The sequence below is a fragment of the Amycolatopsis sp. NPDC043885 genome (genome assembly GCF_056435685.1).
In genome coordinates this window covers 798,168-912,642 of sequence record NZ_JBWKEA010000001.1, presented here as the reverse complement: position 1 = coordinate 912,642, position 114,475 = coordinate 798,168, and the positions used below count along the sequence as shown (strand labels likewise).

The window sequence follows — 114,475 nt, the reverse complement described above, 5'->3', positions numbered from 1 at the left end:
CACGCTCGAAGCGACCGTGCTCGTCGACTACGCCGGCGGCCGCCTCGACGGCACGCTCGACTGGGACCGGCTGCTCGCCGACAACGACGGCGCGGAGCTGGCGTTCGAGCCCGTCGACTTCGCCCACCCGCTGTGGGTGCTGTACTCCTCGGGGACCACCGGACTGCCGAAGGGCATCGTCCACGGACACGGCGGGATCACCCTCGAACACCTCAAAGCCCTTGCGCTGCAAAGCGATCTCGGTCCTGGCGATCGGTTCTTCTGGTTCACCACCACCGGCTGGATGATGTGGAACTTCCTCATCTCCGGGCTGCTGACCGGCACCACGATCGTGCTGTTCGACGGCAGCCCGGGCCATCCCGACCTGAACGTGTTGTGGCACTTGGCCGAGCAGCACCGCGTCACCTACTTCGGGACATCGGCGCCGTACATCCAGAGCTGCCTGAAGGCCGGCATCAAACCGTCCGAGCGGTACGACCTCACCGCGTTGCGCGCCTTGGGATCCACCGGCGCACCGCTCAGCGTCGAGGGCTTCCGGTGGATCGTCGACGAGGTCGGCAAACGTGTCCAGATCTGCTCGGTGTCCGGCGGCACGGATCTGTGCGCGGCGTTCGTCGCGTCCGCCCCGGACGTCCCGGTCTGGCTGGGCGAACTCTCGGTCCGCGCGCTCGGCGCCGCCGTCGCCGCGTTCGACGAGGCCGGGAAGCCCGTGGTGGAGACGGTCGGCGAACTGGTGATCACCGAGCCGATGCCGTCGATGCCGGTCTTCTTCTGGAACGACCCGGACGGCTCGCGGCTGCGCGAGGCGTACTTCGAGATGTACCCCGCGATCTGGCGGCACGGCGACTGGATCCGGATCACCGGCCGCGGCTCCGCCGTCATCTACGGGCGCAGCGACTCGACGTTGAACCGCGGCGGCGTCCGGATGGGCACGGCCGAGTTCTACCGCGTCGTGGAGTCGTTCGACCAGGTCGCGGACTCGCTGGTGATCGACACGTCGGCGGCGGGCAACGAGGATGGGCAGCTGCTGTGTTTCCTCGTGCTGACCGAGGGCGCGTCGCTCGACGGGGTCGAGCCCGCCCTGCGCAAGGAACTGCGCGGGGCCCTCTCGCCGCGGCACGTGCCCGACCGGTTCGTCCAGGTGAGTGAGGTGCCCCGGACGCTCAACGGCAAGAAATGCGAGGTCCCGGTCAAGAAGATCCTTTCGGGTGTTTCACCTGACCGCGCCGTCAGCCGGGATGCCCTGCTGAACCCCGACGCCCTTGTACCGTTCGTGGAGCTGGCGAGGAGCTGAACGCAGGGGCGGAACTTGGCGGGCGCTTGGCGGGTGGCGGGGGCCACCTCGGTGGCGGTGATCACCTGGGTGACGCGGCTGGCCGGACTGCTGGCCCTGGTCTCGGTGCTGGTCCCGGCCGGGCGCACCCTGCGCGGACGCGTCGTCGAATGGCTGGAACTGCCGCACGAGGCCACGGTCGGCGCGGCGACGGTCGTGCTGGTGACCGGTGTACTGCTGATGCTGCTCGCCACCGGTCTCAAGCGGCGCAAGCGCCCGGCCTGGCAGCCGGCGGTCGCCACCGCCGTGCTGCTGATCGCCCTGATCGCGACGCGGCGCCACTTCATCGCGCTGCCCGATCCGGTCATCGGCCGGTGGCGCGCGGTCCGGGTCTTCCTGCAACTGACGGTCGCCGGGGTCGCGATCAACTTCGTGCTGCTTTCGGTCGCGCCGATCGCCGCGGATTTCGGCGACCGGCTGGCGCAGTCGACACTGGCCCTGATCGGCGTGAGCGGTCCGGTGGTGTTCCCCGCGCTGTGGCTGGAAGACCTGTCGGCCGCCGTCGGCCTGCTGTTCGGGATCGGCGCGGTGCTGCCGGCGGCGTACTTCCTGCTCCGCTCGGCCGAACCCGCGCCGAAGCTGACCGACGACGAGGTCGAACGGCTCCGCGGGCTGCTGGGGGAGCGGGACTCGCTGGGGTACTTCGCCCTGCGCCGGGACAAGTTCGTGGTCTTCTCGAAGTCGGGGAAGGCCGCGGTGACCTATCGGGTGATCGCCGGCGTCGCGCTGTGCTCGGCGCGATCGAGGAGTACCTGGACGTCTGCCGGCGGTACGCCTGGACCCCGGCGGCCATGGGCTGCTCGGAACTGGGCGCGACCGTCTGGGCACGCTTCGGGCTCTAGGTGCTGGAGATCGGCGACGAGGCCGTCGTCGACACCGAGACCTTCACCCTCGAAGGCCGCGTCATGCGCGGAGTCCGCCAAGCCGTCTCGCGCACGAAGCGCGCCGGCTACACCGCGCGCATCCGGAAAGCCGAAGACCTGCCTCTCGCCGAGCTCGATGAAACTCCGCACTCTCGCCGCCACCTGGCGCGGCACCGATACCGAACGTGGCTTCTCGATGGCGCTCGGCCGTATCGGCGACCCAGGTTCGATCCTGGTGACCGCCGAACACGAAGGACGGATGCGCGGAGTCCTCCAGTTCGTCCCCTGGGGCGAGAAGGGCCCCTCCCTGGACGTCATGCGCCGCGACCGGCGTCAACGAACTGATGATCTCCGAACTCCTCCTGACGACCCCGGCCCAGCACGTCTCGCTGAACTTCGCCGCCTTCCGGGCCGTCCTGGAACAAGGGCAGCGCATCGGCGCCGGACCCGTCGCCCGCCTGTCCGCCCGGACACTGCGATTCTTCTCACGCTGGATCCAGATCGAGACCCTCTACCGCTTCAACGCGAAGTTCCAGCCCCGCTGGGTCCCGCGCTACCTCGCCTACCCCGCGGCCCGCGACCTCCCCCGAGTCGGCGTCGCCGTCTTCGAAGCCGAAGGACTCGGCGGTCGCCCATATCGCCTGCTCAGAGCCCTGCAACGCGTCTAAGGGGGGTGCCTTCCAAGGGGGTACGCGGGGTGTGTAACCTATTTGAGCAGTGGTCGTTGGGCCTGGGAGGCTTCGCCTAGTCTGGTCTATGGCGCCGCACTGCTAATGCGGTTGGGGGTAACCCCCCCTCCCGGGTTCAAATCCCGGAGCCTCCGCTGGTACCTGTTCCGGCAGGTGCTAGATTGATAACTGAACAAGCGCCCGTAGCTCAGCTGGATAGAGCATCTGACTACGGATCAGAAGGTCAGGGGTTCGAATCCCTTCGGGCGCACGTCTGGTTGAGACAGCACTAAGGCCCTCCCGTTCGCGGGAGGGCCTTTTTGTCTGTCCGTTGTGGACCGTTACTGGTCGGCACTGTGATGTAGTTCGGCAGCCCTGACGCGAAAGCGGCGCTTGATAGCGGCTCGGTTTGCCCCTCGGGTTTTCGCCGCGTGGCAGTTAGGGCAGAGCGCGATCATGACTGACGGGTGGTCAAGCCCGTTGAGTGCGAGATCGTCTACGTGGTCCACCTCAAGGATCGACACCCCGCCAGGTGCGGTGTCGAAGGGCATGCCTGTGCACTTGTCGTTCTCGCAGTCGCCGTCCGCGCGGACGAGCACCGCATCGCGTACGGCGCGACTGCGGGGATAGACATTGCGGGTTCCCTTGGACGGCGTGCGTCCCTCGCGACCATCCTTCGATGACTTATCGATAAGGCGGAGATAGTCCCGGTAGGTCGTCCTTCGCTGGCTGCTCGTGGCGTTCTTAGCTGGGGGCAGCGGTGGCGGTACGTCTTTGATGTCTTGGTCGTCGATGAGCTTGCGTACACGAGCTGGCCAAGTGTCTAGCTCGGGACCGGGGACTGCCATCACCTGGAACGCGTACTCGAGACGGAGTTGTTTGTTGTCGTCAGGTGACCACACCTGCGCTCGGCTAAGGATTGCTACCCAGGTAGTGAACTTGAAGGTGCCGCCAGCCGGTCGGTACCAGTACCGCACCGCCTCAAGATTCCTACGAGCGGTATCGAGTGCCTTGTTCCCATGTGACAGCTTCTGGTTGCCGTTGCGTCCCTCGCCGCGATACTCAAAGGGGTTCACCGCGTCTGGTGGTTCATCGGCGTATGGCCCCTCTTCGTCCGAGAAGATGTTGATGACGCTGTCGCCAGAAAAACTGGTGATCCCAGCAACCCCGTTGCCGCCAAAAATCTTCCGGATGGCAGTTCGGTTGGGGTACTCCGCTCCAAGACGTGGTGGCCATAACTGGGCAGTTGTGGAGCTTGTGTAGCCAAGTCGGCGGAGGCTACGTGCTGTGGCTTCTTCGGTGAGATCGGAGGCAGGAAGGTTGTCGCGGTCTGGGTGCTGAACGTTGTAGGCGAGACTGACGACTTTCTGGGCGTGGTAGTACTTGCCGTCGAGTTCGAGGACTAGCGCGCGGGAGAGCCTGGACTCGGGTGCTCCCAGGTCGATGACATCGCACTGCTGTGCTGCCTTGAGTACCGCGTCGCGACTCGTGAGCTCCTTCAAGGACACCTAGATACCCCCATTCGAACGTACGTCCGAATGTAGCGCAAGGACTTGCGGCGGTGGAACTCTTTTGTCACGTACGCAACCGTGTCGCCAGAAAGGTCGCTCTGTGGTGGAGGGTCACCCGGGAGTCGAACCCGGAGTCCAACGGCTTTGCAGGCCGCCGCACGACCGTCGTGAAGTGGGCCAAGCTGGAGTGACCGACCGGACTTGCACCGGCTAATGCCCGGAGCCACAATCCGGAGCCTCGTCTCCTTCGGCTTCGGTCTCCGTGCCCCCGGCAGGAGTCGAACCTGCGTTCCCGGCTTCGGACGCCGGCGTCGTATCCGTTGGACCACGGGGGCTTGCGGAGGATGCAGGATTCGAACTGCGCGACGCTCTCGCGCCGACCGCCGTTTCAAGACGGCTGCCTTACCGGGCTCGGCCAATCCTCCAAGCCGGCGAATCCCCCTCGGACACGCCGACCAGTGCCCGTGCCAGGACTCGAACCTGGGACCTCCGCATTCGTAGTGCGGCGCTCTATCCAACTGAGCTACACGGGCGAAGTGAAGACGTAGACACGCCTCCACCGGCGCTCGGCCTGGCAGCCTCATTCGGCGACGGGGACGAGCTTGGAAAAAAGTCTTCGGTTATCAAGGTTCGCGCTGCAATCGGCAGCGTCGAGCATCAGCGGAGGGAATCGAACCCCCTGGCGACGGTTTTGGAGACCGTGCCGCTTCCTAAGCTCGCCGATAAAGAAATTCATGGGCACGCAAAAAGAGAAGCCGCCCAGGTCGGTTTCCCGACGGGCGGCTCCCCGACATGACGAACACTATGGCGTCATGATGGGGAGCCTTCGCAGGCCTGAATCCACTGGCTAGGCCACGACGAGGATCGTCGGCCATGGGGTGACGGACACGCGGCGGCGAGCGCAATGGCCGAATGCCGGCGCTGCGCCTTTCGCTCGTACATGTTCGTCATGGCTGCTCCTCTGGCTGTTTGAGTGCACTTACCTTGACTCAAGGATCGCTGCAGCGCAACGCCTTTGTGGCGGTGGAGCCTGAGCTATGGGCAGCTAGTCGTCGGGAGGACCGTCGAACGAAACCTCGAACAGGTGCTGCTCAGGCCTCTCTGCGGTCAGCCACAGCGGGAAGTGAACTTCGTAGTTCGCGTGGGGATCTACACCCTTCAACCAGAACAGTGGAAGCTTCAGTTCCATCGCCGTCCGCAGAGCGACATTATCGGAGTGGAGTGGATCTTTTCCTCGATACTTGTAGCGAAGAATACGGCCACTTCCGTCGAGTTCATCCTCGTACGGGCGTTCCTCACTGGGGCGCCTGTACACTGTTTTGATTGACAAGGCGCTGCCGAGCTTTGCCGGCTTGTGAATTCCGGACTGGGGATTGAGGACCGGGATGCGAGTGCCGTCGAAGATGAAGTTGGTCAGCTGCGCGAACGGGATCGGGCCGCCGTTCTGTGCGGTCAAGTCTTCGAGCCAGTCGAAGACTGCTTTGCGGACTGATCGTTCGTACTTGAGAGGAACCTCTCGGTTCTTGCTTCGCGGCGCTCGGGGCAGCTTCGTGGTGGTGGCCGTCGTCGGCGCTTCACGCTTCAGTGCGGCAGAACGCAAAAACACGGGTGGCACCAATCTGACGGCACTCCGAAGCCGATCGACGTAGTTGTGAGGGAAGTACTCGTAGAGCACATCGGCGGCTGAGAAGACGCCACGAGGTTCATCGAGCACATTCACCACTTCGTCGCGGAGACTGCCGCGTGCTCCATTGTCCCGTAGCCACTTCGCTGAGCGAGGGGTTTCGGCGATGGGCGAGCCGTCTGCGGTGAGCGGAGTCCACAGCGTTCGTTCGAGTGCCCAGAAGGGTTCCGCTGCGGAGACCTTGCGAAGGCTGAACTGATCAATCAGGTCGTTGAGGGGAGCCTCCGCGGCTTCGAACGTCGTGGCCGAGGAGCGCTCATCGAGGTACCGACCGAAGAGCCAGAGCAGCAACAAGGGCTTGTGCAGTGCATGCTGGCCTCTGACCTCCTCGGTCTGAAGCTGACGAAGCTGCTCGTGCAGGCCGTTCTCGTCCACAACCACCCCTCCGTGTGACGCAGGCGACTGAGTGTAGTGGCGCGAAGGTTGCGTACGCGCAACTCCCGAAGTGAAGCATGTCCGCTAACGGGAGGGGCTTGCTCGGGGGCCGATTACCGCGCGTGGCGTGTCGGCTGGCCGTGCGCTCGCCGGTACCTTCAGGTTCATGACTGACGCGGAGGAATGGACGCCTGAGAGGTTGCTCCGAGACGGCCTGGGCGAGGTCGATCTGGACTCGCCCAGTGGGACGAAGTTCTCGCGACTCGAGTACTACCTGGGAAGTGTTGCTGGCATCCGAGCGACTCGCGTTGCCGCAATTCAAATCGGTAGGGCGGCCGAGTTGGCTGGTCAGCTGGACCGTTCGACCCGGGTCGAGAACGCTGAGCTTGTAGTGGTGGTCTTTCCTTCAGCTGACACCGATCGCGCTGTAAGTGCGCTGCGCGAGTACCTGCGCTCGAACGACACGCCCGCCGCGCTTCTTCTCGGCCAGGGTGAGTTTGGCTGGGACGTCACTTGGGTCGGCATGCAGATCGGAGCCGAGATCACGTCCGCCGAAGAGGTGGCCAAGTTCTTCGGGAAGTCGTTAGAGCGTGTCGTGGTCAAGGGGCGGAAGGTGAGAACGCCTGCACAGCGGCTAGTGATCGACGACCGAATCCGGCGGATGCTTCGGTTATCGGTGCGGTCCAGTAAGGCAGTAATGTTGGTGGGCCCGCCCGGAACAGGGAAGACGCAGCTGGTTGGCGAACTCGTCGATGAGATCGGCAGGGAGCCAGAGTCCTTCGGGATGGGGCTCGTACACAACCCACTCATCGTTACTCCGGACGAGTCATGGACCACCCGAGATCTGGTTGGTGGCGACACCGTTGACGACGACGGGCATTTGCGATTCAGCCCGGGGCACGTGCTGGAAGCCATTGCAGAAGATCAGTGGCTGGTCCTCGATGAGGCCAATCGCGCTGATCTGGACCGAATCTTCGGAGGGTTGCTGACGTGGCTCTCTGGCAAGGAGGTCATGGTTGGGCGAGTCAGTCCAGATCCGAGGTCGAGCCCGATCATCCTTACCTGGGGTACGAAGCCGGAAAGCGTTGTAGTCGGGGAAGAACGCCTTCGAGCGGAAGGCTCATCGAACGAGCCGATCTACTACGTGGCTGGGACTGACTGGCGACTCATCGGTACCTACAACGCTGTCGATGCGCAGCGCGTGTTCCGGTTCGGTCAGGCGCTCGGTCGACGCTTCAGTCATGTTCCGGTGTCAGCCCCGGTAGGTGACGAGTTCTCCGCAGCCCTCAGGAACAGGATCGCTGGGGCCGACGCACAAGTGCCAGAGCCGCAAGCAGAGCGTCTTCGCGGCATTCTGGAACGTATCTATGCTGCTCAAGTCGACGTTCTGGACCCGATGGGGCCTGCGGCGCTCCTTGATGTTTCCGACTATGTGGCTTCGGGGCTGCTGGCAGATGCTGAGTCTGGCCTCACGCAGTTGGTTGCCGAGGGCTATCTGGCGTGCATGGGATCTTGGCTGTCCGGCTACGACGGAAGCAGGTTGGGCAGGCTAGGGACTGTGCTGGGCTCAACTGCGGTGCTGGGTGATCAGTGGGATTGGCTGCTTGACCACCTGAAGGCTCTTCGATGACGAAGAAGCTGTCCTTTCCCGAGGACGGTCTTGTGGAGCTTTTCCGTAGCTGGTCCGGTAAGGGTGAGCTGTATGCGGGCTTGGCCGCGGTCCTCAGCGAGGATGACTTCGAGTGGACGGAGAAGGATGTCGAGCGTCGAGCACACCTCATCCTCTTTGAGCAATGCCGGCCTTTGGTTGAGCAGCTACCCACGAACGTTCAGGACTGGTTGAAGGTCTTACCCGTTGTCAGTCAAGCGGAAACGGTGCGCAGCCGGTCTCCGCGGGGAGCCATTGACTGGCCGGCTACTCGACGGCAGGGGTGGCCGCCGACCGAACTTTTCGGCCGCGCCCGTCGACGTGGGGTGGACGACGAACTACTGAGTACCTTGCGCTGGACGGTCGAGCGTCTCATTGCAGTACACCTGCATGCGAAGGAGATGCGTCCTACGATCGGAAAGAAGGTGCAAGTACAGCTGTCCACTTTGGACGAGTTGGCGGCGACGCCGGAACTGCAAGCTGTGGAAGCTGAGTCACCGGATCGACTGATGGTCGAGGGAATTCGGCGGGCCGGACCATTGTGGCGGGTCGTCGGGGACCTGGCCGACCTGCTCCGGCAGGAAGAAACCAGTGACCTGGCTCGGCTTGCTGCTGAGTTGCTGACTCCTGACGACGAGATCAGGTGGCGGCTTTTTCACCTTTGCGTATTAGGAACGATGCTTGGTGTGCTGCGCGAGCAGAAATGTCGGCCGGTTAGCCGTCGTCCGCTGGCTGGGCGCTCGCGCGGTCCTGCGTTTCGAGTTGAAGTTCCTGGCGCTGCGCCGTGGGATTTATGGTTCGAAGCGGCGGAAATCTGGGACTTCACCAAGAACACCGAACCCTACGTCGAGGCGACCCGCGGGTTGGTGCGCCGTGGCTACGTTCGGGGTGCGGATTTGTTCCTGATAGACCATGCGAACAAGCGTGGGGTGGTCATTGAATGCAAGTACACCAACAAAGGTGAGTACTTGCGGAGCGGGTACGACCAGGCTCTCGCCTATCTGGTTGAGGCCAGGACGTTGCTCATGGACGAGGGTGAGGCGTTTGTCGTAGCGCCGATCGAGGCGGTCCCAAAAGTAGGGGTGGGGCACACGATGGCAGGTCCGCTCAGATACTGCGCGCCTGAACATCTCAAGGACGAGTTGGCGCGGGTTTTCTCCAGCTGGCTGGCTAGCTAGCCTCCGAAGACGCTGGTCAGGGCCTCCCTGACCAATCCAGCCAGGTCCGCCTCCCCGTCCGTCTCCGCCCACCGAAGCAGCGCCACATGTGCCGCCCCCAGGCACGCCATAGCCGTAGCCCGCACCTGAAACTCCTCCTCGGGCGAAGAAGAACCGAGAGAAGCCACGATCGCATCCGCCGTCGCGTACTGGCTGTCCAGGTGTCGCGCCCGTAGCGCCGGCACCGAGATCATCAGTCGTAGCCGCGCCAGCAGGAAAGCCTTCTCCTGCGAAGACCCCAAAGCGGCGGTCGACTCCAGCGCGCGCCCGATCCGCAGGGGCAAAGGGCCAGGAGGCTGCTCAAGCACGGCGGAAGCGGTCACGGGGTCGTACTCGTCGTAGAGGACCAGGTCCTCCTTCGTCGGGAAGTGCCGGTAGACCGTCATCGCCGAGACGCCGGCGGCCGCGGCGACGTCGGCGACGGTGGTCGCGTCGTAGCCGACGTCGGTGAAGAGACGGATGGCGTGCGTCTGGATGGCGAGCCGGGTCTCGGCACGCTGGCGGTCTCGGAGGCTCACGTGGTAGACACTATCAAAGTGTTAGTAACTAACATCTGGGGTGTGCATGAAGACGGCATTGGTGACCGGGGCGTCGCGGGGGATCGGGGCGGCGATCGCGCGGAGGCTCGAGAAGGACGGCATACGAACCATCAAACTGTCGAGTGAGCAGGCCGACTTGTCGACCATGGCGGGAGTCGACAACGCCCTCGAGGGCATCGACAGCCTGGACATCCTGGTCAACAACGCGGCCGCCCAGCCGGCAGGCCCGATCGAGACGGACACGCCCGAAAGCTTCGACCGCCTGATGGCGGTGAACGTGAAAGCGCCGTACTTCCTCATCCAGCGAGCACCGCTGAACGACGGCGGCCGCATCGTCAACGTCTCGTCGGTCGCGACCAGGATGGCCAACCCCGCCCAGACGTCCTTCGCGATGACCAAGGGCGCGCTCGAGACGATGAGCCGCACCCTCGCCCACCAGCTCGGACCGCGCGGGATCACGGTCAACGTCGTCGCGCCGGGCGCCACCAGGACCGCGGACAACGGCGAGATCTTCACGCCGGAGCTGGAGGCCGCCATCAAAACCCTCACCGCGCACCGGAGGCTCGGTACAGCGGAGGACATAGCGGACGTCGTCGCCTTCCTCGCCTCCGACGACGCCCGGTGGGTGACCGGGCAGGTCCTCGACGCGAGCGGTGGGTTGTTCCTCGGTCCTCCGGGCCAAGGCGCAGAATAGGCCGGTGACGTGGTTCAGCGAGGACGAACTCCGCAGGCAGGCCGGTGACGTCTCCTTCGCGCGCGGCGCCAAGTACCTGGAGTCGGTCGAGACGCTGGACGACGTCGCGGGCGGGGTCACGGCGGTGGTCAGCGGCACCGACCGGTACACGGTCCGGTTGCGCGACGTCGACGGCGAGCTGGTCGGCGAGTGCACCTGCCCGCACGCGGCGGACGGCTTCTTCTGCAAGCACTGCGTGGCCGTCGGGTTGCTGGTCCTCGAGGGCGTGGCGGACGGCGGCGCGGCCGACATCCGCGGGTACGTCGAGACCCTGGACCGCGCCGAGCTGATCGAGCTGCTCGTCGGGCACGCGAACGAGGACCCGGCCCTGTTCCGCAAACTCTCGCTCAAGGCGGGCCGCGGCGACCTCGACGCGTTGCGGCGTCATGTCGAGCGAACGTTGCGGTTGCGCGGTTTCGTCGGCTTCCAGGGCACGGTCGCGTACACCGAGAAGGTGCGCGAGGTGCTCGCCACCGCCAGGGAACTCATGGACGGGCCGCTGCTGTGCCGCGTCGTCGAGCTGGTGGTGGAGGCGCTGGACTTCGTCGAGGACTCGTTCGGCGCGCTCGGCGACGAGGCGCGGGGCGCCCTCGCGTTGTACGCGGAGGCCTGCGCGGACTCGCCGCCGGAGCCCAAGGAGCTCGCGGAGTGGCTGCTGCGGCTGGACCTCGACGGCTCCGGCCGGGTCGACGTGAACATCGCGGACTTCACCGCGAGCCTCGGTTTCGAGGGGCTCGCGGTGTTCCGCGCCGGTGTCGAGGAGCGGTGGAGGCTCGACGACGGAGAAGACCCGTACCGCAGCCGCAAACTCCAGCGGCTGCGTGAAGGGTTCGCCGCGATGCGGAACTGGAAAGCCTAGAACCGCTGACGGTTGCGGTACAGCTCCTCCAGATCCCGTCGCCCCGCCTGGTCGCCGGTGTCGGCGGCCGCGCGGAACCAGTGCTCGGCCTCCTGGAAGTTCCCGTGGTCGGCGGCGAGCCTGCCGAGGTTGGTGTACGCGGGGACGCTGCCGAGCTCCGCGGCCTTCCGGTACCAGGCGGTGGCCTCGCCGGGATCGTTCCGGTCGTTGGCCAGCACGCCCAGGTTCGTCATCGCGGCGGCGTCGCCCCGTTTGGCGGCCTTGAGATACCAGTGTTCGGCGGCGTCGAGTTCGCCTCGGCGGTGCAGCACCACGCCGAGGCGGACGGCGGCGTCGGGGGCGCCGGCGGCCGCGGCGGCGTGGTAGCAGCTTTCGGCGCGCGTGAGGTCGCCCCGTTGCTGGGCCTGGTGGCCGAGTTTGATCAGCGACGTCGCGTCGGCTTCTTCGCTCGCCTTGCGCCACCAGGGATCCGCTTCGGAGGTCCGGCCGGTGTCGCAGAGCACGGCGCCCAGCGTGATCATTCCTTCGACGTTGCCCGCCTCCGCGGCGTCGCCAGCCCAGTACTCGGCTTCCTGGAGTTCGCCACGCCGGTGCAGTGACCGCGCCAGTTCCGCCATCGCCTCGACCCGGCCCTCGACGGCGGCACGCCGCCACCAGTCCTCGGCGGCGTCCGAATCCCCTCGTCGTGCGCAGAGATTTCCCAGATGCGACATGGCATGCGAATCACCGGCCGTCGCCGCTTCCCGATACCAGCGTTCGGCCTGTTCCGGCACGCCGCGCTCGGTCAGGAGACGCGCCAGGTTGCCCATCGCGACCCTGTCCCCGCCCTCGGCGGCCTTCCGGAACCACGCCTCCGCCTCGTCGAGATCGCCGCGCTCCAACGCGGTGGATCCCATACGTGCCATGGCGATCACGTGCCCGCGTTCCGCGGCCTTCCGGTTCAGATAGTCGTCGACCCGGGTGTTCCACTTACGTTTTCCGTCGCCCACAAGCCCGCTCCTTCCGGCAGCGTTCCTGGGGTAGTCGCAGCTCAGGGCTTCGATGTGACAACATCGCGGCAACGACTACCCGGCGAACCCGGGCTCAAGCGGACAGTGATGATCGACCGATGATGGACTGTGTCTTCGTGCCGTACACCGCGCACGGGCATGTGAATCCGATGCTCCCCGTCGTGGTCGAACTGGTGGCCAGGGGACACCGGGTGCGGGTGGTCCTCTCCGGCACCCGATTCGAAGACGTCGTACGCCGGACAGGTGCCGAACCGGTGGTCTCGCCGCCGGACCATGTCGTGCGGGTGGCGCCGACGGCGCGGCCGCCGGAGATCGCCGCGTGGATCCGGAACCGGACGCGCCGCCGGATCGCCTGGTCCGCGGCTGCCCGCCGCTGCGAGCGGGAGTTCGCCGCCGCCCGGCCCGACCTGGTGATCGCCGACCCGGCGGTCCCGTGGGCGCGCCGTCTCGCGCGGCGGCACGCCCTGCCGGTCGTCACGTTCTGGACGACCCACGCCGGCACCGCGGCCGGTTCCGGCCCGGCGCTGGTCAACGCCCTGCCCGAACTCCAACCGCGGGCGCACCGCTTCAGCTTCGTGGGGCCGTTGATCGCGCCGGTCACCACCGAGGACTGCCCGGCGCCCGACGGCCCGACGTTGCTGGTGTCGCCCGGCACCGTCTTCGCCAGGACACCGGAATTCTTCCGGCGGATCGCGCGGGCGTTCTCGGGCACGGAATGGACCGTGCTGATCGCGACCTCGCACACCCCGCCGTCCGCGCTGGGGCCGTTGCCCGGCAACGTGATCGCGCGCCGCTGGCTGCCGCAACGGCAGCTGCTGCCCAGGGTCGACGCGTTCCTGACCCACGGTGGGATGAACTCCGTCCAGGAGGCGCTGGCCCAGGGGGCGCGGATGCTGGTCACGCCTCGGAGCCGGGAGCAGCGCGCCACCGCGCGCAGACTCGCGGAACTGGGGCTCGCCCATGTCTGGGATCCGGCGACCTCGCTCGTGCCGGGCGTCGAGCGCCTGCTCCGGGACGGCCGAGTCCTGGCGAACACGACGTCGATGCGGTCGCGGCTGGCGACGTATCCGGCCGCGTCGCTGGCCGCCGACGCGCTCCAGGAAGCGAACGGGAAGTACTGAAGTCATCACGCTGCGAGATCACCTCGCGGTAGGGTCGGAGCCGATGCCCGAGGGGGGAAGGAGCGGCTCCGTGCTCGCAGAGATGCGAAATCCGTATTTCGTGGACCGAGGCCCCGAACGCGCCGAATTCCGGCGGCGCAACGAAGAGGCGCGTTCCACCGGGCAGCCTCATCTGATCTTGTTCACCGGCCCCCAAGGCGTCGGGAAGACCGTGCTGGCCACGGAGGTCTGTCACGAAATCGCCGAGCACTACGAGATCGTGCTCTTCTGCGACACACAGGGTTCGGCGGGTACGAAGGGGCGTCTGGAGGCCCCGGAGATCGCTTTGCACCTTCTCGAAGACCTCGGGGTGGTCGGAGAAGCCATGCCGGCCAGGGACGAGCGCCGGATCGCGGCCCTGCGCGCCCGGCTCGCCGGACGCAAGGTACTGCTGTACCTGGACGACGTCGCCACGGCCGACCAGGTGGTGCCGCTGCTGTTCGCCTCGCCCCAGCTCGCCGTGGTCGTCACCAGCCGAAGCAGTTTCGACAAGCTGCGGATGAACGGTTTCACCACATCGACGGTCAAGACCTTCGGGCCGGAGGCGGCCGCCGAACTGGTCGTCAAGCGCACCGGCACCATGGTCGGCGCTCGCGAGATCGAGGCCGTCAACCGGATCTGCGAAGGGCTGCCTCTCGCCCTTTCCGTCGCCGCGGTGCGGCTGGGCGACACGGGAGGCACCCCCGCTGAGTACGTCGCGGAGCTGAGTGCCGGAAATCCCTTGTCCGCCCTCGAACTCGACGACGAGCGCCCGGTCCTCAAGATCTTCGACCTCGCCTACGCGGAACTGACCGAGGAAGAGCGGTTCGCGTTCAAGGCCTTGAGCCTGCTCCCCGGCGTCGATTTCGGGACGGCCATCGCCGCGGCCGTCCTCGGCCGGGCGGCGCCCCACACCAAGCGCCTGCTGGAACGGCTCACCAAGGGCAGCCTGATCGAACGCACCGGCCCCGGCAGGTACCGCTATCACAGCCTCCTTCGCGAATTCGCCAAGGACAAGGCGCTCTCCGAGTTCGACGAGTCCGTTTTCGCCGGCATCGCCACGAAGGCCGTCCAGTGGAACTGGCGGCTGGCCGTTTCGCTGGACAAGACGCTGTCGAACCGGCCCGCCCCGATCCAGGCGGAAAGCCACTACGCCGAGATCGAGGCCTTCGAAGGCGACGCCTGGGCCGAGTTCACGAAGGAATGGCCCAATATCTTGGCCGCCGCCAAGGAGGCCCGCGCGCTGCCGACCGAGGAGCTCGGCGTGATCTTCCCGTTCTCCTTGTGGTACTTCGGTTATCAGACGAAGCGGCACGACGACGTCATCGACGCCTATCACGAGATCCTCGGCCGCTGGACGGAACCGCCGGATCGCTGGCAGGTCCTCCGTGACCTCACCGGGCTTCACGAGGCCGCCGGAGAATTCGATCAGACCGACGCGTATGTCAAGGCGGCCCTGGAAGTCGACTATCCGCCGGGGCGGCAGAGCACCTACGACTGGTACGCCCTGGCCCAGGAAGCCCGCGGCAACCACGAATTCGCGCTCGAGCTCTTCGGGAAGTCGCGGGAAGCGGTGGCCTCGATGGAGGTCTCGCGGCAACCGCGGGCGCTGGCGCTGCTCGACCTGCACACCGGCCGGGTGCTGTTCAAGCTCGGCCGCTTCGAGGACGCCCGCGGACCCGCGGCGGCGGCCTGGGAATTCTTCCGGACCGCCGACCGCGAAGAGGCCAACAAGGCGTTTTCGGGCGGCCGGCTCGGCCTGATCCTGCACGCACTCGGCGAGGACGCCGAGGAGTTGCTGGTCCCGGCGTTGGCCCTCTTCGAACGATTGGGAATGGCGAAGCAGGCCGAGGAGATCCGCGCCGTTCTCAGCGAAGAGTGACGCCGAGGCCGTAGCGGCCCGAGCCGAGTTCGACCGTGATCGACGGAGTGAGCTCCTCCAGAGGATGCCCGTCGTCCAGCCAAGCGCGGACGACGGAGGCGTGCACCTCGGTGGGACCTGGGCCGGAGACTTCGACACGTCGCCCCGACGGCGCCGTCACGACGCTCTTCCCCTCGCCGAGGACAGCACCGACCACTCCAGCGCGCAGTCCGGCGACGGCGTCCGTGCCGGTCAGCACCGAGGCTCCCGAGCGGATCGAGCGGAGCGGGTGGTCGTCCGGGCAGGACAGGTGCGGATCGGCCCCGGCCCCACGCCGAAGCTCGGCCGGATACCTGGTCAGCCGGACGAGCCGCCCGGCACGGTCGGTTTCGTGGTGGACTTCGGCGGCGACGCGGTGCGACGGCAGGATCGCGAGCCGAGGGGCGGGCGCCGGACCGAGCGGGATCTCGTTCGTGGGCTCGGAAAGGCCGAGAACCCGGTAGAAGACGCCGCGGAGCCGCTGGAGTGACTCGCCGGGGACCGAGGTGACAAGTTCGGCGACCCCCGCGAAATCGCCCGGGCGGTACTCGTCGAGGACGCGCCTGACCTGAGGGAGCAGCGGGCGCCGCCGGTCGAGACGGCGCGCGGTCTCGCCGAGAACGGAGATGGCCGTTCCCGGCGCGACATCGTCGTCGCCGAAAGCCGCCAGCGCCGTCGGTCTCCCCAGCGCCGCACCGTATCCCGTCACCGATCCGTGGTCGCCGACGATCAGGTCGGCGGCGGCGAGCCCCGCCTGCCAATCGTCCACTTCGGACAGAACGACCAGGCCGGAACGGACACAGTCGGCCAGCCACGTGTTCAGCTGCCACGGACTGTGCCCGTGCCGGACGTTGGGGTGCACGACGGCGAGCACCTGGAACTCGTCGATGGGCAGCGCGGCGAGCAGGTTCCTGAGGAAATCCGGCCAGGAGCCGAGCAGGGCGTTCGACCACCATGTCGACGAGGTCAGGACGACCTCGCGGTCACCGGAACCCAGCGCTTCGCGATACCGTTCGCGGTACGGCAGGCCGGCGAGAATCCGGTCATAGCAAGGATCTCCGGCGACCACGGCCTTCCCGGCGGCGGCGGGCACCGTCTCGGTGAGCAGGTCCAGCTGAGCGGTGTGGGAGAGGACGAACGCTTCGGCGATCGGTTCGCCGTCGTGCAGCAACCATTGTGGCGAAAGGCCGAAGATCTGCCGATTTCCGGATTCTCGGTTTCCGGGCGAGTATTTCGTATATCCGATTCCGTGCGAAAGAACGACCTTGGGGCCGGTCATATCGGTGATCCCGCCGTGATGGCTCGCCGTGACGACCAGGTCGAACTCGTACCGTTCGGCCTCCGCCCAGGGAATGACGGCCATGCCCAACGTGTCGAGAAGTTCGCGCAGGCCGTGCCGGAACGGATCCCCGGCGCAGGTGAACACCACCTGGACGCGGAAATCGTTCTCGAAGGCGGGAAGCACGTCCAGCAGCCGGGTCACCGTGGTGACGTTGTGCGCGATCACGAGGACTCGGCGGCGGACCGCGACGGTCGCCCACTTCGCCGTCTTGATGCCGACCAGTGCCTCGTTCACGGCCTGACCGTAGCCGATCCGGCGAAGGTGGCCTGGATCACGTTGCTCGGTGTCATCGCCGTGTCGCACCCGGTTCCCTCACGCCGCGAGGTGATACTCGGGCGCTCCCAACCCCGTCGAAAGGAACCGCGCGGTGGCCACGCGTACCAGCCAGATGACCACGGCACAGCGGCTGCTCCTGCTGATCACCCTCGCCGCCGTCGTACTCGCGGTCTTCTGGTTCGTGAGCGGCAAGGGCGACGCGCTGCAGCCGAAGCCCGCCAACCCCGCGAGCGCCGCCGACGCGCGCAAGCAGCTGGACGAGCTCACCGTCGCGCCGCGCGGTTCGATGGACGGCTACGACCGCAAGAAGTACCCGCACTGGGACAACCAGGGGAACAACTGCAACACCCGCGAGTTCGTGCTCAAGCGTGACGGCAAGGACGTCAAGGCCGGTTCCGACTGCGCCCCGACCTCCGGCAGCTGGACGAGCATCTACGACGGCGAGACCTGGACGAAGCCGACCGACGTCGACATCGACCACATGGTCCCGCTCGCGCAGAGCTGGGTCAGCGGCGCGAAGTCGTGGACCGACGAGAAGCGGCGCCAGTTCGCGAACGACCTGACCCGCCCGCAGCTGTTCGCCGTCACCGACAACGTCAACCAGGAGAAGAGCGACAAGGCGCCGGACCAGTGGAAGCCGCCGCTCGTCTCGTTCTGGTGCACCTACGCCACCGACTGGATCACCGTGAAGCACTACTACGGCCTCACGATCACCACCGCCGAGAAGAGCGCGCTCAGCGACATGCTCGGTCGTTGCTGATCCGCCCGAATTCGGGTTGGCTGGGGCGATGGCGACCTTCGTACTGATCCACGGCGGTGGCGGCAGCGCCTGGGACTTCCACATCCTCGAGGCGGAGCTGACCGGCCGCGGGCACGACGTCGTCGCGGTGAACCTGCCGATCGACGACGAGAAGGCCGGTTTCCCGGAGCACGTCGACGCCGTCGTGAACGCGATCGGCGACCGCGAGGACCTGGTGATACTGGGCCATTCCTACGGCGGCTTCACCGCGCCGCTCGTCGCCGGGAAGCTGACGGCGCGGCTGCTCGTGATGCTGACGCCGATGATCCCCAAACCGGGCGAGACACCCGGGGATTGGTGGAGCAACACGGGTTTCGAGGACGCGAAGGACCTCACCGACGAGGAGAAGTTCTACAACGGTGTCCCCTCGGACATCGTCGCGGAGGCGGGCTCGCACGGCCGGAACCAGGTCAGCGCCGAATGGGCACAGCCGTGGCCGCTGGACGAGTGGCCGGACGTCCCGACGAAGGTGCTCATCGGGCGCGAAGACCGCTTCTTCACGCCCGAGTTCCAGCGCCGGGTCGTCCGGGACAGGCTCGGCTTCGCCCCCGACGAGATCGACGGCTCCCACTCCGTGCCCCTGAGCCACCCCAAGGAACTGGCGGACCGGCTGGAGTCCTATCTCAGCGTCTAGTAGGTGAACCCGCGTCCGCGATCGACGGCGACCTGGTCGTCCAGGTCGCGAATGCCACTTTCGCCCGGGCGACCGGCCCTACCAGCGGTCCAGCCGCATGACCTCTTCGAGCGGCTGACGCGGGGCCGGCTTGAAGGTGTCACCGGTGTAGAACGCCGTCGGGATGAGCGCGGCCTGGTGCACGTTCTCCGGCAGGCCGAGGATCTCCGCGGCCTCCTTCTCGTACGCGAGGTGCAGCGTCGTCCACGCCGTGCCGAGCGTGACGGCCCGCGCCGCGAGCATGTAACTCCACGCCGCGGGCAGCAGGTTCCCCCATAGACCCGCCTGGTTGCCGGCGGGCAGCTCCGCGCTGTTCGTCTCCAAGCACGGGATGACGTGCACGGGCACCTCGCCCATCTTGTCGGCCAGGTACTCGACACTGGAGCCGACGCGCTTCTGCACCTTCGACCGCCGGGGGTCGTCCGCGAACAGTTTCCCGGCCGCGTGCGGGGAATCCAGGTACTCGCGGCACGCCCGCTGATACAGCTTGCCGAGCTCGGCCCGCTGCCCGGGATCGGTGATCACGAGCCAGTGCCAGCGCTGCGTGTTCGACCCGCTCGGCGCCTGCAGCGCCACCTGGAGGGCGTGTTTGACCAGTTCGAGAGGCACCGGCCGGGTCAGGTCCAGTCGTTTGCGGACGGTCCGGGTGGTCGTCAGCAGCTCTTCGGGCGTCATCCGGCGATTATGTCGTTATGATCCGCTGGTGGGGAGGCCGCCGCGCGAACGAGGGATGGGCACTTTGCTCAGGCACGTCCTCGAAGTGACCGAGGCGGACGTCGCCGCGTTCTTCGAGGACATCGGGCTGGGGGACTACCGCCCGCGGTTCACGCCGTTCGTCCGCGCGATCGTCACGCACGGGCCGCTGCCCATCCGCGACCTCGCCGCCGAAGTCGGCGTGACCCATTCCGCGGCCAGCCAGACGATCGCGCAGATGGCGCGCCAGGACCTCGTCTCGCTTCGGCCCGGTGCCGACGCCCGGCAGCGGATCGTTTCGCTGACCGAGAAGACACGGCGCCTGATGCCGACGCTCGAAGCCGAATGGGCGGCGACCAGCGCCGCGGCCGCGCAGCTGGAAGCCGAACTGCCGTACCCGCTCAGGGAGGTGCTGGTCGCCGCCGTCGAGGCCTTGGAGCGGAAATCGCTCCGGGAACGCATCGCCGAAACGGACGCGGCGCTCAAGCTGGGGCGTCTGCCCGGTCGAGACTGAACACGGCCCAGACGTACTTCCCGCCGGAGCAGAGCTCGTGGCCCCAATCGTCGGACAACGCGTGCACCAGCTGGAGACCGCGGCTGCGCGCCGCCATCGGCGACGGCTCCTTCAGCTTCGGCCGCCCCGATCCGGAATCGAAGACCCGCAGGGTGAGCCTGCCGCCGGAGTATTCGACTTCGAGCCTGTCCGGCTTCTCGCCGTGCTCGAAGGCGTTCGTGACCAGCTCGGAGGTCGCCAGGAGGACATCGTCGACCGCCGGGCCGTCGAGGCCGAAGTCCGCCAGAGTCGCTCGCACCGCCTGCCGCGCGACGGCCGGTGCCGTCACATCGACCGGCAGGGGGAGGGAGACCACCGGCAACGAGCCCTCCGATCGGGTCTTGGACATCGTCATGGTTCCGCACCTCCCCTCACGAGAGACTCCCAGATCCGCTGTTCGCCTCCCAGATACCCACAAGGGCCGTCGACGAATCAGGTCCCGTTCGTGAGTTCGGTCTCGCTCAGACCTTCCCGCAGTTTCTTGAGCGTGGCGGCCAGCAATCTTGACACCTGCATCTGGGAAACACCGACACGGCGGGCGATGTCCGACTGGCTCATCCCGGACCCGAACCGCAGCGCGACGATCTTGCGCTCACGGTCGGGCAGCCGTTCCAGCATCGGCCGCAGCGCCTCGCGCAGCTCCGCCTGGCTCAGGTTGGCGTCGGCCTCGCCGAAGCGGGTGTGCGCCGAGTTCTCCAGGAGGTTGTCCAGCGAGGCTCCGTACCGGCCCTGGCCGGCACGGAGACCCTCGTAGACCTCGTCGATCGGGACGCCGAGATGGGCGGCGATCTCACTGGGCTTCGGCGCGCGGGAGAGCCGGATCGTCAGCTCTTCGCGCACGGCCGAGATGTTCGCGTTCAGCTCCTTGAGGCGCCGGGGCACCCGCACCGACCAGCTGTTGTCGCGGAAGTGGTGCCGCAGCTCGCCGGAGATGGTGGGGACCGCGAAGGCCAGGAAGTCACTCCCCTGGCCGGGGTCGAACCGGTCGACGGCGTGGATCAACCCGATCGTCGCGATCTGGACCAGATCCTCCATCGACTCGTCCCGGTTGCGGAACTTGCGCGCCAGATTGCGCGCGAGTTCGAGGTGCGCGCGCACCAGCTCGTCCCGCAGCGCTTCGCGTTCGGGAGCGCCTTGGGGCAGCGCGCACATGCGCTCGAACAGGGCCGGGACGTCCGCGCCGTCTTGCTCGACGGGTTCGGTCACGGCCGGGCCGCCTCGCTCTCCCGGACGAGTTCCACCCTGGACAGGTAGCCGCCGTCGGCCGGGGTGACACTCCGCCGCGCGGACGTCGCCAGCGCGGTGAGCAGCTGCCAGGACAGACCGGTCTCGTCGTCGGGTTCCGGGGAGTCCGAAAGCACCGAGACGGTCACCTCGATCCGCCCGTCCTTCCACGAGAAAACGCAGTTCAGGTGCCCGTCGGCGGCCGAGGGGAGCAGCATGGAGCACGCCTCGTCCACCGCCATCCGGAGGTCTTCGACGGCGTCCAGGTCGAAGTCCTGGCGCATCGCGATGTCCGCGACGATCGTCCGGAGAGTCGGTACCACGTGCGGTACCGCGGCCGTGCGTACCTCGATGAGTTGAGCGCCCTCCCCGCTGGGCGGGGTGTTGTCCACCACGTGTGTTCCTCTCTCGAGCTGCGCTGCCGATCGGTCAGATGCCCTGGGTGTGAGCAAACCAAACCCACGTTTGAGCCGCGCAGGGGGCGGGCATGTAACCGGCGACAAACGATCTCCTGGGAAGGCGGGGACCGACATGGCTGACGTGAGCCGGCTGCCGAACGTGGTGGCGGAAGAGTGGGATTGGCAGCTCCGTGGGTCGTGCCGAGGCGCCGACAGCAGCTTGTTCTTCCACACGGACAACGAGCGTGGTTCGGCCCGCGAGCGGCGCGAATCGCGGGCCAAGGCCATCTGCCACACCTGCCCCGTGCTGGCGCAGTGCCGCAAGCACGCGCTCTCGGTGCAGGAGCCGTACGGCATCTGGGGTGGACTGGGCGAGATCGAGCGCCGCGAGCTGTTCCTCCGCGAGCGCCGCGCCGAGCGCAAGGCCTTGACCGCGCATTGAGCGCGTCCCGGGCACCGGTCGGCGACGCGCGCGACGGCGATCGTGGCGCCCCGTCCGTACTGGGTTAGGGTTGGGACTGTCGTTGCGGGGACAGCCACGCCTACCCGCCGAAGAAGAGCGTGCGTCCGTGTCCGGACTGGGCGCGGCCGTCGCTTGAGACCACAGGCGCGTTCCGGCGCTGAGCGTCGGTTCTCACCTGATGAGGAGAATGTGCATGCCCGCAGCGGACCAGAACACCACGCCGCCCGGTTTCAGCATCACGCTGGACGCCGACGCGTCTGAACCGCGTGTGGTGGTCACCGGTGAGCTCGACCTGCTGACGAGCCCGCAGCTTCAGGAGACCCTCGGGGCCCTGATCACCGACAAACCGTCGGGTCGGGTGGTCGCCGACCTGACCGGCGTGACGTTCTTCGACTCCTCGGCGCTGAACGTGGTGCTCCAGGCACAGCGTCAGGCCGCCGAGAAGGAGGTCGAGCTCGAACTGGTGCCCAGCCCGCAGGTGAGCCGAGTGATCGAGCTCACCGGCGTCGCCGAGCACCTCAGCGTGTCGGAGGAGCCTCCCGCCTGATCCCCCGATACGGTCGTGGGCTCGTGATCCGCGACACCTGGGGGCAGCACGATGATGGGGCGGACGCATGCCCTGACCGGATGGTGCGCGGGCCTCGCGCTCGCACCCGCGGTCGGGGCGGGCACGGTGCACCAGGCGGTCGTGTTCGCCGCGACCACGGCCGGATTCGCTCTCCTGCCCGATCTGGACCATCCGGGCGCTCGCGCGTCAAAGCTGCTCGGCTGGTTCACCGGCGCGATCTCCTGGCTGCTTCGCCGGGTTTCGGCGGCTCTCTACGCGCTGACCAAGGGACCGCGCGACGAGAAGGTCACCGGTAAGCACCGGCACCTCTCGCACACCGTCCTGTTCGCCGTCGGCCTCGGCTTCCTGACCTCCTGGGGTACCGCCGAGGGCGGACCATGGGCCGTGTTCGGTGTCGTCGTCCTCGGCCTGCTGCTCGCGGAAGGCGCGCTCGGCGACTGGCTCCTGCCGGTCAGCGGCGCCGCGGTCGGTTGGTGGGTGTGGACCGCCCCACCGGACAAGGCGGCGCAACTGGCGGAGATCTCCGGCTGGCTCGGCATCGCCGTCGCGGCCGGGTGTTTCGTGCACTGCCTCGGGGACGCGCTGACCGAGTCCGGCTGTCCGTTCCTGTTCCCGATCCCGATCGCGGGCGAGACCTGGTACGAGATCCGGCCGCCGAAGCCGCTGCGGTTCCGCACCGGCAAGAAGGTGGAGAACCGGCTGATCTTCCCGGTGTTCGCGGTCGCCGCGGTGGTGCTGATCCCGGGTGTCTGGGAGTACCTCTTCACCACGGTCCAAGGACTGCTCACACCGGACGGGACGCAGACCGCGGTCCACTGAGCTGTGCCCTGGGCCGACCGCTCTCCTTCACCTTCGCGACCCGGCCGCCGGTGCCGCGCCCAGAGCCCGGCGAGTAGTGAAGGCCTCCTTGCCTACCTTGAGGGTAGGCAAGGAGGCCTTCACGGAATGCCCTCGTCACCGGCGGCGTTGAATCGGAACGCCGGACCCGGTTGAGGAGGGGGAACAGTGGACAAGCCCGTGCTGCGCGCCGACGCGCGCCGCAACCGAGCGAAGGTGCTCGCGGCCGCCGAAGAGGCCTTCGCCGTCGACGGCCTCGCCGTCCCCCTCGACGAGATCGCCCGGATCGCCGGCGTCGGCGCGGGCACCGTCTACCGGCATTTCCCCAGCAAGGAAGCGCTCTTCCAAGCCGTCGTCGTGGACCGGCTCGAACAGTTCGCGCGGGAAGCACGCGAACTGCTGACCGCCGAAGACCCCGGCGAAGCGTTCTTCGACTTCTTCAAACGCGTCGTCCAGCAGGCGTCGCGCAACCGGGCACTCTGCGACGCGCTCGCCGAGACGACCGGGCTGGGTTTCAAGGCGAGCGCGGGCGACGAGTTCCGCTCGGCGACGCAGGCGCTGCTGGCGCAGGCACAGGCCGCGGGCGCGGTGCGCGAGGACATCGACGGCGACGATCTGCGCGCCCTGATCGCCGGTTGCCTCGCCGCCGAACGGTACTCACTCGAAGAGCGGCATCTCGTGCGGATCATTGTCGACGGATTGCGCACGCTGCGTAACAAAACGTAAGATCAACGCGAGAAGTCCTCGTACCTGCGCTTCGCGTGGCGAGGGGGTGCCGGATGTTCGGTCAGGGTCCCACCACCGGTCCCGTCACGGTCGCGGCCATCGCCGGCCTCGCGACCGGGCTGCTCGTCGCCGCCCTCCTGGTGGCAAGCCGCGAGCCGCAGCGCCGCGTGTACGAAACCGGCACGACCCCGTCCCCGGCCACGACCTCCCGTTCGGTCGGGCCGGTCACGGTCACCGTGCCGGGCAGCGCCCCGGAACCGCTCGTCATCACCCGCACCAACACACCGGCGCCGCGCACGGTGACCAGGACCGTGACGCCTTCACTCACCTCGACGGCACTTCCGACCAGTACGACCACGGGGTTCCGAAGCGACTGATGCAACCAGGGCGGCCTTCGCCTCGTCTGCCCGGTATGCGGCGACTTCCCGTTTTCCTGCTCCTGCTCGCGACCTTGACCGCGTGCGATTCCGGTGAGAAGGCCTGCCCGGCCATCGGCCTGGCGGAGGGGATCTCCCTCGACATCCCGCCGGAAGTGGCCGCCGGTATCACCCGCGTGTCGCTGGAGTTGTGCTGGGCGGGTGACTGTGTGACCGAGTCCGCGCCCGGTGGCGAGCACGTCTTCATCCCGACCCGGGGCTTGCCGACCACGCCGGTCCGGACCACGGTGACCCTCGACGACGGGAAACCCCACGTACTCGACGTGACGCCGGTGATCGCCTATCCGGCGGGCGAGGCGTGCGGAGGCGGCGTGCCGACCGCGAAACTGGTCGCGACACCCGGCGGCGAAGTACGGCAAGTACCGTGAAGGCCGCCCGCCCCGACGGACGGCCTTCACGGTTTCCCCTGTGGCTAGCCGACGTCGCGACGCCGCCAGCCCATGAGCCCGGCCACGAGCGCGACCACGGCGACCGCGGTCAGCCAGACCAGCGGTGTCGCGGTGAACTCCGCGGCGGGCAGTTTCGGAACGTGCGAGAACGGTGAGGCGTCCACGACCGCCTGCGGCAGGTCCAGCACCGGGCCGAACATGCTGAGCAGCAACGCCAGCCCGGCGATCGCCCACGCCGCCGTCGAGAACTTCGGCGCCAGGCCGAAGAGCGTCACGGCGAGGCCGGTGATCACCCACACCGCCGGAAGCTGCGCCAGCGAAGCGACCACCATGTCCCCGACCGAGTCGGAGACACCGCCGGCCCGCACGCCGTTCGACAGTCCCAAAAGGACACCGCTGACGACCATCATCAGCGCCGTGCCGCCGAACGTGAACACGAGATGGCTTCCCAGCAGCCGCATCCTGCCCACGCTCGTCGCGAGCAGTGGCTCGACCCGAACGGCGGTCTCCTCGGCGCGGAGCCGCAACGCGGACTGCACGCCGTAGAGCGCGATGACCATGGCGAACAGGCCGGTCATCGCCGCCATGAAGGCGTCGATCAGCCCGTCCGTGCCGCCGAGGCGCTGGAAGATCTCCTTCGCTTGCCGGCTTTCCCCGACGACGTCGCCGATACCGCTCGCCACCGAGCCGAACACCGCGGCGCAGAACGCCGTGCCGATCAGCCAGCCGATCAACGGGCCCCGGTGCAGCCGCCACGCCAGCGCGAACGGGCTGCGCAGCGACGCCGCCGCCTCGGCGGGCCCGGGACGCGGCGGGATGATGCCGGTGCCGACGTCGCGCCGCGGGAGCAGCGCGTACCCGGCGGCGCCGACGACCACGGTCGCGGCCAGCGGCAGCAGGAACACCCACCAGCGCTCGTCGGCGAACGGCCGGATCTGCTGCGCCCACCCGATCGGGGAAAGCCAGGAGACCCAGGTCGCGTCCGAGGTCGAGTCGCCGACGGCGCGCAGCAGGAACGCGACCCCGACCGCGGTGGCGCCGATCCCGTTGGCCGTCCTCGAATACTCGGCGACCTGGACGGCCACCGCCGCGATCGCCGTGAAGACCAGCCCGGTCGCCGTGGTGGCGGCGCCGAGCGCGAGCGAGCCGCCGACGGGCAGCTTCGCGCCGATCATCAGCCCGGTCTCGACGAGTCCGATGAGGACACTCGCGCCGGCGGACACCAGCACGCCCGCGGTCAGCAGGGCGTATCGGCCGACCACCGCGGAGGCCAGCAGTTCCGCGCGGCCGGAGTCCTCCTCGGCGCGGGTGTGCCGGGTGACGGTGAAGACCGCCATCAGCCCGGCGACCAGGGCGAGGAACCCGCCGAGCCGCCAAGCGGTGAACCCGCCCGCGGTCGAGAGGTCGAAGGCCGGGCCGTAGATCAGCGAAAGGGACGGGTTCGCGCCCATGCTCGCGGTGAGCCCGGCCCGTTCGGCGGCCGTCGGGTACAGGGTTTCGAACGTCCCCGAGGAGGTCGAAGGCATGATCCCGAGCAGGACGATCCAGATCGGCAGGACGATCCGGTCCCGCCGCAGCGCCAGCCTGGTCAGCTGCCAAGTGCCGACGAGTCCGTGGACGGCACCCGAGACCGCGGGACGGTCCAGCGTCGCGGTCATTTCGCGCTCGCTTCGGTGGTGTAGTGACGGAGGAAGAGCTCTTCGAGCGTCGGCGGCTGGCTGGTCAGGCTGCGGACACCGACCTGGGTGAGCTGCCGCAGCGCTTCGTCGAGAGAGCGGGTTTCGACATCGAAGCGGACCCGGTTGCCCTCGACCTTGAGGTCGTGGATGTTCTGAAGTTTCGTCAGCCCGTTCGGCGGGCCGGCCAGCTCGGCCGAGATCGACGTCCTGGTGAGGTGCCGGAGCTCGGCCAGCGTGCCGGTCTCGACGGTGTGCCCGTTGCGGATGATGCTGACCTTGTCGCAGAGCGCCTCGACCTCGGCGAGGATGTGGCTCGACAGCAGCACCGTGCGGCCCTGCTCGCGTTCCTCCTGGATCGCGTACTGGAAGGTGGCCTCCATCAGCGGGTCGAGGCCCGAGGTCGGCTCGTCCAGGATCAGCAGGTCCACATGCGAGGCCAGCGCGGCCACGATCGCGACCTTCTGCCGGTTGCCCTTGGAGTAGGTGCGCCCCTTCTTCCTGGGGTCGAGGTCGAACCGCTCGATCAGATCCTTGCGGCGGCGCTGATCGAGCCCGCCCCGCAGCCGCCCCAGCAGATCGATCACCTCGCCGCCGGACAGGTTGGGCCAGAGGTTCACGTCGCCGGGGACGTAGGCGAGGCGCCGGTGCAGGCTCGCCGCGTCCTTCCAGGGATCGCCGCCGAGCAGGCGGACGTCGCCCGAGTCCGCATGGAGCAGGCCGAGCAGGACCCGGACGGTGGTCGACTTCCCCGCGCCGTTCGGGCCGAGGAAGCCGTGCACCTCCCCAACGGGTACCTGCAGGTCAAGGCCGTCCAAAGCCTTGGTCCGGCCGAAGGATTTGTGGAGGCCGGAGATGGAGATGGCGTTTTCCATGCGGCTGAATGTACAGTGATTTCACGAAGTTGTGAAGTTAAGAAACCATATGGATGGTGTGATCACTCTGGGGGACGTAGGAGAGGATGTGCTCATGACGACGACGCCTGAGAGTGCTTCGAGCACCCAGAGAGACGAGGACGCCGTCCGCCGTTACGTGGAGCATCTGGGCCTCACGCTCTCCCAGATCGGGATGCAGAGGATGCCCGCCAGGGTGTTCGCCGCGCTGATGACAACCGACGCCGGCCGCCTCACCGCGGCCGAGCTGGCCGACCAGCTCTCGGTGAGCCCCGCCGCGATCTCGGGAGCCGTGCGGTACCTGGAGCAGATCGGGCTGGTCGCGAAGGAACGCGAACCCGGCTCGCGCCGCGACCACTACCGGCTCTTCGACGACCTCTGGTACGCCACCTTCATGAAGCGCGACCGCATGATCACCATGTGGCGCGACGCGGCCGACGAGGGCGTTTCGGCGCTGGGCGAGGACACGCCGGCGGGCGAGCGGGTCGCCGAGATGCGCGACTTCCTGAGCTTCATGATCAAGGAGCTCAACGACATGTACGCGAAGTGGCACGAGACGCGGGCCGAAAAGGGCAAGTAGGGCGCGCAGGCGCGGATGATCGTTCGGTACAGGTGGTCGTGAGTGGCGATTCGGGTTCTAACCCGAATCGCCACTCACGACCAACGCGACCACCAGCGTGCCCGCCAGCCTCTCCGCCCACTGGTCCAGTTCTTCGGGGGACGGCTCGCGGTCGTCGAAGGACGCCAGGAACGCGTACTGGAAACAGGCCCCGAGCAGCAGCGACGCCGCCGCGTCCAGATCCGCGTCCTCGCGAACCCTGCCGAGCCGGACCTCCTCGCCCAAGTACGCGGAGACGCGCACCAGCGGGACGTCCGGCCCGCTCGCCCGGCTCATGACCCGGTCCCGATGGGTCGCGAGCAGTTCCCGCGAGGAGAACAGCGACACCGCGATCGGGAAGCTCTCCAGATAGAACGACAGCGTGATCCGCGCCAGCCGGGCGAGATTCTCCGCGAGCGGTGTGTCCGCCGCGGAGCTCATCAGCTCGTCCAGGGTCGTCCCGAGCGCGGGCAGCCGCTCGGTGAGCACGCTCATGAAGATCTCGGTCTTGTCCTTGAAATGCTTGTACAGCAACGCCTCGGAGTAGCCCGCCGCCCGTGCGATGGCCTTTGTCGTGGCGTGCGCGTAGCCCTGCTCGCGCATCACCTTCGCCGCCGCGGCGACGATCTCCTCGCGGCTTCCCATGTTCGCTCCTGAGGGCTTCTCAGCGTTCGCTCGACAAGTGGTTAGTGAACACTCACCATAGTGGGTGAGTGTTCACTAACCCAGGAAGGCGTGACCATGAAGCTCACTGTTCTCGGTGCCACGGGCGGGGTCGGCTCCGAAGTCGTCAAGCAGGCGCTGGCCGCGGGGCACCACGTCACGGCGGTCGTCCGCGACCCGTCCCGCCTGAACGCCGAAGGTGAACTGCTGGAGGTCGTCATCGCCCGGCTGTCCGAGCACGGCGCGCTGACCGAGGCGGTGTCCGGGCGCGACGTGGTGATCTCCGCCCTCGGCGCCCGCGACCGCAACCCGACGACCATCGTCACCGACGGGGCGCACGCCGCGGTCGCCGCGCTCGGATCGGCGGGCACGCGGAGGCTGCTCCTGGTGAGCGCCAGCGGCCCGTTCGTCGACGGCGACGCCTTCTTCACCAGGAACGTCGTCAAGCCGATCCTGGGCAGGGTCCTCCGGCACGCCTTCGCGGACATGGTCGCCGCCGAGCGGATCGTGCGCGCGAGCGACCTCGACTGGACGATCGTGCGCCCGCCGCGCCTGCTGAACGGGCCGCACACCGGCGCGATCGCCGCCCGCACCGACGGCAACGTCCGCGGGAGCTACAGCATCAACCGCGCCGACGTCGCCGACTACCTGCTCCGCGCGGCCGCGGACGATTCGCTCGTCCGTCAGACGGTCTCGATCGCCCAGGGCTGATTCCGCGTTTCGTCCTCCGGATGCGGTTGTCGCATGCGCAACGATCGCGTTCAGAGGACGAAACGCGGAAGTAGAGTCGCGGGGTGATCAGCCGTGCGGTGGTGCTCGCCCCGATCCTGCTCGCGCAAGCCGTCCGGGTGCGCCGTACGACGCCAAGGCTGCCCGGTGCCGCGGGGCCGGTCACCGGCCTCGTGAAGGGCGGCGGCCGCCCGGTGCGGCTCGCGGTGCTCGGCGAGTCCACCGTGGACGGCGTCGGCGCGGCCACCCACGCCGAGGCGCTGACCGGACGGCTCGCGGACGAACTCGCGCGGGACGGCGGCGCGGTCGCCTGGCAGGCACTCGGCAAGACCGGCGCCAACGCGCGCGTGGCGCGCGAGGAGCTGCTGCCGCTGCTCGAACCCGCCGACCTCGTGGTGATCGCGCTGGGTGTCAACGACACGATCGAACTGCATTCGGCCACCCGCTACCGGCGTGACCTGCTCGACCTCGTCGTCGCCGTGCGGCGCCGGGTGGGCCGGGTCCCGGTGGTGCTCGCGGGCGTGCCGCCGATGGGCCGGTTCCCGTCGCTGCCGCGTCCGCTGCGGGACGTCCTCGGCGCGCGGTCGGCCGTCCTCGACGCCGCGGCCGCGCGGCTGGCGCTGCTGCCCGGCGTCGTCCACGTCCCGATGCCCGCCGCGATGCTGGACCCGGCGACCTTCGCCGAGGACCGTTTCCACCCCGGCCCCGAGGGCTACCGGCGCTGGGCCGAACAACTCGCGGACGTGAGCCGACGGCTACTCAGCGACACCATTTCCGGGTAAAAACGCTGATCGGGTCACCCGCCTGCCACAGATTAAGAAATTTCCGCGAAAAAACTGGCTCTGCGTGTATCTGGTGGCAGCCTCATTGCGTCCTATGGAGCAGTCGAGGAAATGAGGGACACCCGATGACTACCGAGACCCACACCGCACCCGTCGACGACGAGGCCACGGCCACCGAGGACCTCGAAGAGACCCCGAAGCCGAAGCCGATCACGGCGCCGGTCCCGCCCCGTCCCGGCACCAGCCCGGACGGCAACTGGGAGCCGAACGGCACCAACCCGCCGGTGAACTGAACCAACACAGACAGGTGATGTCCGGAGGCCGAGGGGGCCTCCGGGCATCACCTCCGGGTGCTCCCTTCGGGGGAGGGGGGACGCCCGGACGCGGGCCCGTTGGGGAGCGGGCCCGGGGGGAGGGAAAAAGGGCCGGCCGGTGCGCAGTCCACACCTACTCGCGCCGGCCGGTGCCTTTGGTCCTTCACCCCACATCGAGGGGATGACCGAAATTCGACAAAAAAGTTAGTGACTTGATGTATCCCAGAGCCTCTTGCACGCTCCTTCTCCCCGAAGGGCCCGCGATACTGCCAGCGCCGACACGAAGACACGTCCGAAGTGGGGCAGATACGGTGACCGACGTGCAAACGACCGAGGTAGACCCGCCATGGGAAGGACTGACCGGTGCCGATCTGCACGCCGCCTGCATGCGCGCGGCGCGGGCCGGTGACCGCCAGGCGATGGACAGACTTGTGCACGAGCTGACCCCGCTCGTGTGGCATGTCGCGCGCGCGAACGGGCTCGACCGCCTGACCGCCGAGGACGTGGTCCAGACGGTGTGGCTCGCCCTGTTCAGTCAGCTCGAGAAACTCCGTGACCCCAAGGCGCTCGCCGCGTGGCTGATCACCACCACCAGACGCGAAGCACAACATCCTTTCGGCCGCCGCGCCCAGCCTGTCCCGCTGACCGACGAGCTGGCCGAGAGTATGGAGAGCACCCACCCGGCCCCCGAAGAGGAAGCCGTCCGCGCCGACCGGGATCGCCGGGTCTGGCGCGCCTTCCTCCGCCTGCCGCACCGCTGTCAGCAGCTCCTTCGGCTGACCGTGCTCGCCGGGAGGGCCGAATACCAACTGGTCGCCGAAGCACTCCGTATGCCGCGCGGAAGTGTCGGCCCGACCAGGGGCCGTTGCCTCGAATCGATGCGCGACCTGCTGGCCCACGAAGGGGGAAGCCGATGAACGACCTCGGGACGCCGGGGGAGATGACCTCCCCGGGCGATGAGGCCTTGCTCGCCGATATCGGGCGCTTCATGAACGAACTGGACCCGCCACCGGGAGACCTGGTGCAGCGGGTTCAGTTCGCGCTCGCGCTCGAAAACCTCGACGTCGAGGTCGCCCGCTGGGAACGGATGGACGCCACCGCGGGCGTTCGTGGCAGCGACACCGGCACGATCACCTTCACCGTCAGCGACCTGACCGTGATGATCAACCTCACCAAGATCGGCAAGAAACACCGGATCGACGGTTGGCTCGTGCCCGCCGGCGAGTACGGAGTGGAGGTTCGCGTCGCCGAGCACGGCACGAGTTCCACCACCGCCGACGAGGGAGGCCGGTTCGTGCTGGACAACGTCCCCCAGGGCACCACCCAGATCGTGATCCACCTCGGCGACGTGACCTGTCGCCGGACCGTCGTGACCCCGACAGTGGTGCTGTAACCGGACGGCTGTTCCGTTATGCGGCGCGGGTGTGCTCCCATAGTGCGTGTGCCCGCGCAGCTTCCTGTCGTCGATCCCGTAGCCGAGGCCGCGGACCTCCATCGTCAGGCGATGGCCGCCGCCGCCGACCACGGCCCGGGCGCCGCGATCAGGTTGTTGCAGCGCGCTTTGTCGTGCCTCGGGCCGCTGAAGGCAGCCGGGCCGGAACGGCTGGAGATCCGGGTCAGGGTGCTGATCAGCCTCGCCGCGGCCGAGGCCGAGGTCCTGTCCCAAGAGGACGGATTCGCGCGGCTGGACGAGGCGGAGCGAGTGCGGCTTTCGCTGCCGGAAGGCGAAACCCGGCGGCTGCTGCGGTTCACCGTCGTCCTGCAGCGCGCCGTCGTCCTGATGCGGATCGGGAGGTTGGAGGAGGCACTCGCGCTCTACGACGCGGTGCTTCCCAGCCTGGCCGACGAGGTGGAGGACCACAGCCTGCTCCTGACCCGGAACATGATGAACCGGGCGTGGCTGCATCTCCAGATGACCAATCCCGACGGCGCCTACCAGGATCTGAGCGGCGCGCTGGACATCGCGGTGAAGTACGGCCATCGCCGCCTCGAAGGGAAGATCCGGCACAACCTGGGTGATCACGCCCAGTTGCTCGGCGACATCCCCGAAGCGCTCCGGTACTATGAACAGGCGGCCTCGATCTTCGTCACCGACGGTCCCGGCTCGCTGCCGCTCGTTCGGCTCGACCAGGCGAAGGCCCTGCTCACCGCCGGGCTCGCCGAGGAAGCGGCGCGACACCTCGACGAGGCGATCCCCGAACTCCGGGACAACGGTGCGCGCCATCTCGTCGCGGAAGCGGAGGTCGCGCGGGCCGGGGCCGCCATCCTCGAGGGTGACCACGTTCTCGCGAAGAAGCTCGCGACGTCCGCACGGCGGAGCTTCCTGCGGCGTGGCAACGGCCGGTGGGCGGAGATCGCCGAGTTGACCCGGCTCCGCGCGGACGCGGTGAAGGTACTGGCGGACCGGGAAAAGAAGCCGTCCGCGAAACTGCCGGAGCGGCTGGCCGATCTCGCCATCCGGCTGGCCGGGCTCGGTCTGCGCGACGAAGCGGGCGCGGCCAGGATGTTCGCGGTGCGGCTGCTGATCCGTCGCGAAGAGACGGTCGCCGCGCAGGAACTCCTGGCGCAGGTACCGAAACCTCGGCAGACCACGCCGATCGACCACCGGATGCAGCTGCGGCTGTGCCGGGCCGAACTCGCGGTGGCGTCGCATCGGCCGCGTTCGGCGCTCGCGCAGGCGCGGGCAGGGTTGGCGGAACTCGGGCAGATCCGCGACCGCATGGGCGGGCTCGACCTTGTCTGCGGGACGGCGGCGCACGGCGAGGAGCTGGGCAAACTCGCGCTCACGCTGGTGCTCAAGAAGGCGAGGCGCAGCGGCGCCGGGGCGAAGAGCCTGTTCGCGTGGCTCGAACGCACGCGCGCGCAGGTGTACCGCTACGAACCGTTGCCGGTCATCGAGGATCCCGCGCTCGCCCGGCACATCAACGAAATGCGGCACTTGCAGGGGACGATCCAGGCGCGGCGGTCGTCCGGCGAACCGGTCGGGAAACTCGAGGAGCGCTACGACCGTTTGCAGCGGGAGGCGACGCGGCTCGGGTGGTACACCAGCCAATGGGGTCGGCCGCGCCCGGTCTCGGCACCCGAAGAGGTGGTGGAGCGGCTCGGCGATCGCGTGCTGGTCAGCCTGATGGGGTATCGCGACACCTTGTACGCGGTGGTCGTCGACCGCGGCCGGTTCCGGCTGCTGAAGCTGGGGCCGCTCGCGGAGATCGTCGAGACCGCGCGGCAGTTGCACGCGGACCTCGACGCGCTGGCACCGGACAACCTGCCCGCCCCGCTGGTCGAGGTCGTCACCGGTTCCGCGCGGCGCCGGGCGGACAAACTGGACAAGCTGATCTCGGCGTCGCTGGCGAAGACGCTGGAGAACCGCGAGCTGATCATCGTGCCGATCGGCTCGCTGTACGCGTTGCCGTGGGGTGCTTTGCCGTCACTGCACGGACATCCGGTGTCGATCGCGCCGTCGGCGACCGCATGGGTGACCGCGTCCGGGAGGCGGAGCTCCGGCCCGGTTCTGCTCGCCGGCGGGCCTGGGGTGCCGGGTTCGGTCGGTGAGGTGCGGAACCTGCGGACCGTGTACCCGCAGGCCCGCCTCGTCGACGGGAAGGACGCGACCAGCGACGCCGTACTGTCCGCTTTGGACGGTTCCGGGATGGCGCATCTGGTCGCGCACGGCGCGCACGAACCGGCGAACGCGCTGTTCTCGCGGCTGGAGCTCGTCGACGGCCCGTTGTACGCGCACGAAACCGCCCGGCTCGCGAAGCCGCCGGAACGGGTGGTGCTGGCCGCGTGCGAACTCGCGATGAGTCATATCCGGCCCGGCGAGGAGGCGCTCGGTTTCGCCGGGACGCTGCTCGCCAGTGGTTCGCGGACGGTCATCGGCGCGATCGCGCGAGTCGGCGACAAGGCCGCCGCCGCCGCGATGTCCGACCTGCACCGGCGGTTGGCTTCGGGGACCGCGCCCGCTTTGGCGCTCGCGGAAGCGACCGCCGCCGATCCGTTGCGGCGCCCCTTCCTGTGCCTGGGCGCGGGCTGAAGGGACTTTCGCCGCGTCCTATGCGGCTTTGGCGTCCTTCAGTTCCCCACAGGAGTTGTCCACAACCATCGCCCCCTGTGGACAACTCAGCCGAGCGGCCCTTTCCGTACCCCATCGCCGGTAGACTGGACTCGGGGTCGCCCCCCTTGGGAAGGGCGGGGGGTGGGGTCAGGCGCGTTCCGCGTGTTTCACCAGGCGAGTGGCCAGGATCGAGATCACGGTGCGCAGGGCCGTGCGGACGGCGGCGCCGGTGCCGGGCAGCGGTTCGGTGAACCGGCCGGCCCAGCGCAGATCCGTACCGCCGGAAGCGTTCGGCGTGAACGAGACTTCGGCGCGATAGTCCTTGAGCGGTGCGAGACCCGCGAAGCCGTAGACGTGCTTTCGGTCCTGTTCGTACTCCAGCGTCTCTTCGTGGAGATACACCGGCCACAGCCCGACGGCCCGGACTGCGCCCACTCCGTCCGCGTCCGGCTTCCGCGCCCAGCGCGAGTGGAACACCACCGGCTTCGCCCATTCCGACCACCGGGAACCGTCGGCCTCCAGCGCGAACAGCGAAGCGGGCGAGGCGCTGCTCGTCCGGTTGACCTCGAAGGAGTACGTCTTGCCCATGTGGCGACGATAACCGCTCCGGCCGCCACGGATAAGTCAAGATAGGGGCGTGAGCACGACGCGCCGCGAGATCGCCGCACCACATTGGCTGGTGCAGCTGCTCCGCAGCACACCGGTTCCCATTCCGTGGAACATGGTCGCCCGCGCCGTCCTCGCCCTCGCCGTACCGCTGGCCGTCGGTTACGCGCTCGGCGACATCGCCGTCGGCGCGCTCATCTCCACCGGCGCCCTGCCCACCGTCCTTTCGGAATCCGCCGGCCCGTACCGCTACCGTGCCCGGCGGCTCGGCGGCGCCACCGCGGCCGCCGTCCTCGGCTACTTCGCCGGGTTGATCACGGGCGGCATCCCGGCCGCGTCCATCCCGGTCGTCGTCGGGGTCGCGGCGGTGTCCGCGCTGATCAGCGCGGCGGGCAGCAACGCGTCGGTCGCCGGGCTCCAGATGTTCGTCTTCTGCGTGCTCGGCACCGGCCAGCACGTCACCGGCCTGCGCGTCGAAGTCCTTCTCGGCTACTTCTGCGTCGGCGCCGCCTGGAGCCTGCTCGTCGCGCTCGCCACCTGGACCTTCCGCGCCACCAGCCCCGAACGCGGCGCCGTCGCGCACGTCTACGTCGAACTCGCCGCGATGCTGTCCGCGACCGACGAAGCCACCTCCCGCGTCGCGCGCCACCAGCTCACGACCGCGATGAACACCGCGTACGACCGGCTGCTCACCGCGCGATCCTGGCTGTCGGGCCGCGACGCCACCTACCGCCAGCTGCTCAACCTGCTCTCGGCCAGCACCCCCGCCGTCGAGGCGTCCGTCGCGATGGTCAACGCCGGCCGCCGCGCCCCGGAAGACGTGATCGACCACTTCATCGCGACTTCGGCGGCCGTACTCGCGAACCAAGAACTGCCGGAGCCGCCCGAAGCGCCCGAAGGCGCCGACCCGGTCCCCGCCGCGCTCTACGCCGGACTCGCCCGGATAGGCAAGGGCGACAACCGGAAACGGCGCGAGATCCAGCCGTGGCACAAACGCCTCCGCGGCTGGGCGGGGTCGCTCATCTCCGGCCCGCTCACCTGGTTCGCCGCGCTCCGCCTCACGTTGTGCGTCGCGATCGCCGAAGTCGTCGCGCTGCTCGTCCCGTTCGAACGGTCCTACTGGATCACGCTCACCGTCGGCATCGTCCTCAAACCCGACTTCGGCTCGGTGTTCGGCCGCGCCGTGCTGCGCGGTATCGGCACGGTGATCGGCGTGGGCATCGGCGCGGCCGTACTCGCCGCGGGCGGCGAAGGCTGGCTGCTGGTCCTGCTGATCGCCGTGTTCGCGGGCGGCGTCGCGGTCGGCAAGGTCCGCAACTACGGCATCCTCAGCGCCTTCGTGACCCCGCTGATCATCCTGCAGATGGATCTCGCCAGCACCGGAAGCTGGAACGTCGTGCTCGCGCGGCTCGTCGACACCGTGCTCGGCTGCGCGATCGTCCTGATCTTCGGCTACCTGCTCTGGCCGGGCAGCCGGCGGCCGCAGGTCGGCGGACGGCTCGCCGACAGCCTCGACAGCCTGGTGAAATACGTCGACAAGGGGCTCGTGCTCGCGCCGTCGGGCGAAGCGCGATTGGAACGTTCCCGCGCCCGTCGCCGCGCCTACCGCGCACTGGCCGACCTGCGGACCGCGTTCCAGCAGGTCGTCGTCGAACCCTCGGCGGCCGGGCGGCAGGCCGTCGCCTGGTGGCCGGTGATCGCCGGGCTCGAACGCGTCGCCGACGCCGTCACCGAGGTCGGCGTCACCCTCGGCCGCGGCGCCCCTGCCCCGGCCGATGCCGACATCGCCCTCCTGACGGCCGCCCTCACCGAACTCGCGGCCGCCGTCCGCGAAGAACGGGAACCGGCGGAGATGCCGATGCCCGACAACGAGCAGCTGTCGGGCGTCGTCGACCAGATCGGCGCCGCCTTCGACGCCGTGCGCGGCCCGGACCTCGTCGAACGCGCGCCGCTGCGGCTGGTACGGCGGTTCCTGCCCTACCACCGCCGCGCCTGAGCGTCAGCCGAACCGGATGTGCTTGACGCTCGTCCACTTGCGACGCACGAAACCCCGCAGCGCGCCGTCCGTGTTCGGGGCGAGGGGCAGCCCGGCCGACGCGGCGATCCGATCGGCGACCCGCGCGACGGCGAGCGTGTCCGTGTGGATGTGTTCGCCGAACTCCGCACCGCTCAGCCGGTCCAGGCAGAGGTCGAGCTTCGACACCGCGAAACTCTCGCGCTTCGGCGGCCTCCCCTTCCGCCGTACGGAATGGACGATGCCGCGTTCGCTCAGCCGTCGCAGCACGGTTTCGCGTTCGGCCAGCAGCGCGAAGTGCCGGACGTCGTGCCCGCGGTCGGCCAGCCTGCCGACGATCTCCTCGAAGTACCGGGGCTCCACCAGCGTCATCGGCACGATCACCGGACCGTCCTGTTTGCCGAGTACCAGGTCGAGCACCTCGAAAACGCCCTGGCGCCAGGCGGCGAGGTCCTGGAAGTCGCCGCGCAGCCGTGGCGGCATCATCCGGTGCAGGCCGAAACCCGCGACCTCGGGATCGGACAGGACGCTGCCGGGCAGCCGCCGGTGCAGTTCGTGCGCGGTCTGCGTCTTGCCGCCGCCGAACGGGCCGTTGATCCAGACGAGCATGCCGCCGACCCTAGCCACGCGACCACCCGTACGGGGGAGGGTGAGCATCATCTCGAACTAATGTTCGAGTTTTCACGCATAATCGACGCATGCTCGACACTGGTGACACGCTGCCGCCGGGGCCGCGTCACCTGCACATGGTCCGGCCCAACCAGCCCGTTTGGGTCGATCTCAAGCTGGTGTACCCCGTCGGCGCGGTGAAGACCCGCCTGCCCGACGGCCTGGATCTGACCGGCACCGTCCCCGGGCTGCTGGGGATGTGGCGGGCGACGACGACGGGGCACTGGGTCGGCTGGGTCACCTTCCAGCTCGGTCCGGTCGGCCGGGGCGGCACGACGCATTCGCAGTGGGTGCTGGCCGAGGCGCTGCGGCCGCGCGAGGAGCGGAACACGTGGTCGGGCAGCTTCCCCTCCGAGCGGAGGCGATGATCGTCCCGGCCCGTGGACGGTGTTGACCGCACGCCGGATCGCGCCCACGATGGCGCCGTGTCCGTCCACTGGGAGTCCGCGCCGACGCGTTCGGCCGGCGAAGGCGTTGCCGCATTGCTCCTGCGCCGTGGACGTTTGGGCTCTCCGCCCGCGTAGCTCCTCATCTCGCCAAGTCGTCCGACGGTGAATCCAGGGAGCCTCCATGTCCATCGAACTGCCCGACCGTGCCCGTCTCCGCCCCGCGACCGTCCCCGACGGCGGGATCCTCGAAGGGCCGCGGCTGCTACGGCGCCTGCCGGAAGGCATCGAAGAACGCCCGTACGAGCTTTTCGCGCTGCGTCCGCTGGGGCGGGTGATCGGTGCCGAGATCGGCGGCGTCGACCTGGCCCGGCCGCTGACGCCCGCTCTCCACGCCGAGCTGAATCGCGCGCTGCTGGAGTGGAAGGTGCTGTTCTTCCGCGACCAGGACATCACTTCGGAGCACCAACGTGCCTTCGCCACCAACTGGGGTGAACTGGAGACGAACCCGTTCATCCAGAAAGGGGAGACCGCGGACACCACCCGGTTCACCCGCTCGGCGACCATGCCCGCGTTCGAGAACATCTGGCACGTGGACGTCACCTTCCGGCCAGAGCCCGCGCTCGGTTCGGTCCTGCGGCTGATCGAGATCCCGCCGGTCGGCGGCGACACGATGTGGGCCGACATGGCCGCCGCCTACGACAACCTGCCGGAAGACGTCCGCGACCGCGTCGACGGGTTGACCGCGGTGCACGACTTCATCCCCGGCTTCGACCGCTTCTCCGATCCGGAACTGCTGCTGCGCCACCAGGACGCGTTCCCGCCGGTCGAGCATCCGGTCGTCCGCACGCATCCGGAAACCGGGCGGCGCACCCTCTTCGTGAACCAGGCGTTCACGACGCACATCGTCGGCATGGACCGCGACGAGAGCGACAGGCTCCTGCGGTACCTGTTCAGCCGGGCGCATATCCCGGAGTTCCAGGTGCGCTTCAGCTGGCGGCCGGGTTCGGTGGCCTTCTGGGACAACCGCGCCACCCAGCACTACGCCGTCAACGACTACCACCCGTACGCGCGCGTGGCCGAACGCGTCGCCATCGTGGGCGACCGGCCGTTCTGAGCGTCCCCACGACGGGTGATCGCGGGGCGTGTTCGCCGGTGCCTGTGTGACGATGTGACCATGGGCATCAACTTCGATGAATTGAAGAACAAGGCCACCGACGCTCTCCGCGAGCACAACGACAAGATCGAGGGCGGCCTGGACAAGGCGGCGGACTTCGCGAAGTCGAAGTTCTCCGGTCACGATTCGCAGATCGACTCCGGGGTCGAGAAGGCGAAGGGCTTCATCAACAAGTTCGACGACACCCCCGACACCCCGCCCCAGCAGGGCCAGTAACCCCTGCGCATTTCGTCCTCTGAATGCGGTAGTTGCGTGTGCAAGGACCGCGTTCAGAGGACGAAACGCGTCAGGAGACCTCGCCGATCGCGGTGTCGCCCTCGATCGCGGTGATCCGGCCGCCGCGCTCGCCGAGCGCGATCAGGCCGTCGCGCGCGTCCGGCGCGCTCAGACTGACCCGAACTCCCGCGCGTTCCGCGTCCTTACTGGCCGCAAACGCTTGCGCGCCCTCATAGCCCGCGTTGACCGTCACCGCGAGGCCGCCCGTCGACGCCAGCGAGCCCCGAGCGGCACCCAGCCGTCCGAGCGCTTCGTCGACGATCGGCAGCAGCGCGTCCCGGTTGCCCTCGGTCATCGCCCGCACCAGCGCCGGGCTCGACCCGGCCACCCGCGTGCCGTCCGTGTAGGACCCGGCGGCCAGCGCCATCGCCAGCGGCCCGCCCTGCGCGCCGATCGTGGCCAGGATGGCCGCGAAGATGTGCGGCAGATGCGAGATCCGCGCGACCGTCTCGTCGTGCGAGTCCGCCGGCAGCGGCACGACATGCGCGCCGACGTCCAGCACCAGCTGGGCGACGTCCGCCCAAGCGGTCAGATCGGTGTCGTGCTCGACGCCCAGCACCCACGCCGCGCCGCCGAACAGCGCCGGGTTGCTCGCCTTCCAGCCGGAGTTCGCCGTCCCGGCCATCGGGTGCCCGCCGACGAACTTCGCGTACGGCGCGCGACGGCGGACCGAGTCGAGCACCGGGCCCTTCACGCTGGTCACGTCGGTGAGCACGCAGTGCCCGGCGACCCGCGAAACGGTCCGGAGCACTTCCTCGACCGCGGGCAGCGGCACCGCGAGCACGATCATCGCGTCCCGCTCCGCCGCCTTGCCCAGCGCGGCTTCGACCTGCGTCGTCACGTCGAAACCCGCCCTGCTGGCGGCGTCCGCGTCAGCTTCGGAGGTCGTCGCCCCGAACGTGGTGCGGCCGATCGAATGCGCCGCGCGCAGCAGCGAACCACCGATCAACCCGAGCCCGATCACGCATACGTCCCGCACAAGGGTTCATCCTGCCATCTACGAGGCCACTCGTCAGAGAACGGCGGCGAGGCGGGTTCCCTGATCGATGGCGCGTTTGGCGTCCAGTTCGGCCGCGACGTCGGCGCCGCCGATCAGATGCACCGGCAGTCCGGCCGCGCGCAGGTCGTCCACGAGGTCGCGCACCGGCTCCTGGCCCGCGCAGACGACGACGTTGTCCACATCGAGCACGCGCGGCCGGTCACCGACGGTGATGTGCAGGCCGTCGTCGTCGATCCGGTCGTAGGTGACCCCGGTGAGCTGCTCGACGCGTTTGGCCTTCAGCGCGGCCCGGTGCACCCACCCGCTGGTCTTGCCCAGTCCCGCGCCGATGCCGGACTTCTTGCGTTGCAGGAGGAAGACCTGCCGCGGTGACGGCTCGACCTTCCGCTCGGTCAGCCCGCCCGCCGCCCGCTCGGGATCGGTGACGCCCCATTCGGCCATCCAGGCGTCGAGATCGAGCGCCGGGGAGGTGGTGTGCGTCAGGAACTCGCTGACATCCACGCCGATCCCGCCCGCGCCGATCACGGCGACCTTGCCGCCTACCGGTTTCCCGTGCCGCACGACGTCCACATAGGACAGAACCTTGGGGTGGTCGATACCGGGGAGCGACGGCACCCTCGGCGTCACGCCGGTGGCCAGCACGACCTCGTCGAACCCGGCGTCGATCAGATCGGCGGCGGCCACGCGCGTGCCGAGGCGCACCTTGACGCCGGTGACCTCCAGCCGTCGCGTGTAGTAGCGGATGGTCTCCGCGAACTCCTCCTTGCCCGGGATCTTCCGCGCGATCCCGAACTGGCCGCCGATCTCGTCGTCGGCTTCGAACAGTTCGACCGTGTGCCCGCGTTCGGCCAGGCCGGTCGCGGCCGCGAGCCCGGCGGGACCAGCGCCGACGACGGCGACGCGTTTGGTCTTGCGCGTGGGTGAAAGCGTCAGCGTGGTCTCGTGGCCCGCACGCGGATTAACCATGCAGGACACCAGTTTCCGCTTGAACGCGTGGTCGAGACAGGCCTGGTTGCAGGCGATGCAGGTGTTGATCTCGTCTTCGCGCCCGCTCTCGGCCTTGCGGATCCATTCCGGGTCGGCGAGGAACGGCCGCGCCATCGACACCAGGTCCGCGTCGCCGCTCGACAGCGCCTCCTCGGCGACCTCGGGCATGTTGATCCGGTTCGACGTGACCACCGGGATCCCGACGTGCGGTTTGAGCTTGCCGGTCACCCAGGTGAACGCCGCGCGCGGCACGGACGTCACGATCGTGGGCACCCTCGCCTCGTGCCAGCCGATGCCGGTGTTGATGATCGTCGCTCCCGCCTCTTCGACCTCCTTGGCCAGCGCGACGACGTCTTCCCAGCGCTGTCCGCCTTCGACGAGGTCCAACATGGACAGTCGATAGATGATGACGAAGTCCTCGCCGACCGCCTCCCGCGTGCGGCGCACGATCTCGACGGCGATCCTTCGGCGGTTTTCCGGGCTGCCGCCCCATTTGTCGGTGCGCTTGTTGGTCCGCTCGGCGAGGAACTGGTTGATGAAGTAGCCCTCGGAGCCCATGATCTCGACGCCGTCGTAGCCCGCTTCCTTGGCGAGGAAGGCACAATCGGCGAACGCGCGGATCTGGCGCAGTACGCCGTACCCGGAAAGGGCCCGCGGTTTGAAGGGGTTGATCGGCGCCTTGATGCCCGACGCGGAAACGCTCAGCGGGTGGTAGGAATACCGGCCCGCGTGCAGGATCTGCAGCGCGATCTTGCCGCCCGCCTCGTGCACCGGATCGGTGAGTTGCCTGTGCGCCTTGGCTTCCGCGCGCGTCGAGAGCTTCGACGCCAGCGGCAGGAGCCAGCCGGTCCGGTTCGGCGCGAAGCCGCCCGTGACGATCAGCCCGACGCCGCCGCGGGCGCGTTCGGCGTAGTACTCGGCCAGCTGCGGGAAATGCGCTTCCTTGTCCTCGAGGCCGGTGTGCATCGAGCCCATGATCACCCTGTTGCGCAGGGTGGTGAAGCCGAGATCGAGAGGGGACAGCAGGTTCGGGTACGGGCTCATCGCTGGTCCTTACGCGTCGTGGTGGAATGCCCGGAGGACTTCCTCGAGCCACTCGACGTGGCCCTGTTCGGTTCGGATTCCTCCGCGCAGCACGAGGAACTGATGCAACGACTGTCCACTGAGGACGCTGGGGTCGGGGAAGTCGCGCTTCTCGATCAGCAGGTACGCGTCGAGCTGTGCCGCGTGCGCGTCGCGATGCCGGGTGACCTCGGCGGCGACGGCGGCCGGATCGCCGAGGGTGGCGCCGCGGATCTTCACGGCGAGTTCCCTGGCGGTGGCCGACGGATCGGGTTCGGCGAGCCAGCGGGCGAGTTCGGCCCGCCCCGCGTCGCCGACGGTGTAGACCTTCTTGTCGGGTTTCCCGGACTGCGCGACCGGGGCGACGGCGACCCAGCCCGCGTCCTCCATCCGCTTGAGGACGCGGTAGATCTGCTGGTGGGTGGCGCTCCACCACAGCCCGATGGACTTCTCGAAGCGCCGCGTCAGCTCGTAGCCCGAGCCGGACCGCTCGGACAGTGAAACCAGGATCGCGTGCTCCAGTGCCATGCACCTAGTTTCATATGCACCTAGTTGCACTGCAAGGCGACGTGGGTCACAAAGCGCGTGAAGGCCCCTTTCCCTCGGCTCAGCCGAGGGAAAGGGGCCTTCACGCGGGAAAGCTACGGCTTGCGGGCGATACCCCCGATGACGCGGGACTCCGAGGGGTTCGCGGCGAAGAGAGTCTTCTCGTCCGGGTGCCACGCCGGCGCGTAGACCAGGCCCGGCTCCAGCAGCGGCCAGCCGCCGAAGAACCGCCGGAACTCGTCCATGGTGCGCAGGAAACCGGGGTTCGTCGTGGTCTCGTAGTACTCGAGGATGTCGAGCAGCGCCTGCCGTTCCTCGTCGTTGGCCGGGTTCTCGTTGGTCATCTGCGAAAGCACCAGCAGCGAACCCGGCGCGAGCCGGTCGCGGTAGAAGTCCAGCAGCCCGTCGGGGTCCTGCTCGTCCTTGATGAAGTGCATGACCGCGTTGACCACCAGCGCGATCGGCTCCCGGACGTCGATGATGCCGGAGTCCATCACCCGGTTCCAGAGGTCTTCGGGGTCGAACAGGTCGGCGGCGATCGCGTGGTGACGGTCGGGGTCCGCGGTGTCGGCGAGCAGCAGCGTCGAATGCGCGAGCGCGATCGGCTCGTTGTCGATGTAGAGGACGTGCGTGTCCTCCTGCGGCCGCGCCTCGTCGGCGACCTCGTGCACGTTGCCCGCGGTCGGCAGGCCGGAACCGATGTCGACGAACTGCTTGATGCCCAGCTCCGCGCAGTGCCGCACGGCCCGGCCGAGGAACTGCCTGCTGGTCTTGCAGTAGTCGCCCATGAGCGGCAGGCGCTCACGCACCTTCTCGGCGAAATTGCGGTCGATGGCGTAGTGGGTGTCGCCGCCGATGAAGTAGTCGTAGACCCGGGCCGCGGACGGCCGGTCCAAGCTGTTCTCGACGGCCCTGAGCGCCGCGTCGTGATCGATCATCGTCATCCCTTTGTCCGCGCCGGAAATCCCATGCTAACCGGCCGGGACGTAGGCCTCGCGGTAGGCGTTCACGGATTCGGTCAAGCGATCGAGCTCCGCGCGGGTGCGGGCGAGACCGGCCGCGTCGAGGCCCATCGCGTCACCGATGATCTTCGGGATCCCGCTCGCGCGTTCCCGGAGCCGGGCGCCGTCCCCGGTCAGGCTGACGCGGACGGACCGTTCGTCGTCGGCTTGGCGGACGCGCTCGACCAGTCCGGACTTCTCCAGCCGCTTGAGCAGCGGCGACAGCGTGCCGGAGTCGAGGTTCAGCACGGTGCCGAGTTCCTTGACCAGCCGCTCGTCCTCCTCCCAGAGCGCGAGCATCACCAGGTATTGCGGATAGGTCAGGCCCAGATCGTCGAGCACGACGCGATAGAGCGCGGTCACGGCCCGCGATGCCGCGTAGAGCCCGAAGCACAGCTGATCGTCCAGGCACAGCGATCCGGTGTTGTCCGTCGGCATCGGTCCTCCTCGTCCCCATGGTGCGTCGATCATGCCGCAGACCGCCACTCGAGTGAGCCAAATCTCCTTGAGTACATTTTAGTTGTGCACAACTAAGTTGCAAGCTACTTTTGCTGCGTCGACTTTGGAACCCAGGAGGCAGAAATGACCGCCAACCCGCACAACCTGGCCCTCGAACCGGCCGCGCAGGCTTTCGTCGAGGCCACCGCCACCCCGCCATTCCTCTTCCAGCTGCCGCTGGAGGAAGGACGCAAGGCCGTCGACGAGGTCCAGGGCGGCGACGTCGAGTTGCCCGCCGCGGATGTCGAGACCACGCACGTGGACGGCGTCGAGGTCCGCATCGTCCGGCCCCAGGGCGTGACCGGCCCGCTGCCCGTGATCGTCTACATCCACGGCGCCGGCTGGGTCTTCGGCAACTTCCACACCCACGAGCGCCTGGTCCGCGAGCTCGCCGTCGGAGCGGCCGCGGCCGTCGTCTTCCCCGAATACGACCGCTCGCCGGAGGCGCGCTACCCGGTCGCCATCGAGCAGAACTACGCCGTGGCGAAGTGGGTCGCCGAGCACGGCGCCGAAAACGGGCTCGACGGCACGAGGATCGCGATCGCCGGCGACTCCGTCGGCGGCAACATGACCGCCGCGCTCACCCTGCTCGCGAAGCAGCGCGGCGACGTCACCTTCCGGCAGCAGGTGCTCTTCTACCCGGTCACCGACGCGAACTTCGGCACCGAGTCCTACCGGCGGTTCGCCGAGGGGTACTTCCTCGCCCTCGACGGCATGAAGTGGTTCTGGGACCAATACACGACCGATCCGGCGCAGCGCGCGGAAATCACCGCTTCGCCGCTGCGGGCGAGCCTCGACGAGCTCGCGGACCTGCCGCCCGCGCTCGTGATCACCGCCGAGGCCGATGTCCTGCGCGACGAAGGCGAGGCGTACGCCGCCAAGCTGCGTCAGGCCGGAGTTCCGGTGACCGCCGTGCGGTACCAGGGCATCGTGCACGACTTCGTCATGCTCAACACGTTGCGCGGAACGCACGCCGCGGAAGCCGCGATCGCGCAGGCGATCGGGGTGCTGCGCACCGCGCTCGAAGGCTGAGCGATTTGTCCAGGGTGACACGCGTCACCCTGGACAACACTTTCCGGTGGTCGCACGTCTCTTGATCCAGATGTGGGAAGTGCGGTGCGGGGGCGTGCCGCCGCCGGAGAGGGACACGATCGCCATGGGACTGGGACTGAGTGCCATCCGGCTCGATTCCACACTGAACCTGGTCATCGTCGTGGTGCTGACCCTGCTCGCGATCATCGCCGTACCGTTCTTCTGGGAACGCTGGCGCCGCAAGGTGCTCGGCCGCAGCGGCACGATCCTCGTCGCGGTGGTGCTGATCGTGGTCAGCACCGGGATGGGCGGGAACATGATCGGCGGGTTCTTCCCGACGGTCGGCGCCCTGTTCGGCACCGGTGTGTACTCGGCGGAAAACGTCGACGCCGTCGCCGGCGAGAACGGCTCGGAACTCGACAAACTGCGTGACGCCGGGGCGATGCGGGCCAAGGAGGGCAAGGGTTCCGTCGTGCACATGACGGTGACCGGCAAACGCACCGGCCTCACGCGCGACGTCTCGGTGTATTTTCCGCCCCAGTACTACGATCCCGCGTACCGGTCACTCAAATTCCCGGTCATCGAATGGATCCCGAATTATCCGTCCGGTCCGGAAGTGGTCACCGGCCCGTACGGGATGCCGGGCAGGCTCGACGAAGCGATCGCGAAGCACGTGCTCCCGCCGACCCTGGTGATCATCCCGGACCCGACCGGGAAACCGAAGGTCGGCCACGACACCGAATGCGTCGACGAAGTCAACGGCGCCCCCAACGACACCTACCTGACCGCCGACATCCGCGACTGGGCGATCGAGAAGCTCGGCGCGAGTACGCAGCGGAAGGCGTGGACGATGGCGGGCTGGTCCTCGGGCGGCTACTGCGCGATGAACCTGGTGACCAGGCATCCGCAGTGGTACGGCCAGGCGGCGAGCGTCAGCGGCTACTACAAGGCTTCGGTGGACGCCGAGACGGAGAACCTCTTCAAGGGCAGGCAGGACATCGTCGACGCGAACACGATCACGGTGAACCTGCAGAAGCACCCGTCACCGGTCGACATCCTCGCGATCGCGGGGGAGAAGGAAAGCTTCGAGAGTTTCTCGCTCGACCAGCTCCAGTCCGCCGTCCGCGCGCCCGCGACGCTGTCCACTTGGCGGATCCCGGACGCCGGGCACAACATGAACACCTTCAAGACGCAGATCCCGGACGTCCTGGCGTGGATCGGCGCGCGCACCGCGCCGCCGAGCGCGCCGCAGGACAAGAAGATCGTCGGCAGCGGCGGAGTCAAGCCGTGGCCGCTGCCGAACACCGGCGCCAAGGGCGCGCTGGTCGACGTCGTCGAGTAGCTAACCGCGCTTGGCGCGATAAGCCTTGGGGTACAACCGAAGCCGGTCGGGAACGCGGTTCCCGGCCACCTTCATGACCGCGCCAAGGCGCCGGAGTCGGCGCTCGTCCGCGTCCGTCCACTTGAGACTCAAGCGATCACGCAGGGGCTGGGGGAGCAGGCCGATCGCGCACAGGGTCAGGACGTTCCCGCCCGCCGGCCGGACGGGACGCCACAAGGCCTCCGGCAGGAACCACCACGGCGGCGGTGGCGTGTCCCGCATGGTGATCGAGTGGAGCAGTTCCCGGACCGTGTGGTTGTCCTCGAGCCGGTTCGCGACCACGTCGTCGAAATAGGCGTCGAATCCTTCCAGGTCCTCGGGCATGTGGTGCTCGCGGAGGCCGAGCAGCAGGCCCAGGCGTCGCCATTCCGCGTATAAGTGACGCTTTTCGTTGTGGGACAAGGGATGTATGAACACCTCCTGCATGCGGACCGTCGTCCAGAACGTCGATCCGTGCACCCACCGGTAGGCCTCGGGGTTCAGCGCGTGATAGCGCTCGCCGTGATGGTCGACGCCCTTGATCGCCTTGTGCAGCTCGCGGAGCCGTTCGGCCTCCGCGGTCGCTTCCCGGCCGCCGAAAACCTGGCACAGCAAGGAATCGATGGTCCGGTCGAGACGGCCCCACGGGTCTTCGGTGTAGTTCGAATGGTCGTGGACGCCGGCGCCGACCACCGGATGCGCGACCTGCAGCAGCAACGCCGTCCCCGCGCCGAGCAGCAGTCTCCGGTCGCCGACCACTCGCCAGGCGACGGAATCCGGGCCGAGCGGAGCCACGGCGGGCAGGCGGGCTTCGGTGCTCATGACGACCTCCCGAGAGAGTGGCGTGCGGTCACTGTCCCACCTTGTTTACATGTCGTCAATAGCTGGTCGAAGCGCTTTCACCACCGCGGTCACCCGCTTGCCGGCGCCGGTGTAGGTGGTCGACACCGGTTGGGACGTCAGGACGACGACGATGTGGCGATCGTCTTCGCCGACGGTGCCGGAGCTGTGCAGGATCCGCGAGCCGCGGCAGCACGCCCAGCCCTGCTTGATCGACCAGCGAAGGGAACCGACGGCGTCCGGGATGCCGAAGTACTGCCGGACACCGTCGGAACCGCTCTCCGTCGCACCGCTCAACGCCCGCATGATCGTCGTCCGCGTTCCCGCGCCCGCCTGGTCCAGCAGATAGCGGTAGATCTTCGCGACGTCCGCCGCGGTGATCCGGGTGTCGCCCCAGCGGCCGGGATCCTCGGGAGGACGCGTGCCGCCGAGGCCGATCTTGCCCGCCCAACGGGTGACGATGGCGGGTCCGCCGAAGGCCGTCCACAGCCTGCTGGCGATGTCGTCGTCGCTGGCCGACAGCATCCGCTGCACGGTGCTCGCCGGTGTGCCCGCTTGAAGCGCTTCCAGCGCGATGAGGAGCTTCACCAGGGAAGCCGAGGTGTACGGCCGGTCCGCTTTGACGGAGACCGTGGTCTTCTTGGCGGTGCGGTCGTAGACGACCACGCTCACCTGCCCGCCGGGGACGAGGCCTGGGAGTGCCTCGGTGTCGACGGACTTCGGCGGTGGCCCTGGCGCCGCCGACGAGGACGGAGCCGGGGATTCGACCGGTTCCGGTTCCGGTTCCGCTTCGAGGGTGATCACCGTGTCCCTTGACGCGGCGGCAGCGACCGCCGCCGGGCCGGGACGGTGCGGCGGAAGCAGCACCATCGCGACGATGGCTCCCAGGCACAGCCCCACCAGAAGGAAGACCCCACTTGCTTTGCCCACACGAATTGTTGACCGCATCACCCGTTCGTGTTCACGGCTAGGCCGTTCGGACGCCTCGGTTTGCCCGGGAGGACCCCGGGGTATCCGGCGCCCAAGCCTGAAATCAGGTCGCCAACTCTGGGAGGCGGAGCAATGGCACGTGCACAACGCGCTCGTATCCGGACCGCGGGTGTCCAGCCCGCGCAGGTTCTCGCCGGGCTGTCGAGCCTGGCCTTCCTGGTGTTCGGAATCGTGGGCTTCACCAGGACCGGGTTCGCCGATTTCGCCGGCCGCAGCGATGCGACCGTGCTCGGATTCTCGGTGAACCCGCTTTACAACCTCGGTTTCGTCCTGCTGGGCGCGATCGGTCTGCTGCTGACCTTCGGCTCGGGCCGGTCCCGGGCCTTCGGTCTCCTGACGTTCGTCGCCTTCGGGGCGCTGTTCGTCTGGGGCCTCATGATCACCGGGACCGTATCCACGAACCCGGTCTCAGAGGCGGGGAACCCGTTCAACCTCAACGCGACGGACAACTGGCTGCACCTCGGCCTCGCCGCTCTCGGGCTGCTGATCGCGTTCCTGCCCGCGCGGCACAAGGTGCTGCTGCCGGAGGACGAAGAGGAGAACGTGGTGACGGACCGGGCCGACAGCGCCACGGTCGTCGAACCCCTTACGGACGGTTCGCGACGGCCGAAGCATGAAAAAGGCCCGACCGTCGCTCGTGAAGAGCGACCGCCGGGCCTCGCCCACTAGGTCTCAGTAGCCGTACTCCTGGGCGGGAGCGTCGTCCTTATTGGGGGCGGCGTTCCCGCTCTGCGCGGCCTTGTTCTTCACCGGCGCGGTGCTCTTGCAGCCGGCGGGCTCGATGACGAACCAGGTGCCGCCGACGCCGTGCCCGTTCGCCTCACCGGCGTTCGCGTCCTTGGCGTAGCGGTAGACGGCCCATCCGCCGACGGTGACCTGCGTGGTGCCGTCCGCGCGCTTCACCGTGCCGAGCAGCTTCTGGTCGATGCCTTCGAGCTGGACGTCGCCCTCGGCGAGCACCGGCGGCCAGGTCTTCGCGCAGTCACCGTTGCAGGTCGGCTGCTTGTTCTTCTTGTCCTTGGTGAACATGTAGAGGGTGAAGCCGTCCTTGTCCACAATGGCCGGTCCGATGCCGTCGACGTTGCTCGCGACCAGCTTCGTGGCGCCGTCCTTTTGTTCGGCCGGAGCCGCCTCGGTCTCCTTGGCCGCCTGGCCCGCCTTGCCGCCCTTGGCGTTCGCGGCGAACCAAGTGCCGCCGACGCCCTGTCCCTTCGCCTCGCCCGCCTTGGTGTCCTTGGCGTAGCGGTAAAGCGCCCAGCCACCGACGGTGACCTGCTTGCGTCCGTCGGCGCGAGTCACTTCGCCGACCAGCGCCTGATCCACGCCCTCGAGCTGGACTTCGCCCTCGGCCAGCATCGGCGGCCAGGTCTTCGCGCAGTCACCGTCGCAATTGGACTTCGGCGGCTTCGCGCTGTCCTTGTCGAAGCGGTACAACGTGAACCCGTCCTTGTCGACGAGAACCTGGCCGAGATCACCGGCTTCGGCCACGGCCACCTTGGTCTCACCCTTGGCCGCGGGGGCGCTCCCTCCCGCCCCGGCCACCGCGGCGGCGGGAGCGACGGCCGGCGCCGCCGGCTCGGTGCCGCCGGAGCAGGCCGACAGCGCGACCAGGCCCACGGCCGCGGACGCCGCTGCGACGACGAAACGCTTGCGAAGCATGGGATTTCTCCTTGTTCGTAGGGGTTCCGCGGCTTGGCGCGGTGAGCTTGTACCCCCTACACGGACCCGGCGCGGGACCGGTTCAAGGAGTTTTCGGATTTTCTTCGCGGGCCTCCAGGGCGGCGTCGGTGAGCACCCCGGCCGACCCGGTGTAGTTCGCCGGATCCAGCAGGTCGGCGAGGGAATCCGTGGGGAGGACTCCGGTTATCTCCGGCAGGCCGGAAAGAACCTCGCCGAGCGCCTTGTCCTGTTCCAGCGCGAGTTTGGACGCGCGTCCCAGGACTTCCTTGGCCCGTGCCTTGCCGAGCAGCGGCGCGAGCACGGTCGACAGACGCTCGGAGACGATCTGGCCGTGCGTGAGGCCGAGGTTCTCGCGTATGCGTTCGTCGTTGACCACCAGGCCGCGGGCGAGCTCGGCGGCCGTGTGCGCGGCGCCGCCGGTCAGGCGCAGGCATTCGCGCAGCAGTTGCCACTCGGCGTGCCACGCGCCCGCGGATCGTTCGTCCTCGGAGACCAGGGCCTGGGTGACGCCGGTGGCCAGCACCGGGACCTGGAGCGCGGCCGACCGGATCAGCGTCGCGAGCACCGGATTGCGCTTGTGCGGCATCGCCGAGGAGCCGCCACGGCCCTCGCCCGCCGGTTCGGTGACCTCCCCGACCTCGGTGCGCGTCAGGAACTGGACGTCGACCGCGATCTTCCCGAGCGCGGCGGCCGTGAACGCGAGTCCGGCCGCGAGGTCGGCCGTCGGGGTGCGGAGCGTGTGCCAGGGGAGCGTGGTCTCGGCGAGACCGGTCTCCTCGGCGAAGGCCGTCTGGAGCCGCTGCGGATAGCCGTCGGGCAGGTCGGCGAGGCGCGCGTACTCGGCGTACGCGGCCCTCGTGCCCGCCGCGCCACCGAGCGAGACCGGCAGGACGACACGATTCAGCCTGTCGAGCGCGTCGAGCGTCATCTGACGCCAGCCCGCCGCCTTGAGCCCGAACGTGGTGGGGACCGCGTGGGCGGTGAGGGTGCGCCCGGCCATGATCGTGTCGCGATGCGCGCGGACAAGTTCCGCCAGCGCGTCCGCCGTCGCCTCGAGATCCGCGACCAGTAGCGCCCGTGTCCGCGCGGCGACCAGCATCATCGCGGTGTCGAAGATGTCCTGGCTGGTGGAGCCGCGATGGACGTACTCCGTCCCGGCGGCCTCGGTCAGCTCCTTGATCAGCCCCACGACCGGGTTCGCCGTCTCACGAGCCGCCCTCGCCAACGCGACCACGTCGATCTCCACCGACGCGGCGGCCTCGGTGATCGCCTCGGCGGCGGCCCGCGGGATCAGCCCCGTGCCGGCCTGCGCCCTGGCGAGCGCCGCCTCCGCGTCCAACAGGGCTCGCACCCAGGCGAGATCACCCGTCGCCGCCTCGGCGGGCGTGCCGGCGCGGACCGGGGACAGGAGGCCGGAATCGGGATCGGCGTTCATCGCCCCAGCATCGCATTTCAGGGTTTCAGTGGCCTGTCCTCCCGTCTATGCGCTCGCGCAGCAGGTCAGCGTGGCCGGCGTGGCGCGCGTACTCGGCGATGTGATGCGTCAGCAACCACCGCAACGAGAACGGTTCCCCGTCACGGCGGCTCTTTCCCGTGTCGTCGAGCGACGCGGCCGCCACGATCTCCCGCGACCGCGCACACTCCTCATGCCACGCCGCCCACTCGGCCTCGACGTCGCCGCCGGTGTCCTCGAAGTCCTGCTCAGGCCACTCGTCGGAGTAATAGAGCAGCGGGACGTCCTCGCCCGCGAACTGCAGGCGGAACCACCAACGCTCGGTGCCCGTGAGGTGCCTGAGCAGTCCGTGCAGCGACAAGCCCGACGGCTCCACCGCCCGCAGAGCCATCTGCTCCGGCGTCAGCCCCTGGCACTTCAGTTCGAAGGTGCGGCGATGCCAGTCGAGGGTGGACGTCAGGATCTCGCGCTCGCTCGCCACGCGCGGAGGCTCCGGACGGTCGCCCTCCCAGTTGGCCGCGTAGTTCTCGTCGGGGATCGTGTCCATGCCCTCGACCATGGCAGAGACCCCCGACAATTCCGTGGCGCTCCGGCGACCGCCCCGGCATCCTGGTGGCCGACGGCGGTCTACTAGACTCGGCCGCACGGGCCGTTAGCTCAATTGGTAGAGCTGCGGACTTTTAATCCGTAGGTTCTGGGTTCGAGCCCCAGGCGGCCCACTCTTTCGACATCCTCGCTGACCAGCGGGGATGTTGTCATTTATTGGCCACGCCTGCCTCCGTGCCGACCACGATTGGGCTCCGTTTCGTCTCCGTTCGCACTGCTGTGCTGAAGCTCGTGCCCAGGTAGCTGCGCTGAGCCACGGCACGTTGATGCTCTGCCCTGCGTGTGAGCGGTCCGGCATGTTCGGGCTCTACAAACACTGCGTTTCGATGATCTTGGAGCCGGGCTCGACGTCTTGGTGCATGACGAGGTGGCCGAGTTCGTGTGCGGCGTCGAATCGGCTGCGGGCGCGGTCGTCCTTGGCGGGGGAGAGCAGTACGAGAGGGCGGTGGCCCATTTCGGTGGAGAATGCGTCGACCCGTGGGTCGAAGTCAGGCGGTAGGCGGAGTACGACGATGCCGTGGGCTTCCAGATGCCGCACGACATGGGGAATGGGCCCGCTGACCGAGGACAACACCATCTGCTGCTATGCCGTGCAGGACAAGGTCTGGGTCCCACGGCCCAGGCCAAGAACCCTGGGAGGTCTACACCGTCAAAGCCGAACCGCTCGTCGACGCCGCCTTGTGCCGCGTCCTCGGTGGAACAGCCTTGACCTGACGCATGGTCAAACCTCGATCGCGCGCAGGCACCGTTCCGCCTGTTGCCGGAGCGCGCCTTCGAGTTCCGGTGGTCCGCTGGCCAAGGTGAAATCGGTCTGCACTGACGTGATCATCCACACCAGGTCGGATGTCGTCGGAGCGCCGAGGTGCAGGAGACAGCGGTGCTCGTCGATGGCCTCGACGGCGCCCATCCCCGGCCACACCCGGTCGGCCACCGCGTCGGCGGATTCGTGCAGTTCGACCGTCGCCTGGCAGGGCCAGGTGCGCGCGGAAAGCCGCTGCGCCAGATAGGCCGCGACGTCGTCGAACGGCGGCTCGCGGGGGGTGAACCGGGCGCCGACGCGGTCAAGCTGCTCGACGGCAGCGGCGTCCTCACCCGGCCCGAGCTGGGGCGGGCGCTCGCGCGAACCCGGCCGGGTGCCGACGCGCAGGCGCTCGGCTGGACCGTGCAGTACCTGCTCGCACTGGTGCACCCCGCTCCGAGCGGAACGTGGGGCAAACGCGGCGCGACCCCGTTCACCGTCTTTCCCGGTGTACCCGAAGCCGCCACCGCCGACGACGTGCGCGAGCTGATCCGGCGCTACCTCGCCGCGTTCGGGCCGGCCACCGTCGCCGACGCCCGGACCTGGTCCGGGGTGAGCGGACTGCGTGAGGTCTTCGAGCAGCTGCGGCCGGAACTGCGGACATACACCGACGAAGCGGGACGCGAGTTGTTCGACCTGCCGGACCACGAGATCCCTTCGCTGGACCTGCCCGCGCCCGTCCGGCTCCTCGCGGAGTTCGACGCGACCCTGCTCGCCCACGCCGACCGCACGCGCGTGATGACCGAGCCGATCCGGCGTCAGGTCTGCCAGGGCGCGGCGGTCGCGGCCACCGTCCTCGTCAACGGCACAGTGGCCGCGACCTGGACGAAGGACCGCACGGGTGTGCTCACCGTCGTGCCGCTGCGCTCGATCTCCGCCGCCCACCGAGAGGCCATCGAAGCCGAAGCGCTGCGGTTACTGGAGTTCGCCGCTCCCGGCGCCGTTCACGACGTCCGGTTCAGCGGATAGCCCACAGATGACCGAAGCCGTGTGGAGCGCCGCGCGGCGATGCTGGCGAACATTCTGCGCGTCGACGGCTGACCTCGGCGGGCCGCAGCGGCTCCGGCCACCGTGCGCCGCTGGGCCGATGCGCCACGTCCGACTCCCAGCGGATGACGCGCTGGCGCGCGAAATCCGCTGTGTGGAACCGTGAAGTCTGTGCGCTGCGCGAGGGCAAAGAAGCCCGGACCGGCGTCGTTCGTGTCGAGGTATTGCACGAGGGCGCTCCAGCAAGTGTCCGATCGCTGCGCGTTCGGAGTCGAGGGGCGTCGTGCGCTCCAGGCGGGCACGTGAGAGAACAGGAACTCGCCTGCGCCTGCGATTACTGGCAAACGGTGCGTTGGCGGATGGAAAACGATTAAAACTTTGTGTCGGAAAAATGCCAACAATCTGTCGGGATGAGAGGTGATGAAACCGAGAACTGCTTGTAGTGATGCCACAAATTGGTCTGATCCATGTCATGATCGTTCACTCTGATGGAGTCTTCCTTCACTCGATAGTGATCGTGAAGAGTCAGGATGACTTTGTGGGTCGCGTGGCGTCGGGGGACGCGTGCTGACCGGGCCGAGGGGGTCCTTTTCGATGGTGCGTCCGTCAGTGACGCGTGGCTTCAGGCTGCGCACGTTACCCATGGTGTTCCTGATGCTCGCCGGCGTCGTTGTGGTGACGGCGAGTTCGCCGAAGAGTTCGCTGCCGACCCCGGTCGTTCCCGTCGCGGAGGCGCCGGATGCTGCCAGCGCGTTCGCGGCGGCCCGGTTGCAGGGCGCGCCGGTCGGGGTGGCGAACCAGACCGCTGAGGCGAAGAAGGTGCTGGCGAACCCGGACGGGACGTTGACGGCGCAGTTGTCGCCGCAGCCTGTGCGGGTCCGGAAGGGTGACGGTTGGGTGCCCGTTGACACGGCGCTGGCATCCGTGCCGGACGGCACGATCAGGCCGAAAGCGGCCGTGGCCGACATGGCGTTCTCCGCCGGTGGCGAGGGGCCGCTGGTTCGGTTCTCGCGCGAGGGCAAGCGTCTCGCGTTGTGGTGGCCTGACAGGTTGCCGAAGCCTGAGCTCGAGGGCAGCACGGCGAGGTATCGGGAGGTGCTGCCTGGCGTCGACCTGGAGATGCAGGCCGAAGCGGAGGGATACAACCAGCGCTTCGTGGTCAAGACGCCGGAGGCGGGACGCAATCCGGCGTTGGCGTCGATCAAGCTTGGGGTCGAGACGGAAGGCGTGCAGCTCAGTTCGGATGAAGGCGGCCGCGTTCAGGCCGTCGATGGCGACGGCCAGAAGGTCTTCGTGGCGCCGGCGGCGACGATGTGGGACGCGCGGGGGCGGGAAAGCACGAGCACGCCGGTCGGGGTCAAGGTCGATCGCTCCGCGATGACGTTGACGCCGAATGCCGCGATGCTGGCGGATCCGGCTACGCGGTACCCGGTGGTGGTCGATCCGGACATGCGGTCGCCGGGGCAGAGCATGTGGGCGAAGGTCTTCCGAGGACACCCCGACCGGTCGTATGTCAACGGCACGGGCGATGGCGACGCTTGGGCGAAGGTCGGAAAGTGTACCTTCGCGGAATGTAACACGATTGATCTTGCGCGCACGTATTTCCAGTTCGACACGTCTTTCCTAGCCGGGAAAGAGGTGAGTTCGGTGCGTTTCAACACGGTCATGGTGCATCGACCGAGCTGCGGCTTCAAATACCAGAAGCTCTTCATCGCGCGCAGCAATATCTCGTGGGGTCTGAACTGGGCGAATCAGCCTGGTGGGCAGGATATCGGTACGACCCTGGTGCCGGCGAACGATGGCACTGCTTGTCAGGGCTACAAGGCGATCTCGTTCGGTGTTGGCGGCTACTACAGCCCGAGTGGTCCTACCACCTATTACCTGCAGGCGGAGTCGGAATCGGACTCTGACGCTTGGCGCAGGTATGACGTGCCGAGCACGATCCTGGAGATCCGCTACAACACGAAGCCGAACGCGCCGTATGACATGAAGACCGATCCGCCGCTGCCCGCGCCGTGTCGCTGGTGTGGCGGGGTGCCGTATGTCGGGGATCCGTCCATCCGGCTGTTGAGCAGGTTGTCCGACCCGGACGCCAATGACCAGCTCCGTCCGGTCTGGGACATTTACGGTGGTGCTCCGGACCAGCGTGCTCCGGCGATCTACCAGGCATCGGGCGCGTACCACAGCACAGATGTCGATCTGACGAAGCGTGATGGACAACGTGTCACGTGGACGGTGTGGGGGCACGACACGGCGGACGGTGGGCCTTGGCGGAACGGGCCAGGACCGTTCATTGTCGACCGGACGGGTATTGGTATCAAGCCGACTGTGACAGCGCCGCTCTACAAAGCGGACAACCTATGGCACGGTGGTGTCGGCGTGCCGGATGTGTTCGAGTTCGGAGCGAGCGGTGTCGCGGATGTCGATCACTATCTCTATGGCTGGACGGATCCGCCCACGACACCGATCGATGCGGTCGCCCTTGGCGGTAAGGCCTCTGTGAAGCTGACCCCGCCGGGGGACGGGCCGAGGGATCTGTTCGTGCAGAGTGTCGACCGTGCGGGGCATCGCAGTCCGACACAGGCGCACCACTTCTACGTGCGGGCGGGTAACGGCCCGTTGGCACAGTGGTCGTTGGAAGGCAATACGAAGGACACCGCGACGCTCGGGTTCCGCGACGCCACGCTGCACGGTGGGCCCGCGTATGTGCCGGGCAGTACCGGATCCGGTGTCAAGCTGGACGGTGTCGACGACTACGTGACGGCGCCCATTTCGGCGGGCACCTATCCCAGTTTCTCCTTCTCGGGCTGGGTCAACCTCGCGGAGAAGAAGCCCGGCTGGTCGACGCTGCTGAGTCAGAACGCGTCGACGACGGCGATGGTGAAGCTCGGGCACACTGGTACCGCGACCGATCGCTGGGCGTTGGAGTTCAGGCCCGGAAACGACCCGGCTACGGCGCCGACGACGGTGACGTCGATCAGTGCGGCGCAGACGAACACCTGGACTCATCTGGCCGGTGTCTACGACTCCGGGGCGCAGCAGATCAGGCTGTATGTCAACGGTGATCTCCAGGGCAGTGCGGCGTGGAAGGATCCGTGGCCGGCGACGCATGAGTTCGCGGTCGGGCGCGCGATCGTCAACAGTGCCGGGGCTGAGTACCTGGCCGGCGTGGTCGACGAGGTCCGTACCTATGACCGGGTGTTGACCGATGCCGAGGTCAAGTCCGCGGTCACACGCGACAACGTCACCGCGGGCTACTGGAATCTGGACGACGCGGACGGGACGACCGCGCGGAATGCCGCCGCGGGTGGCGAAATGGCGGTGCTGCAGCCCGGTGCGAGGTTCGCTCCTTCGGGCGCGGTCAACGGCGCGGCCACGTTCGACGGTGTCAAGGGCTATGCGGCCACCTCGGGGCCGGTGGTGCGGACGGATCAGAGTTTCGCGGTTACCGCGTGGGTGAAGCCGGACAAGCTCGGGGACATGACCGCCGTCTCCCAGGACGGCACAGCGGTAAGCGGGTTCTACCTCAAGCAGAACAACGGTTCCTGGGTCTTCGGAATGAATCCCGGTGACACCACCGGTGGCACGGCAGTGGAGGCCAGGTCCGATGCGGGCACGGTGCAGACCTTGCCGTGGACCCACCTGGCCGGCGTGTACAACGCGACCGCCAAGACTCTCACCCTCATCGTCAACGGGAAGCAGGTCGTGAGCGTGCCTGCTCCAGCCGCACCGTGGCACGCCGCCGGTCCCTTCGCTTTCGGTCGAGGGAAATACGGGACTCCGCTCGGTTATTGGTCCGGCGGCATCGATGAGGTGCGCGCCTACAGCCGCACGCTCGACCTCTCGGAGATCCAGGGCATCGTCGCTCAGAACAACGTCACGGCCGCCACCTGGAAGCTCGACGGCGACGCGCAGGACACCTCGGGCATGGCGAAACACGGCAGCGCGAAGAACGGTGCTCAGTGGGTCGCCGGGCAAACCAGTTACCCCGATGCGACAGATCTCGCGGTGAACCTGGACGGCGTCGACGACCACGTCAGCGCACCCGCCCCGATCGACAGCAGCATGAGCTTCTCCGTCGCCGCCTGGGTCAAGATGACCAACAAGACCCCGGGCTGGGGCGCTGTGGTCAGCCAGAGCGGGCAGAACGTGTCCGCGTTCAACCTCGGCTATACCGGCACTGCCGATGACCGGTGGGCGTTCGCGATGCACGGCCCCGACAGCACCGCCCCCGCCCAGGTTGTCCGGGCGCGTTCCGCGCAGCCAGTGCAGACCGGTGTCTGGACACATCTCGTCGCGAGCTACGACAGCAACACCGGTGAGATGCAGCTGTATGTGAACGGCACCCTGTCGGGGACCGCGACGTTCACCGCGAAGTGGAACGCGACCACAGAGTTCGACATCGGCCGCGGTAAGTGGAACGGCACTTGGTTGGACGCGTTCGGTGGTGCGGTCGATGACGTCAAGGTCTACAGCCGTACCTTGTTCACCGACGAGATCCGGACGATGTCCGGCCAGGACCTCACCCTGGTGCACAACTGGCAGCTCGACGAATCCAGCGGTACCAAGGTCGCCGACTCCACCGGCGCCCGCACCGGAACACTCGAGCCGGGGGCGCAGTTCGCGCCAGGCCGGGTGGGGAACGCCGTGCAGTTCGACGGAAAGACCGGAGCCATCGGCACCACCGGCGCCGATCTGCGCACGGACGAGAGCTTCAGTGTGTCGGCGTGGGTGTACATGGACCGCAAATCCGACATCGTCTCCAAACTCACCGCGGTCAGCATCGACGGTGAGCGGACCAGCAAGTTCCGGCTCGGGCACGTCGCGGATGAGATGAACGCGACCTGCTTCGGTGGCGAATTCGAGAATCCCAACGCCTGCGGGAAATGGGTGTTCGAGATGGCGGAATCCGACACGGACGCGGCTCCGGTCACCAAAGCCGCGGTGCCGACGTTCCCCGCGGAGATCAATTCCTGGGTTCACCTGGCCGGTACCTATGACCGGCAAACCAAGAAGACCTGGCTGTACGTCAACGGGAACAGGGTCGGTGACGGCACGCTCATCACACGCTGGCAAGCACCCGGTACGACCCAGATCGGGCGAGGCCTGGTCGCGGACAAGCCGGGCCAGCACTGGACCGGGAAGGTCGACGATGTCCGCCTCTACACCACAGCGCTCGACCGCGACAGGATGGTCAGCCTGTACAAGTCCTACCCCGCCGCCGATGGCGGTACCGCGACGTTGCCGGTCGCGGACGCGGGGCAGTGGCGGTTCGACGAGAACGCCGGACTGACAGCTTCGGACGCGAGCGGGCGTGGAATGACCGCGGCGTTGAAGGACGGTGCCGGGTGGGGCGGCGGGCTGAACAGCCCGGGGTTGCGGTTGGACGGGACCACCGGCTACGCGCAGACCGCCGGTCCGGTGCTGGATACGACGAAGAGCTTCTCAGCCGCGGCCTGGGTCCAGTTGACGAAGACCGACAGCGGCTACTACTCGGTGTTCGGGCAGAACGGAAACCGGGTCAGCGCCTTCCTCGTCCAGTACGACGGCAGCACGAAGAGGTGGCGTGTCGTGGTCCCCGGCGAGGACAAGGACGATCCACCGGCGGTCGAGGTCTGGGAGACCCAACCTTCGATCCCCCACAACTGGACTCATCTGGCCGTGGTGTACGACGCCCAGTTCCGGCAGCTGAAGTTGTATGTCGACGGTGTCCAGTCCGGCATCCAGGTCGGGGTCACGACCATTCCGTCCAGCGGGGCCTTCACGATCGGCCGAGGTCGCTGGAACGGCCAGGACGGAGCCTTCTTCCCCGAGAGGATCGACGACGTCCGGTCCTTTTCGAAGGCGCTCACCGACGCGGAGGTGCGGAAGGTCCACGACGACACCCCGCGGGGAGACGGGGGCGCATGGCGGTTCGACGACAGTACTGGACAGGACTACAGCTGGCGGGACAATGCCGTCGTCCCGTCCAGCGGAACGTCGTTCGCACCAGGGATCAGTGGCACAGCACTACAGCTGGACGGGGTGGGCGGCCAGGCGACCGCACCTGAGCGTGGCCTGGCGGCAGAAGACAGTTTCACCGTGTCGGCGTGGGCCAAACTGACCCGAACCGACCAGGTCGCGACCGTGCTGTCCCAAGACGGTTCGAGAATGAGCGGTTTCACGATCCAGTACCGCCCTGAAGTGAACCGGTGGACATTCGGCTCGACCGCGCAAGACGCCGATTCGTCACCGCTGGTTTACGCCAGCTCCTTCGACCCCGCGGTCGTGAACCAGTGGACGCACCTGACAGGCGTCTACGACCAGGCCGCGCGCGAACTCCGCATCTACGTCAATGGGCAGTTCGCCGGCAAGAAACAGAACGTGGTCCTCTGGCAAGCGGACGGTTCGTTCGCGATCGGTCGTGCCAAGTACAACGGGCAACATAAGGAGTTCTTCCCGGGATTGGTCGACGAGGTCTATGCCCGCTACGGGATCGTCTCGGACGCGGCGATCCAGGCGCATGGAGCCTTTCCAGCGACGGATGCCGGCCAGTTCGGACGCTTCCGCGACGGAACAGGCGAGCAGAGGAGTGCGAACACCGGCGAGGCGCCGCCTGCCGGAAATCACTTCGAGAAGAGCCTCGGCATGCTGGTCCCGGCGACACATCCCAACACCCGCGTTCTCTATTCTTGTCGAAACGGTGAAGAATTCTTCACGTCAATGGACAGTTCCTGTGATGGCCACGTCAAGCTCGGTGAAACCGGATCGGTATACACCGTCCAGCCAAGCAACATTCCCACCATGGCGGTCTATCGCTGTGCTTTGGCTGAGGAACATTTCGACAGTAGCGACGAGAATTGCGAAGGCGCGACCCAACTGGGAGTGCTGGGGTACACGCTCGCCTACGCGCCACTCGTGCGGTATTACAACGAGAATGCCTATGACCATCTCAGTACGACGCACGGAGCGCGGCCCGGCTATCACAAGGAGTTCCGCCACGGCTACGTTCCTCTGATCCCGCAGCAAGGTACGCAGCCCTTCACCGCGTGTGTGAACGACACGGACCACTTCGTCTCCCTCGACAGCGCCTGTGAGGGCAAAACCGTCATCGAATCGATCGGTCATCTCTGGACACAGAAACCCGACGACGCCACCGCGAAACCTCTCTACCGATGTGGCAGCAGCGGGACCGAGTCGATGACCAGCGACGACGACAACTGCGAAGGCCTGCCCAAGGACCGATTCCTCGGCTACGTCCTCGCCGACATCCCCCGAGTCGAACCCGTCTTCGCAGCTACGAGCAGTGCGGAACCGACGCCCGGCGCAGCACGGCCATCGACAGTCGGTGGCGGCTAGATCTCCAGCCCAAACCGCGAATCGTCCACCGCACACGAGGTAGCCCCGCGCTGGGGAAGGCCTCACCGCGTCCAGCCTGGAGAACTGATGCGACACAAGTCGTCCACACGCCGTACATCGAGAACCCTCACCGTTGCGCTGATCTGCTCGCTGGTCGTGACCGGCGTCAGCACCTCGCAAGTCGCGAACGCAGCCAACGGCTGGAGCGTCGACTCACCGATAGTCGACTCGACTCCGGTGACGAAGCAGACCATGCAGGGGCGCAACCTCGACGAAGCAAGCTTGGCCGCGCTCACGGGGAACCAGCCCACTGGCTCCACCACGCCCGATGGCGGAGGAACCAGTAAAGCGACGTCGCTTTCGCCCACGGCAACCTGGGACGTATCCACGCAAACGGGAGATTTCTCCTGGTCGTATCCACTGCGTGTGCCTCCCGCCGCAGGGAACCTGACGCCCAACCTCGCCTTGTCCTACACCTCGTCGGCGGTTGACGGGCGCACGAGTGCCACGAACAACCAGGCATCCTGGGTCGGGGACGGGTGGGACCTCCACCCGGGCTTCGTCGAACGGGCTTACGGTGCTTGTCAGGACGACAAAGAGAACGGAACGACGCCGCCGAAGGTCGGTGACCTCTGCTGGAAGAGCGATAACGCGATCGCGTCCTACAATGGGTCCGGTGGCAGGCTGGTTTACGACGCCACGAAGAAGGCATGGCGTCAGAAGAGCGACAACGGCTCGCGAATCGAGCATCTCACCGGCGCCGCGAACGGTGCTCGTGACGGCGAGTACTGGAAGATCACCACGGTCGACGGTACCCAGTATTTCTTCGGGTCCGCGCCGGCGTCGAAGTCGACTTGGACGGTGCCGGTATACGGTGACGACGTCGGTGAGCCGTGTCACGCGGCAGACAACAAGTTCGAAAACTCCGCCTGCGTGCAGGCCTACCGCTGGAATCTCGACAAGGTCGTGGACCGCCACGGCAACCTGATCCGCTACACCTACGACGTCGAGACCAACAACTACGGGCAGAACCTTAAAGACACTCCTGTGTCCTACGTCCGTGGCGGAACGCTCAAGGAGATCCAGTACGGACTTCGTGACGGTGACGCTGCGCCCGCGGTAGGCAAGGTGACTTTCACGACCGAGGATCGCTGCGTTCCCGGCAGCCTGTGCACGCTTGACAAGCCGGAGAACTTCCCGGACGTCGCCTTGGCGGATCGCTGCGAAGGTCCGTCCTGTAAGGACCGTTACAGTCCCACGTTCTGGTCGACGAAACGCCTCGCCAAGATCACTACCCAGGTCCGGTCAGGAACCGGCTACGCGGATGTCGACAGCTGGACTCTGGAACACCAGTTTCCCGACCCTGGTGACGGCCGGAAAGCCGCCCTCTGGCTCAAAAGTGTCATCCATACTGGTCATGTCGGAACACCGATCGCGCTGCCCAAGGTCACCTTCGAGGGCAAGAAGCTCGCGAACCGGGTGGACAAGGGCGACGGGGCAGGCCCCCTGAATCGGTATCGGCTCTCCGCGATCGTCTCCGAAGCCGGCGGTGTCACGACGATCAACTACGCCGCTGCCGACTGTACTGCCGCATCGCTGCCGGACAAACCGGAAACCAACACCAAACGTTGTTTCCCGGCCACCTGGACGCAGCGCGACTTCGCCGAGCGCACCGACTACTTCAACAAGTACGTTGTCGAGTCGGTCGTGGAGTCCGACTGGATGAGTACGAGCAGTGAACAGGTCACCAGCTACTCCTATCCCGAAGGTGCGGCGTGGCACTACTCCACAGCTGATTTCGAGACCGAGAAAGACAAGACCTGGAACGAATTCCGCGGGTTCGGCAAGGTCGTCGTCCGCACCGGCAAACCCGATGACCCCAGCGGGCCGATGGGGTACACCGAAACCCGCTATTTCCGCGGCATGCATGGGGACAAGCTGCCCAACAACGGCTCGCGTACGGCGAGTGTGCAGGACAGTGAGGGCGGCACCTACGTCGACGAGGACTGGCTCCAGGGCTTCACTCTCGAGAGCATCGTCAAGAACGGCGAAGGCGGCGCCATCGTCGGCAAGACGATCACCGAACCGACCTGGCAAGGCCCGACAGCCACCCAAGGCTCCTTAAAGGCATACCTGGTCAACACCGGTGTCAAGCGAGGGTTCGCGGCACTGGCCTCGGGTGGCTGGCGCGTCGCGAAATCCACGACGGAATACGATCCCAACGGCTTGCCCATCAAGGTCAACGACTTCGGTGACATCGCCGTCTCCGGGGACGAACACTGCACGACCACGACATACGCGCAGAACACCACACGATGGCTTTTGAGCTTCCCCTCGAGGGTCGAGACTCTCTCTGCGGCCTGCGGTCTGCTGCCGGTATATCCGCGAGACACCATCTCCGACGTCCGATTGTCCTACGACACCCTCGCGAATGGTGCTCCGCCCACGGTCGGCGATGTCACGCTGGCTGAAGAAGTCGACAGCTACAACGGCTCCACTCCGGTTTACCGGACCAGTTCCAGGACCAAACTCGATGTCTACGGTCGTCCGCTCGAGGTCACCGATGCCGAGGGCAACACCGTTACCTCCACCTATACGCCGGCCGTCGGTGGTCCCGTCACACAGCTCGTCACCTCCAACGCCTTGGGGCACAAGACGACCACCGCGTTCGAGCCCGCGTGGGGATTGCCCCGGACGGTCACCGATCCCAACAACCGCGTCACGGAGATCAGTTATGACGCGCTCGGGCGCAAGGCGGAAGTCTGGCAACCGAACCGGCCCCGAGCAGAGAACGCTCAAGGCAACGCCCGCTTCGCCTACGACGTCCGGAAGGACGCCCCCAGCTCGATCACCACGACCCGGATCGGCCCTAACGGGAACTACACCACTTCGACCGCGATCCTCGACGGTCTCTACCGGACCCGGCAAGCCCAGGCACCCGCGCCTGGCGGCGGCAGGCTGCTGGTGGACACGCGATACGACTCACAGGGCCGGGCCTACAAGACAACCCAACCCTTCTACAACGACCAACCCGTCGATACCTCGCTCTGGGAGGCCAGCGACACCAAGGTCCCCGGACTGACCGTTACCGAGTTCGACGGGGCCGGCCGGGCCACCGCATCGATCTACCGGGCCGGTGGACAGGAGAAGTGGCGAACGAGCTCGGCCTACGGTGGAGACTCGATCAGCATCACGCCGCCGGAAGGTGGTCTCGCGACCACCACGATCACCGACGCCCGTGGCCGCACTCGCAGTCTTCGGCAGTACCACGGCACCCAGCCGACAGGCGACGACTACGACGAAACCAAATACGACTACACCCCTTCCGACAAGCTCGCCGCCATCACCGACTCGAGTGGCAACCGCTGGTCCTACACCTACGACATCCACGGCTCGCTGATCCGCACCGACGATCCCGACCGCGGCGCCACCACCTACACCTACAACAAGCTGAACCAGCAGACCAGCAGCACCGACGCCCGCAACACCACCCTCGCCTACCGCTACGATCAACTCGGCCGCAAGACCGGCGTCTTCAAAGACAACCTGTCGGGAACCAAACTCAACGAATGGGTCTACGACACCGCGCCCAAAGGCATCGGGAAGGTCGCGTCGTCAACTCGCTGGGTCGACGGAAACCCCTACGTCAAGAAGGTCAACGTCTACGGACCGCTGTATCAACCGACCGTCCAATCGATCATCATCCCGCCGGTCGAAGGGCCGAAACTCGCCGGCACCTACCAATCGTTCCTGCAGTACAACCCGGACGGAAGCGTCGGCGGCGCCGGCGTTCCCAAGGCCGGTGACTTACCTGCCGAGAGCATGCTCCACGTCTACGACGATCTCGGGAACCCCCTCACGACCGAGGGCAGCTGGGACGGCCCCGACTACCAGGACTACGTGTCGGGGACCGAGTACACCCGCTACGGCGAACCACAACGATTGCAGCTCGGCGGCGAGAGCAGCACCAGCACCGACGGAAAACGTTCCTGGCTGTCGTACTACTACGACACCAACACCCGGCGGCTCGATCGCACCATCGTCGACGCCGAGGTCCCGCAGCCGATGCAGACCGACACCCGCTACACCTACAACCCGGCGGGCAATATCACCTCGATCGGTAACGCCCCGCTCGGGCAGCCGGTCGACAAGCAGTGCTTCGGCTACGACTATCTGAAACGCCTCACCGAGGCATGGACCCCCGCCAACGCCGACTGCGGCGCTCCCCCGGCGGTCAACGCCCTCGGTGGCCCGGCCCCGTACTGGCAGTCCTTCACCTATGACAAGTCCGGCAACCGGACCGGTGACACCCAGCACCTGGCCGGTGGCGACATCACCCGCAAGTACAGCTACGCCGCTCCCGGCACCGCCAAACCGCATGTGCTCAACTCCGTCACAACAGAAGGGCCTGCGGGCGCCAAGACGACTCAGTACACCTACGACCAACTCGGCAACACCAAAACCCGCCCCGGCGTCTCCGGGCAGCAGAACCTCGAATGGAACGTCGAGAACAAGCTCGAAAAGGTGACCGAGGGCGCTACGGACACGTCATTCCTCTACGACGCCGACGGCGATCGGCTGATCCGGCGTGATCCGACGGGCACGACGCTCTACCTCGGTCAACAGGAGGTTCGCCTCGACAAGACGAGCGGGAACGCGACCACGACGAGGTACTACACCCACGGCGGAGCGACCGTCGCGATGCGGACCAACACCGCCCTGACCTGGCTGGCGGGTGATCACCAGGGCACCACACAGGTTGCGATCAACGCGAACGACCTCACCGTCAAGCAGCGACGCCAAACCCCCTTCGGTAGCCAGCGTGGCCCGGACGCGGGCATGCCGGGTGAGCGTGGTTTCGTCGGTGGCACGATCGATGCCTCGACCGGGCTCACGCATCTCGGTGCTCGTGACTACGACCCGGATCTGGGCCGGTTCGTGTCGCTGGATCCGCTTCTCGACCCGTCCAGCCCGCAGCAGATCAATGGCTACAGCTATGCCAACAACAACCCGATCGCGCTGAGTGATCCCACTGGCCTCGCGCCTGAGGACTCGCCGGGCTATTGCGTCGGGTGGCGGGGCGACTGCGGGATCGACCCGGTGGCCGGAAGCGGTATCCACGGTCACTACAGCCCCCAGCAGCTCACGAACATGAACGTCAAGCGCGGCCAGCCCGGTGCGAACGAGAAACGCCGGCAGTTTTACCAGGCGCAGATGAACGGGGCGAAGAAGCAGAAGCGCCGCCCTCAGACTCTTCTGGAATGGGCGGACGCTGTAGCGGTGCCCTGGACCGGCGCAGGCGCGGTCTGGCAGTTGTTCAGGTCGGAAAGCCTTTCCGACGCCGCACATAACAGCCTTGACATCATCGGCTATCTCCCCGGGCCCGGCGAGGCTGCTGATATCATCAACGCGACAATATATCTCGGTGAAGACGATCTAGCTAACGCCGCGTTTTCTGCCGGTTCCGCTATTCCCATCGCCGGCTGGGTGGCTGCAGGAGCCAAGGCTGCTGCTAAGCAGGGAACGAAGTTGGCCGGCGACGCGGGCCCGGCCGCGGCTAAATGTGCCACGTCGAATAGTTTTGTCACGGGTACTCGGGTGTTGCTTGTCGGCGGGGTGACGAAGCCGATCGAGGAGGTCGAGGTCGGTGACGAGGTCGTCGCCACAGACCCTGAAACCGGCCGCACCGAGCCGCGTCCGGTAATCGCGACCATCGTCGGTGAAGGTCAGAAGAACCTGGTCGAACTGACCGTCGACACCGACGGTGCCAGCGGGGACAAGGTCGGTGTGGTCATCGCGACCGATCAACACCCGTTCTGGTCACCAGGCCGCGCGTCCTGGACCGACGCGACCGACCTCAAAGCCGGTGATACCCTTCGCACGGACACCGGAGTGGCCGTCACCGTGGTCAAGGTCGACCGGTGGCAGGCCCAGCGTCAACGGGTCTACAACCTCACCGTCAACACCCTGCACACCTACCACGTCCTGGTGGGTGAGATCACGTCGGTCCTCGTCCACAACTGTTCTCTGGATCCGATCGCGAAGAACATTGCCGATCATGCCAATGAGAGGGCGCTTGCCGGTGACGGGACTCATTTCGTGCGTGGCGTCGACGAGCGAGCGCTAGGGCACTATGTTGACGGAATAATCAACGGGCAGGTTCCAAATATCGAGACCAGATACCTCAGGAACGGGCGAGTCGGGTACTGGGATTCAAGTAAGGGTGCTGTTGTGATTGAGGATGGAGTGGGCGGAACTGTGTATACACCTCGAGGTGGATATGATTGGTTCAAGAATGTCCTTGAGTGATCCTAGTGATAAAAGGGCAGGTGGAGTCGGAGGCTCCCAATTCGACGTCCTTCTTAGCGGAAGTCAATTTAAGGTCATCCGGCAAGTGACCTATCAATTGCGTGAGTATGAGGAGAGGATTACCGCAAGCGGGGTCGCGCCCCCCGGAGTAGTATCAATTCTGGTCGAATTCGTAAATTCGCTCAAGAATATTGTCGGACAGGACGTAAGGGTTCGGATTATTTCCGACGATGAGCGCGAGGTCGGCTCAGTCTCTGTACCTACTCTGCGTCCTCTGCCATCCGACGTTTTGGATAGTCGGGAAGCGGTTGGGAAGCTGGCTGGTCATCTGATTTCCAGCTGGCTGCAGTCGATGCAATATGTAGTCTCGTTGTTGGGGGGTCGAGAGTTGTTTCTGCGCACCGGATACGAGCTTGATGAGATTGGGGGTGTGCTTGAGGAATTCGAAGTAAACCGCTCCTAAGGCAGGACCTTCGAGAGCAGGTCGTGCAGCTCAAGTCTTCGGCGTATAGAGTCGCCCGCCGCGGACAGGACTTCACTAGGAACAGGCGCATGCGACCGTAGTCGTGCGGTACTGGCGCCACTGGTCTCATCAGGCTTCATCGGTTGTTCCTTGATGGAGGGCCCCAATGTTTTCGGGTCGATGAGAGGAAGATCCCCTAGGAGTCTGTTGGCAGATAACGAGGGGCGAGCCGTGAGCGTGTTGTGAAGGCATGAGGCGGGCTTCTGGTAGATCGAGATGTACTACCAACTCGACAACTGATCGTGACCGTGAAGCGGAGCCATGGCGAGGTCCGAATCGCTCACTTATCGCTTGCCGGTAGTCCGATGGCTGCCAATATCCCCGGATATGCCTCGCTGGCGCGGCTTCTCGGTGGCAGGCTGTAGTGTCCGAAGTGTATTGAGCATCCGGTCTCTGATTGGAAGCGAGCACGGCATGGCACTCGATTGCCCGCAGGCGAGGCCGCGAGACGCATTTGCCTCGTTGGGACCAACGTATCCGAGGCAGCACAGGGCGGGACACGGACAAGGGCATGCCGTGAACGGCAGCGCTGGCCGTCCGTGGTTGGCGAGTGGAGCGTTGGGGGATCGCGCCGTCTCCGATTGGGCTCCGTTGCCGACGTAGAGCCCGGCACGGCCCGATACGGCCTGGTACCCGGTTCGGCGGCGATGTCCGTGTTGACCTGCACGGATGATCAGAATCCGACACTTCGCGGCACTGCCTGGCACGGTGGCGGAGGGGACTTTTAATCCGTAGGTTCTGGGTTCGAGCCCCAGGCGGCCCACTCACTCGACATTCCCGCTGACCAGCGGGGATGTTCTTGTTTGTGGATCATGTGGTCGTCGGCGTGATCTTGGGTGGGCTCGCGGTGGGCTCTCCCAGCGCTCCGTACAGGAAGATCTCTGCAGCACTCGAGCAACGGCGTATCCGAGGGCGTGCTTCACCGTCGCGGGTTTGTGCCCTTTCTTGATCGGGCTTTACAGGTCTCCAGGGTCTCAGGCAGCGGTGTTCGTGTGGCGGGTCCGTCTGCCGGCGGCCACCGGGCGGCGCAGGGACGCGGCGGCGCGGCACCCCGCAGGCGCGTGCCCGTGGCGCTGACGGTGTCGAGGATGAGCCGAGCCGTGGCTTCTGGCGGAGTCGCGGGCCAGGCTCGGCAGTACGCTGACGTAGCTGTCGGCGGGTGAGCACGATGCTGTGCCCGAGCAGGTGCTGCACGGGTTTAAGGTCGCTGCCCGCGGCGAGGGGACAGGTTGGCCGTGCCTTGGCGCAGGTCGTGCAGCCGGAAGAGGCTTGTCAGCGAGTTGGGTCACCGTCGATGGTCGCGCCGACTGCCGGAGGTACACCGTCCTCGGACATCACGGGGCTTCCACCGACGCCGCTCTGGGTTTCACCAATCGGCGGCGAACAGTGGTAGAGCCGGCAGACGTGGTCCGCAAGCAGTTCCTGTGGGACGTGTCCTGTTGCCGTTCCCGGATACCCGTCTCGACCCCGGCACCAGCCGCGTCGTCGCAGAGCTCGCTGCGGCGCTGTGCGCAACCGTCACGCTTCCGCGGTTGTCCAGATGAGGGCTGTTCGACGCCGAGACCGCGGACGCCCTGCACCGGGCAGGCGCCGAGGTCGTGCTGCCGCTGCCCAACCCAGGATCGGTCGCGGCGGCGCGATGGAGCTGGCTGGTCGGCTGCCAGCTTGACGAGCTGGGTTGTGACCGTTCAAACGGTACAGTTGGCCGCCAACGAGGATTCCGATTCCCTCGAAACTGGCGACGGTGTCTCCTGCCCTGCGCATGTGGAGCCGCATGAGCGAGCGTCACACCGGGAATCGGCAGCGCAACCGACAAGGCGGACGCGCAAATAACATGTCTCGATCCTCAGCTTTGAAAAATGTCTTCGCCTCAGTGAAACTCTCCAGCATCAATTGGGAGCGTGCCGCGCGAAGAGAAAACGTCGCCGAACAATGCAAGGCAAGAATGGTTGCCCATGGCTGAGTCCCCTCGACGCCAACTCTCAGCCTGCCGCAGGATCCCGTGGAGCGACGAATCCGCCACACGTGTGAACCGGTCCAGCGCATTGCTTCCTGGTCGGCGTCGCGCGATGGCCGTCGGAGCTGTTCCCAAGAACCTCGCCGTCGCCCTGGCGGAGCCTGTCACGCTCGTACACCACTCGCTTCGACCGGACGTGTTCGGCGATATGGTGGCGCTCCGACTGCACCAGCGGTGGCTTTCGCCGGGTTCGCGGCCGGGTCGGGTTCATTGACGAGCAGCTGGCGCGGCATCTGCCGGGCAACTTCGACCGCCTCGGTCCTGCCAATCCGCTCCATGCTTGGCGGGACGTTCGCCGGAGTACGACCGCTATTTGTGCCCGCGACGTCCTGAGGTGGCCACAACGAATGGCTGCTGTTCGACGACAACCTTCGGGCGGTGTGAATGGTCGGTGAGGGGTGGGTATCGGTCAGCGCAGGATTCCATCGTGCAATGCGCGGAGCACGGCGTTGGTGCGGTCGCGCGCTCCGAGCTTGAGCAGGATCGTCGACACATGGTTCTTGATCGTGCCCTCGGCCAGGAACAGGGCTCCAGCGATCTCGCGGTTGTTGTACCCCGCGGCCATCAACCGCACCACCTCCAGCTCGCGCCCGGTGAGTTCCCGCACGGGCGGTGCGTCGGCTCCGGCTGGTGGGGGACCGGACCGGATCGCGCGCAGCAGGCGGCTGGTGATCGACGGCGCGATGAGCGTGCCGCCCTCGGCCAAGGTGCGGACCGCGCGGGTCAGTTGTTCCAGGGTGACGTCCTTGAGCAGGTAGCCGCGGGCGCCCGCCCGAAGCGCGTCCAGCACGAGCGTGTCGTCGTCGAAGGTGGTGAGCACGAGGACCGGCGTGTCGAGACCGCGTTCGCGAAGGCGCTCAAGTGTCCAGATCCCGTCGTACCGGGGCATTCGCAGGTCGAGCAGCACCACGTCCGGGGCGAGGGCCGCGATGAGTTCCAGCGCGGCTTGCCCGTCGTCGGCCTCGCCGACGACATCGACGTCGGCGAGGCCAAGCAGTCCGCAGATGCCCTGTCGTACCAGTGTCTGGTCGTCGACCACCACGACGCGGGTCACGACGTGGGCATCCGGGCGGTGACCCGGAACCCTTTCCGGCCGTCGACACGCACCTCGCCGCCGAGCGCCTCGAACCGTTCGACGAGCCCGCGCAATCCGTTGCCGAGTACCGGATCGGCCGCGCCGTTGCCGTCGTCCGCGGCGGTGAGGCACACCGCGTCGCCGTCTGCCGAGATGTCGATCCACATCTCGCGCGCGTCGGCGTGCCGGATCGTGTTGGTGACGATCTCCTGTGTGGCCCGCACGAGCGCCGCGGTCTGCTCCTCGCTGGTCCGCACCTCGGACGCGACCTCGATCGCCACTTTGAGGTCGGGCAGATCGCACACGATCCGGCGCAGGGCCGTGGTGAGGTCCGGGAATTCGATGCGCAGCTTGCTGACGGTGGCGCGGACGTTGCCGAGCAGGTCGCGGGCTACCTGGTTGGCTCGCTCTACGTGTTCCCTGGCCCGTTGCCCGTCTTGGTGGCGGGCCACTTCGAGTTCCAGCGCGAGCACGGTGAGCTGGTGGCCGAGAAGGTCGTGCAGGTCGCGGGAGATCCGGAGCCGCTCGGCGGTGCGCGTCGATTCCGCCAGCAGCACGCTCACCGCTCGCAGTTCGATGTGCGCCTCGGCCAGCTCCCGGCGCATTCGCTGCTCCCGGAGGAACGCCAGTGAGCTGAGCAGGGTCGCCACCTGGATCAGCGCGTAGAAGCCGGCACCGAGCACCACGCCGGCGGTGTCGTCCACCTTCAACGCTGTGACCGAGGCGATGACCGCGGTGTTGAGGCCCACCACCGCGAAGCCCGCCCACGCCGGCACGACGTAGACGCTCACCGCGGCGACGACCACGAGCAGGACCGGCAGCAGACCCAAGTGCGTCGCGGACGCCACCAGCCCCCACCCGGCCACGACCGCGGTCGCGTAGGCGGTCCGCCGGACCCGCAGAGGAGGAACCGCGCCCACGGAGATGAGAATGGTGGCGACGAACACCGCGAACAGCACGACCCACCAGAAGCGCGGAACGGCCGACTCGTTCACCCCGACCAGTACCGGGCCGACGACGACCATCGACACGACGAACATCACCAGACCCGACCACTCGTCCGGACCGAGTCGACGCATGAACCCACTCTACGGTCTGGTCCGACCGACATCGGGTGCCAAAAGTCATGGTTCGTTTTCCTGACCGCCGGCACCCGCGAATGCCTGCCCGGCCCGCCTACCGTCGGCATATGGTCGACACAGCCGCGGCGGTCACCGCCGAACACCTCAGGAAGCGCTACGGCGACACGGTCGCGATCGACGACGTGAGCCTGCACGTCGAGCCGGGCGAAGTCCTCGGGATTCTCGGCGTGAATGGCGCCGGCAAGACCACCCTGGTGGAAATGATCGCGGGGCTGCGCGCACCCGACAGCGGCCGCGTCAGCGTGCTCGGCCTCGATCCTCGGCGCGATCGCGCAAAGGTCCGCCAGGTGCTGGGCGTGCAGCTCCAGCAGTCCTACCTCCACCACGCGCTGACGGCCGCGGAACTCATCGGCCTGTACCGCAGCTTCTACCCGGATCCGAGGCCCGCCGGGGAACTCCTGGACCTACTCGGGCTGACCGCGCACCGCTCGACCCGGTTCGAGAAGCTCTCCGGCGGTCAGCAGCAACGGTTGTCCATCGCGCTGGCCCTGGTCGGACGACCTCGGGTGGTGATCCTCGACGAACTCACCACCGGGCTGGACCCGCGCGCGCGTCGCCAGATGTGGACCGCCGTGGAGCAGCTGCGCGATGACGGTGTCGCGGTTCTACTGGTGAGCCACGCGATGGAGGAGGTGGAACGGCTCTGCGATCATGTCGCGCTGCTTGACGGTGGTCGCGTTGTGGCGCTCGAGACGCCCGCCGGGCTCGTGACGCGTGCCGGGGCCGAAACCCTCGACGACGCGTTTGTCGCCCTTACCGGAAAACAACTGGAGGAGACCCCGTGAACACCACGATCGACGCGCGCCGTCCTGGTCCCAGCTCATGGCTGGCGCTCATCCGGTGCGAGGCCAAGATGGTCGCCCGCGACACCGCGGGGCTGGTCATCCCCATCGGACTGCCGCTGCTGATCCTCGTCATGAACGCGGCATCGGCCGATGAGCAGGTCGTGGCGGACGGCCGCACCGCGCTCGACGTTTACGTCCTGCCTCTGGTGGTCACCATGGTCCTGGCCACCATCGGCATCGTCAATATGCCCAGTTTCCTGGCCTACTACCGGCGTTCTGGAATCCTGCGACGGCTCTCGGTAACGCCGGCGTCACCGGCTATGGTGCTCGTCGCCCAGGTAGTGGTGAGCGTTCTCCAGGTGGCCATCGGCATCGGCGTCGCGTTCGCTGTCGCCGCGGTCGTGTTCGACGCCGGCCCGCCCGCACGCCCCGGTATGACGATCGTCGTCCTGCTGCTCGCGATGGCCGCCCTGTACGGGGTCGGCATGATCGTCGCCGCGATCGCTCCGACCCCGAACTCCGCCGTGGCGATCGGCCTCATCTCCTTCTTCGCTCTCGGCGCACTCGGCGGAATGTTCGGTGGCCGCGACACGCTCCCGGACGCACTGGCCGACATAGGAGAACGGCTCCCGTTCGGCGCCACCTTCGAAGCACTGTCCGCCGTATGGGGCGGTAACCCGGTCGAGCCGGCCCACCTGGTGAGCCTCGCCGCGGCGACGGTACTCGGGGTAGTCGTCTCGGCCGCGTTCTTCCGTTGGAGCTGAGCCGGTGCACCGGGTGACGAGGCCAAGCGCTCACCGTTGACCTCGAAGTGACGCCCGGTCAGCCGAAACGGCGTAGGCGCTCGACCAGCTGACTCGGGGACCTAGAGGTTCTGCTCCCGCACCGCCGAATGGTCCTCTCGCCAGTGTTCCGCTGCCCGGACAAGTTCGTCATGGACGCGCTCGAGGAACTGACCGGTGTCGGTCAGCCGGGTGCCGGCGGGTGTGGTGCCGCCGAGGGTTTTGGCGCCTCTCCTTACGGTTTCGGCCAGAATGGCGTTGGTTTGGGCGCTCGCCAGCATGGACCGGTACCAGACGTCGTCGTCGATGACGTAGCGATCGCGTCGTTGGTGGGGGTCGCGTTCGCGGCTGATGTGCTCTTGTTCTTCGAGGTAGCGGATGGCAGTGGAGACCGACGCCGGGCTGACGCCGAGCCGCTGAACCAGTTCGGCCGCGGTCATGCTGCCGCTGTCCGTGGTGTAGAGGCAGGCGAGCACCCTGGCCATCATCCGGGGAAATCCGGTCCTGACCAGGACGGTGGTCAATTCCTCCTCGAAGTCGTGCACCGCTTCGGGGTCACGTCCGTGTGGTTGGGCGGTGGTGACCGGTACCGCCGGGGTCCGGACCGACCTGCTTCGGCGCGCACGCTGTTCGGTGGCCTGGTGCGCTTGATCGGGGCGATAGCCGTCGGGGCCACCGTTGCGGATCACTTCCCTGGTGACGGTCGACCGTGGCCGGCTGAGACGCCTGGCGATCTCGGCGTAGTTGAGTCCTTCGCGCAGCCAGGTCGCGATGCGTTCGCGGTCCTGATGACTCAGCCTGCTGCCTGGCATCGAGTTCGCCTCCTGGTGTTCGGTCGGCCCGTCCGGCGGAGCGGAGCGCGGGGGTGGCCGCCAGTATGCGTTCATCCGCAGTCCATTGCAACAATGCTCGGATCCGATGTTGCATTAGGCTCCAAGTCTGTTGCAACACAAGAAGCTTCTGACCTGCAAAAGGCTAATAATTCAGAAATAGCTGTTTGACGATTTACTGAATGCAACGTAACCTTCGCCATGTTCTGAATGATCGGCACCGGCTGCTGATCGTCTCTGTCCGCGAAGGAGCCCAAGATGACCGAGTCCCACTCCGCCTTGACTGAACTGCCCGCCACCCGCGCGCCGGGGTGTCCCTTCGACCCGCCCGCCGAGATGGCCCAGCTGCGCGAGCGGCGGCCGCTGACCCGGATGGTCTTCCCCGACGGGCACGTCGGCTGGCTGGCCACCAGCTACCAGCTGGTCCGGAAGGTGCTCGCCGACCCCCGTTTCAGCTCCAGGTCCGAACTCATGCACTGGCCGAACCCCGGGGTGATGGCCGCCGCCGGCGGGTTCCCGCCCGCCCAGCCCGGCGACTTCATCGGGATGGACGCGCCCGAGCACACCCGCTACCGGAAGCTGCTGACCGGGAAGTTCACCGTCCGGCGGATGCGCCTGCTCACCGAACGCGTCGAGCAGATCACCACCGCGCACCTGGACGCGATGGAAGCGAACGGCCCGTCGGTTGATCTGGTCGAGGCTTTCGCGCAGCCCATCCCCGCGCTGGTGATCTGCGAACTGCTCGGCGTTCCCTATGCCGAACGCGAGTCTTTCCGGGGATATCTCGCGGTGATGAGCAGCTCCGACGTCTCCCTTGACGAACAGGCCGCCGCGATGGGCGAGCTCGGTGGCTACCTGTACGGCCTGATCCAGGCGAAGCGTGCCGAGCCGACCGACGACGTCCTCAGCGATCTCGCCTCGGAGGACCTCACCGACGAGGAACTCACCAACGTCTGCGCACTGCTGCTCGGCGCCGGTTTCGACACCACGGCCAACATGCTCGCGTTGGGCACCTTCGCGTTGCTGCAGCACCCCGAGCAGCTCGCCGCCCTGCGCGCGGAGCCGGCAATGGTCGACGGCGCGGTCGAAGAGCTGCTGCGTTATCTGGCCATCGTCCCCTCCAACCAGCGGACCGCGCTGGAGGACATCGAGCTGGACGGCCAGATCGTCAAGGCCGGCGAGACGGTCGCCCTCGCGTTCGGCTCGGCCAACCGTGACCAGACGCGGTTCGCCGACCCCGACACCCTCGACCTGCGCCGCACGGCCACTGGGCATCTGGCGTTCGGGCACGGCATCCACCAGTGCCTCGGCCAGCAGCTGGCGCGAGTGGAGATGCAGGTCGCGTTCCCCGCGCTCTTCGACCGGTTCCCGGAACTGCGGCTCGCGGTGGCGCCCGAGGAGGTGCCGACCCGCGCCGGGATGGACATTTACGGCGTGCACCGGCTCCCGGTCACCTGGTAGCTCCGGTTTCCCTTACCAACAGCGAGAAGGATTGACATGACCACGTTCGAAACGCCCGGACCGATCCACGCCACGATCGATCTCGCAGCCGGTGGTGTCCGGATCACCGCGAGCGAACGCTCCGACACCCACGTCCTGGTAAGCCCTCTCGATCCTGGTTCCGCGGACGACATCAAGGCCGTCGAGCAGACCCAGGTCGACTACGGCGACGGGCGCCTGGTGGTGCGGACCGCCGGGAAGTTCCTTGATTCACTGCTCAAGACGAACGGTTCGGTCGAGGTGACCGTGGACCTGCCGGAGGGTTCCCGGCTGAATACCGGGAGCGGCGCGGGCAATCTGCGCGGCGAGGGGCGCCTCGGTGACACCAGGATCCGCACCTCCTTCGGTGAGGTCGACCTCGACCGGACCGGAAACCTCGAGCTGACCACCGGTGCCGGCGGGATCCGGGTCGGGGTGATCGATGGCTCGGCCTCCGTGAAGACCCTCAATGGCGACATCGAAATCAACGAGGTCACCGGAGGACTGCTGGCCACCGCGGAAAACGGCGACATCGCTGTCGAACGCGCCCTCGCCGACGTCGAGGCCAAGACCGGGTACGGCGGCATCCGGATCGGCGAAGTGGTGCAGGGCAGCGTATTCGTCGAAACCTCGACCGGACAGCTCGAACTCGGTGTCCGCGAAGGCACCATCGCCCGGCTGAATGCCAGCTCCCAGTACGGCGCGGTGAAGGACCTTCTCGGCGCGACGCCCGATGGCGCATCGGCCGGTAAATCGGTCGAGGTGCGTGCCGTCAGCGGTTCCGGCGACATCGTGATCCGCCGCACCTGAATCCTCTGGTCCCTGCTAGCAGAAACGAAAACACATGAATACCAACCGAAACCAACCCGCGCTCGCGGTTTCCGGGCTGCGTAAGGCGTACGGCGATCACGTCGTCCTCGATGGCATCGACCTCACAGTCGACGAGGGAACGATCTTCTCACTCCTCGGCCCCAACGGCTCCGGCAAGACCACCATGGTGCAGATCCTGTCCACGCTGATCACCGCAGACGGCGGCGAGATGCGGGTGAACGGCCACGACGTGGTCCAGGAGCCGGACGCGGTCCGCGCGTCGATCGGCGTCACCGGCCAGTTCTCCGCGGTCGACGGCCTGCTCACCGGTGCGGAAAACCTGCAGCTGATGGCGGATCTGCACCGCCTGCCACGGCGCGAACGTCGTCGGCGCGTCGTCGAGCTGCTCGAACAATTCGATCTGGTCGAGGCCGGCGGGAAGCCCGCGGCGACCTACTCCGGCGGGATGCGGCGACGGCTCGACCTGGCGATGACCTTGGTCGGGCGGCCGCGGTTCATCTTCCTCGACGAACCGACCACCGGCCTGGACCCCCGCAGCCGCCGCACCATGTGGGAGATCATCCGCAGGCTCGTCGCCGAGGACAGGGTCACCATCTTCCTCACCACCCAATACCTGGAAGAGGCCGATCAGCTCGCCGACCAGATCGCCGTTCTCTACCAGGGGAAGCTGGTCGCCAAGGGGACCGCGGCCGAACTCAAGCGCCGGGTCCGTGGCGGGCATATCAGCCTGACCTTCGCCGACGCGCGCAGCTTCGACATCGCGTCCCGGTCGCTGGATGTGTTGTCCCGCAACGCCGACGCATTCAGTGTTCAGGTGCCTAACGACGGTGAAGTCCGGACACTGCGCACCCTGCTCGACTGGCTCGACTCCGCCCGCCTCGTCGTCGACGGGCTGTCCGTGCACACTCCGGATCTCGACGACGTCTTCTTCGCCCTCACCGGCAACACCACTACCGAGAACGCGCAGAAGGAGATGGCCCGATGAGCACGGTTTCCCACGCCATCAGCGATTCCTCCACCATGTTGCGGCGCCAGCTGCGCCATATGCGGCGCTACCCGTCGCTGACGCTCGTCACCGCCGGTATGCCGGTGATCTTCCTGTTGCTGTTCGTCTACGTCTTCGGCGGCACCCTCGGCAACGGGCTCGGCGGCCCGCTCGGCGGCCGGGCCGACTACATCAACTACGTCGCGCCCGGCATCATCCTGATGACCGTCGCCGGCGCCGCACAAGGTACGGCGATCTCGGTCGCCACCGACATGACCGAAGGTATCGTCGCCCGCTTCCGCACCATGGCGATCGCCCGCGTCTCGGTACTCACCGGTCATGTCGTCGGCAGCCTGATCCAGGCCCTGCTCAGTATGGTGATCGTGATCGGGGTCGCGTTGCTGGTGGGGTTCCGGCCCACCGCGACTCCTCTCGACTGGGTCGCCGTCTTCGGTGTCCTGACGATGATCACCTTCGCGCTCACCTGGTTCTCCGTCGCTCTCGGCATGGTCACCAAGAGTGTCGCGGCGGCGAGCAACCTTCCGTTGCCGCTGATGATCCTCCCCATGCTGGGCAGCGGATTCGTCCCCACCGATTCCATGCCCGCCGGGTTGAAATGGTTCGCCGACTACCAGCCCTTCACGCCGCTGATCGAGACGCTACGGGGACTGCTCATGGGCACCCCTATCGGCAACAGCGCGGCACTGGCCGCCGGCTGGAGCGCCGTCATCGCCCTCGGCGGATACGTCTGGGCCAAAAAACTCTACAACCGCGAACCCACCCGGTGACCGGCGAAGCGGGCCCAGCCATGAAAACGTTCCTGGTCACGGCGTGGCGGGAATGGCATCGCCCGCTGATGGTGAGCGTGCTCCTCATGCTGGCGCTCATGCTGGTGTCCGGAGTCGGCCTGCTCGTGGACGACCGCACCCTGCTGAACGAATCGGTATGGGTGAAACCGTTCAAGTTCGGCTTCGCGTTCGCGGCCTACGGTGCCACTTTGGCCTGGTTGCTCACCAAGCTGGGCAAGGCGAAACGGTTCGGCTGGTGGCTCGGCACCGGTCACGCGGTGTTCACCGCGGTCGATGTCGGCGGGATCGCGGTGCAGGCGGCGCGTGGCACCTTCAGCCACTTCAACACCGATCTGGATGATCCGGTCAACTCGGTGGTGCTGGGCATCCTCACCTATGGGGTGCCGCCGGTCCTCCTCTTCAACCTGGTCATCGCGATTCTGGTGCTGATCCAGCGCGCCGGCGGCAGGGCGCTGTCCATGGCGCTGCGTGCCGGGCTGGGGATGGCGGTCTTCGGGATGAGCGTGCCGTTCTGGCTCGGTGTCTCACAAGGCATCAAGCCCCGCACCGTGCTCGATGCCAATGGGAACGCGGTGACCATGTACGTCGGGCACGGCATCGGTGACCCCGATGGCACCGGCATGCCCCTGACCAACTGGAGCATGACCGGCGGTGACATGCGAGTGCCGCACTTCGTCGGAATGCACGGTATTCACGTCCTGCTACTGGTCACGCTCCTCCTTGGGGCGCTCGCGGCCCGGTACACGTGGCTGCGGACAGGGAAAGTACGCGCACAACTGGTCGCCGTCGCCGGGCTCGGCTACTCCGCGCTGCTGGCCGCCGTGGCCTGGCAGGCCGCTCGCGGCCAGTCCCTGGTCCACCCGGACGCCGCGACCGGTACCGCCTTTGCCGCGGTAGCGGCGGGAACGGTGGCGGCGTTCCTGGCGGTGATCCTCTCCGCGAAGCAGGGGGCGGCCTATCTGTCCACATCGGACGAAACTTCAACCGCAGGTCTTTCGGCACAGAAAAGGAAAGTGTCACGATGAATACGGCACAACTCGATGCGGCGGTCTATCAGAACGCGGAGAAGCTGATCCGGCAGTATCGGCCGGGACTGGTGTTCGGCGCTCGGGTGCAACCACGGTGGCTCGACGGCGGAAGTCGCTTCTGGTACCGGGTGAACACGGCCGTGGGGAAACGGTTCATCCTGGCCGACCCGGAAGCGGGCATCCGGGAGCAGGCGTTCGACCATGAGCGGCTGGCGAAGGCGCTCGCGGACGCTTCGGGGGAGGACGTGGACCCGGCGGCGCTGCCCTTCAGCGCCATCGAACCGTCCGACGGCGCGGTCGAGTTCGACGCGTTCGACGAGCACTGGCGTTGCACAGTGGAAACCTATTCCTGCGCGAAGGAGCCGCGAAAGCCCTTGCCGGGCTTCCTGGAGGTCGCCTCGCCGGACGGGAAACACACGGTCTTCCTCCGTGGCCACGACATGTGGCTTCGCACGCTGGAGAACGGCGAAGAGCGTGCGCTGACCTTCGACGGTGAAGAAGACCACGACTACGGGACCAGCGCGGACTGGTGGCACCGCAGCACGATGAGCAAGAGGCTCGGCTATCCGACGATGCCGCCGGCGGCCTCTTGGGCGCCGGACTCCACCCGGGTGCTCACCCACCGGACTGACCAGCGGGGCGTGCGTAAGATCCACCTGGTCGACGCCAGGCCGGACGACGGCGGCCTGCCCGTCTGGTACACCCAGCGCAACGCGTTCCCCGGTGACGAGCGGCTGCCCCTTGCCGAACTCGTCGTACTCGACGTCGAGACCGGCGAAATCGTTCCGGCACAAGCGGATCCGCTGCCGATGAGCATCCTGTCGCCGGTGATGGTCCGGCTGGCGTGGTGGTCGGCCGACGGGGCGGCGGTCTACTTCCTGAGCCAGCCGCGGGACCTGCGCACGCTGACGCTGCATCGGCTCGACCCGGCGACCGGTGTCGTGACGGACATCCTGTCTGAGTCCGGCCCGACCCGCGTCGAGGCGAATCCGTTCGCCGGTGACGGGCGGCCGCCGGTGCTGGCGGTGCTCTCCGGCGGTGACGAGGTGATCTGGTTCTCCCAGCGGGACGGATGGGGACATCTGTACCTGTACGACGCGAACACCGGCGAGCTGTGCCACCAGCTGACCTCGGGCGAGTTCCTGGTACGGGGGATCCTGCACGTCGACGAGGAACGGCGGCTGGTGTACTTCACCGCCTCCGGGCTGAGCGACACCGATCCGTTGCGCCGTTCGCTCTGCCGGGTCGGTCTGGACGGGTGCGGTTTCACCCTGGTGGTCGACGACGACCTCGACCATACGGTCACGGTCGCGCCGAACCGGAGCTACTTCATCGACTCGGCGGCCAGCACCGGCGACGCGCCGGTGATCACGGCAAGGGACTGGGACGGCACCGTGCTCGTCGAACTGGAACGCGCGGACATCAGCGGGCTCACCGCGCTCGGCTGGGCGCCCCCGGAACACTTCTGGACCAAAGCGGCCGACGGTGAGACCGACATCCACGGCGTGCTGTACAAACCGCACGGGTTCGATCCCGAGAAGAGCTACCCGGTCATCGACCACATCTACCCGGGGCCGCACACCAACCGGGTCAGCCCGGCCTTCGAGGACGCCTACTCCGGCTGGGGTGAGGTGGTCGCCGCGCTCGGGTTCGTCGTCGTCGCCGTGGACGGACGCGGAACACCCGGACGAAGCAAGGCGTTCCACGATGTCTCCTATGGCAACCGCGCTGACGCCAGTGGCCTTGGCGACCACGTCTGGGCGATCCGGCAGCTCGCCGAGACCCGCCCCTGGATGGACCTCGACCGGGTGGGGATCTTCGGTGACTCGAGCGGTGGATACGCCTCGCTGCGCGCCATCCTCGATTACGGCGACTTCTACCGGGTCTGCTCCTCCAACTGCGGCGATCACGACCTCCGGAACTATCACGCCGGGTGGGGCGAGACCTACGAAGGCCCGCCCGGCGAGACCGACTATTCGAAGGCCGCCAACGAGAACGTCGCCCACAAACTGCGAGGAAAGTTGCAGCTGATCCAGGGCGGTATGGACACCAACGTCAACTTCACCAATACGTTGCGGGTCGTCGACCGCTTGATCGCCGCGGACAAGGACTTCGAGTTGGTGATCGTCCCTCGCGCCGACCACATCTATCTCGGCTACGACCACTATCTCTACAAGCGCCGGTGGGATTTCCTTGTCCGTAATCTCCTGGGTGTCGAACCGCCGAACTACCGCATCAAGCCACTGCCGTTCGACGAGGATCTCTTCTCCGGCTGGGTCTGACCGGATGTGACTTGGTACTGAGGGGTCTCGGCGAGCGGCAGGGAACTCAGCGGCGAATGCCGTTTCGCCGAGGGCCTGCCGGATCTTGGCGGCGTGATGGTGGTCGCCGTCGAGATGCAGAGCGAGTGCTGATCTCATTGAGACGTCCGAGGTGGCGTCGACTGAAGCAGTAACCCGCTCGGATTCATGACGACAGCCGAACGCGGCCGGAGGCATAGCCGCAGGCAGTGCGGACACCGTCTGGGACTAGGTTCGCAGCCGCTACACGTCGTCTCCGATTGGGCTCCGTTGCCGAAGTAGAGCCTGATACGGCTTAGCACGGCGCGACACTCGACACCGGCCTAACGTTGCGCTGACTTGCACGAATCACCAGAATCTGACACTGATCGGCACTGGCTGATATAGCCAAGTTGTGGACTTTCAATCCGTAGGTTCTGGGTTCGAGCCCCAGGCGGCCCACTCATTCGACATCCCCGCTGGCCAGCGGGGATATACCTGTCTGATGATCCTGCGAGACTCGACGTGGGATCGCGGTGGGCCATCCCAGTGCTCCGTGCGGGAAGCCGCGGCGAATCTGCCGTCTCCGGCCGTCCGGCCACGGCGGCATCTTCGCCCGGAAGTACCAGCTCCCGCGCCGCCAACCTCGACACCGGCTGCCCAGCAACCGCGAACCCACTTGACGGATCATCCTCCGCGCCGCCATCCCCGGCGCGACCGCGGCCGCCTTGGCCGCCCTCGCCATCACCGCGATCGCCGTCCCCGCCCTGGAACTCGGCTTCGCCGGTACCGTCGGCTTCCTGCGGGGCGCCCTGGTCGCCCTCAACCAGGCCGTCTCGACGCTCCCCGGACCCGCTGTACGCACTCGCGCACTACCTCCCGACCCACGGCGCCGTCCTGGCCCTGCGCGCCGCGGCCATCGACGGCACCGGCCTCACCACTGGGATCGCCCAGCTCGCCGCGTGGTCGGCACCCTCTTGTCGATCCTGATCACCGATCGCCCCGCCACCTGTCCGGCAAGAGCATCCGGCTTCGCCACGCGCATCCGCTCGCGACCGTCCGACCGCGAGAGGACCGCTCCGATGAGCCGGGCAGCATGCCGTTGATCGCCGCGCCCACCAGGCAGCCGGCGCGGCGGACGGCGTGCGGGCAGGGGCGAAGGGCCGACACATCGGGGGTGACCCGAAGGTCCCGGTCCGAGATGACTTCCGGCCGTAGGTCCGGCGACGTCGGAAGGCTTGGCTGGAGTCATGGGCGGCGGCTGGAGTATCCGCTGCCCCGCTGGAGAACCTCTCAGCGGTCGATTTCCACCGGTGAACTGGAGAAGCATCATGAGTGGCTGGGTCATCGCCGCCATCGCCGCCGCTGTGTCGCTGGTGGCGGGTACGGCGATCAGAATCGTGAAACAGTACGAGAAAGGCGTCCTGTTCCGGCTGGGCCGCGTCATCGGTGTGCGGGAACCCGGACTGCGGCTGATCATCCCGGTGATCGACGTGTTGCGGCGGGTGTCGCTGCGCATCGTCACCATGCCGATCCAGTCGCAGGGGATCATCACCCGCGACAACGTCAGCGTCGACGTGTCCGCGGTCGCCTACTTCCGGGTGGTCGACGCGGTCAAGTCGGTCGTCGCCATCGAGAACGTCTACGCCGCGATCGACCAGATCGCGCAGACGACACTGCGGAAGGTGGTCGGGCAGCACACGCTGGACGAGACCCTGTCCGAAACCGACGCCATCAACCGGGACATCCGCCAGATTCTCGACGTGACCACGCTCGATTGGGGGGTGGAGGTGACCTTGGTGGAGCTGAAGGACATCCAACTTCCGGATTCGATGAAGCGGGCGATGGCCAAGCAGGCGGAGGCCGAGCGGGAGAAGCGAGCCAAGATCATCAACGCCGAGGGCGAGGCCCAGGCCGCCTCCGCGCTGGGCAAGGCGTCGGACACCATGATGGAGCACCCGCTGGCGCTCCAGCTGCGCAATCTGCAGAGTCTGGTAGAGATCGGAGTGGACAAGAACACGACCGTGGTGTTCCCCGCACCGTTGATGAGCACGATCGGCGAGCTGGGTTCGTTCCTGGCCCGTGAAGCCACTGCGGCGGCCACTCCGGTCCCGGCTCCGACCGAGCCTGTCGTCACGGTCCCGGCGCAGGGGGGCGCCGGCCAACGGCGGACCGCAACGCCCGCCTGAAGCCCGGCCCGCCGTCAACGTGCTTGAGTCCAAAATGGACGCGTTGACGGCGGCCGTCGACACGCGCGCGTGAACCTCAGTGGTGGTCGACACTGAGGTTCACGCGCGCGTATTTTTGGATGCCGAGAAGCCGCCACACCCTTCCTCGTCCGGGCGATACTCGCGGGAGGACGGTCGCGGCGTCGAGGATCGCGGGATCCACGACGTCGTAGCTGTCGCCCTTGACCTCCAGGGTGGCGTGGCCGGCGGCCAGGACGTTCCGCAGCCAATCGACTTTCGTGCCGTATGGCAAGGGAATGATGAAGCCGTTCTCGGTGCGTTCCGCGACCACGGGCGTGGCATACGGCTTGCCGGAACGACGGCCGGTATGCCGTAGCAGGGCCGCGTACCAGTGTCGTCGCCCCGCCATGCGCAGCATCACCGGGTTCAGCACCCGCTTGTTGAAGGCGCGCACCGTGTCGCCGACGCGGCCGTGCTTCGGGTGGACGTGCTTTCCGATCACCATTTCGTCCTCCTGCAGCGGGAATCCTCAGGCACCGACCGCGAGCCTCGGGGTCGTGCGCGGCGCATCCGGCCATCGAACGGGCAGCTCGTTCGACGAGCGCTCCGGCGGGCCGGCCGTCACACGCGTCCCACGGTGCGAAGCGGAGCCTTGCCGGGCCACGTTCTTCACCGATACGAAGAACATCCGTCCCTCCGTTTCGCGAGGCTCGACCGGCCGGCGTACCCGGTGACGCGGTCGGTTCGTCTCGTCACCAGGCGATGTTCCCCACCTGGCCGCATTCGGGTGAGAGGCCAAAGCCCTCAGACGGCAGGGGCGATGGGCCTTCAGTGCCGTCAGGCCTTCGACACGAGTGCCACGGTCTTCGACGAACGGGCTTTGGTCCCTATCTTCGGTTCACGCCCGGCGCGCACGCTGGATTCGGCAACCGGAAGAACACAGGGAGTGCATAAGGAGACGTGACATGTTCGCTTGGGGAATGCTCACCGCGTTCGGGCTCGGCGTTCTGACCATCGCGGCGATCGGCGGACGCTGGCTGTCCCTCGGCCGCGAACTCTGGGCGATCGCGTTCGTGGTGCTCGGCATCGCCATCGCCTGGATCGCGGATTTCGATCTGTTCGCCACGTGGAACCTGCCCGTGCGCAACCACGGACTCGGGATCGTGTTCACCGGCATCGCCGTCGCGGGGACGAGCTACTTCTGGCGCGAGGTCCTGCTGTTCTGCGAAGGCCTGTCTCGTAAGCACACCGACGAAGCGCAAGCGCTCGAGAAGACTCAAGACCTGCGTCGCGTGGCGTGACAGACAGGTCCACTGTGGACGACATGGCTGTTTCATCCGCACAGCGCCGTGAACGAGCGGTTCAGGGTCTTGTCGCGCTCGGCCGGCACCGAGACCACGGTTTGCTGCTTCGCGTTCGCTGTCATGCCGGACACCAGGTCGCGGTCGTTTACGAAACTCCGAACGGTCGCGTCGTGGTGACGCTGACGGGCTCTCATACGCGCGATTCGCGTGATTCCACCGAGGCGGGTCGTCAGGGGCAGGAGCATGTCGCGCTGCTCGACGATATGCCAGGACAGGACTACGACCTCCTGCCCTCGTGGTGTGCATGTGGCAATCACGCACTCTCACAAGCCACTTTGCGCCGGCGTATCGCCACACGGCGGAAGAACCTCGTTCTCAGCTGAGAACGGAACCGAGGAGAGGACGTGGGTGCATGGACCGCATCTCCCTGACGCATTCTGAATGCGTGAAACTCGTCCGAGGACCCGAACGGCGCCGTGACGCGCTCGTATCCATAGACGGAAGCGGCCCGATGCCCCTTCTCTGTTTCGTCCTCGACAGCGGAGACGTGTTCATTCCCATCGGGAAGGACGCGACAGCCTTCCACCTCGCCGCGTTCCGTCCTGTCATCGTCGAATTCTCGCACCTCGACGGTCACTCACCGGGTAGCTGGATCGTCACCGGCGCCGGGATCGCCTACCCCATGTCGCGCCGGAATCACCTCCCTCCGGTCACGTGGCGGGCGACCCGGTGGGCGAGGGTCATGACCTTCGAGAACGGCCTGCGAATCCGGATCGCCCGCTTCACCGGCTCTCTCGGCACCGGCGAGGCCACCGTTCCCCGGCAGCGCGATGGCCGGTCGGGTGAATCCCCTTTCATGCCCAAGGTTTCCGATGCGAGGGAAGAAGGTCCCTGGACCGTGAAAGGCCACGTGGCCCCGTGTGCGACCGACGGATGCGAAGGCAGCGATGATGCGTCTGCGTGACTTTCCGGACTGGTTCCGTTCCACCGTCGAGCCGGGTGTGCCTGTGGACCGCCGCTGAGCGGGAGAAAGGAACGCTCGCCGCGAGAAGAAGTGAGTCGCACACCGCCGAACCGTTTCGCCGGACCAGCGCCGGGACGCGCCTGAGATCGCGTTGGAAGCACTTCGCCTCGTACGGTGTGAGATCGAACGCGGCCCGGAGTTGGATCCGCGCTCGTCGCCGTCCGAATCCCCGACTGCGTCAATGGACGGTGAAGTTGGCTCTGGCGCTGGAAGAACGGGAACGCGCCGAGGCCGTGCGAAGGCGGGCGCATAGGGCCCTCTCCTGACGGCCTGGCGGGGACGAAAGTCCTCGGGCCGTGGGTCTTGTGACGCCATCCGGGGACTGCGGCTGGGCCATATGGTCGTCGTCGGGTGATGGCAGATCGCGACGAGCGGTGGATCGTGCCGATATGACGGAGGTTGATTCCCTTGATCACCGGTATCGAAAGCGATCATGATCTTCGGTGTGGCCTGACCGGCTATGTGGCCGCGGTGAGCGCCGTGGTGGGGTCGGGGAAGAGTCCTGCATCGTGGACTCGGTCCCCCGCGTCGGCGTATGTCGCGTTGGACGTGCGGCTGCCGCGCCATCCCGGGCGGGACATGGCCTTGCTGTGGGACGAGCGGCACGGGTGGGCGCTCGCGATGGAAACCCATTCCGGGGAGGAACTGCTCGTGCTGGCCTACATCGGTGGTGACCCGGTGGCGGCCCGGTCCGGCGGTGGAACCGGCGCGCTCACCACGCCGGTTCCACCGGGCCCGCGGGGTGAGCGTGGCGAACTGAAGGACCGTTTGCTGCTGTTCCGCCGCGACCCGTGGGCCACCGGCGCACCGCTCCTCCGGCGGGCGATCTGACCTCGCCCGTGCGTGGGTGTTGCCGACCCGGACGGGTTATCCGGGGATGAGCGGAACCTGCCAGGCCAGGTGGCCGCCGGCGGGATGGTGGGGCCTGAGGGTGCAGCGTCCGCCGTGGCTTTCGGCTCGGGCGCGTATGTCCGTGAGGCCGCTGTGCCGTTGGGTGGGGTCGATGCCGTTGTCGGTGATGTCGAGGATGATTCGTTCGTCGTGGGCGGTGATCTCCACGTCGGCGTGGGTGGCGTTGGCGTGCTGGGCGACATCGTTCAAGGCTTCGCTCAGCACCGTCAGTAAGTCGTCGGCGATGGCGGGTGTGGTGATGCCTTCCAGCTGGCCGGCGAACCGCACTGTGGGATCGAATCCGAGGGCCTCTGTCGTGTCGGTGACGACGTCCAGCAGCCGGCCGCGGAGGCTGATGTCGGCGAGCGGGGTGATGTGGCCGAGCTGGAAGATCGTGTTACGGATCTGTCCGATGGTGACGTCCAGGTCGTCGATCGTGCCGAGGATCCGGCCGGAGGCGGGACCCGGGCCGAGACCGGACACGGTTCCCTGCAGGGAGAGGATGGTGGCGAACAGGCGCTGGATGACGCTGTCGTGCAGGTCTGCCGCGATCCGGTCGCGTTCGTCGAATACGGCGACGCGTTGCTGCTCTGCGCGTGCGTCGGCGAGTTCGATCGCGACACAGGCCTGGTGGGCGAACGATGCCGCCATGTCGAGGTCCTCGGCGGTGAAGGCGGGACGGCCGTGCCGCCGGGCGGCAGTGATGGTCCCGGTCACCCTGCGGTCGCTCAGCGGGACGATCATCATCGACTCGATGTCCATCCCGGCCGGTGCGTCGGCGGTGGTCGAGGACTGTTCCTGCGGCCAGGTCCCCAGTAAGGGCCTGCCGGTGCTGTAGACCCGGCCGGACAGCGAGTCATCGATGGGCACACCGGTACCGAGCAACGCCGCCGCGTCCGGACCGACCGCGACCTCGACAAGCAGGCGCCGATGGTCCTCGTCGGGCCGGCAGATGGTCACGATGTCGGCGTCGGCGGTGCGGCGGCTGTGCTCGGCGACAAGTCCCAATGGATCGCTCGTCTCCGGGGTCAGAACAGCCAGGGTGATCGCGGTCGAAGCCTGTAGCCAGTCCTGGCGGGACTGGGCGGAGCCGAACAGCCGAGCGTTCTCGATCGCGACCCCGGCGGTGGACGCCAGGGCGGTGGCGAGCTCTTCGTCCTCGGCGCTGAACCGGCCCTGAACGCTCTCGGCCAGATACAGGTTGCCGAACACCGTCGTGCGTGCGCGGATCGGCACGCCGAGAAAACCGCGCATCTCAGGATGGCCGTCGGGGAATCCCGACGACCGGTCGTCGTCCTCGATCCGGTCCAGGCGGATCGGACGCGGGTCGGCGATCAGCGCGCCGAGCAGTCCTTTGCCCTGGGGCAGGCTTCCGATCCGCCGCACCATCTCCGGGGGCATTCCCACGTGAACGAACTCGGCCAAGGTCCCGTCGGGGGCGATCACGCCGAGCGCGGCATAGCGGGCGCCGACCAAGTCCCGGGCGGCTTCCACGACGTGCCGCAGCACCGCGGGAAGGGTCAGGTCGGAGGTCACCGCCCGGTTGGCGCGCAGCAGCCCGCGCAGCCTGCCCTGGGTACTCAGCACCTCCTGGGCATGTTCCACCAGCCGACCCAGCAGCCGGTCGAGCCCGAGCCGGGGGACATCGGGGAAGGTCAGCGGTTCCTCGTCAGCCGCTTGCGGCCCGGCCGGGTCGATGTGGGGCGTCTCTGTCCCGGTGTCCTGTTCGATGACGCGGGGTTTGTGCCGGCGATCGGGCTGCTCGCCCATAGCGTCCTCCCTTTCGGGAATCGATTCCGCTTCCACCTTGTCCGGTACGGCCCCGATGTGACCGGGGTCGAGCGCAGCACTGTTCGACGTCACCGGTCCTGGGCCAGGGGACGCCACCAGCGGCGAGGAAGCGCAAAAGTCCGGGCAGGAACCCCGGCGCGCCAGATGCGAGCCAGTCTCTCATGAACCGGCACAAAACGACATGTTCGTGAGAATCGTGCTTTCGCCGGATTCTCACGAACACCCGGCCTGGGACGGCCGACGAATCACGGGCCTTGACCGCAGGCGCCGCGGCTGGGCGAGTACGGCGCCCCTTCGGCACTTCCCCCGTCCTCTGGCGTAATGGCGCCGACGATCCGATTCCGTCGCCGCGGAGAGGACATTCGGTCCGCCGCTCCCTGCCGAAAGTCCCTTCTGAGACAGAGAATCCCGTGTCACGGTGAGCGGGAGGGGTCTGCGTGCAGCATTGGACGAGGGAGAGTCCGTGTCTTGGAGATCGCATGACGAGGGCAGCTGGCGGCGGAGCAACTTGATCACCCGCCACCGGGAACACCTGCCGCAGGTGAAGGTATTGGTCGATGAGCTGTACGCGGCGTTGTCCGAGGACGGACCAGGCGCATACGAGGCCATGATCGAGGCGGAGTACGCCGGGCCACGTGAGCACGTTGAACATCACCCATGCGGTGATGGCGTGCTCAGCTTGATGGCCGAACCCACCCGGGATCCGGAGCGGATGCGGCTGACCCACCTGGTCTACGGCGGATGCACCACACACCAAGTCCGGCAGGACCTGATCAGTCGCGGTCTGGGATCACTGGGCATCACCTGGGTGTACCCGCCGGAAGCCGGCTTGTCCGAAGGCTGAGCGACGGAGACGAGAGTCGGCAGGAGAGCGGTTCCACTCGATGCCGCACAGAACGAAAGCGCTTACCCCCGCGACGGCGATAGTCGTCGTCCGCCATGTGCGCTCGTCAAGAGACCTGCGCCCGGGAGGGCGGGACCTTCTGCCCTTCTCGCTCGATCCTTTGTGGGACAAGGTGAAATGGTCCGGATACGCAATCGGCTCACCTGAAGAGTTTCGAGCGAAACGAGGTCCGATCAATGCGAAAACCTTCCGTCATGACCACCTGTGCCGCGGCTGCCGCGACGCTCGTCGGCGGTCTGCTGTTCGCCGTGCCGGTCGGGGCCGCCCAGCCTCCGACGACCACCACCCCGACCACCACCGGGCCGACCACGACGACCAAGCCCACTGGCCCCACCGCGACCACACCGACGTCGAAATCGCCGACGGCGCCGCCGACGACATCCAAGACCACGACCAAACCGAAGGTCCCCTCCGGCGGAGTCGAGACCGGCGGTGGTGGCACCGCGGCCGGATAGGAAGCGAAATGGGAAAGCCCGGCTGGGCCCGCAGTCATCGAGGACTCCTGCTCCTGGCAGGCGTCCTGCTCGCCGTCCTGGCCGGGCTGACCTTCGTCCTCACGGGCGGACGGGAACAGGCCGTGTCCGGCAGCACGACCACATCGGCTCCGCCGCCGGCGGCGAGCACTCCTCCCGCCACCACGGCGCTGCCGCGCTCGGATCCGGTTCTCGTCGAGATCCCCAAGATCAGGGCGAAATCCACGTTGGTGCCCCTCGGGCTCAACCAGGACAACACCCTGCAGGTGCCCCCGGTCAGCCGGCCGATGCAGGCGGGGTGGTTCGCGGAGGGTACGTCACCCGGCGAAATCGGCCCGGCCGTGATCGTGGGTCACGTCGACGGCAACGAACAACCGGGGATCTTCTACCGGCTCAAAGAGTTGCAGGCAGGGGACCACGTCGTCGTCTCTCGCGCGGACGGGCTGGTGCTCACTTTCGTCATCACCCGGGTCATGCAGGTCGACAAGGACGAGTTCCCGACTGACGCCGTCTACGGGGACACCAGCGATCCTCAGCTTCGGCTCATCACCTGCGGCGGTGGCTTCGACCGTACGGTGCGCAGCTATCGTGACAACATCATCGCCTTCGCGGTTCTCCGGCAAGGGTAGAGAACGGCTTCACACTCGACCGCGGTGAAAGCAGGTTTCCAGTCACGGGCTCGCCCAGAGGGAATGCGTTCAGGCAGGCCGAAACCGGCGATCCGCGGGGCTTCTCATCGCCGTCGGCCGCTGAGTTCGGCCGTGTTCAGGCGCCGAGCCGGTTGTAGATCCGGCTGGCCAGAGTGGCGGCCAGCTGGTTCAAGGCGCTCCAAGGTTCATCGAGCGCGAACCGGGCGAGCAGTTCCGCCACAGCGTAGGCCTCGGCCTCGGAGAGCAGTGGCGCGCGCCGGTCCTGGAGCCCCTGCTCGACCAGCCGGGACAGGGCTTCGGCGTACTCCTCCAGGTCACGCACCACAGCCAGGCCGTACCGCTCGTCGAGCGAATCCCCGGTGAGGTCGTCACTCATGGTCGCCTGCCCCTTCTGTCTTCACCCGTCCGACGCGCCTCAGAAAATCTATGCTGACTGGGGTAGACATTCAACGCCGGGTGTGTGTAATGTTCTCCTTGTACCGAGAAGACAACGTCAAGCAGGCGCGGGAGATGACGTAACTGCCCGCGAGGTGAGACAAGCCGGTCAGGCGGTACGGGGCCGATCAAGGAACAGGTCCCGGACGGTGATCGGACGCAGGACGCGGGCGGAGTAAGCGCGCCCGTGAAGAACACGAAGTTGTAGTCAGTAGTGCAGTTGCAGGACCGGTCAGGTGGCCGGAGCCGATCTGTGACGGGGCTCCGGGCAGTGGCCAGCGGCGTCAGCGTGCTGGGACCGATCAGTGGAAGGGTTCCCGTCGTTGGCGTCCGCAGTAGGTGAAGTAGCAGTACCCAGCAAGGTGAGAACACAGGAAAGAAGGGAACGGCAACATCATTGGATCGCCCGCAGCGGCAAGGTAGCGCCGCGCGGGTGCCGTAGTTCCATCGAGTTCGGAGGTGGTTCGCGGTCACGAATGAGCGATCCCCGCGAGGTCCGGCTTCCCAGCGGACGCGGGTGCAAGAGGCCGGCGGTCACGTCGGTTGACAATGGTGAAACCCAACCCTGAGGACCCCGGGTGCCGTTCTGGCACCCGGGGTCCTTTGTGATGTGGAGGTGGAATGATCCCTGATCAAAACGGATCGGCCGACGGGGCCGACAAATTCGATGACGAGCACTACCCCGCCTACACGATGGGGCGGGCTGCCGACATGCTCGGCGCCACCCAGGGCTTCCTTCGCAGTCTCGACGAGGCCGGTCTGATCACCCCGCAGCGTTCCGCCGGCGGCCACCGCCGCTACTCCCGGCACCAGCTTCGCCTGGCCGCCCGGGTGCGGGAACTGGTCGATCAGGGCACCGCCGTCGAGGCCGCCTGCCGCATCGTCACTCTCGAAGACCAGCTCCACGAAGCTCAGCGCCTCAACGCCGAACTCCGCGCCGACGACTGAAACCCCACCTGTGAACGCCCTTGTCCGAACCGGGCAAGGGCGTTCGTGCGTGGATGTCGAGACGGCCGAGCCCGCTCCGACTCCCTCTCGAAAGCGCCGGACAGCGGCGCCACGGGAGCGAAGGAGGCCTTGCGATGAGCAAGGTGGTGCTGGATGTGTCGATGTCGCTGGACGGCTTCACCGCCGGGCCGAATGTCCGGGCCGAAGAGCCCATGGGCGACCGCGGGGAACGCCTGCATGAATGGATGGCCGGGGGAGGCCCCGACGCCCGCGTTTTCGAAGAGGTGAACGCGATGGTCGGGGCGACCGTCATCGGCAGGCGCACGTTCGACCTCGGGTTGCGGCCGTGGGGCGGAACTCCGTGGCCCGGTGTCCCCAGTTTCGTGGTCACCCACCGGACCAGGGAAGACCTCCTCGGCGACAACGGCGGCACATTCGTCTTCGACGGGCTGGAGGCCGCGGTCCGCCGTGCCAAGGACGCCGCGGGGGACAAGGACGTACTCGTGATGGGCGCCGACGTCGCCGGGCAGCTGCTGGCCGCGGGCCTGCTCGACGAGGTCTTCCTCCACCTCGCCCCTGTGGTGCTGGGTCAGGGGACCTCTGTGTTCGCCGGGCACGTGGGCGAGCTCGTTCCCCAGGGTGAAGCTGTCGCGGGCGTCGCCACCCACCGGCGTTATCGCGTCCGGTGACTACCACGGGATGGTGGCTCGGATGGCGGCCGAGACCGGTTCGAGGTCGGCGACGAGACGCTCGAGTTCGCTGGGGCTCAAGGCGATGTAAGGCGCCTCCGCGAGCCGGTCGGTGATCGCCTCGACGCGCTCTTTCGTGGCCCGGCCGGAGTCGGTGAGCCGGCCGTCGGACCCGATCAGGTCGCGGTCGCGCATCCCGTCCACGACCGCGGCCAGCTGCGCGGCGGGGAGATGGCCGACCCGGCCGAACTCGTGCGCGGGTATGCCGACGGACAGGGCGTGGAGCACGTGGCACTCGGTCCCGCCGATGCCCTCGGCCAGCAAAGCGACGGTGTGGCCGTCGCCGCGGTGCTCACGCAACAGGGTGGCCGCGTGCCACAGCCGTGCCACGGGCTCCTCCGGGACCGGAAGCGTTCGGACGGCGGCGAAGAGGGCGCGTCCCTCCACGGGTGCACTGGTCGCCGCCTTCAGCAGGAGTTCGCCGGCGCGCGTGACGCCGGGGTCGTCGGCGAGGTCACCGAGGATCCGCCGCATCCCCGCGACGCATCCCCGCTCGCGGGCGGCCAGCGCCGCCTCGGGCGTGGTCAGCTCCCACACCTTCGGGAGGTGGCGTGCCACCTCGCCCGGGGCGAAGTTGTAGAAGATCGCGTGGATCACCTCGGCGGGCACCGACCGGCCGAACGGAGCGGCCCGCCCGGCGAAGTAGGCGTCCCACGGGTTGCGGAGGCCGAGCGCCATCAGCGCCTCGTCGGACTCGTCGGCGAAGTAGGGGATCAGACCGATGGGCTCGACCAGGTCGTACATGCGGCGGGCGACGGGTTCCGGGTGCGACATCGTGTCTCCTGTGGTCGTGGCGGCGCCCTCGTGGCGACCGCTCGACTACCCCACGAACGACGCACCCGGAAATCGACATCGGGTTACTTCAGGTGCCGGGTGAAGAACCGGCCCGCGGAGTCTCCTTCGAAGTGCGGGACGCCGGTGTGTCCGCCCATGTTGGCGTGCAACGTCTTCTCCCGCGAACCGAAGGCGTCGAACAAGTCGAGGGCGTGCTGCCGGTCGTTCCCTTCGTCGTCCCACTGCAGCAGGACCAGCAGCGGGATGGTGACCTGCCGGGCCTCTTCGAGGATGCTGCGAGGCACGTAGCTCCCGGCGAACAGGACGGCTGCCTCGACGCGGGGCTCGACCACTGCGAGCCGCGTGGCGATGGCGATCACCCCACCCGAGAACCCGACCGGGCCACCGATTCCGGGTAGTCCGAGGAGGGCGTCCAAGGTGGCCCGCCATTCCGGGACCGCCGTTTCGACCAGCGGGAGGACGAGCCGGTCGACGATGTCGCCGGTGACCGGCTCGCCGGCCTTCACCGCGCGCTGCAGGTCGGCGCGGGCTTCGTCGACGGCGGGGAAACGGGGCCTGTCACCGGCTCCGGGGAGTTCGATGGTGGCCGCGGCGTAGCCCGCCGCCGTGCAGGCCCGGGCCCTGGCCTCGAGCCGGGGGTGCATCTTGCCGAGTCCGCCGGGGTGACCCATCAGGATCAGCGGGGCCGGTGCCGCCGATTCGGGCGTCCACAGGATTCCGGGGATGTCGCCGAGGGTGAATTCGCGCTCGAGGGCGTCTCCGAGGCGTCGTTCGGAAGTGAAGTGCATGGTCGTGCCTTTCGGGAGTGCTCGTGAAACGGCGCTCCCGGACGACCTACCGCCCGACCGTGACCCCTGAGAGGAGCACCCATGTCGAAATGTCCACGGGTACCACCTCCTCGTTCGCTCGCACGGCCTCCGGCAAGTTAGCAGCGGCCGGCGATCGCGCGCCAACGGTTTTACCCGAGCACCGAAAGCCCGTCCGCCACGACGACGCCGTCGTGCAGCACCGTGCGGTCCTTGCCGCGGTCCATCACCGCGCTCGTCGGGGTCTCGCCGTCCACCAGCACCAGGTCGGCGCGGTCGCCGGCGGCCACCCCCGGCCGGTCGGCGATGCCCGCCAGCCGCGGGACGTCGTGACTCATGATCGACGCGCCGCCCATCGTCGCGACGGCCAGCGCCATCTCGATCAGGTCGTCGCGGCGGAAGCCGTTCGTGAAGGCCAGCTGCCAGGTGCGGTCGAGCAGGTCGCAGTTGCCGTACGGGCTCCAGTAGTCCCGCTGGCCGTCCTCCCCGAGACCGACGCGCACACCCGCGGTCGTGAGGTCCGCGAGCGACAGCTGGCCGTCGGTGGACGGCGCGACGGTCGCCATCGCGATGTCCAGTTCCGCGAACGTGTCGATCAGGCGGCGGCTCACCGATTCCGAGATCGAGCCCAGTTCGTACGCGTGCGACATCGTGACCTTGCCGCGCATGTCCAGCGCGCGGACCCGTTCGATCACCAGGTCGGTCGAGAACACGCCGAGGTGGCCGGGTTCGTGCAGGTGGATGTCCACCTCGACGCCGTACTTCTCGGCGAGCCCGAACACGACGTCGAGATGCCCCTTGGGGTCCTTGTCCAGCGAGCACGGGTCGATCCCGCCGACGACCGTGGCGCCCGAGCGCAGCGAGGCCTCCAGCACGTCCACGGTGCCGGGTTCGCGGAGGATCCCGGCCTGCGGGAACGCCATGATCTCGACGTCCGCCTGCTTGGCGAAGCGCTCCTTCGCGGCGAGGACGGCGTCGAGCTTCTCAAGCCGGCAGTCGACGTCCACCTGTGCGTAGGTGCGCACGCGGGTGGTGCCGTTCGCGATCATGCGCTCCAGCGTCCCGATGACCCGTTCGGGCAGCGGGACCTCGGCGTCGCGCCAGTTCTCGCGGTCGTTCAGCATCATCGCCCACACGCCCGGCGCGCCGGTGTGCGGCCGGAACGGCAGGCCGATGCGCGTCGAATCCAGGTGGATGTGCACGTCGCTGAACGAGGGGAACAGCAGCCGCCCGCGCCCTTCGACCGTGTCCGGAGCAGGCGCGGCGGCGGGATCGTGCGGCCGCACCGCGGTGATCCGGCCGTCGGCCACCTCGACGTCGCTGCGCTGTCCACCCCACGGGCGGACGTCACGGATCAACACGGGGACACCTTTCTCGCCGGACTCTCTTTGGTATACCAAATCAGGCGAGCGGCGGCAACGTCACTTGGTGTGCCGGTACGGGCGCGTGTGCCCGGTCTCCGCGTTGTGCTTGGTGATGTGGTCGATCCCCATCGATTCGAGCCTCGGGTACTCGGTCACGTCGAACACGTTGTCCTCGCGGCGATGCGGGTAGATGTCGTGCCCCTTGCCCGGCCAGTAGGGGAAGACCACGTGCGTGTCCTTGTTGGAGTTCTTGGCGAAGGTTTCGGAGACGTAGTCCCATTTCTCCTGGACGAGCGGTTTCCTCGGGTCGTTGGGATCGTTGATCCACCCGGGCATCTTGATGTTGTTGTCCTTGAGCGTTCCTTCGAGGGTGTTGCCGCCGTTCTGCTTCGCGATCTTGGTGGCCTTCTCCTCGACCGAGCCGAGGTACTCGTCCTCTTCGCCGCGTTTGCGTTTCTTGGTGCCGCCGGACCAGAAGAAGTGCTTGTCCGCCTTCAGGATCTGGTCGAGTTTCGGCTTGAACCGCTCGAACTCCTCCTTCGACATCTTGTCGACGTTGACAGGAGGCTTCCGCGGGCTCCTTCGCGGTGGCTGAGGTTGCCCACTGGGGCCGACCGGCTGCGGCCGCTGCTGGTTGCCCGGCCCGGTCTTGCCGCAGGGAGGGACGAGGCCGAGCGGGTCGCCGATGAGCAGTGGCTGGTCGACGTAGCCGACGGGGTTCGGCGCGGCGGCGAGGCCGAGCGGGTCCTGGCTGAGATACCGCGAGGTCCTGGGGTCGTAGTACCGGAAGACGTTGTAGTGCAGCCCGGTTTCGTCGTCGCGGTGCTGGCCGGGGAACGCCAGCGGCATCGACGCGGTGTCGGCGCCGGGCAACGGCACACCCCAGAAACTGCTGCGGTCCTGCCAGACCAGCGTGCCGTGTTCGTCGAGCAGCTCGGTCGGCGTCCCCGCGGGCGACGTGATCACGGCACGGAACACGGCGTCTTCGAGCGCGCCCGTGCGCTCGATCTGCACGACGGGGCGGTCGTCGTCGTAGCGTTCCCAGGTCAGGAGCCGGTAGGACTCGTCGGCGGGGTCGTAATCCATCCGCTCGACCACGTTCATCCCGCTCCACAGGAAGCGGACGTCGTGCGTGAGCTCGGCTTCCCCTTCCGGATCGAGCAGCCAGCGGCGTTTGGCGAACCGTCGCCCGAGCGCGTCGTAGTGGTAGGTCCAGAGCGCGCCGTCGGGAGTGCGCACGGAGCGAAGCCGGTCGAGGTGGTCCCACTCGTAGGCGCAGGACTGATCCCCGGTGACCCGGCCCCGCTCGTCGTCGCTGTAGACGCCTTCGCCGAGGGCCATGGCTCCCGCGGTGTCGTGGGTGAACCGTTCGACCCCGGCAGGCCCGCGCGCCTCGCTGACCCGGCCCGCGGTGTCGTAGGTGAGCTGCCAAGGCCGGATGGCGTCGTCGACGGCGGCGAGCCTGCCGTCCGGCCGGTAGCCGTAGACGCGCGGCCCGACGCCCACGATGTGCTCTTCGGCGAGCCGGTCTTCCGCGTCGAAGCGCCGCCGGAGCACCACGGTGCCGTCGACGCCGCGCGTGACCTCCCGTCCGGCGTCGTCGTAGCCGAACTCGATTTCGTGGCCGGCGATCCGCAGCGACCGCGGCAGCCCGGACCCGGTGAACCGCCACTCGCTGTCCACACCGGACGATGTCCGGCGGACGAGCACGTCGCCGTCGTGGCGCCAGCACACCCCGAGCCCGTTGATCGTGTCGACGACGATCTGGTCCCCGTCGTCATGGACGAGTTCGACCCGCGACTCGGTGTTCTCGGCGACGGTCATCCTGCCGAGCGCGTCGTATTCGTACAGCGTGACGTCGTCCGGGGTACGCCTCGCCACGACGTTGCCCTGGAGGTCGTAGTCGTACTCGGTCGCGTCACCCGTACTGCTGGTCATGCGAAGCAGTTGCCCCGCCGCGTCGTAGGCGTAGCCGATCCGGCGGCCGTCGTAGTCGACCTCCTCGACGAGCCTGCCCGCGGCGTCGCGGACATAGCGCCAGGTGCGGCCGTTCGGGTTGGTCACCGAGGTGAGCCGCAGTTCGCCGTCGTAGGTGAACAGCGTGCGCGCGCCCGCGGCGTCGGCCTCTTCCAGGACGAGGCCGAACGGGCCGTACTTGCGGCGCCGCGCGGCACCCGCCGCGTCGCGGTGCTCGACGACGTGGCCTTCGGCGTCGTGCACCCACGTCTCGCGGCCGCCGTCAGGGCCGAGCCGCCAGGCGCGGCGCCCGTCGGCCGTCCAGCCGAGCCTCGCCGCGCCGCCGGAGGCCGTATACGCGAGGCGAGGGCGGCCGAACAGGTCACGGTCGCCGGGACGGTCCGTCACGGGGGCGTCGGTCAACGGGTCGGGCGCGTCCGGGATCTCCACCGGTAGTCCGGTGCCGACCAGGGTGGTGGCCGGGTCGAACGCGGGGACCGTCCGCCGGACGTCTCCCGCCGACAGCCGGACCTCGCCGTCGGTGTGCGTCAGCAGCACCGTCGATCCACCGGGACGGTGGACGGCGACCAGCGCGCCGTCCTCGTCGTACTCGTAGCCGGTCTCCCGGCCGAGTTCGTCCACTGTGGACAAAAGTTCGTCGCGCCGGTTCCAGGCGTAGCGCCGGGAGTTGCCCAGCGGATCGACGCGTTCGACCAGTTGCCTGGCATCGTTGAGGCGGTACGTCCACGTGTGGCCGTCGGCGTCGGTGTGCTTGGTCGTGCCGGGTTCGTAGGCGAACGTCGCGTTGTAGTAGCCGCTCGCCCCGACGGCGCGGACGCAGCGCCCGGCGTCGTCGTAGACGTAGCGGTACCAGGTGCCCGTGCGGTCCTTCCATCCGACGAGCCGGTGCCCGAAGTCGTAGTCGAGCGTCATGGGACGGCCCGCGTAGTCCGTGACGGCGCTCAGCTGGCCGAGCCGGTTGTACGAGAAGCGCACCAGCGGCGGCTGTCCCGGAGCCCCGAGCGCGACGATCCGCCCCTTCGCGGTGCCGATCGCGAGCTCGACACCGTCGTCACGGCGGATTCGCGCGGGCGTGCCGTCGGCCGCGTAGGCGAATTCGGTGCGGGCGCCGTTCCGCTCGATGGCCGTGAGAGGCAGGATCCGGCCCGCGCCGGCGAAGTGCAGCTCGCGATCGCCCATCGACAGCCGGTAGCCGTCCGCCGCGCGCCGCAGCCGGTGCCGCGGGCCCTGCACCGGCAGGACGGGGCCAGTCGTCGGGACGGGATAGGTCAGCACCATGCCGTCTTCGGCGTAGAACAGGATCCGGTCGCTCTGTATCGCCAGCCGTTGATCCATTGTGGACGTCCAAGAGGGACCGAACCAGCGGCCGGCGGTGTAGGCCGACAGATGGGTGCGGGAGAGTTCGAGATCGCCCGCGTCGCCGGGCAGGGTCACGTCGACCTGTTTCATGACGACTTCGCCGGTCGCGACGTCGACGGGGTCACCGCAGTAGTTCTTGGAATCCGACGACGTCGAGCGGTCGCCGTTGCCGTCCTTCTTGGTGGTGTCGGTGCTGCCGCCCCGGTCGCGGGTACCGCCGCCGTCGGTGCCGCTGGTGTTCGTCTGGTCGTTGTCGCTCTTGGTGTTGGTGCTCTTGTCGTTGGTGGTGCCGTCGTTGCCACCGCCCGGCTTGCCGTTGCCGTCGGCGCTGGAGCTGGTGGTGCCCTCGTCGATCCCGCGGTCGTTCCCGCCCTTGGTCTTGGGTGGCGGCGGGGCGTCCACCTTGCCGCCCTGCAGCTTGCGCAGGGCCTTGGCGGCGTCGTCGAAGAGCGTGTCGGCCTTCTTGAGCAGCGGCATCAGGCCCTTGAGCGCCTTGACGAGCTTGGTGGTGAGATCGGCGATCTTCGAAGCGGTCTTGGCGACCGCGGTCACCACCTGCGGCACCACCCAGGTCAGGCCGATGCCGAGGGTGAACAGCACCTGCAGCGCCCAGCTGATGAGGTGGCCGACGAGTTCGGCGATGATGTCGCGGACCAGGGTGCGGACGGCGGCGACGACCTCGCCCGCGGTCTTGACTCCGCTGGAGGCTCCCTCGCACCCCTTCTGTGCCGCGGTGAGCACGGTGACCGTGTCCTGGGACCGTTCGCGGTAGCGGTCCGCGGCGTCGCCCGCCCATGTCTGCAGGTCGGCCTTGACCAGGTCGGTCAGATCCGTGCCGATGGCGCCGAGTTCCTTGGCGATGTTGGACCAGGTCTCGGCCTGCGCCTTGATCTGATCGGCGTCGCCGGTCAGCGCGTCGAGCGCGTCGGAGAGCGGGCCGACGTGTTCGAGCAACCAGCCGACGCCCGCGGCGAGGATCGAACCGAACGGATCCATGGCCATCGACAGCGCGTCGAGAGCCGTCCCGACGGCGCCCATCGCGACCGCGGCCCAGTCGCCCTTCTCGATGCCTTCCTTGAGGTCGATCGCCGATTCCAGCAGCGGGACACCGGAGTGGTCCTTCGTGGAGTCCTGACGCTCAGCGATCAGCGGATTCGCCATCTGTGCCGTCTTCCTGCCTCGGGATCCTCACCGACTGGGCAGGCAATTTCTACCATCGCCGCGCTCCGGTGCCCCTGTGCGGAAAGGATCTTTGCCCGCCCGCCGGGAGGACGACCCGTACGGGCAGGGTCTTGCGAGTTCTGCCATGCGGAAGTTAACCTCCGCAGATTGAAATTGCCCGGCATCGCTCGCTTCTATCGAGAGGCGGATCCATGGTGAAGAGGACGCGGGCCGAAGCGGCCGCGAGCGGCAGGCCCGAGGACGAACGGCTCGGGATCGGCAGGAGTTTCACTTACGGCATCCAGCACGTCCTGACGATGTACGGCGGGATCATCGCGCCGCCCCTGATCATCGGCGGCGCCGCGGGCGTTTCGACCGCCGAGATCGGGCTGCTCGTCGCGTCGTGCCTGTTCATCGGTGGCCTGGCGACGATCCTGCAGTCGTTCGGCATCCCGTTCTTCGGCTCCCGGCTGCCGCTGGTCCAGGGCACCTCCTTCGCGGGCGTGGCGACGATGACCGCGATCGTGGCCGACGGCGGGCTGCCCGCCGTGTTCGGCTCGGTGATCGCGTCCGCGGTGCTCGGCCTGCTCATCACGCCGGTGTTCTCCCGGCTGGTGAAGTACTTCCCGCCGGTGGTCACCGGGACGGTGATCACGGTGATCGGGCTCAGCCTGATGCCGGTCGCGGCCCAGTGGGCGATGGGCGACAACACCAAGGCGCCGGAGTTCGGCTCGGTCTCCAACATCGGGCTGGCCGCGATGACGCTGGCGATCGTGCTGCTGCTCAGCAAGGTCGCCGTCCCGGCCATCTCCCGGCTCTCGATCCTCCTGTCGATCGTGGTCGGCACCGTGCTGGCCGCCGTGCTGGGCAAGGCCGATTTCTCCCAGGTCTGGGACGGCCCGATCTTCGCGGTGCCGACCCCGTTCGGCTTCGGCGCGCCGACCTTCGACATCGCCGCGATCGTGTCGATGTTCATCGTCGTGCTGGTGACCCTCACCGAGACCACGGCCGACATGCTCGCGGTGGGGGAGATCGTCGGCACGCGGGTCGGCAAACGCCGGATCGGCGACGGGCTGCGCGCCGACATGGCGTCCTCGGCGGTCGCGCCGGTCTTCAACGGGTTCATGCAGAGCGCGTTCGCCCAGAACGTCGGTCTCGTCGCGATCACCGGCGTCCGGAGCCGGTTCGTGGTGACCGCCGGCGGCGTGATCCTGCTGGTCCTCGGCATGCTCCCGGTGCTCGGCCGGGTGGTCGCCGCGATCCCGTACCCGGTGCTGGGCGGCGCCGGTCTCGTGCTGTTCGGCACGGTGGCGGCGTCCGGTATCAAGACGCTGTCCAAAGTGGACTACAACGGGAACATGAACCTGGTGATCGTCGCGGCCTCCGTCGGGCTGGGCATGGTCCCGATCGCGGCGCCGGAGTTCTACCACCACTTCCCGGCGTGGGTCGGCACGATCTTCCACTCGGGGATCAGCTCCGCCGCGCTCATGGCCGTCGTGCTGAACCTGCTGTTCAACCACCTGAAGCCGGCCAAGACGGGCAGCGACCCGTCGGTGTTCGCGACCGCGACCAGGGTGATCGACTACTCCGACCTCAAGGCCTTCTCGCGGCTCAAGGACGGCGACAAGATCGTCGACGGCAAGATCGTGGACGCCGAGGGCAAGCCGGTCCAGGTGCGCGACGAGGACGGCAGGCCCGTCCCCTACCGGATCGGGTCCGAGCCGGAAGAGCACTGAATCCGGCCGCCGGATGGCTCGCCGAAGGTGATCCTGACCTGGGGGTCTACAGAAATTTGGGACGGCGACGTGTGCGACGCGGCAAGACCTGCGACAATGGACGGCGAGATCGGGGCATCGAATGAGCTCAGACTCGCTATGAAGAGCAGGTAGAAAAAGTATGGCTCAGGGCAGCGTTAAGTGGTTCAACGGCGAAAAGGGCTTCGGCTTCATCGCTCAGGACGACGGCGGACCGGACGTTTTCGTGCACTACTCGGAGATCCAGGGCAGCGGTTTCAAGTCCCTGGACGAAGGGCAGCGCGTCGAGTTCGAGATCGGCCAAGGTCAGAAGGGCCCGCAGGCCCAGCGCGTCGTCGCCATCTGACTTTCTTCACGCCGAAGGCCTCCATCCGTACCGGGTGGGGGCCTTCGGGCGTTTCGGGACCCGATATCGTCGATGCATGCTTGTGATCCTTCGTGAGCACCCGTGCGGCCGGACGCGGTGAGCCGCTCCGCCCTGGAGCCCGATCAGGTCGGGCGGAAGGTGCGGTTGCGCGAGGTCGGGCTCCGGGATCGCCGGGTCCTGATGGGCTTCGACCGTGACATGGCCCGCGAGGCGACACCGCTGCTCGGCGGCGGGCACCGGCACTGGGCCTCGCACCGCTCGGGGTCCTCGGGCGACGACATCCACTTCGGCATCGAGACGGTGCGCGGCCGGATGCTGGTCGGTTCGGTGTGCACCATCGGCGCCGACCCGGTGACCGGCCGGTTCGGCTACGGCATCGGGATCGCCCCGCGCCACCAGCGCTGCGGGTACGCCACGGACGCCATCACCGTCCTCCTGGCGCATATGTTCGGGCAACGCGGCTTCCGCAAATGCGAGGTCAGCGTGTACGGCGGCAACCTGGCGTCGCTTTCCCTGCACGGCGGTCTCGGCTTCCGCGAGGAAGGCAGGCTGCGCGACACCGAGGTCGTGCGCGGCGAGATCAAGTATCTCGTGCGGATGGGCATCACCGCCGAAGAATTCGCCGCGCGCCCCGTCGACAGCCTCGCCGGCCTCGGCAGGCGCGGACAGCACCGGCGGCCCCGGCGCGGCAAGCACTGGCGCACACCCGCCGCGATCAGCGGCTGATCATCCCGGATTCGTAGGCGAAGACGACGGCCTGGACGCGGTCGCGGAGGCCGAGCTTCGTGAGGATGCGGCCGACGTGGGTCTTCACCGTGCCCGGCGAGAGGAACAGCAGCTCGGCGATCTCGGCGTTGGACAGGCCGCGTGCCAGCTGCTGGAGCACCTCGTGTTCGCGGCCGGTGAGCAGGGCGAGCCGGTCGTCCGGCGGCGACACGGGCAGGCCGGTGACGACCCGGTCGAGCAGCCGCCGGGTGACGGTGGGCGCGAGGGTCGCCTCGCCCGCGGCGACCACCCGGACCCCGGCGAGCAGATCCGGCGCCAGCGCGTCCTTCAGCAGGAAGCCGCTGGCCCCCGCCTGGAGCGCGGCGTAGACGTATTCGTCCAGGTCGAACGTGGTCAGCACCAGGACGCGGGCGCGCTGAGCCGCGGCGATCGCGGCGGTGGCCTCGACGCCGTCCATCTCGGGCATCCGGATGTCCATGAGCACGACGTCGGGATCGAGCTCCGCCACCAGCGCGACGGCCTCCGCGCCGTCGCCCGCCTCGCCGACGACGTCGATGTCGTCCGCGTTGTCCAGGATCATCCGCAGGCCGGTGCGCACGAGCGCCTGGTCGTCGGCGATGACCACCCGGATCGTCATGACGGCAGGGTCGCGCGGACGGCGAAGCCGCGCTCCGCCCGCGGACCCGCGTCGAAGGTGCCGCCCAGTACGTTCACCCGTTCCCGCATCCCTTCGAGGCCGTGCCCGGTGCCGGATGGCGCTTCCGCCGCGATGCCGTCGTCGGTCACCTCGATCTCCAGCGTCCCTGGCTCGTACCGCATCACGATAGTCACCGACGCGTCCGGACCGGCGTGTTTCAGCACGTTCGTCAGCGCCTCCTGCACGATCCGGTAGGCCGCCAGGTCCACTGTGGACGAAAGTGGCCGGGGTTCCCCTTCGACGCGGAACTCGACCGGCGTGCCCGCCGACCGGATGTCGGCGGCCAGCCGCGGCAGGCGCTCCGCACCGGGCCGGGGCTCCCAGTCCGGCTCGTCCTGGCCGAGCGCGCCGAGCAGGCGCCGGATCTCGCTCAACGCGGTCCGCCCGGTGTCGACGATGGCGTCCAGCGCCTCCCGCGATCGCTCGGGCCGCCGGTCCAGTTCCGCCTGGGCGCCCTGCGCTTGCAGGACCACCACGGAAAGCGCGTGGGCGACGACATCGTGCAGTTCGCGGCTGATGCGGCCGCGTTCGGCGGCCACGGCCAGCGCGGCCTGGGTGTCGCGCTCGCGTTCGAGATCGGCGGCCCGCTGTTCCAGCACCGACAGCCGGATCCGGCGCTGCCGCGTGTTCAGGCCGGCGAGCCACGCCACGCCGAGCGACAGGCCGATGGCCGGAAAACCGCCCCAGTCCTGCACTTGGTGGTCGTCGGCGTCGGTGCCGACCGGCGCCAGCCGATCGATGATGATGAGTTGCGGTGGCGTCGGGCCCGGGGTCCGCGTGTTCGCTTCCGAGGCATAGAAAGACCATGCTCCGGCGACGAGCAGTCCCGCCGCCAACAGGGCGACGGAACGCCGCCGCGACCCCCAGGCCGCGACGGAGAAGAGGCCGACCAGCGCCACGACGTCGACGGGTTTGAGGTCGTTGCCCAACGCCAGATGCAAGAGCGAGGCCGTGCCCCCGGCCGCGAAGGTGATCGTGGGATTCCGGTGCCGGACGAGCAAAGAAGCCAAGGCCACCAAGGAGACCAGCCACCACTCGAAGCCTTCTGGGTCGTCTGCCGAGACCACAGTGGACAGTCCGATGAGGATAGTAAGGCCGCGGTCGACGGCTCTCGGGTGATTCCTGAGGAAGGCCAGCACCAGCCGAGCGTAATCCCGCATCCGGTGCCGCGGATCCCTCTCGCGGCAGACCTCGGGATACGACCTGCGGCAGACGCGCGAATACGGCGCCGGGCTCCAGCCTGGACGCAGGAAGATCCTCGACAGAAACGGAAACCCCATGAGACGGCTTCTCGTCGCGCTGACCGCCCTCGCCGGCATGGTGTCCTTGGCGAGCCCGGCCGCGGCGGCCCCACGCTTGACGTTGCCGCCGCCGACCGGATCGCATCCCGTCGGCTCCACCGAACTGCATCTCGTCGACCGCTCGCGCCAGGACCCCTGGGTGCCGTCCGGTCCGCGCGAGCTGATGGTGTCGATGTTCTACCCCGCGCTGCTGCCGATCGGCCCGAAACGGCCCTACCTCACGTTGGCCGAGGCCAAGGCGTTCCTGACCGAATCGGGCCTGCCCGACATCGACCCCGCACTGGTCGCCGGGACCCGGACCGGCGCCAGGGTCGACGCGCCCCCGCTGCCGGGCAAGCACGCGCTCGTCGTCCTGTCGCCGGGATTCGGCAAACCGCGCACGACGCTCACCGGGCTCGCGGAAGAGCTGGCGAGCAAGGGGTTCGTCGTCGCGCTGATCGGCCACAACCACGAGTCCCACGGCACCGCTTTCCCGGACGGCCACGTCACCGGATGCGCCGCGTGCGGATCGGATTCGAAGCTGCTCCCGCCGATCCGCTCCGCGGACGCCTCGTTCGTCCTCGACACGTTGACCAGGCCTTCGTCGCACTGGTCCCGGCTGATCGACCGGACGCGCATCGGGATGGCGGGCCACTCGATCGGCGGGTACAGCACGCCGGCCGCGATGGTCGACGACCGGCGGATCCGCGCGGGCGCCGACCTGGACGGCAGGCTGTGGTCGCCGATCCCCGCGTCCGGGATCGACCGGCCGTTCCTGCTGCTCGGCCGCGAAAGCGAGTACACCCCGGCCGGCCCGGACACCACGTGGGCGGGCAGCTGGCCGAACCTCACCGGCTGGAAGCGCTGGATCAGCGTCGCGGCGGCCGGGCACGCGTCCTTCACCGACGTCGGCGTACTCGGTGAGCAGCTCGGCCTGAGCCAGCCCGGTCTGCTCGGCGGCGAGCGCGGCATGGCGCTGACCAGGGCGTACGTCTCCGCGTTCTTCGACAAGAACCTGCGCGGCGGACATCAGCCGCTGCTGGACGGGCCGGTGCCGGGCAACCCCGAGATCAAGTTCTGGAACTAGCCGAGGAAGGTCCCGGTGAGGCTCTCGGAGAGCTTCCAGAGCCGCGCGGCCTCACCGGGATCGGTCGCGTACGGGCGCACTCCGACCCACTCGCCCTCTTCGGGGGCGATCTCGGCGATGTCGCAGTCCTCGCAGTAGAGCCCGCCCATCCCGTCGAGCCGCGGTGACGTCGCCGCCCAGATCTGGGTCGCCGCGCCCTGCTCCGGCGTTTTGAAATCCGGGTCGGCCAGGTTGCCGTGCTCGTCGATCCAGCCGCGCTCGACCATCTCGTCCTGCCGCAGATGCCGCTGCAGGGGCGTGAGGATGGCGCCCGGATGCAGGCTGAACGCGCGGATCCCGTGGTCGGCGCCGAGCGTGTCCAGCCGCACCGCGAACAGCACGTTCGCCGTCTTGGCCTGGCCGTACGCGAGCCAGCGGTCGTAGCCGCGCTCGAACTGGACGTCGTCCCAGCGCATCGGCGAGGAATGGTGACCGGAGGAGGACACCGTGACGACGCGGGCGCCGCCGTCCGCCTTCAGCGCGGGCCAGAGACGGCTCACCAGGGCGTGGTGGCCGAGGTGGCAGATCGCGAAATGCGACTCCCAGCCGTGGCCGACCCGCCGTTCCGGCGCGGCCATGATCCCGGCGTTCGCGATCAGCAGGTCGACCGGACGCCCGGTGCCGAGGAACCGCCGGGCGAAGGCCTCGACGCTCGCCAAGTCGGCGAGGTCGAGCTCGTCGACCTCGGCACCGGAGATCCCGGCGAGCGCGGCCTCGGCGTCGGCCGGACGGCGCGCGGGGACGACCACCTGCGCGCCGGCGTTCGCCAGCGCGCGCGTGGTTTCCAGGCCCAGTCCCGAATAGCCACCGGTGACGACGGCGAGCTTGCCCGAAAGGTCGATCCCGTCCAGTACTTCCCCGGCGGTGCTGCGCGCGCCGAAGCCGGAGCCGATCTTGTGCTGTGAAGTGGTCATGCGGCGGACGCTAGGAGCTAGAGGGCCCTCTAGGACAACCGCTATCGTCGCCGGCGTGACGGAACTCGCGATCGGCCAGGTCACCGCCCGGACGGGCCTCAGCGTGCACGCGCTTCGCTTCTACGAGAAGGAAGGACTGCTCGCGGCGGCGGTGAAACGGGACGCGAACGGCCGCCGCGTGTACACCGAACAGGACGTCGACTGGCTGGTGAACTGCACGAAGTTCCGGGCGTCCGGGATGCCGCTCGCCACCATCCGCGAATTCGCCGAACTCGTCCGGCAAGGACCGGGAAACGAGGAAAAGCGGCTGGAGCTGCTGCGGGAACACCAGAACACCGTCCGGGACCGGATCGCCGAACTGGCCGACTGCCTGGAGCTGATCAGCCGGAAGGTCGAGGTCTACGAGGAGCATGTCGCGCGGGGGACGGCGGACGGGCTCTGGCGCTAGGGGACGGGACGCCGGTCAACATCGCCGTCGAAGGGGATCACGCATACCTCCGCACGTATGACGCGGCGTGGAAGGCCAAGCGCATGCGGAACGATCCGCGGATCGAGATCGCCCCTTCGACGTTCCGCGGCATCCCGACCGGCGAGGCCGTGAGCGGACGGGTTCGCCTGCTCGACGGTGACGAGGCACGGCACGCGGCCGATCGCCTGGCCAGGAAGCATCGGCTCCTGCATGGCTTCCTCGTCCCGCTCCTGCACCGGCTGAAGAAGTACAGGACGCTCCACTACGAAGTCCGGCTAGACGTCGAATAGAGTCCATAATGGACAGACGCTGCCACCCGATTGGTGCAACGTTTCGCCTGGCGATGGGCAGGAGCGGCCCCTAAGCTTTGCCGCTCGTGACCTGCGAGGTGAGACGATGAGGTCGTTCGGCGCGGTGGATCCGATCAAGCTCGCGCTCGCCGGGCTCACCACGATGGCCCTCGGGATGGCGGCGGCGCTCAACGCCGACGCGCTGCCGGTGATCGGCGGCGGCATCACCTATTCCGCCGAGTTCTCCGACGCGGGCGGACTGCGCGCGGACAACGACGTCCGGGTCGCCGGGGTCAAGGTCGGCAAGGTGTCCGAGATCGGCCTCGAAGGCGATCGCGTGCTCGTCTCCTTCCGGGTGAAGGACGCGTGGGTCGGCGACGCCACGAGCGCGTCCATTCGGATCAAGAACGTCCTGGGGCAGAAGTACTTGGCGCTCGACCCGCGCGGCGAAGCGATCCTCGACCCCGGTGACCCCATTCCGCTGCGGCGGACCACCGCGCCGTATGACGTCCTTGAAGCGTTTCGGGATTTGTCGAAAACCGTCGACGCCATCGATGTCGGCCAGCTCGCGAAAAGCTTCGACACGATTTCGGCGACCTTCGCCGATACGCCTGCCGACGTCCGCTCCGCGCTGGACGGGATCTCGAAGCTCTCCGGCACCATCGCCTCCCGCGACCGGCAACTCCGGACACTGCTCGCGAACACCCGGCAGGTGTCGCAGACCCTCGTCGACCGCGACACCGAGGTCCAGCGGTTGATCCAGGACGGCAACGCGCTGCTGCGCGCGATCTCCACCCGGCAGCAGGCGATCAAGGATCTGCTCGACGGATCGAAACGGCTCGCGACCGCGCTCGACGGCATCATCGCCGACAACGACGGGCAGCTCGGGCCGGTGCTCGAACAACTCGACCGGCTGACGTCGATGCTCCAGCGCAACCAGGATTCGCTGGCCAGGGGGATCGCCGCGTTCGCGCCGGCGATCCGGGTGCTCACCAACGTCGCGGGCAACGGGCGCTGGATCGACGGCTACCTGTGCGGGCTGGTCCTACCCACGTTCGGGCCGCTCAACGAAAAGGGCTGTTTCGACTCGTGAGTGGTAAGGACGGTTCTAACCGTCCTTACCACTCACGACCCCCACGCTCACCGCCGCTCTTTCGTCCGCCGCAACCAGTACAGCCCGATCACCGGCAGCACCAGCGGGATGAAGAGGTAGCCCTGGCCGTAAACCGACCATACGGTGGCGTGCGGGAAGGCCTCGCGGTCGAAGAGGCTGAACGTGCCGACGGTCAGCACGCCGAGCAGCTCGACGGCGCAGGCGATCAACGCGACCCGCCACCAGCCCGCGCCGCGGCGGGCCAGCGCGATGGTGGCCAGGAGGTACACGACGGCCGCGAACGCGGAGAGGGCGTAGGCCAGCGGGGCTTCGTGGAACTTGGTGCTGATCTGCACGGCGGCGCGTGAGGTCGCCGCCAGCGCGAAGATCGCGTACACGGCGACCAGGATCCGTCCTGGGCCGGAGGCCTTGTCCACCGTCTTCTCCTCGGTCTCTTCACGCACTGGCGCCCGCCCACACCTCGTGCAGCCGGAGCACCATCACCGGGATCGCGAGGCACGCGATGCCGAGGATCACGGTGCTCGACCGGGTGCGCTCGGCCAGCGCCCAGAACGTCCCGAGCGGGAGCACGACCAGGCAGCCGATCAGGTAGGCGAGATAGGTGGCCATGCTGCCGGGGCTGCCGCCGCCGATCAGCAGCACGACACCGATCACGAGCTGGGCCACCAGCAGGAGTTCGACCACGGCGAGGCCGCCGAGCAGTGCGTTGTCGGGCAGCTTCCCGCGTGCGGCCTGGACGAAACTCCACGCCGCGACCAGCGTCGCGCAGATCGCGACGGTCACCGCGAAGCCTGTGATCACGTCGGCCTCCTTACCAGCTCCACCGGCGACAACGTACCTCCGGGCGGATCATCGCCGACGGGCGACCGGTGGGGTGCGTGGCGGGCGCCACGGCGGGCTCAGTGGTCCAGACCTCGGGTGAATAGATCACGAAACGCGTTCGGTTGGCGCACCGTCAATTCGGTCGCGCGCTATTGCGTTGGCCACCTGGACCAGGGATTACGCCGCTGGTTCGTTCCTGTTACACACCGACCGGGTGGTTTAAATACGAGTTGATCTCACGCTGGGTACCCCTACCATTCGGTAGATTTCGAATTCACGTCCCTGAACAGCCCATCCGAACCCCCGATATGGCGGATTGGCCGTTCGGGATCCGGCAGGTGGAATATTCTCCATCGCGATGGTGCACATGGCCCATCCGATTGGTGCCAAGGAGGGGGCGCTCGAATGGACGTCCGGTACGAAGCGTATTGCTTCGCCGATCCGCTGTTCTTCGATGAGCAGCGGGAAACCGGGGACGCCGCCGACGATTTCGCCTCCCTGTTGCCCGCTCCTGAGGTCGGCTGGCGCACCGGAGTGCGCGGAGTGTGGCGGCTGTTGCACCCGATTGCACGAAATCTTCCCTTGCAGGGCTGGAAAATCCACGTTTCAGCAGGTTTGGCCAATGCCGAGCGGGTGCTCGTGAAGGTGCACGAGCATTGTGTCGAGCACGACGTGTCCTACAAGCATCTGCGCTCGCGGAGCACGCTGCTCGCGAGGAATTCAAAATACGCTCCGCGTGACGGAAGCGGTAAGTTACTGACTCTTTATCCGGCTGACAACAACGAGCTGGAACGTGTTCTCGCCGAGTTGTCGGCGAAGCTCGACGGCGAACCGGGGGCGTACATTCTCAGTGATCTCCGGTATGGTTCCGGGCCGCTCTACGTCCGCTACGGCGGATTCGCCGAGCAATGGGTCGAACTCGACGGCAAGCGGGTCCTCGCGGTGCGCAAACCGGACGGCACCCTGGTCCCGGACAAACGCGAGCCGACCTTCTCCGTACCCGACTGGGTGACGATTCCGGAGTTCCTCGCGCCTCATCTCGCAGCTCGCAAGAGCGGCAAAGCGGATCAGTTCCCTTACCAGGTGAAAAGCTCGCTGCACTTCTCCAACGGCGGCGGCGTGTACCTCGCCGACCGGAAGACCGACGGCGAACGGGTGGTCCTCAAGGAGGCCAGGCCGTTCGCCGGCCTGGACCGCGACGAGGTCGACGCCGTCGAACGTCTCCGCCGCGAGCACGAGGTGCTGGAGCGGTTGAAAGGTATCGACGGCATCCCCGCCACCTACGACCGCTTCACCGTCTGGGAGCACCACTTCCTGGCGATGGAGTACATGCCCGGCGTTTCGCTGGGCAACTGGCTCGCCCGCAACTACCCGCTCACCAGGCGCGACACCACCGAGGCCGACATCGCCGCGTACACCGAACGCGCGCTGGCGCTGGTCCGGCGGGTGGAGGCGATGGTCGGTGAGGTGCACGGCCGCGGGATCGTCTTCGGCGACCTGCACTCGCTGAACATCCTGGTCGACGGGGAGGACGGGGAAGACAAGACGGTCTCGCTGATCGACTTCGAGATGGCGTCCGACGTCGAAAGCGGCACGCGGCCCGCCCTCGGCGCGCCCGGCTTCCGCGCTCCGCGCGACCGGAAGGGCTTCGAGGTCGACGAGTACGCGCTCGCCGTCCTGAAGCTGTGGATCTTCCTGCCGCTCACCACGCTTCTCGAGCTCGCCCCGGCGAAGCTGCGCGGGCTCGCGGACTTCGTCCAGCAGCGCTTCGACGTCCCGGAGGGTTACGCCGACTCGATCGTCGCCGAGCTCGCACCCCGGAACGTCCCGCCGCTGACGAGCGCGACCGAGCTGGACCAGGACAAGCCGAACTGGGTGCTGGTGCGCAAGCAGATCACCGAGGCGATCCGCGCCAGCGCGACCCCCGAGCGCACCGACCGGCTCTTCCCCGGCGACATCGAGCAGTTCCGTGTCGGCGGAGCGTGCTTCGGTTACGGCGCGGCCGGCGTCCTCTACGCACTGAAAACGGCCTGCGGCGAGCGCCACCGGGAGCACGAGCGCTGGCTGCTGGACTCGATCCGCCGCGAACCACCGGGACGTCCGGGGTTCTACGACGGCTCGTACGGGATCGCGTACGTCCTCGAAGAACTCGGGTACCGGGACGAGGCCACCAAGCTGCTGTCGGCGTCGGCGACGCTGGTCGAGCAGACCACCGACCACGGTCTGGAAGGCGGCCTGTCCGGTATCGGGCTCACCCAGCTGCACTTCGCGGTGTCCCGCAAGGACAACGAGTTCGGCAGGCAGGCGCTCGCCACCGCCGTCCGGCTCGCCGAAGCGCTCGAAACGGCCGACCCGCCCGGCGACTTCGGCAGGGCCGGGCTGCTCAACGGCTGGTCCGGTCCGGCGCTGCTGTTCGTGCGGCTGTTCGAGCGCACCCGCGAAGAGGGCTGGCTGTCCTTCGCCGACCAGGCGCTGGAGCGGGACATCGAGGAGTGCGTCGAGTCCGACGACGGCTCGCTGCAGGTCCGCGACGGCGAGACCCGGACGTTGCCCTACGCCGGTGTCGGCAGCGCCGGGATCCTCATGGCCGCCGAAGAACTGGCGAAGTACCGTCCCGGCGCGAAGGCGTTGAAGAGCCTTCCCGGCCTGCGTGAAGCGTGCCGCGGCGAGTTCGTCATCCATCCCGGGCTGCTGTTCGGCCGGGGCGGGCTGATGACCGCGCTGGCCATGGGCGCCGAACCGGACCAGCGCGTCCGCGACGCCATCGACCTGCATCTTTCCCGGCTGGCCTGGTACGCGGTGCCGTACAAGGGCGGCCTGGCGTTCCCCGGCAACCAGCTGCTGCGGCTGTCGATGGACGTCGTCACCGGCGGCGCGGGCGTCCTGCTCGCCTTGGCCGCCACCCTGGACGGGAAGGCCGCACTGCCTTTCCTGTCCTCTCGAACTGCTGTCCAGTGAGGACGGCGGACCAAAGAGATAACGAGTGAAAGGGAACACCATGGAACTGGTTCTCGACCTGCAGGCCCTGGAAACCCCCGAGGTCCTCGAGGGCGGCGGCGGTGGCAGCCACGGCGGCGCGAGCAACCTCAGCCTGCTGGCCTCCTGCGCCAACAGCACCGTCAGCCTGCTGACCTGCCACTGAGTCACGGCTGACCACTGACGGCGCGGGAGCGGCACAGGCCAAGTGCGCCGCTCCCGCGCTTTCATTTTGCCGTCTGGTTCATCTCGTTGGGATCACGTTGTAAGGAGTGGGATGCGGAGCCGGTCGGGTGGGTCGTGGGGGGGGGGTTTGGGTGGGGACCCCACCCCCCCCCCCCAACCCCCCCACCCAAACCCCCCCCCCCTCCCC

General features: G+C 67.7%; 99 protein-coding genes, 8 tRNA genes and 2 pseudogenes (1 of these 109 running past the window's edge). 64 read left to right on the top strand and 45 right to left on the bottom strand.

Annotated features, from left to right (window positions below; all coding sequences use genetic code 11):
- The 4 genes and pseudogenes from AC069I_RS04615 to AC069I_RS04600 form a co-directional block, all read left to right on the top strand.
- Positions 1–1,294: the 3' portion of an acetoacetate--CoA ligase gene (locus AC069I_RS04615; RefSeq protein WP_478264854.1), read on the top strand. 683 nt of this gene lie to the left of the window's left edge; 1,294 of the gene's 1,977 nt are visible here — the last part of the coding sequence; the start codon falls outside the window, past its left edge; the stop codon is at positions 1,292–1,294.
- Positions 1,295–1,327: 33 nt separating this feature from the next.
- A pseudogene (locus AC069I_RS04610) lies at positions 1,328–2,864 on the top strand (phosphatidylglycerol lysyltransferase domain-containing protein).
- Between the two features lie 65 nt (positions 2,865–2,929).
- A tRNA-Ser gene (locus tag AC069I_RS04605) sits at positions 2,930–3,019 on the top strand.
- A gap of 42 nt (positions 3,020–3,061) precedes the next feature.
- Positions 3,062–3,135: transfer RNA gene (locus AC069I_RS04600), tRNA-Arg, on the top strand.
- A 70-nt stretch (positions 3,136–3,205) separates the two neighbouring features.
- Here AC069I_RS04600 and AC069I_RS04595 read toward each other — a convergent pair.
- From AC069I_RS04595 to AC069I_RS04570, 6 genes are all read right to left on the bottom strand, one after another.
- The gene (locus AC069I_RS04595; RefSeq protein WP_478264853.1) at positions 3,206–4,372 is read right to left on the bottom strand and encodes an SRA domain-containing endonuclease; all 1,167 of its coding nucleotides are present in this window, start codon (positions 4,370–4,372) and stop codon (positions 3,206–3,208) included.
- A gap of 266 nt (positions 4,373–4,638) precedes the next feature.
- Positions 4,639–4,710, bottom strand: a tRNA-Arg gene (locus AC069I_RS04590).
- Between the two features lie 3 nt (positions 4,711–4,713).
- Positions 4,714–4,800: transfer RNA gene (locus tag AC069I_RS04585), tRNA-OTHER, on the bottom strand.
- A 34-nt stretch (positions 4,801–4,834) separates the two neighbouring features.
- Positions 4,835–4,908, bottom strand: a tRNA-Arg gene (locus tag AC069I_RS04580).
- Between the two features lie 122 nt (positions 4,909–5,030).
- A tRNA-Trp gene (locus AC069I_RS04575) sits at positions 5,031–5,099 on the bottom strand.
- A 321-nt stretch (positions 5,100–5,420) separates the two neighbouring features.
- Positions 5,421–6,434 (bottom strand): phosphorothioated DNA-binding restriction endonuclease family protein, encoded by a 1,014-nt coding sequence (locus tag AC069I_RS04570; protein WP_478264852.1) that lies wholly within the window; start codon positions 6,432–6,434, stop codon positions 5,421–5,423.
- A 166-nt stretch (positions 6,435–6,600) separates the two neighbouring features.
- On the opposite strand from AC069I_RS04570, the gene AC069I_RS04565 reads away from it, so the two are divergent.
- Both AC069I_RS04565 and AC069I_RS04560 read left to right on the top strand, forming a co-directional pair.
- Positions 6,601–8,064: an AAA family ATPase gene (locus AC069I_RS04565; RefSeq protein ID WP_478264851.1), complete on the top strand. Its 1,464-nt coding sequence runs from the start codon at positions 6,601–6,603 to the stop codon at positions 8,062–8,064.
- Entirely contained in the window at positions 8,061–9,260 is a 1,200-nt protein-coding gene (locus tag AC069I_RS04560; protein ID WP_478264850.1) for a hypothetical protein, read from the top strand. The genes AC069I_RS04565 and AC069I_RS04560 overlap by 4 nt, the downstream gene beginning before the upstream one ends.
- On the opposite strand, the gene AC069I_RS04555 is transcribed toward AC069I_RS04560, so the two are convergent.
- Positions 9,257–9,817: a TetR/AcrR family transcriptional regulator gene (locus AC069I_RS04555; RefSeq protein WP_478264849.1), complete on the bottom strand. Its 561-nt coding sequence runs from the start codon at positions 9,815–9,817 to the stop codon at positions 9,257–9,259. The genes AC069I_RS04560 and AC069I_RS04555 overlap by 4 nt on opposite strands.
- A gap of 46 nt (positions 9,818–9,863) precedes the next feature.
- Between AC069I_RS04555 and AC069I_RS04550 the strand changes: the two genes are divergently transcribed.
- Positions 9,864–10,532, top strand: coding sequence for an SDR family oxidoreductase (locus tag AC069I_RS04550; RefSeq protein ID WP_478264848.1), 669 nt, complete (start codon positions 9,864–9,866; stop codon positions 10,530–10,532).
- A 4-nt stretch (positions 10,533–10,536) separates the two neighbouring features.
- The gene (locus tag AC069I_RS04545) at positions 10,537–11,430 is read left to right on the top strand and encodes an SWIM zinc finger family protein (protein ID WP_478264847.1); all 894 of its coding nucleotides are present in this window, start codon (positions 10,537–10,539) and stop codon (positions 11,428–11,430) included.
- On the opposite strand, the gene AC069I_RS04540 is transcribed toward AC069I_RS04545, so the two are convergent.
- Complete coding sequence (locus AC069I_RS04540; RefSeq protein WP_478223674.1) at positions 11,427–12,419, bottom strand: tetratricopeptide repeat protein; 993 nt, start codon at positions 12,417–12,419, stop codon at positions 11,427–11,429. The two genes, AC069I_RS04545 and AC069I_RS04540, sit on opposite strands and share 4 nt — an antisense overlap.
- A 119-nt stretch (positions 12,420–12,538) precedes the next feature.
- Here AC069I_RS04540 and AC069I_RS04535 point away from each other — a divergent pair, with 119 nt between their 5' ends.
- Entirely contained in the window at positions 12,539–13,561 is a 1,023-nt protein-coding gene (locus tag AC069I_RS04535) for a nucleotide disphospho-sugar-binding domain-containing protein (RefSeq protein ID WP_478231254.1), read from the top strand.
- Positions 13,562–13,631: 70 nt separating this feature from the next.
- On the top strand, positions 13,632–15,461 hold the full coding sequence (locus tag AC069I_RS04530) for an NB-ARC domain-containing protein (RefSeq protein WP_478264846.1): 1,830 nt from the start codon (positions 13,632–13,634) through the stop codon (positions 15,459–15,461).
- Here the strand turns inward: AC069I_RS04530 and AC069I_RS04525 are convergent.
- A complete protein-coding gene (locus AC069I_RS04525) occupies positions 15,448–17,055 on the bottom strand; it encodes a hypothetical protein (protein WP_478264845.1) in 1,608 nt (535 codons plus the stop codon). The genes AC069I_RS04530 and AC069I_RS04525 overlap by 14 nt on opposite strands.
- A gap of 133 nt (positions 17,056–17,188) precedes the next feature.
- Here AC069I_RS04525 and AC069I_RS04520 point away from each other — a divergent pair, with 133 nt between their 5' ends.
- The gene (locus tag AC069I_RS04520) at positions 17,189–17,857 is read left to right on the top strand and encodes an HNH endonuclease family protein (protein WP_038507695.1); all 669 of its coding nucleotides are present in this window, start codon (positions 17,189–17,191) and stop codon (positions 17,855–17,857) included.
- Positions 17,858–17,885: 28 nt separating this feature from the next.
- Complete coding sequence (locus tag AC069I_RS04515) at positions 17,886–18,530, top strand: alpha/beta hydrolase (protein ID WP_478223668.1); 645 nt, start codon at positions 17,886–17,888, stop codon at positions 18,528–18,530.
- A gap of 78 nt (positions 18,531–18,608) precedes the next feature.
- On the opposite strand, the gene AC069I_RS04510 is transcribed toward AC069I_RS04515, so the two are convergent.
- Positions 18,609–19,244, bottom strand: coding sequence for a nitroreductase family protein (locus tag AC069I_RS04510; RefSeq protein ID WP_478223667.1), 636 nt, complete (start codon positions 19,242–19,244; stop codon positions 18,609–18,611).
- 55 nt (positions 19,245–19,299) lie between these two features.
- Between AC069I_RS04510 and AC069I_RS04505 the strand changes: the two genes are divergently transcribed.
- A complete protein-coding gene (locus tag AC069I_RS04505; protein ID WP_478224427.1) occupies positions 19,300–19,776 on the top strand; it encodes a MarR family transcriptional regulator in 477 nt (158 codons plus the stop codon).
- On the opposite strand, the gene AC069I_RS04500 is transcribed toward AC069I_RS04505, so the two are convergent.
- From AC069I_RS04500 to AC069I_RS04490, 3 genes are all read right to left on the bottom strand, one after another.
- A complete protein-coding gene (locus AC069I_RS04500; protein WP_478223666.1) occupies positions 19,745–20,170 on the bottom strand; it encodes an ATP-binding protein in 426 nt (141 codons plus the stop codon). The genes AC069I_RS04505 and AC069I_RS04500 overlap by 32 nt on opposite strands.
- Before the next feature lie 77 nt (positions 20,171–20,247).
- A complete protein-coding gene (locus tag AC069I_RS04495; RefSeq protein WP_478264844.1) occupies positions 20,248–21,021 on the bottom strand; it encodes a SigB/SigF/SigG family RNA polymerase sigma factor in 774 nt (257 codons plus the stop codon).
- Positions 21,018–21,434, bottom strand: coding sequence for an anti-sigma factor (locus tag AC069I_RS04490; protein WP_478223664.1), 417 nt, complete (start codon positions 21,432–21,434; stop codon positions 21,018–21,020). Before AC069I_RS04490 ends, AC069I_RS04495 begins: the two co-directional genes overlap by 4 nt.
- Positions 21,435–21,570: 136 nt before the next feature.
- Here AC069I_RS04490 and AC069I_RS04485 point away from each other — a divergent pair, with 136 nt between their 5' ends.
- The 6 genes from AC069I_RS04485 to AC069I_RS04460 all read left to right on the top strand — a co-directional run bounded on the left by AC069I_RS04485 (position 21,571) and on the right by AC069I_RS04460 (position 24,836).
- Positions 21,571–21,879 carry a WhiB family transcriptional regulator gene (locus AC069I_RS04485; RefSeq protein ID WP_478231260.1) on the top strand — a complete coding sequence of 103 codons (309 nt, stop codon included), beginning with the start codon at positions 21,571–21,573 and terminating at the stop codon, positions 21,877–21,879.
- Positions 21,880–22,093: 214 nt separating this feature from the next.
- Positions 22,094–22,447 (top strand): STAS domain-containing protein, encoded by a 354-nt coding sequence (locus tag AC069I_RS04480; protein ID WP_126732363.1) that lies wholly within the window; start codon positions 22,094–22,096, stop codon positions 22,445–22,447.
- Positions 22,448–22,501: 54 nt separating this feature from the next.
- A complete protein-coding gene (locus tag AC069I_RS04475) occupies positions 22,502–23,287 on the top strand; it encodes a metal-dependent hydrolase (protein ID WP_395862365.1) in 786 nt (261 codons plus the stop codon).
- Positions 23,288–23,473: 186 nt separating this feature from the next.
- On the top strand, positions 23,474–24,031 hold the full coding sequence (locus AC069I_RS04470; protein WP_478264843.1) for a TetR/AcrR family transcriptional regulator: 558 nt from the start codon (positions 23,474–23,476) through the stop codon (positions 24,029–24,031).
- A 53-nt stretch (positions 24,032–24,084) separates the two neighbouring features.
- Positions 24,085–24,408 (top strand): hypothetical protein, encoded by a 324-nt coding sequence (locus AC069I_RS04465; RefSeq protein ID WP_478223661.1) that lies wholly within the window; start codon positions 24,085–24,087, stop codon positions 24,406–24,408.
- Between the two features lie 35 nt (positions 24,409–24,443).
- A complete protein-coding gene (locus AC069I_RS04460) occupies positions 24,444–24,836 on the top strand; it encodes a hypothetical protein (protein WP_478223660.1) in 393 nt (130 codons plus the stop codon).
- A gap of 44 nt (positions 24,837–24,880) precedes the next feature.
- On the opposite strand, the gene AC069I_RS04455 is transcribed toward AC069I_RS04460, so the two are convergent.
- Together AC069I_RS04455 and AC069I_RS04450 are read right to left on the bottom strand one after the other, a co-directional pair.
- Complete coding sequence (locus AC069I_RS04455; RefSeq protein ID WP_478264842.1) at positions 24,881–26,515, bottom strand: ABC transporter permease; 1,635 nt, start codon at positions 26,513–26,515, stop codon at positions 24,881–24,883.
- Positions 26,512–27,408 (bottom strand): ABC transporter ATP-binding protein, encoded by an 897-nt coding sequence (locus tag AC069I_RS04450; protein WP_478223658.1) that lies wholly within the window; start codon positions 27,406–27,408, stop codon positions 26,512–26,514. Before AC069I_RS04450 ends, AC069I_RS04455 begins: the two co-directional genes overlap by 4 nt.
- A 94-nt stretch (positions 27,409–27,502) precedes the next feature.
- Between AC069I_RS04450 and AC069I_RS04445 the strand changes: the two genes are divergently transcribed.
- On the top strand, positions 27,503–28,006 hold the full coding sequence (locus tag AC069I_RS04445) for a GbsR/MarR family transcriptional regulator (protein ID WP_478223657.1): 504 nt from the start codon (positions 27,503–27,505) through the stop codon (positions 28,004–28,006).
- A gap of 57 nt (positions 28,007–28,063) precedes the next feature.
- On the opposite strand, the gene AC069I_RS04440 is transcribed toward AC069I_RS04445, so the two are convergent.
- The gene (locus AC069I_RS04440; protein ID WP_478223656.1) at positions 28,064–28,669 is read right to left on the bottom strand and encodes a TetR/AcrR family transcriptional regulator; all 606 of its coding nucleotides are present in this window, start codon (positions 28,667–28,669) and stop codon (positions 28,064–28,066) included.
- A 96-nt stretch (positions 28,670–28,765) separates the two neighbouring features.
- Between AC069I_RS04440 and AC069I_RS04435 the strand changes: the two genes are divergently transcribed.
- From AC069I_RS04435 to AC069I_RS04410, 6 genes are all read left to right on the top strand, one after another.
- The gene (locus AC069I_RS04435; protein WP_478223655.1) at positions 28,766–29,398 is read left to right on the top strand and encodes an NAD(P)-dependent oxidoreductase; all 633 of its coding nucleotides are present in this window, start codon (positions 28,766–28,768) and stop codon (positions 29,396–29,398) included.
- A gap of 83 nt (positions 29,399–29,481) precedes the next feature.
- Positions 29,482–30,198 carry an SGNH/GDSL hydrolase family protein gene (locus tag AC069I_RS04430; RefSeq protein WP_478223654.1) on the top strand — a complete coding sequence of 239 codons (717 nt, stop codon included), beginning with the start codon at positions 29,482–29,484 and terminating at the stop codon, positions 30,196–30,198.
- A gap of 125 nt (positions 30,199–30,323) precedes the next feature.
- On the top strand, positions 30,324–30,491 hold the full coding sequence (locus AC069I_RS04425; RefSeq protein ID WP_478264841.1) for a hypothetical protein: 168 nt from the start codon (positions 30,324–30,326) through the stop codon (positions 30,489–30,491).
- A gap of 332 nt (positions 30,492–30,823) precedes the next feature.
- A complete protein-coding gene (locus tag AC069I_RS04420; protein WP_007030724.1) occupies positions 30,824–31,429 on the top strand; it encodes an RNA polymerase sigma factor in 606 nt (201 codons plus the stop codon).
- The gene (locus AC069I_RS04415; RefSeq protein ID WP_478223652.1) at positions 31,426–31,905 is read left to right on the top strand and encodes a carboxypeptidase regulatory-like domain-containing protein; all 480 of its coding nucleotides are present in this window, start codon (positions 31,426–31,428) and stop codon (positions 31,903–31,905) included. Before AC069I_RS04420 ends, AC069I_RS04415 begins: the two co-directional genes overlap by 4 nt.
- A gap of 111 nt (positions 31,906–32,016) precedes the next feature.
- Complete coding sequence (locus AC069I_RS04410) at positions 32,017–34,545, top strand: CHAT domain-containing protein (protein WP_478265154.1); 2,529 nt, start codon at positions 32,017–32,019, stop codon at positions 34,543–34,545.
- A gap of 168 nt (positions 34,546–34,713) precedes the next feature.
- On the opposite strand, the gene AC069I_RS04405 is transcribed toward AC069I_RS04410, so the two are convergent.
- Positions 34,714–35,154, bottom strand: coding sequence for an SRPBCC family protein (locus AC069I_RS04405; protein WP_340686727.1), 441 nt, complete (start codon positions 35,152–35,154; stop codon positions 34,714–34,716).
- Between the two features lie 49 nt (positions 35,155–35,203).
- Between AC069I_RS04405 and AC069I_RS04400 the strand changes: the two genes are divergently transcribed.
- Positions 35,204–37,168 (top strand): FUSC family protein, encoded by a 1,965-nt coding sequence (locus tag AC069I_RS04400; protein WP_478264840.1) that lies wholly within the window; start codon positions 35,204–35,206, stop codon positions 37,166–37,168.
- A gap of 3 nt (positions 37,169–37,171) precedes the next feature.
- On the opposite strand, the gene AC069I_RS04395 is transcribed toward AC069I_RS04400, so the two are convergent.
- Entirely contained in the window at positions 37,172–37,795 is a 624-nt protein-coding gene (locus tag AC069I_RS04395) for an AAA family ATPase (protein ID WP_478223650.1), read from the bottom strand.
- Positions 37,796–37,884: 89 nt separating this feature from the next.
- Between AC069I_RS04395 and AC069I_RS04390 the strand changes: the two genes are divergently transcribed.
- From AC069I_RS04390 to AC069I_RS04380, 3 genes are all read left to right on the top strand, one after another.
- Positions 37,885–38,223, top strand: coding sequence for a hypothetical protein (locus AC069I_RS04390; RefSeq protein WP_340686730.1), 339 nt, complete (start codon positions 37,885–37,887; stop codon positions 38,221–38,223).
- Between the two features lie 202 nt (positions 38,224–38,425).
- Positions 38,426–39,358, top strand: coding sequence for a TauD/TfdA dioxygenase family protein (locus AC069I_RS04385; RefSeq protein WP_478264839.1), 933 nt, complete (start codon positions 38,426–38,428; stop codon positions 39,356–39,358).
- Between the two features lie 60 nt (positions 39,359–39,418).
- Positions 39,419–39,634 carry an antitoxin gene (locus AC069I_RS04380; RefSeq protein WP_340686732.1) on the top strand — a complete coding sequence of 72 codons (216 nt, stop codon included), beginning with the start codon at positions 39,419–39,421 and terminating at the stop codon, positions 39,632–39,634.
- 70 nt (positions 39,635–39,704) lie between these two features.
- Here AC069I_RS04380 and AC069I_RS04375 read toward each other — a convergent pair whose 3' ends face one another.
- From AC069I_RS04375 to AC069I_RS04355, 5 genes are all read right to left on the bottom strand, one after another.
- Positions 39,705–40,658: a prephenate dehydrogenase gene (locus AC069I_RS04375; protein ID WP_478265153.1), complete on the bottom strand. Its 954-nt coding sequence runs from the start codon at positions 40,656–40,658 to the stop codon at positions 39,705–39,707.
- Between the two features lie 48 nt (positions 40,659–40,706).
- Positions 40,707–42,725, bottom strand: a complete 2,019-nt coding sequence (locus AC069I_RS04370; protein WP_478264838.1) for an oxidoreductase — start codon at positions 42,723–42,725, stop codon at positions 40,707–40,709.
- A 9-nt stretch (positions 42,726–42,734) separates the two neighbouring features.
- A complete protein-coding gene (locus tag AC069I_RS04365) occupies positions 42,735–43,271 on the bottom strand; it encodes a PadR family transcriptional regulator (protein WP_478223647.1) in 537 nt (178 codons plus the stop codon).
- A 113-nt stretch (positions 43,272–43,384) separates the two neighbouring features.
- Positions 43,385–44,233 carry an SAM-dependent methyltransferase gene (locus AC069I_RS04360; RefSeq protein ID WP_478264837.1) on the bottom strand — a complete coding sequence of 283 codons (849 nt, stop codon included), beginning with the start codon at positions 44,231–44,233 and terminating at the stop codon, positions 43,385–43,387.
- 27 nt (positions 44,234–44,260) lie between these two features.
- Entirely contained in the window at positions 44,261–44,728 is a 468-nt protein-coding gene (locus AC069I_RS04355) for a MarR family winged helix-turn-helix transcriptional regulator (RefSeq protein WP_465414909.1), read from the bottom strand.
- Positions 44,729–44,872: 144 nt separating this feature from the next.
- On the opposite strand from AC069I_RS04355, the gene AC069I_RS04350 reads away from it, so the two are divergent.
- Entirely contained in the window at positions 44,873–45,820 is a 948-nt protein-coding gene (locus AC069I_RS04350; protein WP_478264836.1) for an alpha/beta hydrolase, read from the top strand.
- 124 nt (positions 45,821–45,944) lie between these two features.
- Positions 45,945–47,162 carry an alpha/beta hydrolase gene (locus tag AC069I_RS04345; protein WP_478264835.1) on the top strand — a complete coding sequence of 406 codons (1,218 nt, stop codon included), beginning with the start codon at positions 45,945–45,947 and terminating at the stop codon, positions 47,160–47,162.
- Here AC069I_RS04345 and AC069I_RS04340 read toward each other — a convergent pair whose 3' ends face one another.
- Positions 47,163–48,002: an oxygenase MpaB family protein gene (locus AC069I_RS04340; protein WP_478264834.1), complete on the bottom strand. Its 840-nt coding sequence runs from the start codon at positions 48,000–48,002 to the stop codon at positions 47,163–47,165. It abuts the gene before it with no gap.
- A gap of 45 nt (positions 48,003–48,047) precedes the next feature.
- Positions 48,048–48,950 (bottom strand): serine hydrolase, encoded by a 903-nt coding sequence (locus AC069I_RS04335; protein ID WP_478264833.1) that lies wholly within the window; start codon positions 48,948–48,950, stop codon positions 48,048–48,050.
- Between the two features lie 132 nt (positions 48,951–49,082).
- On the opposite strand from AC069I_RS04335, the gene AC069I_RS04330 reads away from it, so the two are divergent.
- A complete protein-coding gene (locus AC069I_RS04330) occupies positions 49,083–49,679 on the top strand; it encodes a DUF4383 domain-containing protein (RefSeq protein ID WP_478264832.1) in 597 nt (198 codons plus the stop codon).
- Between the two features lie 3 nt (positions 49,680–49,682).
- Here the strand turns inward: AC069I_RS04330 and AC069I_RS04325 are convergent, their stop codons facing one another.
- The 3 genes from AC069I_RS04325 to AC069I_RS04315 form a co-directional block, all read right to left on the bottom strand.
- Positions 49,683–50,669: an SCO0930 family lipoprotein gene (locus AC069I_RS04325; protein WP_478264831.1), complete on the bottom strand. Its 987-nt coding sequence runs from the start codon at positions 50,667–50,669 to the stop codon at positions 49,683–49,685.
- Between the two features lie 82 nt (positions 50,670–50,751).
- Complete coding sequence (locus AC069I_RS04320) at positions 50,752–52,125, bottom strand: nitrosuccinate lyase (protein WP_478264830.1); 1,374 nt, start codon at positions 52,123–52,125, stop codon at positions 50,752–50,754.
- Positions 52,126–52,150: 25 nt separating this feature from the next.
- The gene (locus tag AC069I_RS04315) at positions 52,151–52,690 is read right to left on the bottom strand and encodes a DinB family protein (RefSeq protein WP_478264829.1); all 540 of its coding nucleotides are present in this window, start codon (positions 52,688–52,690) and stop codon (positions 52,151–52,153) included.
- A 99-nt stretch (positions 52,691–52,789) separates the two neighbouring features.
- Here AC069I_RS04315 and AC069I_RS04310 point away from each other — a divergent pair.
- A tRNA-Lys gene (locus AC069I_RS04310) sits at positions 52,790–52,862 on the top strand.
- A 194-nt stretch (positions 52,863–53,056) separates the two neighbouring features.
- On the opposite strand, the gene AC069I_RS04305 is transcribed toward AC069I_RS04310, so the two are convergent.
- Both AC069I_RS04305 and AC069I_RS04300 read right to left on the bottom strand, forming a co-directional pair.
- Positions 53,057–53,326 carry an ImmA/IrrE family metallo-endopeptidase gene (locus AC069I_RS04305; protein ID WP_478264828.1) on the bottom strand — a complete coding sequence of 90 codons (270 nt, stop codon included), beginning with the start codon at positions 53,324–53,326 and terminating at the stop codon, positions 53,057–53,059.
- Positions 53,327–53,470: 144 nt separating this feature from the next.
- Positions 53,471–53,803 (bottom strand): annotated as a pseudogene (locus AC069I_RS04300) (WYL domain-containing protein); the annotation flags it as partial.
- Between AC069I_RS04300 and AC069I_RS04295 the strand changes: the two are divergent.
- The 3 genes from AC069I_RS04295 to AC069I_RS04285 all read left to right on the top strand — a co-directional run bounded on the left by AC069I_RS04295 (position 53,696) and on the right by AC069I_RS04285 (position 68,182).
- Complete coding sequence (locus AC069I_RS04295; protein WP_478265152.1) at positions 53,696–54,517, top strand: winged helix DNA-binding domain-containing protein; 822 nt, start codon at positions 53,696–53,698, stop codon at positions 54,515–54,517. The pseudogene AC069I_RS04300 and the gene AC069I_RS04295 sit on opposite strands and share 108 nt — an antisense overlap.
- Positions 54,518–55,189: 672 nt before the next feature.
- Positions 55,190–61,873, top strand: a complete 6,684-nt coding sequence (locus AC069I_RS04290) for a LamG domain-containing protein (protein WP_478264827.1) — start codon at positions 55,190–55,192, stop codon at positions 61,871–61,873.
- Between the two features lie 87 nt (positions 61,874–61,960).
- Entirely contained in the window at positions 61,961–68,182 is a 6,222-nt protein-coding gene (locus tag AC069I_RS04285; protein ID WP_478264826.1) for a polymorphic toxin-type HINT domain-containing protein, read from the top strand.
- 2,949 nt (positions 68,183–71,131) lie between these two features.
- Here AC069I_RS04285 and AC069I_RS04280 read toward each other — a convergent pair.
- Both AC069I_RS04280 and AC069I_RS04275 read right to left on the bottom strand, forming a co-directional pair.
- Entirely contained in the window at positions 71,132–71,776 is a 645-nt protein-coding gene (locus tag AC069I_RS04280; RefSeq protein WP_478223637.1) for a response regulator, read from the bottom strand.
- Positions 71,773–72,876, bottom strand: a complete 1,104-nt coding sequence (locus AC069I_RS04275) for a sensor histidine kinase (RefSeq protein WP_478264825.1) — start codon at positions 72,874–72,876, stop codon at positions 71,773–71,775. Before AC069I_RS04275 ends, AC069I_RS04280 begins: the two co-directional genes overlap by 4 nt.
- A 110-nt stretch (positions 72,877–72,986) precedes the next feature.
- Here AC069I_RS04275 and AC069I_RS04270 point away from each other — a divergent pair, with 110 nt between their 5' ends.
- Positions 72,987–73,724, top strand: coding sequence for an ABC transporter ATP-binding protein (locus AC069I_RS04270; protein WP_478264824.1), 738 nt, complete (start codon positions 72,987–72,989; stop codon positions 73,722–73,724).
- Positions 73,721–74,488 carry an ABC transporter permease gene (locus tag AC069I_RS04265; protein WP_478264823.1) on the top strand — a complete coding sequence of 256 codons (768 nt, stop codon included), beginning with the start codon at positions 73,721–73,723 and terminating at the stop codon, positions 74,486–74,488. Before AC069I_RS04270 ends, AC069I_RS04265 begins: the two co-directional genes overlap by 4 nt.
- 101 nt (positions 74,489–74,589) lie before the next feature.
- On the opposite strand, the gene AC069I_RS04260 is transcribed toward AC069I_RS04265, so the two are convergent.
- Entirely contained in the window at positions 74,590–75,393 is an 804-nt protein-coding gene (locus AC069I_RS04260; protein WP_478223633.1) for a GbsR/MarR family transcriptional regulator, read from the bottom strand.
- A 201-nt stretch (positions 75,394–75,594) separates the two neighbouring features.
- Here AC069I_RS04260 and AC069I_RS04255 point away from each other — a divergent pair, with 201 nt between their 5' ends.
- The 8 genes from AC069I_RS04255 (at position 75,595) to AC069I_RS04220 (ending at position 84,936) form a co-directional block, all read left to right on the top strand.
- The gene (locus AC069I_RS04255; RefSeq protein WP_478264822.1) at positions 75,595–76,797 is read left to right on the top strand and encodes a cytochrome P450; all 1,203 of its coding nucleotides are present in this window, start codon (positions 75,595–75,597) and stop codon (positions 76,795–76,797) included.
- Positions 76,798–76,833: 36 nt separating this feature from the next.
- Positions 76,834–77,625, top strand: coding sequence for a DUF4097 family beta strand repeat-containing protein (locus tag AC069I_RS04250; protein WP_478223631.1), 792 nt, complete (start codon positions 76,834–76,836; stop codon positions 77,623–77,625).
- Positions 77,626–77,659: 34 nt separating this feature from the next.
- Entirely contained in the window at positions 77,660–78,631 is a 972-nt protein-coding gene (locus AC069I_RS04245; protein WP_478264821.1) for an ATP-binding cassette domain-containing protein, read from the top strand.
- On the top strand, positions 78,628–79,419 hold the full coding sequence (locus AC069I_RS04240) for an ABC transporter permease (protein WP_478223629.1): 792 nt from the start codon (positions 78,628–78,630) through the stop codon (positions 79,417–79,419). The genes AC069I_RS04245 and AC069I_RS04240 overlap by 4 nt, the downstream gene beginning before the upstream one ends.
- 20 nt (positions 79,420–79,439) lie before the next feature.
- Complete coding sequence (locus tag AC069I_RS04235) at positions 79,440–80,465, top strand: hypothetical protein (protein WP_478264820.1); 1,026 nt, start codon at positions 79,440–79,442, stop codon at positions 80,463–80,465.
- Complete coding sequence (locus tag AC069I_RS04230) at positions 80,462–82,750, top strand: S9 family peptidase (RefSeq protein WP_478264819.1); 2,289 nt, start codon at positions 80,462–80,464, stop codon at positions 82,748–82,750. The genes AC069I_RS04235 and AC069I_RS04230 overlap by 4 nt, the downstream gene beginning before the upstream one ends.
- A 392-nt stretch (positions 82,751–83,142) precedes the next feature.
- Positions 83,143–83,209, top strand: a tRNA-Glu gene (locus tag AC069I_RS04225).
- Between the two features lie 869 nt (positions 83,210–84,078).
- Complete coding sequence (locus AC069I_RS04220; RefSeq protein ID WP_478223626.1) at positions 84,079–84,936, top strand: slipin family protein; 858 nt, start codon at positions 84,079–84,081, stop codon at positions 84,934–84,936.
- Positions 84,937–85,012: 76 nt separating this feature from the next.
- Here the strand turns inward: AC069I_RS04220 and AC069I_RS04215 are convergent, their stop codons facing one another.
- Positions 85,013–85,441, bottom strand: a complete 429-nt coding sequence (locus tag AC069I_RS04215; RefSeq protein ID WP_478264818.1) for a nitroreductase family deazaflavin-dependent oxidoreductase — start codon at positions 85,439–85,441, stop codon at positions 85,013–85,015.
- Between the two features lie 460 nt (positions 85,442–85,901).
- Here AC069I_RS04215 and AC069I_RS04210 point away from each other — a divergent pair, with 460 nt between their 5' ends.
- From AC069I_RS04210 to AC069I_RS04200, 3 genes are all read left to right on the top strand, one after another.
- The gene (locus tag AC069I_RS04210) at positions 85,902–86,237 is read left to right on the top strand and encodes a hypothetical protein (RefSeq protein WP_478223624.1); all 336 of its coding nucleotides are present in this window, start codon (positions 85,902–85,904) and stop codon (positions 86,235–86,237) included.
- Positions 86,238–86,982: 745 nt separating this feature from the next.
- Positions 86,983–87,204, top strand: coding sequence for a hypothetical protein (locus AC069I_RS04205; protein ID WP_478223623.1), 222 nt, complete (start codon positions 86,983–86,985; stop codon positions 87,202–87,204).
- Positions 87,205–87,672: 468 nt separating this feature from the next.
- Complete coding sequence (locus AC069I_RS04200; protein WP_478264817.1) at positions 87,673–88,095, top strand: DUF6292 family protein; 423 nt, start codon at positions 87,673–87,675, stop codon at positions 88,093–88,095.
- Positions 88,096–88,131: 36 nt separating this feature from the next.
- Here AC069I_RS04200 and AC069I_RS04195 read toward each other — a convergent pair whose 3' ends face one another.
- The gene (locus tag AC069I_RS04195) at positions 88,132–89,925 is read right to left on the bottom strand and encodes a sensor histidine kinase (RefSeq protein WP_478264816.1); all 1,794 of its coding nucleotides are present in this window, start codon (positions 89,923–89,925) and stop codon (positions 88,132–88,134) included.
- Positions 89,926–90,409: 484 nt separating this feature from the next.
- Between AC069I_RS04195 and AC069I_RS04190 the strand changes: the two genes are divergently transcribed.
- From AC069I_RS04190 to AC069I_RS04180, 3 genes are all read left to right on the top strand, one after another.
- Positions 90,410–90,790, top strand: coding sequence for a hypothetical protein (locus AC069I_RS04190; RefSeq protein WP_478264815.1), 381 nt, complete (start codon positions 90,410–90,412; stop codon positions 90,788–90,790).
- Positions 90,791–91,044: 254 nt separating this feature from the next.
- Positions 91,045–91,305 carry a hypothetical protein gene (locus AC069I_RS04185; protein ID WP_478223619.1) on the top strand — a complete coding sequence of 87 codons (261 nt, stop codon included), beginning with the start codon at positions 91,045–91,047 and terminating at the stop codon, positions 91,303–91,305.
- A gap of 8 nt (positions 91,306–91,313) precedes the next feature.
- Positions 91,314–91,952, top strand: coding sequence for a class F sortase (locus AC069I_RS04180; protein WP_478264814.1), 639 nt, complete (start codon positions 91,314–91,316; stop codon positions 91,950–91,952).
- Positions 91,953–92,088: 136 nt separating this feature from the next.
- Here the strand turns inward: AC069I_RS04180 and AC069I_RS04175 are convergent, their stop codons facing one another.
- Positions 92,089–92,349, bottom strand: coding sequence for a hypothetical protein (locus AC069I_RS04175; RefSeq protein ID WP_478223618.1), 261 nt, complete (start codon positions 92,347–92,349; stop codon positions 92,089–92,091).
- A gap of 680 nt (positions 92,350–93,029) precedes the next feature.
- On the opposite strand from AC069I_RS04175, the gene AC069I_RS04170 reads away from it, so the two are divergent.
- Complete coding sequence (locus AC069I_RS04170; RefSeq protein ID WP_478264813.1) at positions 93,030–93,356, top strand: MerR family transcriptional regulator; 327 nt, start codon at positions 93,030–93,032, stop codon at positions 93,354–93,356.
- Positions 93,357–93,490: 134 nt separating this feature from the next.
- A complete protein-coding gene (locus AC069I_RS04165) occupies positions 93,491–94,045 on the top strand; it encodes a dihydrofolate reductase family protein (RefSeq protein WP_478264812.1) in 555 nt (184 codons plus the stop codon).
- Here the strand turns inward: AC069I_RS04165 and AC069I_RS04160 are convergent, their stop codons facing one another.
- The 4 genes from AC069I_RS04160 to AC069I_RS04145 form a co-directional block, all read right to left on the bottom strand.
- Positions 94,046–94,879 (bottom strand): SCO6745 family protein, encoded by an 834-nt coding sequence (locus tag AC069I_RS04160; protein WP_478264811.1) that lies wholly within the window; start codon positions 94,877–94,879, stop codon positions 94,046–94,048.
- An 83-nt stretch (positions 94,880–94,962) separates the two neighbouring features.
- Positions 94,963–95,688, bottom strand: coding sequence for a dienelactone hydrolase family protein (locus AC069I_RS04155; RefSeq protein WP_478231299.1), 726 nt, complete (start codon positions 95,686–95,688; stop codon positions 94,963–94,965).
- Positions 95,689–95,858: 170 nt separating this feature from the next.
- Positions 95,859–97,067 carry an amidohydrolase family protein gene (locus tag AC069I_RS04150; RefSeq protein WP_478264810.1) on the bottom strand — a complete coding sequence of 403 codons (1,209 nt, stop codon included), beginning with the start codon at positions 97,065–97,067 and terminating at the stop codon, positions 95,859–95,861.
- A gap of 60 nt (positions 97,068–97,127) precedes the next feature.
- Positions 97,128–101,567, bottom strand: coding sequence for a DUF6531 domain-containing protein (locus AC069I_RS04145; RefSeq protein WP_478264809.1), 4,440 nt, complete (start codon positions 101,565–101,567; stop codon positions 97,128–97,130).
- 212 nt (positions 101,568–101,779) lie between these two features.
- On the opposite strand from AC069I_RS04145, the gene AC069I_RS04140 reads away from it, so the two are divergent.
- The 3 genes from AC069I_RS04140 to AC069I_RS04130 all read left to right on the top strand — a co-directional run bounded on the left by AC069I_RS04140 (position 101,780) and on the right by AC069I_RS04130 (position 104,414).
- Positions 101,780–103,303: a nucleobase:cation symporter-2 family protein gene (locus tag AC069I_RS04140; RefSeq protein WP_478264808.1), complete on the top strand. Its 1,524-nt coding sequence runs from the start codon at positions 101,780–101,782 to the stop codon at positions 103,301–103,303.
- A gap of 160 nt (positions 103,304–103,463) precedes the next feature.
- Complete coding sequence (locus AC069I_RS04135; protein ID WP_005149851.1) at positions 103,464–103,667, top strand: cold-shock protein; 204 nt, start codon at positions 103,464–103,466, stop codon at positions 103,665–103,667.
- Between the two features lie 102 nt (positions 103,668–103,769).
- Positions 103,770–104,414, top strand: coding sequence for a GNAT family N-acetyltransferase (locus AC069I_RS04130; RefSeq protein ID WP_478264807.1), 645 nt, complete (start codon positions 103,770–103,772; stop codon positions 104,412–104,414).
- Here the strand turns inward: AC069I_RS04130 and AC069I_RS04125 are convergent.
- Both AC069I_RS04125 and AC069I_RS04120 read right to left on the bottom strand, forming a co-directional pair.
- Positions 104,404–105,051: a response regulator gene (locus tag AC069I_RS04125; RefSeq protein WP_478223610.1), complete on the bottom strand. Its 648-nt coding sequence runs from the start codon at positions 105,049–105,051 to the stop codon at positions 104,404–104,406. The genes AC069I_RS04130 and AC069I_RS04125 overlap by 11 nt on opposite strands.
- A complete protein-coding gene (locus AC069I_RS04120) occupies positions 105,048–106,271 on the bottom strand; it encodes a sensor histidine kinase (RefSeq protein WP_478264806.1) in 1,224 nt (407 codons plus the stop codon). The genes AC069I_RS04125 and AC069I_RS04120 overlap by 4 nt, the downstream gene beginning before the upstream one ends.
- 118 nt (positions 106,272–106,389) lie before the next feature.
- Between AC069I_RS04120 and AC069I_RS04115 the strand changes: the two genes are divergently transcribed.
- Complete coding sequence (locus AC069I_RS04115) at positions 106,390–107,478, top strand: alpha/beta hydrolase family protein (RefSeq protein WP_478264805.1); 1,089 nt, start codon at positions 106,390–106,392, stop codon at positions 107,476–107,478.
- Here the strand turns inward: AC069I_RS04115 and AC069I_RS04110 are convergent.
- Positions 107,475–108,431 carry an SDR family NAD(P)-dependent oxidoreductase gene (locus tag AC069I_RS04110; RefSeq protein ID WP_478264804.1) on the bottom strand — a complete coding sequence of 319 codons (957 nt, stop codon included), beginning with the start codon at positions 108,429–108,431 and terminating at the stop codon, positions 107,475–107,477. The genes AC069I_RS04115 and AC069I_RS04110 overlap by 4 nt on opposite strands.
- A gap of 55 nt (positions 108,432–108,486) precedes the next feature.
- Between AC069I_RS04110 and AC069I_RS04105 the strand changes: the two genes are divergently transcribed.
- From AC069I_RS04105 to AC069I_RS04095, 3 genes are all read left to right on the top strand, one after another.
- Positions 108,487–108,879: a MerR family transcriptional regulator gene (locus tag AC069I_RS04105; protein ID WP_478264803.1), complete on the top strand. Its 393-nt coding sequence runs from the start codon at positions 108,487–108,489 to the stop codon at positions 108,877–108,879.
- Positions 108,798–109,190 (top strand): PPOX class F420-dependent oxidoreductase, encoded by a 393-nt coding sequence (locus tag AC069I_RS04100; protein WP_478265151.1) that lies wholly within the window; start codon positions 108,798–108,800, stop codon positions 109,188–109,190. The genes AC069I_RS04105 and AC069I_RS04100 overlap by 82 nt, the downstream gene beginning before the upstream one ends.
- Positions 109,191–109,296: 106 nt before the next feature.
- Entirely contained in the window at positions 109,297–110,283 is a 987-nt protein-coding gene (locus AC069I_RS04095; protein WP_478223605.1) for an MCE family protein, read from the top strand.
- A gap of 47 nt (positions 110,284–110,330) precedes the next feature.
- On the opposite strand, the gene AC069I_RS04090 is transcribed toward AC069I_RS04095, so the two are convergent.
- Positions 110,331–110,747, bottom strand: a complete 417-nt coding sequence (locus AC069I_RS04090) for a hypothetical protein (RefSeq protein WP_478223604.1) — start codon at positions 110,745–110,747, stop codon at positions 110,331–110,333.
- Positions 110,740–111,105, bottom strand: coding sequence for a hypothetical protein (locus tag AC069I_RS04085; RefSeq protein WP_478223603.1), 366 nt, complete (start codon positions 111,103–111,105; stop codon positions 110,740–110,742). The genes AC069I_RS04090 and AC069I_RS04085 overlap by 8 nt, the downstream gene beginning before the upstream one ends.
- A gap of 426 nt (positions 111,106–111,531) precedes the next feature.
- On the opposite strand from AC069I_RS04085, the gene lanKC reads away from it, so the two are divergent.
- Together lanKC and AC069I_RS04075 are read left to right on the top strand one after the other, a co-directional pair.
- A complete protein-coding gene (gene lanKC, locus AC069I_RS04080) occupies positions 111,532–114,084 on the top strand; it encodes a class III lanthionine synthetase LanKC (RefSeq protein ID WP_478264802.1) in 2,553 nt (850 codons plus the stop codon).
- 40 nt (positions 114,085–114,124) lie between these two features.
- Positions 114,125–114,268, top strand: a complete 144-nt coding sequence (locus AC069I_RS04075; RefSeq protein WP_091598068.1) for a SapB/AmfS family lanthipeptide — start codon at positions 114,125–114,127, stop codon at positions 114,266–114,268.
- The last annotated feature ends 207 nt before the right edge of the window (positions 114,269–114,475 follow it).

What these genes read in the sequence shown, in the direction of transcription:
- AC069I_RS04565 (WP_478264851.1), top strand. Translation starts at nt 6,601, where the DNA reads ATGACTGACGCGGAGGAATGGACGCCTGAGAGGTTGCTCCGAGACGGC.
- AC069I_RS04560 (WP_478264850.1), top strand. Translation starts at nt 8,061, where the DNA reads ATGACGAAGAAGCTGTCCTTTCCCGAGGACGGTCTTGTGGAGCTTTTC.
- AC069I_RS04550 (WP_478264848.1), top strand. Translation starts at nt 9,864, where the DNA reads ATGAAGACGGCATTGGTGACCGGGGCGTCGCGGGGGATCGGGGCGGCG.
- AC069I_RS04535 (WP_478231254.1), top strand. Translation starts at nt 12,539, where the DNA reads ATGATGGACTGTGTCTTCGTGCCGTACACCGCGCACGGGCATGTGAAT.
- AC069I_RS04515 (WP_478223668.1), top strand. Translation starts at nt 17,886, where the DNA reads ATGGCGACCTTCGTACTGATCCACGGCGGTGGCGGCAGCGCCTGGGAC.
- AC069I_RS04510 (WP_478223667.1), bottom strand. Translation starts at nt 19,244, where the DNA reads ATGACGCCCGAAGAGCTGCTGACGACCACCCGGACCGTCCGCAAACGA.
- AC069I_RS04505 (WP_478224427.1), top strand. Translation starts at nt 19,300, where the DNA reads ATGGGCACTTTGCTCAGGCACGTCCTCGAAGTGACCGAGGCGGACGTC.
- AC069I_RS04500 (WP_478223666.1), bottom strand. Translation starts at nt 20,170, where the DNA reads ATGACGATGTCCAAGACCCGATCGGAGGGCTCGTTGCCGGTGGTCTCC.
- AC069I_RS04485 (WP_478231260.1), top strand. Translation starts at nt 21,571, where the DNA reads ATGGCTGACGTGAGCCGGCTGCCGAACGTGGTGGCGGAAGAGTGGGAT.
- AC069I_RS04480 (WP_126732363.1), top strand. Translation starts at nt 22,094, where the DNA reads ATGCCCGCAGCGGACCAGAACACCACGCCGCCCGGTTTCAGCATCACG.
- AC069I_RS04475 (WP_395862365.1), top strand. Translation starts at nt 22,502, where the DNA reads ATGGGGCGGACGCATGCCCTGACCGGATGGTGCGCGGGCCTCGCGCTC.
- AC069I_RS04465 (WP_478223661.1), top strand. Translation starts at nt 24,085, where the DNA reads ATGTTCGGTCAGGGTCCCACCACCGGTCCCGTCACGGTCGCGGCCATC.
- AC069I_RS04460 (WP_478223660.1), top strand. Translation starts at nt 24,444, where the DNA reads ATGCGGCGACTTCCCGTTTTCCTGCTCCTGCTCGCGACCTTGACCGCG.
- AC069I_RS04455 (WP_478264842.1), bottom strand. Translation starts at nt 26,515, where the DNA reads ATGACCGCGACGCTGGACCGTCCCGCGGTCTCGGGTGCCGTCCACGGA.
- AC069I_RS04450 (WP_478223658.1), bottom strand. Translation starts at nt 27,408, where the DNA reads ATGGAAAACGCCATCTCCATCTCCGGCCTCCACAAATCCTTCGGCCGG.
- AC069I_RS04445 (WP_478223657.1), top strand. Translation starts at nt 27,503, where the DNA reads ATGACGACGACGCCTGAGAGTGCTTCGAGCACCCAGAGAGACGAGGAC.
- AC069I_RS04440 (WP_478223656.1), bottom strand. Translation starts at nt 28,669, where the DNA reads ATGGGAAGCCGCGAGGAGATCGTCGCCGCGGCGGCGAAGGTGATGCGC.
- AC069I_RS04435 (WP_478223655.1), top strand. Translation starts at nt 28,766, where the DNA reads ATGAAGCTCACTGTTCTCGGTGCCACGGGCGGGGTCGGCTCCGAAGTC.
- AC069I_RS04425 (WP_478264841.1), top strand. Translation starts at nt 30,324, where the DNA reads ATGACTACCGAGACCCACACCGCACCCGTCGACGACGAGGCCACGGCC.
- AC069I_RS04415 (WP_478223652.1), top strand. Translation starts at nt 31,426, where the DNA reads ATGAACGACCTCGGGACGCCGGGGGAGATGACCTCCCCGGGCGATGAG.
- AC069I_RS04410 (WP_478265154.1), top strand. Translation starts at nt 32,017, where the DNA reads ATGGCCGCCGCCGCCGACCACGGCCCGGGCGCCGCGATCAGGTTGTTG.
- AC069I_RS04405 (WP_340686727.1), bottom strand. Translation starts at nt 35,154, where the DNA reads ATGGGCAAGACGTACTCCTTCGAGGTCAACCGGACGAGCAGCGCCTCG.
- AC069I_RS04395 (WP_478223650.1), bottom strand. Translation starts at nt 37,795, where the DNA reads ATGCTCGTCTGGATCAACGGCCCGTTCGGCGGCGGCAAGACGCAGACC.
- AC069I_RS04390 (WP_340686730.1), top strand. Translation starts at nt 37,885, where the DNA reads ATGCTCGACACTGGTGACACGCTGCCGCCGGGGCCGCGTCACCTGCAC.
- AC069I_RS04385 (WP_478264839.1), top strand. Translation starts at nt 38,426, where the DNA reads ATGTCCATCGAACTGCCCGACCGTGCCCGTCTCCGCCCCGCGACCGTC.
- AC069I_RS04380 (WP_340686732.1), top strand. Translation starts at nt 39,419, where the DNA reads ATGGGCATCAACTTCGATGAATTGAAGAACAAGGCCACCGACGCTCTC.
- AC069I_RS04370 (WP_478264838.1), bottom strand. Translation starts at nt 42,725, where the DNA reads ATGAGCCCGTACCCGAACCTGCTGTCCCCTCTCGATCTCGGCTTCACC.
- AC069I_RS04365 (WP_478223647.1), bottom strand. Translation starts at nt 43,271, where the DNA reads ATGGCACTGGAGCACGCGATCCTGGTTTCACTGTCCGAGCGGTCCGGC.
- AC069I_RS04360 (WP_478264837.1), bottom strand. Translation starts at nt 44,233, where the DNA reads ATGACGATGATCGATCACGACGCGGCGCTCAGGGCCGTCGAGAACAGC.
- AC069I_RS04355 (WP_465414909.1), bottom strand. Translation starts at nt 44,728, where the DNA reads ATGCCGACGGACAACACCGGATCGCTGTGCCTGGACGATCAGCTGTGC.
- AC069I_RS04350 (WP_478264836.1), top strand. Translation starts at nt 44,873, where the DNA reads ATGACCGCCAACCCGCACAACCTGGCCCTCGAACCGGCCGCGCAGGCT.
- AC069I_RS04345 (WP_478264835.1), top strand. Translation starts at nt 45,945, where the DNA reads ATGGGACTGGGACTGAGTGCCATCCGGCTCGATTCCACACTGAACCTG.
- AC069I_RS04340 (WP_478264834.1), bottom strand. Translation starts at nt 48,002, where the DNA reads ATGAGCACCGAAGCCCGCCTGCCCGCCGTGGCTCCGCTCGGCCCGGAT.
- AC069I_RS04330 (WP_478264832.1), top strand. Translation starts at nt 49,083, where the DNA reads ATGGCACGTGCACAACGCGCTCGTATCCGGACCGCGGGTGTCCAGCCC.
- AC069I_RS04325 (WP_478264831.1), bottom strand. Translation starts at nt 50,669, where the DNA reads ATGCTTCGCAAGCGTTTCGTCGTCGCAGCGGCGTCCGCGGCCGTGGGC.
- AC069I_RS04320 (WP_478264830.1), bottom strand. Translation starts at nt 52,125, where the DNA reads ATGAACGCCGATCCCGATTCCGGCCTCCTGTCCCCGGTCCGCGCCGGC.
- AC069I_RS04315 (WP_478264829.1), bottom strand. Translation starts at nt 52,690, where the DNA reads ATGGACACGATCCCCGACGAGAACTACGCGGCCAACTGGGAGGGCGAC.
- AC069I_RS04305 (WP_478264828.1), bottom strand. Translation starts at nt 53,326, where the DNA reads ATGGTGTTGTCCTCGGTCAGCGGGCCCATTCCCCATGTCGTGCGGCAT.
- AC069I_RS04290 (WP_478264827.1), top strand. Translation starts at nt 55,190, where the DNA reads ATGCTCGCCGGCGTCGTTGTGGTGACGGCGAGTTCGCCGAAGAGTTCG.
- AC069I_RS04285 (WP_478264826.1), top strand. Translation starts at nt 61,961, where the DNA reads ATGCGACACAAGTCGTCCACACGCCGTACATCGAGAACCCTCACCGTT.
- AC069I_RS04275 (WP_478264825.1), bottom strand. Translation starts at nt 72,876, where the DNA reads ATGCGTCGACTCGGTCCGGACGAGTGGTCGGGTCTGGTGATGTTCGTC.
- AC069I_RS04270 (WP_478264824.1), top strand. Translation starts at nt 72,987, where the DNA reads ATGGTCGACACAGCCGCGGCGGTCACCGCCGAACACCTCAGGAAGCGC.
- AC069I_RS04260 (WP_478223633.1), bottom strand. Translation starts at nt 75,393, where the DNA reads ATGAACGCATACTGGCGGCCACCCCCGCGCTCCGCTCCGCCGGACGGG.
- AC069I_RS04255 (WP_478264822.1), top strand. Translation starts at nt 75,595, where the DNA reads ATGACCGAGTCCCACTCCGCCTTGACTGAACTGCCCGCCACCCGCGCG.
- AC069I_RS04250 (WP_478223631.1), top strand. Translation starts at nt 76,834, where the DNA reads ATGACCACGTTCGAAACGCCCGGACCGATCCACGCCACGATCGATCTC.
- AC069I_RS04245 (WP_478264821.1), top strand. Translation starts at nt 77,660, where the DNA reads ATGAATACCAACCGAAACCAACCCGCGCTCGCGGTTTCCGGGCTGCGT.
- AC069I_RS04240 (WP_478223629.1), top strand. Translation starts at nt 78,628, where the DNA reads ATGAGCACGGTTTCCCACGCCATCAGCGATTCCTCCACCATGTTGCGG.
- AC069I_RS04235 (WP_478264820.1), top strand. Translation starts at nt 79,440, where the DNA reads ATGAAAACGTTCCTGGTCACGGCGTGGCGGGAATGGCATCGCCCGCTG.
- AC069I_RS04230 (WP_478264819.1), top strand. Translation starts at nt 80,462, where the DNA reads ATGAATACGGCACAACTCGATGCGGCGGTCTATCAGAACGCGGAGAAG.
- AC069I_RS04220 (WP_478223626.1), top strand. Translation starts at nt 84,079, where the DNA reads ATGAGTGGCTGGGTCATCGCCGCCATCGCCGCCGCTGTGTCGCTGGTG.
- AC069I_RS04215 (WP_478264818.1), bottom strand. Translation starts at nt 85,441, where the DNA reads ATGGTGATCGGAAAGCACGTCCACCCGAAGCACGGCCGCGTCGGCGAC.
- AC069I_RS04210 (WP_478223624.1), top strand. Translation starts at nt 85,902, where the DNA reads ATGTTCGCTTGGGGAATGCTCACCGCGTTCGGGCTCGGCGTTCTGACC.
- AC069I_RS04205 (WP_478223623.1), top strand. Translation starts at nt 86,983, where the DNA reads ATGACCTTCGAGAACGGCCTGCGAATCCGGATCGCCCGCTTCACCGGC.
- AC069I_RS04195 (WP_478264816.1), bottom strand. Translation starts at nt 89,925, where the DNA reads ATGGGCGAGCAGCCCGATCGCCGGCACAAACCCCGCGTCATCGAACAG.
- AC069I_RS04185 (WP_478223619.1), top strand. Translation starts at nt 91,045, where the DNA reads ATGACCACCTGTGCCGCGGCTGCCGCGACGCTCGTCGGCGGTCTGCTG.
- AC069I_RS04180 (WP_478264814.1), top strand. Translation starts at nt 91,314, where the DNA reads ATGGGAAAGCCCGGCTGGGCCCGCAGTCATCGAGGACTCCTGCTCCTG.
- AC069I_RS04175 (WP_478223618.1), bottom strand. Translation starts at nt 92,349, where the DNA reads ATGAGTGACGACCTCACCGGGGATTCGCTCGACGAGCGGTACGGCCTG.
- AC069I_RS04170 (WP_478264813.1), top strand. Translation starts at nt 93,030, where the DNA reads ATGATCCCTGATCAAAACGGATCGGCCGACGGGGCCGACAAATTCGAT.
- AC069I_RS04165 (WP_478264812.1), top strand. Translation starts at nt 93,491, where the DNA reads ATGAGCAAGGTGGTGCTGGATGTGTCGATGTCGCTGGACGGCTTCACC.
- AC069I_RS04160 (WP_478264811.1), bottom strand. Translation starts at nt 94,879, where the DNA reads ATGTCGCACCCGGAACCCGTCGCCCGCCGCATGTACGACCTGGTCGAG.
- AC069I_RS04155 (WP_478231299.1), bottom strand. Translation starts at nt 95,688, where the DNA reads ATGCACTTCACTTCCGAACGACGCCTCGGAGACGCCCTCGAGCGCGAA.
- AC069I_RS04145 (WP_478264809.1), bottom strand. Translation starts at nt 101,567, where the DNA reads ATGGCGAATCCGCTGATCGCTGAGCGTCAGGACTCCACGAAGGACCAC.
- AC069I_RS04140 (WP_478264808.1), top strand. Translation starts at nt 101,780, where the DNA reads ATGGTGAAGAGGACGCGGGCCGAAGCGGCCGCGAGCGGCAGGCCCGAG.
- AC069I_RS04135 (WP_005149851.1), top strand. Translation starts at nt 103,464, where the DNA reads ATGGCTCAGGGCAGCGTTAAGTGGTTCAACGGCGAAAAGGGCTTCGGC.
- AC069I_RS04125 (WP_478223610.1), bottom strand. Translation starts at nt 105,051, where the DNA reads ATGACGATCCGGGTGGTCATCGCCGACGACCAGGCGCTCGTGCGCACC.
- AC069I_RS04120 (WP_478264806.1), bottom strand. Translation starts at nt 106,271, where the DNA reads ATGCGGGATTACGCTCGGCTGGTGCTGGCCTTCCTCAGGAATCACCCG.
- AC069I_RS04115 (WP_478264805.1), top strand. Translation starts at nt 106,390, where the DNA reads ATGAGACGGCTTCTCGTCGCGCTGACCGCCCTCGCCGGCATGGTGTCC.
- AC069I_RS04110 (WP_478264804.1), bottom strand. Translation starts at nt 108,431, where the DNA reads ATGACCACTTCACAGCACAAGATCGGCTCCGGCTTCGGCGCGCGCAGC.
- AC069I_RS04095 (WP_478223605.1), top strand. Translation starts at nt 109,297, where the DNA reads ATGAGGTCGTTCGGCGCGGTGGATCCGATCAAGCTCGCGCTCGCCGGG.
- lanKC (WP_478264802.1), top strand. Translation starts at nt 111,532, where the DNA reads ATGGACGTCCGGTACGAAGCGTATTGCTTCGCCGATCCGCTGTTCTTC.
- AC069I_RS04075 (WP_091598068.1), top strand. Translation starts at nt 114,125, where the DNA reads ATGGAACTGGTTCTCGACCTGCAGGCCCTGGAAACCCCCGAGGTCCTC.